Annotated in this window: 102 protein-coding genes, 4 tRNA genes and 1 pseudogene (1 of these 107 running past the window's edge); 55 read left to right on the top strand and 52 right to left on the bottom strand. The window is 73.4% G+C overall.

Going from position 1 to position 112,863, the window contains the following annotated elements; all coding sequences use genetic code 11:
• Window positions 1-223 precede the first annotated feature (223 nt).
• Window positions 224-457, bottom strand: a pseudogene (locus LG379_RS16985) (ATP-binding protein).
• Window positions 414-584 (bottom strand): hypothetical protein, encoded by a 171-nt coding sequence (locus LG379_RS16990; protein WP_304522453.1) that lies wholly within the window; start codon window positions 582-584, stop codon window positions 414-416. The pseudogene LG379_RS16985 and the gene LG379_RS16990 overlap by 44 nt, the downstream one beginning before the upstream one ends.
• A gap of 162 nt (window positions 585-746) precedes the next feature.
• Between LG379_RS16990 and LG379_RS09880 the strand changes: the two genes are divergently transcribed.
• Window positions 747-2,012, top strand: coding sequence for a glycerophosphodiester phosphodiesterase family protein (locus tag LG379_RS09880; RefSeq protein WP_225754378.1), 1,266 nt, complete (start codon window positions 747-749; stop codon window positions 2,010-2,012).
• A gap of 175 nt (window positions 2,013-2,187) precedes the next feature.
• Window positions 2,188-3,807 (top strand): TIGR03767 family metallophosphoesterase, encoded by a 1,620-nt coding sequence (locus LG379_RS09885; RefSeq protein ID WP_225754379.1) that lies wholly within the window; start codon window positions 2,188-2,190, stop codon window positions 3,805-3,807.
• Here LG379_RS09885 and LG379_RS09890 read toward each other — a convergent pair whose 3' ends face one another.
• Entirely contained in the window at window positions 3,808-4,941 is a 1,134-nt protein-coding gene (locus tag LG379_RS09890; RefSeq protein ID WP_225754380.1) for a LacI family DNA-binding transcriptional regulator, read from the bottom strand.
• Between the two features lie 90 nt (window positions 4,942-5,031).
• Between LG379_RS09890 and LG379_RS09895 the strand changes: the two genes are divergently transcribed.
• The 6 genes from LG379_RS09895 (at window position 5,032) to LG379_RS09920 (ending at window position 10,940) form a co-directional block, all read left to right on the top strand.
• Window positions 5,032-6,144: an ABC transporter ATP-binding protein gene (locus tag LG379_RS09895; RefSeq protein ID WP_225754381.1), complete on the top strand. Its 1,113-nt coding sequence runs from the start codon at window positions 5,032-5,034 to the stop codon at window positions 6,142-6,144.
• 59 nt (window positions 6,145-6,203) lie between these two features.
• A complete protein-coding gene (locus tag LG379_RS09900; RefSeq protein WP_225754382.1) occupies window positions 6,204-7,529 on the top strand; it encodes an ABC transporter substrate-binding protein in 1,326 nt (441 codons plus the stop codon).
• Between the two features lie 3 nt (window positions 7,530-7,532).
• Window positions 7,533-8,492 (top strand): carbohydrate ABC transporter permease, encoded by a 960-nt coding sequence (locus tag LG379_RS09905; protein WP_225754383.1) that lies wholly within the window; start codon window positions 7,533-7,535, stop codon window positions 8,490-8,492.
• Complete coding sequence (locus LG379_RS09910; RefSeq protein ID WP_225754384.1) at window positions 8,489-9,334, top strand: carbohydrate ABC transporter permease; 846 nt, start codon at window positions 8,489-8,491, stop codon at window positions 9,332-9,334. The genes LG379_RS09905 and LG379_RS09910 overlap by 4 nt, the downstream gene beginning before the upstream one ends.
• Before the next feature lie 44 nt (window positions 9,335-9,378).
• Window positions 9,379-10,149, top strand: a complete 771-nt coding sequence (locus LG379_RS09915; RefSeq protein WP_225754385.1) for an HAD-IIA family hydrolase — start codon at window positions 9,379-9,381, stop codon at window positions 10,147-10,149.
• A gap of 77 nt (window positions 10,150-10,226) precedes the next feature.
• On the top strand, window positions 10,227-10,940 hold the full coding sequence (locus tag LG379_RS09920; protein ID WP_225754386.1) for an MgtC/SapB family protein: 714 nt from the start codon (window positions 10,227-10,229) through the stop codon (window positions 10,938-10,940).
• A gap of 1,018 nt (window positions 10,941-11,958) precedes the next feature.
• Here LG379_RS09920 and LG379_RS09925 read toward each other — a convergent pair.
• Window positions 11,959-13,461 (bottom strand): multicopper oxidase family protein, encoded by a 1,503-nt coding sequence (locus LG379_RS09925; RefSeq protein WP_225754387.1) that lies wholly within the window; start codon window positions 13,459-13,461, stop codon window positions 11,959-11,961.
• Between the two features lie 2 nt (window positions 13,462-13,463).
• The gene (locus LG379_RS09930) at window positions 13,464-13,712 is read right to left on the bottom strand and encodes an SHOCT domain-containing protein (protein WP_225754388.1); all 249 of its coding nucleotides are present in this window, start codon (window positions 13,710-13,712) and stop codon (window positions 13,464-13,466) included.
• Between the two features lie 139 nt (window positions 13,713-13,851).
• On the opposite strand from LG379_RS09930, the gene LG379_RS09935 reads away from it, so the two are divergent.
• The 7 genes from LG379_RS09935 to LG379_RS09965 all read left to right on the top strand — a co-directional run bounded on the left by LG379_RS09935 (window position 13,852) and on the right by LG379_RS09965 (window position 20,816).
• Window positions 13,852-14,139 carry a hypothetical protein gene (locus LG379_RS09935; protein ID WP_225754389.1) on the top strand — a complete coding sequence of 96 codons (288 nt, stop codon included), beginning with the start codon at window positions 13,852-13,854 and terminating at the stop codon, window positions 14,137-14,139.
• A complete protein-coding gene (locus LG379_RS09940; RefSeq protein WP_225754390.1) occupies window positions 14,112-15,125 on the top strand; it encodes a PP2C family protein-serine/threonine phosphatase in 1,014 nt (337 codons plus the stop codon). The genes LG379_RS09935 and LG379_RS09940 overlap by 28 nt, the downstream gene beginning before the upstream one ends.
• A 174-nt stretch (window positions 15,126-15,299) precedes the next feature.
• Entirely contained in the window at window positions 15,300-15,968 is a 669-nt protein-coding gene (locus LG379_RS09945; RefSeq protein ID WP_225754391.1) for an AAA family ATPase, read from the top strand.
• Between the two features lie 2 nt (window positions 15,969-15,970).
• Window positions 15,971-17,416 (top strand): glycoside-pentoside-hexuronide (GPH):cation symporter, encoded by a 1,446-nt coding sequence (locus LG379_RS09950; protein ID WP_225754392.1) that lies wholly within the window; start codon window positions 15,971-15,973, stop codon window positions 17,414-17,416.
• Window positions 17,413-19,578: a beta-glucosidase gene (locus LG379_RS09955; protein ID WP_225754393.1), complete on the top strand. Its 2,166-nt coding sequence runs from the start codon at window positions 17,413-17,415 to the stop codon at window positions 19,576-19,578. Before LG379_RS09950 ends, LG379_RS09955 begins: the two co-directional genes overlap by 4 nt.
• An 85-nt stretch (window positions 19,579-19,663) precedes the next feature.
• Window positions 19,664-19,804, top strand: coding sequence for a hypothetical protein (locus tag LG379_RS09960; protein WP_225754394.1), 141 nt, complete (start codon window positions 19,664-19,666; stop codon window positions 19,802-19,804).
• On the top strand, window positions 19,797-20,816 hold the full coding sequence (locus LG379_RS09965) for a DMT family transporter (protein WP_225754395.1): 1,020 nt from the start codon (window positions 19,797-19,799) through the stop codon (window positions 20,814-20,816). Before LG379_RS09960 ends, LG379_RS09965 begins: the two co-directional genes overlap by 8 nt.
• A gap of 51 nt (window positions 20,817-20,867) precedes the next feature.
• Here the strand turns inward: LG379_RS09965 and LG379_RS09970 are convergent, their stop codons facing one another.
• The 5 genes from LG379_RS09970 to LG379_RS09990 are packed head-to-tail and all read right to left on the bottom strand — an operon-like array spanning window position 20,868 to window position 27,214.
• On the bottom strand, window positions 20,868-21,671 hold the full coding sequence (locus LG379_RS09970; protein WP_225754933.1) for a CoA ester lyase: 804 nt from the start codon (window positions 21,669-21,671) through the stop codon (window positions 20,868-20,870).
• A gap of 23 nt (window positions 21,672-21,694) precedes the next feature.
• Complete coding sequence (locus LG379_RS09975; RefSeq protein ID WP_370634489.1) at window positions 21,695-22,291, bottom strand: MaoC family dehydratase; 597 nt, start codon at window positions 22,289-22,291, stop codon at window positions 21,695-21,697.
• The gene (locus tag LG379_RS09980) at window positions 22,288-23,466 is read right to left on the bottom strand and encodes an acyl-CoA dehydrogenase family protein (protein ID WP_225754396.1); all 1,179 of its coding nucleotides are present in this window, start codon (window positions 23,464-23,466) and stop codon (window positions 22,288-22,290) included. Before LG379_RS09980 ends, LG379_RS09975 begins: the two co-directional genes overlap by 4 nt.
• A complete protein-coding gene (locus LG379_RS09985) occupies window positions 23,463-25,601 on the bottom strand; it encodes a biotin carboxylase N-terminal domain-containing protein (protein ID WP_225754397.1) in 2,139 nt (712 codons plus the stop codon). Before LG379_RS09985 ends, LG379_RS09980 begins: the two co-directional genes overlap by 4 nt.
• Window positions 25,602-25,606: 5 nt before the next feature.
• On the bottom strand, window positions 25,607-27,214 hold the full coding sequence (locus LG379_RS09990) for a carboxyl transferase domain-containing protein (RefSeq protein WP_225754398.1): 1,608 nt from the start codon (window positions 27,212-27,214) through the stop codon (window positions 25,607-25,609).
• A gap of 104 nt (window positions 27,215-27,318) precedes the next feature.
• Here LG379_RS09990 and LG379_RS09995 point away from each other — a divergent pair, with 104 nt between their 5' ends.
• Window positions 27,319-27,930, top strand: coding sequence for a TetR/AcrR family transcriptional regulator (locus tag LG379_RS09995; protein ID WP_225754399.1), 612 nt, complete (start codon window positions 27,319-27,321; stop codon window positions 27,928-27,930).
• A 20-nt stretch (window positions 27,931-27,950) separates the two neighbouring features.
• Here LG379_RS09995 and LG379_RS10000 read toward each other — a convergent pair whose 3' ends face one another.
• From LG379_RS10000 to LG379_RS10020, 5 genes are all read right to left on the bottom strand, one after another.
• Window positions 27,951-29,375, bottom strand: coding sequence for a dihydrolipoamide acetyltransferase family protein (locus tag LG379_RS10000; protein ID WP_225754400.1), 1,425 nt, complete (start codon window positions 29,373-29,375; stop codon window positions 27,951-27,953).
• On the bottom strand, window positions 29,375-30,448 hold the full coding sequence (locus tag LG379_RS10005; RefSeq protein WP_225754401.1) for an alpha-ketoacid dehydrogenase subunit beta: 1,074 nt from the start codon (window positions 30,446-30,448) through the stop codon (window positions 29,375-29,377). The genes LG379_RS10000 and LG379_RS10005 overlap by 1 nt, the downstream gene beginning before the upstream one ends.
• Complete coding sequence (gene pdhA / locus LG379_RS10010; protein WP_225754402.1) at window positions 30,445-31,713, bottom strand: pyruvate dehydrogenase (acetyl-transferring) E1 component subunit alpha; 1,269 nt, start codon at window positions 31,711-31,713, stop codon at window positions 30,445-30,447. Before pdhA ends, LG379_RS10005 begins: the two co-directional genes overlap by 4 nt.
• Window positions 31,714-31,853: 140 nt before the next feature.
• Complete coding sequence (locus LG379_RS10015; RefSeq protein ID WP_225754403.1) at window positions 31,854-32,264, bottom strand: PPOX class F420-dependent oxidoreductase; 411 nt, start codon at window positions 32,262-32,264, stop codon at window positions 31,854-31,856.
• A 30-nt stretch (window positions 32,265-32,294) separates the two neighbouring features.
• On the bottom strand, window positions 32,295-34,337 hold the full coding sequence (locus tag LG379_RS10020; protein ID WP_225754404.1) for a S9 family peptidase: 2,043 nt from the start codon (window positions 34,335-34,337) through the stop codon (window positions 32,295-32,297).
• A gap of 110 nt (window positions 34,338-34,447) precedes the next feature.
• On the opposite strand from LG379_RS10020, the gene LG379_RS10025 reads away from it, so the two are divergent.
• Window positions 34,448-35,188 (top strand): 2,3-bisphosphoglycerate-dependent phosphoglycerate mutase, encoded by a 741-nt coding sequence (locus LG379_RS10025; RefSeq protein ID WP_225754405.1) that lies wholly within the window; start codon window positions 34,448-34,450, stop codon window positions 35,186-35,188.
• Between the two features lie 13 nt (window positions 35,189-35,201).
• On the opposite strand, the gene LG379_RS10030 is transcribed toward LG379_RS10025, so the two are convergent.
• Both LG379_RS10030 and LG379_RS10035 read right to left on the bottom strand, forming a co-directional pair.
• The gene (locus LG379_RS10030; protein WP_225754406.1) at window positions 35,202-36,308 is read right to left on the bottom strand and encodes an isopenicillin N synthase family oxygenase; all 1,107 of its coding nucleotides are present in this window, start codon (window positions 36,306-36,308) and stop codon (window positions 35,202-35,204) included.
• A 164-nt stretch (window positions 36,309-36,472) separates the two neighbouring features.
• Entirely contained in the window at window positions 36,473-38,068 is a 1,596-nt protein-coding gene (locus LG379_RS10035; RefSeq protein WP_225754407.1) for a molybdopterin-dependent oxidoreductase, read from the bottom strand.
• A 132-nt stretch (window positions 38,069-38,200) separates the two neighbouring features.
• Here LG379_RS10035 and LG379_RS10040 point away from each other — a divergent pair, with 132 nt between their 5' ends.
• Entirely contained in the window at window positions 38,201-38,689 is a 489-nt protein-coding gene (locus LG379_RS10040) for an OsmC family protein (protein WP_225754408.1), read from the top strand.
• Window positions 38,690-38,707: 18 nt separating this feature from the next.
• Here the strand turns inward: LG379_RS10040 and LG379_RS10045 are convergent, their stop codons facing one another.
• Window positions 38,708-40,201 carry an MFS transporter gene (locus tag LG379_RS10045; protein ID WP_370634490.1) on the bottom strand — a complete coding sequence of 498 codons (1,494 nt, stop codon included), beginning with the start codon at window positions 40,199-40,201 and terminating at the stop codon, window positions 38,708-38,710.
• An 84-nt stretch (window positions 40,202-40,285) separates the two neighbouring features.
• Complete coding sequence (locus LG379_RS10050; RefSeq protein WP_225754409.1) at window positions 40,286-41,113, bottom strand: hypothetical protein; 828 nt, start codon at window positions 41,111-41,113, stop codon at window positions 40,286-40,288.
• Between the two features lie 150 nt (window positions 41,114-41,263).
• Between LG379_RS10050 and LG379_RS10055 the strand changes: the two genes are divergently transcribed.
• On the top strand, window positions 41,264-41,410 hold the full coding sequence (locus LG379_RS10055) for a hypothetical protein (RefSeq protein ID WP_225754410.1): 147 nt from the start codon (window positions 41,264-41,266) through the stop codon (window positions 41,408-41,410).
• A gap of 45 nt (window positions 41,411-41,455) precedes the next feature.
• Here the strand turns inward: LG379_RS10055 and LG379_RS10060 are convergent, their stop codons facing one another.
• Entirely contained in the window at window positions 41,456-42,151 is a 696-nt protein-coding gene (locus LG379_RS10060; protein ID WP_370634491.1) for a CoA pyrophosphatase, read from the bottom strand.
• Between the two features lie 7 nt (window positions 42,152-42,158).
• A complete protein-coding gene (locus tag LG379_RS10065) occupies window positions 42,159-43,607 on the bottom strand; it encodes a GuaB1 family IMP dehydrogenase-related protein (protein WP_225754411.1) in 1,449 nt (482 codons plus the stop codon).
• A 149-nt stretch (window positions 43,608-43,756) separates the two neighbouring features.
• Here LG379_RS10065 and dxs point away from each other — a divergent pair, with 149 nt between their 5' ends.
• The 3 genes from dxs to pflA all read left to right on the top strand — a co-directional run bounded on the left by dxs (window position 43,757) and on the right by pflA (window position 49,159).
• On the top strand, window positions 43,757-45,631 hold the full coding sequence (gene dxs, locus LG379_RS10070; protein ID WP_225754412.1) for a 1-deoxy-D-xylulose-5-phosphate synthase: 1,875 nt from the start codon (window positions 43,757-43,759) through the stop codon (window positions 45,629-45,631).
• Window positions 45,632-45,805: 174 nt separating this feature from the next.
• Window positions 45,806-48,079: a formate C-acetyltransferase gene (gene pflB / locus LG379_RS10075; RefSeq protein ID WP_225754413.1), complete on the top strand. Its 2,274-nt coding sequence runs from the start codon at window positions 45,806-45,808 to the stop codon at window positions 48,077-48,079.
• A gap of 162 nt (window positions 48,080-48,241) precedes the next feature.
• Window positions 48,242-49,159, top strand: a complete 918-nt coding sequence (gene pflA, locus LG379_RS10080) for a pyruvate formate-lyase-activating protein (protein WP_225754414.1) — start codon at window positions 48,242-48,244, stop codon at window positions 49,157-49,159.
• A 69-nt stretch (window positions 49,160-49,228) separates the two neighbouring features.
• Here the strand turns inward: pflA and LG379_RS10085 are convergent, their stop codons facing one another.
• The 5 genes from LG379_RS10085 to LG379_RS10105 all read right to left on the bottom strand — a co-directional run bounded on the left by LG379_RS10085 (window position 49,229) and on the right by LG379_RS10105 (window position 55,410).
• Complete coding sequence (locus tag LG379_RS10085) at window positions 49,229-51,427, bottom strand: 3-hydroxyacyl-CoA dehydrogenase NAD-binding domain-containing protein (protein WP_225754415.1); 2,199 nt, start codon at window positions 51,425-51,427, stop codon at window positions 49,229-49,231.
• Window positions 51,424-52,644 (bottom strand): thiolase family protein, encoded by a 1,221-nt coding sequence (locus LG379_RS10090; RefSeq protein WP_225754416.1) that lies wholly within the window; start codon window positions 52,642-52,644, stop codon window positions 51,424-51,426. The genes LG379_RS10085 and LG379_RS10090 overlap by 4 nt, the downstream gene beginning before the upstream one ends.
• Before the next feature lie 97 nt (window positions 52,645-52,741).
• Window positions 52,742-53,998 (bottom strand): HRDC domain-containing protein, encoded by a 1,257-nt coding sequence (locus LG379_RS10095; RefSeq protein ID WP_225754417.1) that lies wholly within the window; start codon window positions 53,996-53,998, stop codon window positions 52,742-52,744.
• Between the two features lie 138 nt (window positions 53,999-54,136).
• The gene (locus tag LG379_RS17080) at window positions 54,137-54,694 is read right to left on the bottom strand and encodes a LuxR C-terminal-related transcriptional regulator (RefSeq protein ID WP_255632900.1); all 558 of its coding nucleotides are present in this window, start codon (window positions 54,692-54,694) and stop codon (window positions 54,137-54,139) included.
• Window positions 54,695-54,834: 140 nt separating this feature from the next.
• The gene (locus tag LG379_RS10105) at window positions 54,835-55,410 is read right to left on the bottom strand and encodes a DUF3000 domain-containing protein (protein WP_225754418.1); all 576 of its coding nucleotides are present in this window, start codon (window positions 55,408-55,410) and stop codon (window positions 54,835-54,837) included.
• Window positions 55,411-55,575: 165 nt separating this feature from the next.
• On the opposite strand from LG379_RS10105, the gene gndA reads away from it, so the two are divergent.
• The gene (gndA, locus tag LG379_RS10110) at window positions 55,576-57,012 is read left to right on the top strand and encodes an NADP-dependent phosphogluconate dehydrogenase (protein WP_225754419.1); all 1,437 of its coding nucleotides are present in this window, start codon (window positions 55,576-55,578) and stop codon (window positions 57,010-57,012) included.
• Window positions 57,009-58,280: a hypothetical protein gene (locus tag LG379_RS10115; protein ID WP_225754420.1), complete on the top strand. Its 1,272-nt coding sequence runs from the start codon at window positions 57,009-57,011 to the stop codon at window positions 58,278-58,280. Before gndA ends, LG379_RS10115 begins: the two co-directional genes overlap by 4 nt.
• A gap of 94 nt (window positions 58,281-58,374) precedes the next feature.
• Here the strand turns inward: LG379_RS10115 and LG379_RS10120 are convergent, their stop codons facing one another.
• Window positions 58,375-58,860 carry a hypothetical protein gene (locus LG379_RS10120; RefSeq protein ID WP_225754421.1) on the bottom strand — a complete coding sequence of 162 codons (486 nt, stop codon included), beginning with the start codon at window positions 58,858-58,860 and terminating at the stop codon, window positions 58,375-58,377.
• 10 nt (window positions 58,861-58,870) lie between these two features.
• On the bottom strand, window positions 58,871-59,629 hold the full coding sequence (locus LG379_RS10125; RefSeq protein WP_225754422.1) for a dihydrofolate reductase family protein: 759 nt from the start codon (window positions 59,627-59,629) through the stop codon (window positions 58,871-58,873).
• Between the two features lie 70 nt (window positions 59,630-59,699).
• Between LG379_RS10125 and zapE the strand changes: the two genes are divergently transcribed.
• Window positions 59,700-60,734 carry a cell division protein ZapE gene (zapE, locus tag LG379_RS10130; protein ID WP_225754423.1) on the top strand — a complete coding sequence of 345 codons (1,035 nt, stop codon included), beginning with the start codon at window positions 59,700-59,702 and terminating at the stop codon, window positions 60,732-60,734.
• A gap of 42 nt (window positions 60,735-60,776) precedes the next feature.
• On the opposite strand, the gene LG379_RS10135 is transcribed toward zapE, so the two are convergent.
• The 7 genes from LG379_RS10135 to LG379_RS10165 form a co-directional block, all read right to left on the bottom strand.
• Window positions 60,777-61,679 (bottom strand): PPK2 family polyphosphate kinase, encoded by a 903-nt coding sequence (locus tag LG379_RS10135; protein ID WP_225754424.1) that lies wholly within the window; start codon window positions 61,677-61,679, stop codon window positions 60,777-60,779.
• Entirely contained in the window at window positions 61,676-63,463 is a 1,788-nt protein-coding gene (gene treZ, locus LG379_RS10140; protein WP_225754937.1) for a malto-oligosyltrehalose trehalohydrolase, read from the bottom strand. Before treZ ends, LG379_RS10135 begins: the two co-directional genes overlap by 4 nt.
• A 37-nt stretch (window positions 63,464-63,500) precedes the next feature.
• Window positions 63,501-66,014, bottom strand: coding sequence for a malto-oligosyltrehalose synthase (treY, locus tag LG379_RS10145; protein ID WP_225754425.1), 2,514 nt, complete (start codon window positions 66,012-66,014; stop codon window positions 63,501-63,503).
• The gene (gene glgX / locus LG379_RS10150) at window positions 66,011-68,134 is read right to left on the bottom strand and encodes a glycogen debranching protein GlgX (RefSeq protein WP_225754426.1); all 2,124 of its coding nucleotides are present in this window, start codon (window positions 68,132-68,134) and stop codon (window positions 66,011-66,013) included. The genes treY and glgX overlap by 4 nt, the downstream gene beginning before the upstream one ends.
• A 146-nt stretch (window positions 68,135-68,280) precedes the next feature.
• Window positions 68,281-68,784 carry a DsrE/DsrF/DrsH-like family protein gene (locus LG379_RS10155; RefSeq protein WP_225754427.1) on the bottom strand — a complete coding sequence of 168 codons (504 nt, stop codon included), beginning with the start codon at window positions 68,782-68,784 and terminating at the stop codon, window positions 68,281-68,283.
• Between the two features lie 28 nt (window positions 68,785-68,812).
• Window positions 68,813-69,127, bottom strand: coding sequence for a TusE/DsrC/DsvC family sulfur relay protein (locus LG379_RS10160; protein WP_225754428.1), 315 nt, complete (start codon window positions 69,125-69,127; stop codon window positions 68,813-68,815).
• A 6-nt stretch (window positions 69,128-69,133) separates the two neighbouring features.
• The gene (locus tag LG379_RS10165) at window positions 69,134-70,450 is read right to left on the bottom strand and encodes an NAD(P)/FAD-dependent oxidoreductase (RefSeq protein WP_225754429.1); all 1,317 of its coding nucleotides are present in this window, start codon (window positions 70,448-70,450) and stop codon (window positions 69,134-69,136) included.
• 195 nt (window positions 70,451-70,645) lie between these two features.
• Here LG379_RS10165 and LG379_RS10170 point away from each other — a divergent pair, with 195 nt between their 5' ends.
• Both LG379_RS10170 and LG379_RS10175 read left to right on the top strand, forming a co-directional pair.
• Entirely contained in the window at window positions 70,646-70,828 is a 183-nt protein-coding gene (locus tag LG379_RS10170) for a hypothetical protein (protein WP_225754970.1), read from the top strand.
• The gene (locus LG379_RS10175; protein WP_225754938.1) at window positions 70,825-71,913 is read left to right on the top strand and encodes an NAD-dependent epimerase/dehydratase family protein; all 1,089 of its coding nucleotides are present in this window, start codon (window positions 70,825-70,827) and stop codon (window positions 71,911-71,913) included. Before LG379_RS10170 ends, LG379_RS10175 begins: the two co-directional genes overlap by 4 nt.
• Window positions 71,914-71,938: 25 nt before the next feature.
• Here the strand turns inward: LG379_RS10175 and LG379_RS10180 are convergent, their stop codons facing one another.
• From LG379_RS10180 to LG379_RS10190, 3 genes are read right to left on the bottom strand one after another with little or no spacing between them, the layout of a single operon-like run.
• Window positions 71,939-73,051: an NAD(P)/FAD-dependent oxidoreductase gene (locus LG379_RS10180; RefSeq protein ID WP_225754430.1), complete on the bottom strand. Its 1,113-nt coding sequence runs from the start codon at window positions 73,049-73,051 to the stop codon at window positions 71,939-71,941.
• A 10-nt stretch (window positions 73,052-73,061) separates the two neighbouring features.
• Window positions 73,062-73,586: an isoprenylcysteine carboxyl methyltransferase family protein gene (locus tag LG379_RS10185; RefSeq protein WP_225754431.1), complete on the bottom strand. Its 525-nt coding sequence runs from the start codon at window positions 73,584-73,586 to the stop codon at window positions 73,062-73,064.
• On the bottom strand, window positions 73,580-74,668 hold the full coding sequence (locus LG379_RS10190) for a type III polyketide synthase (protein ID WP_225754432.1): 1,089 nt from the start codon (window positions 74,666-74,668) through the stop codon (window positions 73,580-73,582). The genes LG379_RS10185 and LG379_RS10190 overlap by 7 nt, the downstream gene beginning before the upstream one ends.
• A gap of 142 nt (window positions 74,669-74,810) precedes the next feature.
• Between LG379_RS10190 and LG379_RS10195 the strand changes: the two genes are divergently transcribed.
• The 3 genes from LG379_RS10195 (at window position 74,811) to LG379_RS10205 (ending at window position 76,328) form a co-directional block, all read left to right on the top strand.
• On the top strand, window positions 74,811-75,689 hold the full coding sequence (locus LG379_RS10195; protein WP_225754433.1) for a UbiA family prenyltransferase: 879 nt from the start codon (window positions 74,811-74,813) through the stop codon (window positions 75,687-75,689).
• Between the two features lie 103 nt (window positions 75,690-75,792).
• Entirely contained in the window at window positions 75,793-76,134 is a 342-nt protein-coding gene (locus tag LG379_RS10200; protein WP_225754434.1) for a hypothetical protein, read from the top strand.
• Between the two features lie 20 nt (window positions 76,135-76,154).
• Window positions 76,155-76,328: a CsbD family protein gene (locus LG379_RS10205; protein WP_225754435.1), complete on the top strand. Its 174-nt coding sequence runs from the start codon at window positions 76,155-76,157 to the stop codon at window positions 76,326-76,328.
• Window positions 76,329-76,492: 164 nt separating this feature from the next.
• On the opposite strand, the gene LG379_RS10210 is transcribed toward LG379_RS10205, so the two are convergent.
• From LG379_RS10210 to LG379_RS10220, 3 genes are all read right to left on the bottom strand, one after another.
• On the bottom strand, window positions 76,493-77,239 hold the full coding sequence (locus tag LG379_RS10210; RefSeq protein ID WP_225754436.1) for an MBL fold metallo-hydrolase: 747 nt from the start codon (window positions 77,237-77,239) through the stop codon (window positions 76,493-76,495).
• A 203-nt stretch (window positions 77,240-77,442) separates the two neighbouring features.
• Window positions 77,443-77,652, bottom strand: a complete 210-nt coding sequence (locus LG379_RS10215) for a hypothetical protein (protein ID WP_225754437.1) — start codon at window positions 77,650-77,652, stop codon at window positions 77,443-77,445.
• A 78-nt stretch (window positions 77,653-77,730) separates the two neighbouring features.
• On the bottom strand, window positions 77,731-79,026 hold the full coding sequence (locus LG379_RS10220; protein WP_225754438.1) for an NAD(P)/FAD-dependent oxidoreductase: 1,296 nt from the start codon (window positions 79,024-79,026) through the stop codon (window positions 77,731-77,733).
• A gap of 189 nt (window positions 79,027-79,215) precedes the next feature.
• On the opposite strand from LG379_RS10220, the gene LG379_RS10225 reads away from it, so the two are divergent.
• On the top strand, window positions 79,216-81,489 hold the full coding sequence (locus tag LG379_RS10225; RefSeq protein ID WP_225754439.1) for a bifunctional diguanylate cyclase/phosphodiesterase: 2,274 nt from the start codon (window positions 79,216-79,218) through the stop codon (window positions 81,487-81,489).
• A gap of 43 nt (window positions 81,490-81,532) precedes the next feature.
• On the opposite strand, the gene LG379_RS10230 is transcribed toward LG379_RS10225, so the two are convergent.
• The 4 genes from LG379_RS10230 to LG379_RS10245 all read right to left on the bottom strand — a co-directional run bounded on the left by LG379_RS10230 (window position 81,533) and on the right by LG379_RS10245 (window position 84,950).
• On the bottom strand, window positions 81,533-82,273 hold the full coding sequence (locus LG379_RS10230) for a hypothetical protein (protein ID WP_225754440.1): 741 nt from the start codon (window positions 82,271-82,273) through the stop codon (window positions 81,533-81,535).
• Complete coding sequence (locus LG379_RS10235) at window positions 82,273-82,614, bottom strand: S-adenosylmethionine decarboxylase (RefSeq protein ID WP_225754441.1); 342 nt, start codon at window positions 82,612-82,614, stop codon at window positions 82,273-82,275. The genes LG379_RS10230 and LG379_RS10235 overlap by 1 nt, the downstream gene beginning before the upstream one ends.
• A gap of 126 nt (window positions 82,615-82,740) precedes the next feature.
• Window positions 82,741-84,294: a sodium:alanine symporter family protein gene (locus LG379_RS10240; protein WP_225754442.1), complete on the bottom strand. Its 1,554-nt coding sequence runs from the start codon at window positions 84,292-84,294 to the stop codon at window positions 82,741-82,743.
• A gap of 389 nt (window positions 84,295-84,683) precedes the next feature.
• Entirely contained in the window at window positions 84,684-84,950 is a 267-nt protein-coding gene (locus LG379_RS10245; RefSeq protein WP_225754443.1) for a hypothetical protein, read from the bottom strand.
• A gap of 196 nt (window positions 84,951-85,146) precedes the next feature.
• On the opposite strand from LG379_RS10245, the gene LG379_RS10250 reads away from it, so the two are divergent.
• Complete coding sequence (locus LG379_RS10250; RefSeq protein ID WP_225754444.1) at window positions 85,147-85,671, top strand: hypothetical protein; 525 nt, start codon at window positions 85,147-85,149, stop codon at window positions 85,669-85,671.
• A gap of 236 nt (window positions 85,672-85,907) precedes the next feature.
• Here the strand turns inward: LG379_RS10250 and LG379_RS10255 are convergent, their stop codons facing one another.
• The 4 genes from LG379_RS10255 to LG379_RS10270 all read right to left on the bottom strand — a co-directional run bounded on the left by LG379_RS10255 (window position 85,908) and on the right by LG379_RS10270 (window position 86,970).
• The gene (locus LG379_RS10255; RefSeq protein ID WP_225754445.1) at window positions 85,908-86,357 is read right to left on the bottom strand and encodes an SRPBCC family protein; all 450 of its coding nucleotides are present in this window, start codon (window positions 86,355-86,357) and stop codon (window positions 85,908-85,910) included.
• 316 nt (window positions 86,358-86,673) lie between these two features.
• Window positions 86,674-86,748: transfer RNA gene (locus LG379_RS10260), tRNA-Val, on the bottom strand.
• Window positions 86,749-86,773: 25 nt separating this feature from the next.
• Window positions 86,774-86,844: transfer RNA gene (locus tag LG379_RS10265), tRNA-Cys, on the bottom strand.
• A 53-nt stretch (window positions 86,845-86,897) separates the two neighbouring features.
• A tRNA-Gly gene (locus LG379_RS10270) sits at window positions 86,898-86,970 on the bottom strand.
• Between the two features lie 184 nt (window positions 86,971-87,154).
• Here LG379_RS10270 and LG379_RS10275 point away from each other — a divergent pair.
• Together LG379_RS10275 and LG379_RS10280 are read left to right on the top strand one after the other, a co-directional pair.
• Window positions 87,155-88,237, top strand: coding sequence for a chorismate-binding protein (locus LG379_RS10275; RefSeq protein WP_225754446.1), 1,083 nt, complete (start codon window positions 87,155-87,157; stop codon window positions 88,235-88,237).
• 11 nt (window positions 88,238-88,248) lie between these two features.
• Window positions 88,249-89,178, top strand: a complete 930-nt coding sequence (locus LG379_RS10280; RefSeq protein ID WP_225754447.1) for an aminotransferase class IV — start codon at window positions 88,249-88,251, stop codon at window positions 89,176-89,178.
• 7 nt (window positions 89,179-89,185) lie between these two features.
• Here the strand turns inward: LG379_RS10280 and LG379_RS10285 are convergent, their stop codons facing one another.
• Window positions 89,186-89,614, bottom strand: coding sequence for an SsgA family sporulation/cell division regulator (locus LG379_RS10285; RefSeq protein ID WP_225754448.1), 429 nt, complete (start codon window positions 89,612-89,614; stop codon window positions 89,186-89,188).
• Between the two features lie 140 nt (window positions 89,615-89,754).
• On the opposite strand from LG379_RS10285, the gene LG379_RS10290 reads away from it, so the two are divergent.
• The 10 genes from LG379_RS10290 (at window position 89,755) to LG379_RS10335 (ending at window position 98,808) form a co-directional block, all read left to right on the top strand.
• A tRNA-Val gene (locus LG379_RS10290) sits at window positions 89,755-89,826 on the top strand.
• Between the two features lie 254 nt (window positions 89,827-90,080).
• Window positions 90,081-92,078, top strand: a complete 1,998-nt coding sequence (gene thrS / locus LG379_RS10295) for a threonine--tRNA ligase (protein WP_225754449.1) — start codon at window positions 90,081-90,083, stop codon at window positions 92,076-92,078.
• A 2-nt stretch (window positions 92,079-92,080) separates the two neighbouring features.
• Window positions 92,081-92,668 (top strand): HIT domain-containing protein, encoded by a 588-nt coding sequence (locus LG379_RS10300; protein ID WP_225754450.1) that lies wholly within the window; start codon window positions 92,081-92,083, stop codon window positions 92,666-92,668.
• Window positions 92,668-93,291: a phosphatidylinositol phosphate synthase gene (pgsA, locus tag LG379_RS10305; RefSeq protein ID WP_370634492.1), complete on the top strand. Its 624-nt coding sequence runs from the start codon at window positions 92,668-92,670 to the stop codon at window positions 93,289-93,291. Before LG379_RS10300 ends, pgsA begins: the two co-directional genes overlap by 1 nt.
• Entirely contained in the window at window positions 93,288-94,253 is a 966-nt protein-coding gene (locus LG379_RS10310) for a phosphatidylinositol mannoside acyltransferase (protein ID WP_225754451.1), read from the top strand. Before pgsA ends, LG379_RS10310 begins: the two co-directional genes overlap by 4 nt.
• Entirely contained in the window at window positions 94,250-95,452 is a 1,203-nt protein-coding gene (locus LG379_RS10315; RefSeq protein ID WP_370634493.1) for a glycosyltransferase family 4 protein, read from the top strand. Before LG379_RS10310 ends, LG379_RS10315 begins: the two co-directional genes overlap by 4 nt.
• Window positions 95,449-96,075: a hypothetical protein gene (locus LG379_RS10320; RefSeq protein WP_225754452.1), complete on the top strand. Its 627-nt coding sequence runs from the start codon at window positions 95,449-95,451 to the stop codon at window positions 96,073-96,075. The genes LG379_RS10315 and LG379_RS10320 overlap by 4 nt, the downstream gene beginning before the upstream one ends.
• Window positions 96,072-97,250 (top strand): PrsW family intramembrane metalloprotease, encoded by a 1,179-nt coding sequence (locus LG379_RS10325; RefSeq protein WP_225754453.1) that lies wholly within the window; start codon window positions 96,072-96,074, stop codon window positions 97,248-97,250. Before LG379_RS10320 ends, LG379_RS10325 begins: the two co-directional genes overlap by 4 nt.
• A gap of 71 nt (window positions 97,251-97,321) precedes the next feature.
• Window positions 97,322-98,233: a pyridoxal 5'-phosphate synthase lyase subunit PdxS gene (gene pdxS / locus LG379_RS10330; protein WP_370634494.1), complete on the top strand. Its 912-nt coding sequence runs from the start codon at window positions 97,322-97,324 to the stop codon at window positions 98,231-98,233.
• Window positions 98,230-98,808, top strand: a complete 579-nt coding sequence (locus LG379_RS10335) for an NUDIX hydrolase (protein WP_225754455.1) — start codon at window positions 98,230-98,232, stop codon at window positions 98,806-98,808. Before pdxS ends, LG379_RS10335 begins: the two co-directional genes overlap by 4 nt.
• Window positions 98,809-98,838: 30 nt before the next feature.
• On the opposite strand, the gene kynU is transcribed toward LG379_RS10335, so the two are convergent.
• Entirely contained in the window at window positions 98,839-100,089 is a 1,251-nt protein-coding gene (gene kynU / locus LG379_RS10340) for a kynureninase (RefSeq protein ID WP_225754456.1), read from the bottom strand.
• 41 nt (window positions 100,090-100,130) lie between these two features.
• Here kynU and pdxT point away from each other — a divergent pair, with 41 nt between their 5' ends.
• The 8 genes from pdxT to LG379_RS10380 all read left to right on the top strand — a co-directional run bounded on the left by pdxT (window position 100,131) and on the right by LG379_RS10380 (window position 107,451).
• Window positions 100,131-100,763, top strand: a complete 633-nt coding sequence (gene pdxT / locus LG379_RS10345; protein ID WP_225754457.1) for a pyridoxal 5'-phosphate synthase glutaminase subunit PdxT — start codon at window positions 100,131-100,133, stop codon at window positions 100,761-100,763.
• 11 nt (window positions 100,764-100,774) lie between these two features.
• Complete coding sequence (locus LG379_RS10350; RefSeq protein WP_225754458.1) at window positions 100,775-101,536, top strand: YebC/PmpR family DNA-binding transcriptional regulator; 762 nt, start codon at window positions 100,775-100,777, stop codon at window positions 101,534-101,536.
• A gap of 67 nt (window positions 101,537-101,603) precedes the next feature.
• Window positions 101,604-102,197, top strand: coding sequence for a crossover junction endodeoxyribonuclease RuvC (gene ruvC / locus LG379_RS10355; RefSeq protein WP_225754459.1), 594 nt, complete (start codon window positions 101,604-101,606; stop codon window positions 102,195-102,197).
• A 133-nt stretch (window positions 102,198-102,330) separates the two neighbouring features.
• Window positions 102,331-102,942 (top strand): Holliday junction branch migration protein RuvA, encoded by a 612-nt coding sequence (ruvA, locus tag LG379_RS10360; RefSeq protein ID WP_225754460.1) that lies wholly within the window; start codon window positions 102,331-102,333, stop codon window positions 102,940-102,942.
• The gene (gene ruvB / locus LG379_RS10365) at window positions 102,935-103,963 is read left to right on the top strand and encodes a Holliday junction branch migration DNA helicase RuvB (RefSeq protein WP_225754461.1); all 1,029 of its coding nucleotides are present in this window, start codon (window positions 102,935-102,937) and stop codon (window positions 103,961-103,963) included. Before ruvA ends, ruvB begins: the two co-directional genes overlap by 8 nt.
• A gap of 139 nt (window positions 103,964-104,102) precedes the next feature.
• Window positions 104,103-104,477 (top strand): preprotein translocase subunit YajC, encoded by a 375-nt coding sequence (gene yajC, locus LG379_RS10370; RefSeq protein WP_225754462.1) that lies wholly within the window; start codon window positions 104,103-104,105, stop codon window positions 104,475-104,477.
• Between the two features lie 34 nt (window positions 104,478-104,511).
• Complete coding sequence (locus tag LG379_RS10375) at window positions 104,512-105,042, top strand: adenine phosphoribosyltransferase (protein WP_225754463.1); 531 nt, start codon at window positions 104,512-104,514, stop codon at window positions 105,040-105,042.
• 72 nt (window positions 105,043-105,114) lie between these two features.
• Complete coding sequence (locus LG379_RS10380; RefSeq protein WP_304522434.1) at window positions 105,115-107,451, top strand: bifunctional (p)ppGpp synthetase/guanosine-3',5'-bis(diphosphate) 3'-pyrophosphohydrolase; 2,337 nt, start codon at window positions 105,115-105,117, stop codon at window positions 107,449-107,451.
• Between the two features lie 18 nt (window positions 107,452-107,469).
• Here the strand turns inward: LG379_RS10380 and LG379_RS10385 are convergent, their stop codons facing one another.
• Window positions 107,470-109,524 (bottom strand): DUF349 domain-containing protein, encoded by a 2,055-nt coding sequence (locus LG379_RS10385; protein WP_225754464.1) that lies wholly within the window; start codon window positions 109,522-109,524, stop codon window positions 107,470-107,472.
• A gap of 392 nt (window positions 109,525-109,916) precedes the next feature.
• Between LG379_RS10385 and LG379_RS10390 the strand changes: the two genes are divergently transcribed.
• The 3 genes from LG379_RS10390 to LG379_RS10400 all read left to right on the top strand — a co-directional run.
• Entirely contained in the window at window positions 109,917-110,600 is a 684-nt protein-coding gene (locus tag LG379_RS10390; protein ID WP_225754465.1) for an MBL fold metallo-hydrolase, read from the top strand.
• Window positions 110,601-110,689: 89 nt separating this feature from the next.
• Window positions 110,690-111,733 carry an Rv2578c family radical SAM protein gene (locus LG379_RS10395; protein WP_225754466.1) on the top strand — a complete coding sequence of 348 codons (1,044 nt, stop codon included), beginning with the start codon at window positions 110,690-110,692 and terminating at the stop codon, window positions 111,731-111,733.
• Between the two features lie 19 nt (window positions 111,734-111,752).
• Window positions 111,753-112,863, top strand: the 5' portion of a protein-coding gene (locus tag LG379_RS10400) for an FAD-dependent oxidoreductase (RefSeq protein ID WP_225754467.1). Its footprint extends 647 nt past the window's final position; the window shows 1,111 of its 1,758 coding nt (coding positions 1-1,111); it begins with the start codon at window positions 111,753-111,755; its stop codon lies off the right edge, out of view.

The following is a 112,863-nucleotide window of genomic DNA, read 5'->3' on the forward strand; positions in this document are numbered from 1 at the left end:
AGCGGAGGGTGTCCAGGCACGACAGCTGCTGACCGCGCGCCCACGTCAGCGCTTGTCCAGTCAGTTTGCGGACGCCATCGGATGCGCGTGGCCAGCGCGGCGTTGTGGTGCGCCTGTCAAACGACGGCTGAAAGCGGACCCCTTGCGACGGGTGAAACGGGACCCCTCGGGTGTGGGGTTGTCAGTCGGTCACAGCCGCCGGTGGGCGGCCGAGGTCGCGGTTCTAGAGTCGGTAGGAGTCGCCCTTGAGGGCGATGACGTCGGCGTGGTGGACGAGCCGATCGATCCTCGCGGCGGCGACGGTGTCGTCGCCGAAGTCCTCGCCCTAGCGGCCGGAGGGCTTGTTCGAGGTCACGATCAAGGACGCTCGTTCGTAGCGGGCCGAGACGCGCTCGAAGAACTGGTTCGCGGCCTCAGGTTCGAAGGGGATGTGACCGACCTGGTCGACGACCAGCAGCGGGGTAGCGACCCAGGCGGCATAGCTCGTCCTTCAGGCGCCCGTCGTGGTGGGCGGTCGCGAGTCGGTCCACCCACTCCGCGGCGGTGGCGAACAGGACGCGGTGCCAGGCTTGGCAGGCGCGCATCGCGATCCCGGTCGCGAGCTGGGTGTTGCCGGTGCCGGGCGGGCCGAGGACGGGACCCCTCACCAGGGTCTTGCTGACCTAAAACGATTAAGATACCGTGGCCGGACCCAGCCGGGCGTTGGTCACGGCGCTCGGTATGTCGACTCAACGAGGAGGTCCGACGTGAGGACGCACCGCATCCACAACTGGGCAAAGTTTGTGACGTCGGTCGCCGGTGTCGGGGTCTTGACCGCCACAGGCGCAACGACCGCAATGGCCGCGGTAGACACGCAGGTGCAGGTTGCCGTGCCGGCGGACCCGCAGTGCACCAAGGGGGACCCGCCGCATATCGTCGGTCACCGCGGTAGCGCGGGGCTGTCTCCGGAGAACACGATTGCAAGTTTTGAACAAGCTGCCGACGCCGAGGCCGACTACATCGAGGTGGACGTCAATCTCAGTGCCGACGGTGAGCTGGTGCTGTTCCACGACACGACAGGCGCGCGGACCACGAATGTGGCTGAGGTGTTTCCCGACCGTGCCGACGACCCCCTGGTGACCTTCACATTCGAGGAGCTCCGCCAGCTGGACGCCGGGTCGTACTTCAGCGATGAGTTCGACGGGGAGCTCGTCCCGACCCTGGTGGAGGCAGCCCAGGCCACCGACCCTCAGACCGGGATCAGCATCGAGCTCAAGTCACCACAGAACTCGCCGGGTGTCGAGCAGGCGCTGGCGACGGCCCTGGAGGACAACCGGTACTGGCAGCGGCTCATTGCACGGGACCAGATCCTGGTGAGCTCGTTCGACGAGCAGTCGCTGAGAATGTTCCACGAGCTGGCCCCGCACATCCCGGTGCTCTACATCGGCGACGTACCTGAGTCCGACGCGGAACTCGCAGACCTGGCGACGTGGGCGGACGGCATCGTGACGAACTATCGCAACCTCGACCCGGCCGACGTTCAGCGCGTCCAGGCCACCGGTCTGACCATCGATGTGTACACCGTGAACAGCGTCGATCACATGCTGGCGGTCACCGAACTTGGAGTCGACTCGGTGATCACGGACTTCCCGGATGTACTTGCCCGCGTGCAGTGCGGGCTGGACCCCATTCCTGGGGCCAACGGGATCGAGGTGCTCGACGTGGTGGAGGACGTCCCGGGGAGTGATCTGCAGCCGGAGACGGGTGAGCACGTGGTGCTGACCAATACGGGCGACACCACGGTGGACGTCAGCGGCTACGTGCTCCAGGATGCCGTGATCAATCGCCTGGTGGTCGGCGAGGGCTACACACTGGCCCCCGGCGCCACGCTCAACGTCTACACGGGCACGGGTACCAATACCGCGGACAAGTACTACGTCGGTGGTACCTCGAACGTGCTGAACAACAGCGGGGACAGCATCGCCGTGTTCACCCCGGACCTGGAGCTGGTGGACCTCTACGCGTACTACTGAGCGACCGCCGCCCACCCAGCGACGGTGACGGTTGCCGCTGCTGGGCGGCCACCTGAGGCCGGGCGGCGAACTTCTGGCACACGTGCGCCGGTCTTCGCGGAAGCGCATAAGCGCGGAAGCGCGGAGACCGGCGCACGTGGCACCCGTCTCAACGGAACATCGACGAAGGAGTCACATGCAGGGCACGACCGGGTCGACGCTCGACTCGACGATCCGGAGGGGCCCGATTCTGCGTCAGGGCTCCGAGCAGCCGTACTACGGGCTTGAAAGGGGGCCAGGGGAGCCGCATCGGCCCCGGACCGAACTAGCGGAACGCCGCGTGGACAGTCAGCGCCGCAGCCTCGCCTACCTGGCCCACCTGACAGACGTCCAGCTGATCGACGTGCAATCGCCTGGCAGGCTCGAGGCGCTCCATCGCTTCGGCCGTCGTCCCGACACGGCCCTGCTGCTCCCGATGCAGCGTCCCCAGGAGGTTCTGGCGGCGCACGCCACGGAGGCGCTGGTCACGGCGCTCAACGGCTTGCGCACGAGCCCGCTGACCGGGGCGGAGCTGCAGCTCGTGCTCACGACGGGCGACAACGTCGACAACATGCAGTGGAACGAACTGCAGTCCTTCATGCGCCTGCTTTCCGGAGGCGACGTGAGCATGGACTCCGGCGGGCCGGAGTACGAGGGCGTCCAAGATGGACGCTTCCCGTGGGCGTGGGCGCCGGACGATCCCGACAACCTCTGGGGTCGGGCGCACGGCTTCCCCCACGCACCCGGACTGGTGAACGCAGGTCTGCGCCCCTTCCGGGCCTCGGGACTCACCGTGCCGTGGCTGACCTGCTATGGCAACCACGACGGTTTGGTGCAGGGAAGAGCGCCGGCGGACCGTGCTCTGGCGGCCCTCACGGTCGGGCACCGCAAGGTGTTCGACCTGCCGCCCGGCCCGCTCGGCGATTTCGTCAGTGATGCGGCCCAGATGTTCACCGGCCCAGCGTGGGACGTCACGGCCAGCTATGAACGACGCCTGCTGACGCGTGAGCAGTTCGTCGAGTCTCATTTCGGCGTTGGTGAGGAGCCGTCGGGTCACGGCCTCACCCGCGCCAACCTGCGTGAGGGGACTACGTACTACGCCTACGACGGGGTGCCAGGCCTGCGGGTCATCGTGCTGGACACGACGAACCCGTCGGGGCTGTTCGAGGGCAGCCTGGACCGCCGTCAGCTCGTGTGGTTGACCGAGCGCCTGCACGAGGTTCACCGGCACTACGAGGACGCCGACGGCCGGGTCGTGAGCGGTGGCGGGGATGATCGTCTGGTGGTCGTCGCCTCACACCATCCGCGCACGAGCATGACGAACGACCGCGTCGGCCCAGGTGAGGACCCGGGCGGCAGGGTGCTCGGGGAGGAGCTCGCAGCGACGCTGGCCCGGTTCCCCCATGTGGTCGCGTGGGTCAGTGGTCACATCCACCGCAATGCGTTGCGGCCCAAAGCGACGACAACCGGTGGTTTCTGGGAGATCACCACGTCCTCGGTCATGGATTGGCCATCCCAGGCGCGGCTGATGGAGATCATGGACAACGATGACGGGACTCTGTCGATCGTCTGCACGGCTGTGGACCACGCCGCGCCTCTCGCGCCCGACGACATGTCATCGCCGCGAGGCCTGGCGTCGTGGCACCGCGAGCTCGCGGCCAACGACCCCATGGGCGTCGGGGGCTTCGAGGCTCAGGGAACGGTCGCGGACCGCAACGTCGAACTCGTCCTGCCCGACCCCCGCGCCCGCCGATCCTCAACTGGTCGCGTCCGCTGATCAGCCCACCCGCCCGGTCGACCGTCGCTGGATGAGTTCTACCGGCTCCACGTGGTCACCGAGTCCCTCCGGGTCTGCCAGCCGCGCGAAAACGGCCTTGCCGATCGACAGGCGGTCCAGCCGGAGCGTGGTCAACGGTGGATCGAGTAGCTGTGACGACGGGAGGTCGTCGTGGCCCACGACCGAGAGGTCCTTACCGACGAGCACGCCGCAGTCGCGTGCAGCCCGGTAGACCGCGTGCGCCGTGAAGTCGGAGTTCGTGATGATCGCCGTAGGTGGCTGGGTCGACCGGAGGCGAGCGGTGACCGCCGAGTGCACCCGTTCCAGGCTCAGGTGGGTCTCCACCAGGTCTGGCTCCACGCCTCTCTCCATGCAGCGCCGTAGGAAGCACCGCTTCCGATCGTCGTCCGCCACCAGCCCGGCAGGCGCCGTCAGAAAGCTGATGCGGCGGTGCCCGAGCTCAACCAGGTGGTCCACGGCAAGTGTGACCGCGCGTTCGTTGTCCGGGGACACACGGGTAACCCGTGCGTTGGTGGGACGGAGTGCGTTGATCACCACAGTGGACCGCCCGGGACACAGCTCCAGCCACCGGGCAACGCCCTCTCCGGACCCAACCGGTGCGATCGCCAAACCACGGACGCGCTGGGCCACGAGGAGGTCGATGTGCTCGCGCTCCCGCTCCACCGAGTACTCCGAGTCAACCGCCAGGATCGTTGCGCCCTGACGCGTGGCCGCCTCCTGAGCGCCGCGCAGCACGTCGAGGAAGAACGGATTAGCCATGTTTCGGATCATCACTCCGTAGGCGTTCCCATCACCGGTGCGCAGCGCACGGGCGACCGGATCGGCGCGGTAGCCGAGTTTCTCGGCGGCCTCGAGGATCCGCGCCCGCGAGGCAGCCGAGACACCCTTCTGGTCGTTGAGCGCGAAGCTGGCGAGCGCCGTCGACACGCCGGCCTCACGCGCGACGTCTCGGATGCTCGGTCGGCGATCCACGGGATCCTTTCTCGGGCGGGCGAGCGGGCGGGCCAGCAAGGTGCTGGTGGCAGACGTCGCCCTGCGCCGCCCCGCGCGGAAACCGACGTACCGGCTCGACGCACCGCGCCCTTGACCAGAAGCAAACCACACGGAAGCCACGCGTTGACCGTCTTAAACGATTTAGGTACAGTCGCCGAATAGGCCGAAGCGGTCTTGCCCGGTACACCGCCGTACCCCTCTGGAGGACCAGTGTCCGACGTTGAGCTTCGAGCAGTGGAGAAGTCGTTCACAGATGCGAAGGGCCACAGCACCGCCGTGCTGCACGGCGTCAACATCATGGCCCCGTCGGGGAAGTTCGTCGTCCTGCTCGGGCCCTCGGGCTGCGGCAAGTCGACGTCCCTGCGGATCATCGCTGGGCTCGAGCAGGCGACCGCGGGTGAGGTCCTCATCGACGGCCAGAGGGTGAACGACATCCCGGCGGCGAAGCGCGACGTGGCCATGGTCTTTCAGAACTACGCGCTCTATCCGCACCTGTCGGTCATGGAGAACATCGTCTTCGGGCTGCGCGTGCGCAAGGTGGACAAGAAGACGCGGGAGCGCCAGGGGCGCGAAGCTGCCGAGAAGGTCGGGCTCACGCCGTTCCTGGACCGTCGCCCCAGCCAGCTTTCCGGCGGCCAGCGCCAGCGCGCGGCGCTCGCGAGGGCCCTGGTCAGCGACGCCAAGGTCGTCCTCATGGACGAGCCCCTCTCGAACCTGGACGCCAAGCTCCGCCACCAGATGCGGATCGAGCTGCGTGCGCTGCAGCGGGACCTGGCACTGACGGTCATCTACGTCACCCATGACCAGGTGGAGGCCATGACGATGGCCGACCACGTCGTGGTCATGCGGGACGGCGACGTGGCCCAGGCAGCGTCACCGGTGGACCTCTACGTCGACCCGGCCGACGCGGGCGTCGCAGCGTTCATCGGCTCGCCGCCGATGAACCTGCTCCCGGTCGAGGCGCGCGACGGCGAGCTCGTCGTGCCGGGCAGCGAGGCACGCTGGCCGGTTTCGGTCGGCGGCTCGTCCAAGGAACTGCTCCTGGGCGTGCGGCCGGAGACTCTTTCCCTCACGGAGCGCACCGGAGCGGCGACGTTTGCCGGCCGGGTCCGGACGACGGAGATCCTCGGTGCCGAGACCCTCCTCACCGTGGAGGTCACCCCCGAGCACTCAGTCGTGGCGCGCATGCCCGGGATCGTCCGTGTCGACGAGGGCGCCCGGGTCGTGCTCCAGGCAGACCCGGACCAGCTGCGGTTCTTCGACCGGGACACCCGTCTGCGGATTCCGATGGCCGAGTTGGTCGAGCCGGGGGGAGGTCGGTAAGGGCGTGCAGACGCCGGACCCATCGCGTACTCCCGTCTGACCGAAGAGAGGCTCCAAAGATGTCCAAGAACATGATGCGCAACCGGAAGGTGATGCTCATCGCCCCGATCGCCGCCGGCGGCCTGCTTCTGGGCGCCTGCGGCGGTGGTGACGCCGACGGCGGTGCCGCGGCGGGTAGCGGTGACGAGCAGGTCGAGCTCACGATGTACTACCCGATCGCCGTCGGAGGACCCCTCACTGGCGTCGTCGACGAGCTGATCGCCACGTGCACCGAGGAGCACCCGAACATCTCGGTGGAGGCGGTGTACTCCGGAAGCTACGCCGACACGATGACGAAGGCTCAGACGGCCGCCCGGTCCGGTGAGGGAGCAGACCTCGCAGTGCTCCTCTCCACCGAGCTCTTCACGCTCAAGGACCAGAACCTCATCGTGCCCCTCAACGAGATCTCCGACGACCTCGGCTGGGTCGAGGACCGGTTTTACGACGCATTCCTCCAGGGCGGCATCGACGCCGACGGAACGATCTGGAGCGTGCCGTTCCAGCGCTCGACCATCGTCCAGTACCACAACAAGGACCTCTTCGCGCAGGCGGGCCTGGACCCCGAAGCACCCCCGGCGACGTGGGAAGAGCTCGAGGCCATGAGCAAGGCCATCGTTGAGTCCGGAGCCGCGGAGTACGGGATCGAGATCCCGTCGACACAGTTCGGCTACTGGATGCTGCAGGCGCTGGCCACCCAGGCCGGGTCCGAGGTCACCGACGGCACCGGTACGCAAACTCAGTTCGACGATCCCGCGGTCGTCGAAGCGATGGAGTACTGGCTCTCTCTCCAGCAGCAGGGCCTCATGCCGCCCGGAACCACCGAGTGGGCTTCCACCCCGGAGGACTTCCTGCAGGGCCGGACCGCAATGATGTGGACGACGACGGGCAACTTGACCAATGTCCGGCAGAACGCAGGGTTCGATTTCGGCGTCAGCGAGCTACCTGCCCACGAGCGGCCCGGTTCGCCGACCGGCGGCGGCAACATCTACATCTTCCAGCAGGCTGACGAGGCACAGCGCGAGGCGGCGCTGACCCTCGCCGAGTGCCTGACGTCACCTGAGAACACGGCTGCCTGGAGCATCGAGACGGGTTACGTCGCGACCGGTCCAGAGGCGTGGGAAACCGAAGCGATGACGGAGTACGTCGCCGAGTTCCCCGAGGCAGCCGTCGCGCGCGATCAGCTCGAGAACGCCGTCGTCGAGCTCTCGACGCACGAGAACGGCCGCGTCGTCCAGCTGGTCAACGATGCGATCGCGTCTGTCCTGACGGGCCAGGTTGAGCCAGAGGCTGCGATGACGGAGCTCCAGGACCAGGTTGACCAGATCCTCGAACCGTACAGGGGCTGACCGATGGCCACGGTCCTCTCATCGTCACCGTCTGACGTCGAGGAAGGCGACACCACCTCGGCCCGGGCTCCCCGGCGCCTGGGCCGAGGTGGGCGCAGCGGCCGTCCCGGCCTGGGCCACCAGGCGTACGCCTGGGCACTCCTGGCGCCGGCTTTCGTAGTCCTCATCGCTTTCACGCATTACCCGATCATCCGTTCGGTGATTCGGAGCACCGAGGAGCGAGGTGGCGGGACAGGCTTGGGTCAGTACGAGCGGATGCTCAATGACGACGTGTTCTGGCAAGTCGTGGAGAACAACCTGCTGATGGCGCTCGGTGTGGTGCCGGCAAGCATGGCACTGGCCATCCTCATGGCGGTGTGGGTCAACGGCAAGATCCACGGTCAGGGCTACCTCCGGCTCGCCTACTTCACGCCCACCGTGTTGCCGATGGTGGCGGTGGCCAGCATCTGGCTGTTCTTCTACTCGCCCGGGCTAGGCTTTGTCGACGTAGTCCTCGGTGACTGGCTCGGCCTACCGACGCGCAACTGGCTCGGGAACCCCGATACCGTGCTGTGGGCATTGGTGATCATGATGATCTGGAAGCATGCAGGCTTCTTCATGATCTTCTATCTGGCGGGCCTGCAGAACCTCTCGCCTGAGCTGGAGGAGGCGTCCAGCCTCGAGGGCGCTTCCCGTTGGTACCACTTCCGCCGGGTCACGTTCCCGCTCCTCATGCCGACGACGCTGTTCGTGTTCGTCGTCGCGGTGACGGACGTCTTCAAGATCATCGATCACCTGTTCATCATGACCGGCGGTGGTCCGAACAACGCCTCGAACCTGTTGCTCTACTACATCTACGAGACGGCCTTCAGCTTCTTCGACCTGGCCTACGCCGGAGCACTCACGGTCGCCCTGGTCCTGATCCTCGGCACCGTCGCGGTCCTGCAGTTCACCGTTCTCGGGAAGCGGGTCCATTACCAATGAGCGCCAACACGAACGCCCTCCCTGGGCACGGGTCGCTGAGTTTCGGCCGCGCTGTCGAGACGTTCGGCGCGTGGGTGCTGGGAGCGCTGTGGCTGCTGCCCCTCCTGTTTGCGCTCTGGGCCTCGGTGCACCATCGCGAATCGGCCGGCACGTTCGACATCACTGCGCCACTGACTTTCGAGAACTTCGTCACCGTGTGGAACGGTGCGCCGTTCGATCGTTACTACCTCAACACGGTGCTGCTCGTGCTCGGGATCCTTGCAGGGCAGATCGTGCTCGGCGTGTTGGCCGCGTATGCGTTCGCCCGGTTCGAGTTTTTCGGGAAGAACGTCGCGTTCGCGCTGGTCCTGATACAGCTCATGATCATGCCTGACATTCTCATCTCGGAGAACTACGCGACGATGGCCACTCTGGGCCTGGTCGACACGATCCCCGCTATCGGGCTGCCCTACATCGCGAGCGCTTTCGGAATCTTCCTGCTCCGGCAGACCTTCAAGACCATGCCGATCGAGTTGGACGAAGCGGCCGAGATCGAGGGCTGTTCTCGGTTGGGACGGCTATGGCGAGTCTACGTGCCGTTAGCGAAACCGACGATCGTTGCGTACGGGCTGGTGTCGGTCGCGACCCACTGGAACAACTTCCTGTGGCCGCTGGTCATCACCAACAGCGTCGAGTCCCGCCCTCTAACGGTTGGCCTTGCGGTCTATAACGGCACGGAATCTGGGATCGATTGGACCCTGCTCTCGGCCGCCACCATCCTCGTCGTGGCGCCTCTCCTCATTGCCTTTCTGATCTTCCAGAGGCAGTTTGTCCAGAGCTTCATGAGGGCAGGCATCCGTTGACCGGTGTCCGTGAGACGCAGGTTGCAGCCAGGGCTGTCCGAGGCGTGATCTTCGACCTTGATGGGACGGTGTACCGGGGTGGCGTCCTCATCCCGGGAGCCGTCGAGGCGATCCGCGCCCTGCGGGATGCCGGGATGCGGATCGTCTTCGTGTCGAACAACCCCACAGCGACAGCCGGCGCCTATTCCGAGAAGCTGACTGCGATGGGCGTCGCGACCCGTCCAGCCGAGGTGTTGACCAGCGGCGGTGTCGCAGCTGAGTGGCTCCGTCTGCACCGGCCGGACGCTCGGGTCTTTGTCGTGGGGGAAGAGTCGCTGATCCGCGAGCTCAAGGACGGCGGAGTGGTAGTCGTCGACGGCCAGGAGGCCGACGTCGTCTTGGCAGCATTCGACCGAACGTTTGACTACGCGAAGTGGAACACCGCTTTCCAGGCGCTCCTGGGGGGTGCCCTCTTCGCGGTCACCAACCCTGACGTGACGTGTCCCGTCGCGGATGGTGTCGTTCCGGACTGCGCCGGCATCGTTGCAGCTCTTGAAGTCAGTACGGGTCGGTCGGTGGACGTCTTGATCGGAAAGCCTTCGTCTGTCATCGCCGAGGCGGCTCTCGAGCGGCTGGGTCTTGGGGCCGAGGCGGTGATGATCGTCGGTGACCGCGTGGAAACTGATGTGGAGACCGGGCGACGTGCCGGCATGCAGACAGCGCTTGTCCTCACGGGCGTGACGAATCGGCACGACCTTGATCCGACGGCCGACCACCCGACGTACGTAGTCGACTCGGTCGCTCGACTACCCGATCTGCTGGGCGTCACCCTGTAACCGAAAAACGTTGTGGCTGTGCCATCTGCACCATCATATGCCGACCGCAAGTTCCGGAGAGAGAGAGGGGGAGCCCCGTGAACGGAGTTTTTCAGACGACGGACACGCTCGTCACAGAGCTGTTCCTCCTCGGCGCCGCATTCATCCTGTGTTCGTTGATCGGGATCGAGCGACAGATCCGCCAGAAGGCTGCTGGGTTCCGCACCCACGTCCTGGTCGGAGTGGGCTCGGCGGCATTCACGCTGGTGTCAGCCTTCGGCTTCCAGTCCGTCGTTGGTGTCGGATCCATCATCGATCCGTCGCGCATCTCGGCGCAGATTGTCAGCGGCATCGGTTTCCTGGGCGCCGGCGTGATCTTCACCCGCAAGGACGTCGTCCGCGGTCTCACGACGGCAGCAACGATCTGGGTAGCTGCCGCGGTGGGTATGGCGTGCGGGGCCGGCATGGTCCTGATGGCGGCGTCGCTCACGGTGATGCATCTGCTCACGCTGACGGTTCTGGCGACACTGGTCCACAAGATCCCCACGGGAGATCGCAAACGGACGCTGCGCATACGGTATGTCGACGGGCGCGGAGTGCTTCGCTCCGTTCTTGCTACGACGACGGCCCTGGGATTCGAAGCTGCGCTGATCTCAAGCACACGAGACGGCAAGGACGAACCGAGGACGGTGGTCATGGACATTCGGCTGCGCGGTCGTACGCCCCTTCGCGAAGCGATCCCGGCCATCGCGGAAATCTCGGACGTGCGCAGCGTCGCCTTCCGGGAGGACGAGGACGAGAACGAAGACTGATCTCGTGCGGACCGGGGGCAGTCCGATCCCTTCCGAGGTGCGCACTACCGACCGACCACTCACCGCTGGTCGTTTCGAGGATGGCTTGCTCGGACGGGCTCTCGACTACGACCAGTGCAGTCGCCAGTCCTCATCCGCAGAAGATCCCGGAGGTGCACGCGCGGCTTGAAGTCAGAGATCGGTGCACGCCGGTCCGGCCACTGGCGGAACTAGATCCACCGGTTCGTCGACGAGTACAGCCGGACGGGCACCTTCACGCGACCGGCGGCGAGGGCACCCGTCCAGATCGCCCTGACCTCGAAAGCCCGGCGTGGCACGGCGCATCCGGCGACTGTCTAAAGGGCGCGGAAGGGGGGTGTGACGAGGACACGGCCCTCGTTGGTGACGTGGTAAGCGGGGCGGACGATGGCGAGCCGATGGGCGCCCCTCGTTAGCTGCTGGCCGGGGTCCTGACGAAGCCGAGCGGTTCCGCCCCAGGTCGCGGCGAGAACGAGAATGGTTCGACAAGCGGGGATACGGCAGAAGTCTCAATCGGGTCTGCAGGACCGGGGGCAAACGCCGCCTGGACGGCGCCGACGACGGTCTCCGGCGGGCGAACGATGCCGCCCTCGAGCCGGCGCTCCGCTAGTTCCGGGTGCTCGCTCACAAGGCTACGAGGCAGGTCACGAGCATCGATGTGGAGTTCGCCCGCGGGGAAGATAGGCGGGAACGCGCTAACGCTGTGGTCGCCGATGCTCGTCATGGTCGCGACGGCACCGTTGGCGCTGCGCCGATGCGTCGGGTTGCTGGATGTCGCATCCCCGCGGGCCAAGGTGGACGCTCATGGACACAAACGGACCCTGACCTGCGAAAAAGAAACGGCGCGTGCGCCTGCACGAGGCGGAGCACACCCTGGGGGTCAAGGGGCCGCAGGTTCCAATCCTGTCATCCCGACAGTGAAAGAGCAGGTCAGGGGGCCGTTCCGCTGAGGCGGGACGGCCCTCTCGGTGTCCTGACGCCCTGAGTGGGACTTCACGCATCACATCGGACCGGGAGCGCGCGCCTCGACCGCGCCCATCATTCCGAGGTCCTCGTGGTCGAGGACGTGGCAGTGGTAGACCGTCCGGCCGATGACGTCGTCGAAGGCGATGCGCACGGTGACGGCTCCGCGCGCGGGCACGTTCACCACGTCGCGCCAGCGGGGCTCGTCCGGCCGGGCGCCGTCGTCGTCCACCACCTGCATAGGCCACACGTGCAGGTGGAACGGGTGGTCCATGGGCGTGCGGTTGCGGATGGTCCACTCCTCGACGGTGCCGCCGGAGACCTCCTGGTCGAGCCGGTCGGCGTCGAACCCCCGCCCGTCGAACCCGAACGTCATCCCCGCCCCTCGCATGCCCATCCCCATGCCCATGCCCATGGTGAACGCGATGTCCCGCCGCCGAGCAGGCTCCGCCGTGCGCAGGTCGACGCGAGCCGGCGGCCCAGGAGGCGAGACCTCACCCGACGTCGCCTCGCCGGAGACCACCAACGTGGCGAGCGCCACCGGCCCGCTGAGGTCGGAGCGGCCGCGCATCATGCCCATCCCCGGCGCGCCGCGGTCGTGGCCCCGCGAGACGAGCTCGACGGTGCCGGAACGCGCGGTGACGAGGAGCTCCACCCTGTTGCCCGGCGCCAGGAGAACCGACTCGAGCGGCGCCGGCGGCGCGTCCCGGCCCTGGTCCCGGGCGAGCACGAGCGCCTCCTGCCCGGGAAGCGCCACGTCCAGGTAGCGGGAGACGCAGGCGTTGACGAGACGCCAGCGCTCCACCTCGCCCGGACGCGCCCGAAGGACGGGCCGGACCTCGCCGTTGACGAGGACGAGCTCGCCCTCTCGTCCGGCCATCCGTTCAGACCGTGACGCGCTGCGGACGGCGCCGTCCGTGGTGAACGAGGTGTCCGAGATGACCAGAACTCGGTCCCGGTCGACCGGGACGTCGTCGTCCTCGACCACGATCGCTCCGTAGAGGCCGCCGAAGATCTGGTCCGCCACATGCCCGTGATGGTGAGGGTGATACCAGAAGGTCCCCGCGGGGTGGTCCTCGGGAATGTGGATGACGTGCTCGAACGACTCTCCCGGGAGCACCGAGACGAAGGGGTTGTCGCCGTTCCCCTCGGGAGACACGTGCAGGCCGTGCACGTGGAGGTTGGTCGGCTCCTCGAGCCCGTTGTGCAGGCGGACGTCGACGCGGGCGCCCGGGCGGACGCGCCACGTGGGTCCGGGCAGGTGTCCGGAGTAGGTCAGCATGCGCGCGCGGGTGCCGGCGACGTCCACCTCGGTCGGCGCCACGTCCAGGCGCACACGCAGCAGCCCGTCGGTGCTGCGCAGCGTCGGCGGCTCCTTCATCGCGAGCCCGTCGACCGCGGAGCCCGCCGTGGGCGCCCGGCCGACTGGGGTCAGGTCGGGCGGTACGCCGGTGCGTGAGAGCCCCACGACGCCGACCGCCACGCTCGCCGCACCGAGGACGCCCAGCTGGATGGCGCCGCGCCGGCTGATCGGCTCCACCGTCAGTCGCCCCGCAGCGTTCGCAGCCGCTCCTGGTACTCGTCCTTGTCGATCTCGCCGCGGGCGTAGCGCTCGGCGAGGATCTCCTCCGCGCGCGGTGGTCGGGCGGCGACGTCACCTGCAGAAGTGGTCCGGCTGCCTGTCGCCCGGACCACCGCGACCACGATCAGCACCGCCCCGGCGACCACGAGCAGGAAGAACAGCCACCCCCAGCCCATCCACGCGCCCATGCCGTTCCACGGTGCTGTCACAGGACCGTCTCCCGTCTGCCGTCGTCGCCGGCGACGGCTGATCTGTCCACGCTACGCCTCATCTCGGGTCGCCCGGGGCAGGGTCGGTCACCATGCCGTGGCCGGGCACCAGGGCTGTCCGCCGGTGGACCCTGCTGCCATGCTCAGCAGCATGGACGACCTCGGCGTGGACGTGGCCAACCTGCTGACGGCGGCCGAGGAGACGTCCCCGGCCGCTGCGGTGGTCGCGGCGAACCAGGAGCTCCAGCGCGCCCTGGGGACGGGGGAGGTGAGGTTCCTCATCGCCGATGCCGGCGGGAACGCCCTCATCGACCATCTCGACAACGCCGTCCGGGCGGACCTCAACACACCACGCCGCCCGGCGAGGCGTGGCGCCACCAGCGGCTCGAGGTCGACGCCGTGCAGCGGCGGGCGTACGTGCCGGTGACGGTGCGAGGGGACGCCCTCGGGGTCCTGGTCGTCCACCTGCCGGCCGACGACTGCTGGACCTCGGCCGGCACCGACGCGGACGGGGCCTTCCTCAGGGAGTCGGTGGTGCGTCAGCTCAACGCGGTGGCTCACACCCTCGGCTACATCGTGATCGCGAACCAGCGCCACACGGACGTCTTCCAGACCGCCATGCGGTCTGCGCCGTTCAGCCTGGCGATGGAGATCCAGCGCCGCCTGCTGCCGTCGGCGTTCGTGTGCGAGGGCGGGGCCTTCACGCTGGCGGGCTGGTTCGAGCCGTCCGCCAGCGCCGGCGGGGACACCTTCGACTACACCGCCTCGACCGACCGGCTCACCGTCAGCCTCACGGACGCGGTGGGTCACGACGTGACCGCGTCCCTGCTCGCCACGCTCACGGTCAACGCGCTGCGCAACGCCCGGCGCAGCGGCGCCACGCTCCTGGAGCAGGTGGAGGCGGCCAACGAGGCGCTGCTCACCCACGCCCAGGCTGGGCAGTTCGTCACCGGCATCGTGCTCGAGGTGGACCTGACGACGGCCGACGTCACCGAGCCGGACGACCACGAGGACCCGTCGAGTCCCGTCGCCCTGCGGATCGTCAACGCCGGGCACCCCGGCGGGCTGCTGCTGCGCGGGGGCGAGGTGGTCGACGTCGCCGCCGCGGGCAACGCGGCGCTCGGGATCCGGGCGGGAGCCTTCGAGCAGCAGGAGCTGTGGCTGCTTCCCGGCGACCGCCTGCTCCTCATGACCGACGGGATGTACGAGCGGACCGCGGCGGCCTTCGACATCCGCGGCTTCCTCGGCGACACGGCCGACCGGCACCCGCGCAACGTCGCGCAGGACCTCTCCCGGGCGTTCCTCGAGGCGACCGGCGGAATCATCAAGGACGACGCCGCGCTGGTGCTGCTCGAGTGGCACGGGGGCTCGACGCGTCGGACCACCCTCAGCGGCGCGGACGTCGGCCGGTAGCCACGCGGTTCGCCCGACCGGCACACGACGGTCGGTGGCATGTCGTGGCAACAGTTGGCAACCGGTTGCCGTCCGATCGTCGCGCGCAGTGGACTGGGTGCAGCACCTCAGGTGGCCGCCTCACGGGACCCTCCCGCCGGCGCCGGACGGTGCCGACGGAGACGGAGAATCCCGATGAGCGACGACCCAGCCGCGACGCCGTCCGACCGACCGGTCGTGACCCTTTTCGAGCACTACGGAGCCGGCGCGTCAGCCGTCGGACGCGCGGTGGCGGAGGAGCTCGGGCTCCCCTTCCACGCGCAGGCCTTCACCTCCGACGACCTCGGAGCGGCCGACGACGGCTCCACCGCGCAGAACGCCACCCTGGCCCAGGTGTACTCGGCGCTCGGCGGCGCCTACGGCGGGTTCGAGGGGCGTGACGTCGTGGCGACGCAGCAGGACAAGTACGACCTCGTCATGACGAACAACCGGAGCGTGTGGGCCGACGCCGCCGAGGGAGGGGTCATCGTGGGCCGCAACGCCACGGTGGTCCTCGCGTCGCGGCCGCGGACGGTCCACGTGCTCTTGACCGGCTCCGTCGAGGACCGCGTCGCGCGGGCGGCGGAGGAGTCCGGGATCTCGGTGACGGAGGCCGCTCGACGTCAGGTGCGGGAGGACGAGGTCCGCGCGCAGATGTCGGTGGTGCTCTACGGCTGGGACCCCCGCCTGCCGGATCGTTACGACGTCGTCGTCAACACCAGCCGCATCCCGCTGCACGCCGTGGTGCAGGCCATCGTCCAGGTCGTGCGCGCCATCACCCCGTCCGCCCCCGCGGCGCCGGCCCGTCGTCCCCAGGAGTCCTGAGCATGAACACCGTCACGCAGGTCACCGCTCCGGTCGTCACCGCACGGTCGCTCACGCTGCGCAACTACCTGGCGTACGCCGCCGGCGACGCCGCGAACAACCTCTCGTTCACCATGGCGGGGATGTTCCTCATCCTCTACTACACGAACGTCGTGGGGGTCGAAGGGGCCGTCATCGGCACGATGTTCCTGGTGGTCCGCTTCATCGACGCGTTCACCGACCTGCTGGTCGGGCGCGCGGTCGACGCCAAGCGATCGGGCCGGCTGGGCAAGTTCAAGCCGTTCATCCTCTGGTTCTCCCTGCCCCTGCTGCTCTCGAGCATGGCGATCTACTCCGCGAGGACGTTCTTCCCGGAGATCTCCGGCACCGCGGCGGTCGTCTACATGTACGTGACGTACCTGGCCATGGGCTCGATCTTCTACACCCTCGTGAACATCGCGTACGGCTCGATGGCCCCGGCGTTGACCCAGGTACCTGTCGAGCGTGGCAAGCTCGCCGCCTTCCGCGGGTACGGGGCCGCTGTCGCCATCCTCGCGCTCGCCTTCATCATCGCGCCGCAGATCCGGGCCAACATCGAGAACCCTGAGGCACTGCAGCGGTCGCTGTTCATCACCACCGCCGGCTTGGTCGTCGTCGGCATGGCCCTCTACCTCTTCCTGGTGTTCAACACGCAGGAGCAGGTGGCCCGTCCGGCCACCCCGGTGTCGATGCGGGACAGCCTGCGGACCCTCACGACCAACAAGCCGCTGCTGTGGCTCTCCGCGGGGGCCGTCCTCTTCCTCACCGGGGTCACGGCGTTCTCGACGCTCGCGTCCTACGTGGCCATCTACGTCCAGCAGGACGCGCAGTTCATCGCATGGAACGTCCTGGCGCAGACGGTGGCCCTCTTCGTCGTCGGTCCGCTGATCCCGACCGTCGTGCGCACCATCGGGAAGCGCGCGGGCTACGTGGCATTCGGCAGCGTCAGCCTGCTCGGGGCGGCCGTCCTGGCCTTCGCCCCGCTCGGCTCGAACCCGTGGTGGGGCCCGGTGGCCTTCTTCCTGATCGGGATCGCGCTGAACGGTGTCAACACGCTCATGTGGGCCCTGGAGGCGGACACGGTCGAGTACGGCGAGTGGCGCACGGGGAACCGCACCGAGGGCACCACGTACGCGGTGTTCTCCTTCACCCGCAAGATGGGGCAGGCACTCGGCGGTTTCGTCGGCGGTTTCGCTCTGACGTGGGCCGGCTTCAGCGCATCCCTCGCCTCCAGCGGCGACGCGCAGCGGCCGGGGGTCGCGGAGAACATCCAGCTCTGGACCGGTGGCCTCATCGGCGCCTTCACCCTGGTCTCGATCGCCGTCATGGCCTTCTACCCGCTGACGGAGGAGAAGTACCGGCAGATCGCCGGCGAGATCGCGGCGCGCCGTGCCCTCGCCGTGCCGACGACGCCCGGGAGCCCGTCGTGAGCGGCGAGGCCGCGCCGAGCCGCAGCACGGACCGGCCCTGGACGGACACGTCGCTCGCACCTGCGGAGCGCGCCCGCCTCCTGGTGGCCGCGATGACGCTCGAGCAGAAGATCGCCCACCTGCACGGGGCGATGGAGACGATCGACATCTACGAGATCAGTGCGCGAGCGGCGGCCGAGGGACAGGACCTCGAGCAGCTCGCCGCCCAGATCCGCGTCGAGCGCCACGTCGCCGGCATCGAGGAGCTCGGAATCCCGCGGTTCCGGATCACCAACGGCCCGGTGGGTGTCGGCATGGGTGACGGCACTCCGAGCCCGAAGGCCACCGCCCTGCCGATGGCGATCGGCCTGGCCGCGGGGTTCGACCCCGAGCTCGCCCGGACGTACGGGGACCTCATCGGGGACGAGACGGCGACGCTGGGCCAGCACGTCCTCGAGGGTCCGGGCGTGTGCCTGCACCGGCTGCCGACCGGGGGGCGCAACTTCGAGTACTTCTCCGAGGACCCCTACCTCAGCGGCGTCATGGGTGTCGAGGTCACCAGGGCGATCCAGGCACACGGCCTCATCGCCATGGCCAAGCACTACGTCGTCAACGACCAGGAGCACGAGCGCTTCCGGGCGAACGTGGAGGTCGACGAGCAGACGCTGCGCGAGCTGTACCTGCTGCCGTTCGAGATGCTCGTCAAGGACGCGCAGATCGCGGCCGTGATGAGCGCGTACAACCGAGTCCGGGGCACCTATGCGACGGAGAACCGGTACCTGCTCCACACCGTCCTGCGCGAGGAGTGGGGTTTCGAGGGCTACGTCCAGTCCGACTTCTGGTCGTGCCGCTCGGCGGCGCCGTCCCTCAACGCGGGCATGGACCACGAGATGCCGGACGCCAAGTGGCTCAACGAGGGGACCGTCACCGCGGCGCTGCGCGACACGAGCCTCGAGATCCAGACCGTGGACCGCGCGCTCGTGCGCCGGTACACGCAGATGTTCCGGTTCGGCCAGTTCGAGCGGCCGTACGCGCCCGGAGAGATCGACGCCCGGGGGCACGGCGAGGTGTCCCGGCGCATCGGTGAGCAGATCGCCGTCCTGCTGAAGAACGACGGCGCCCTGCTGCCGCTCGACCCGGGAATGGGGAGCGTCGTCGTCATCGGGCAGGCCGCCTACGTCGACCAGGCCTGCCAGGGGGGCGGCGGCAGCTCGAAGGTGGACCCGCTCTACACCGTCCGTCCCCTCGACGGCCTGCGGGACGTCCTCGACGGCCTCGGCTCCTCGGCCGAGGTCCGCAGCGTCACGGTCGCCGACGACCTGTCCAACCTGGACGAGGCGCGGGCCGCGGCCCGTGACGCCGACGTCGTCGTCGTCATGGCCGGCCTCGTGGCCACGGAGGGCGCGGACCAGCCGCACCCGAGCATGCTGAACGACCAGGACCGGATGATCGCGGAGGTCGCGCCGCTCAACCCGCGCACCGTCGTCGTGCTCAAGGACAGCAACCCGGTGCTCATGCCGTGGCTCGACGCCGTGCCCGCGGTGCTGGAGGTCTGGAACCAGGGCGCCGAGGACGGGCACGTCGTCGCCGACCTGCTCCTCGGCGTCGTCAACCCCTCCGGCAAGCTCCCGACCACCTACCCGCGGTCGTGGGAGGACACGCCGTTCGCCGGGCACCCGGAGCGGTACCCGGGGACCGACGAGGGCGCCGGCTACCCGGTGATCCGGTACAGCGAGGGCCTCCGGATGGGCTACCGCTGGTACCAGTCCGAGGGCATCGCCCCGCTGTTCCCGTTCGGGTACGGCCTCTCGTACACCACCTTCACCGTCGACGACCTCGCCGTGGGCGCGGCCGAGACCGACGGCACCACGCCGCTGTCGGTCGAGGTCACGGTGACCAACACCGGTCAGGTGGCCGGCGCCGAGGTGGTCCAGGTGTACCTGGGCCTGCCGGAGTCGCTCGGGCAGCCGCCCAAGCGGCTGGTCGCGTTCCGCAAGGTGCACCTGGAGCCGGGGGAGTCCGCGCGCGTCCGCCTGGTCGTGGACCCCGCGGCCACGCACCACCCGCTGTCCGTGTGGGACGCGGCCGCGCACGACTTCGTCGTGGTCCCCGGCACGTACCGGCTCCACGTGGGCACGTCCAGCGAGGACGACCGCCTGACGGCGACGGTCGCCGTCCGCTGACGACGCGGCCCGGGCGGGGCGTACGGTGCTGTCCCTGACGGCGTCCCGCGGCCGGACCGCGACCGTCGCACGAGGAGGTCGGTGGATGAGCTGGATCCAGCCCCCGGATGAGGTCGGCCCGGCCGCGGCCGCGGCCGCGGCTGCCGCCGCGTACCGGTCGCTGGACCCCGCCCTGCGGGACGCCCTCACCGTCGGACGGCCGATCGCCGACCCCAGCGGTGCGTAGGGGCATCGTGCGCGCGGCCCTCGCCGCGCTGCTCTTCGGTGCGTCCACGCCGTTCGCCGCCCAGATCGCGCGGGAGACCAACCCCTTCACGCTGGCGGGGCTGCTCTACCTCGGCGCGGCGATCGCGGTCCTGCCGGGCACGGTGACGCGCCGTCCCGACCCCGCGGCCCTGCGCCGGGGGGCCGGGCGGCTGGCGGTCGCGGTCGTCGTCGGGGGAGCCGCGGGACCGGTCCTGCTCGCGCTCGGGCTCCAGCACGCCTCCGCGGCGAACGCCTCCCTGCTGCTCAACCTCGAGCTCGTCTTCACCGTGGCGCTCGCGGCGCTCGTGTTCCGGGAGCACATCGGCCCGCGCGTCGCCACGGGCGCGGTGCTGGTCGGGGCGGCGAGCCTGATCCTCACCGGCCCCGGCGCGACGGCCGGCCTCCGGCTCGGCGCGGTGCTCATCGCGGCGGCGTGCGTGTGCTGGGCGATCGACAACAGCGTCACGGCCGAGCTGGACGAGCTCGCCCCGGCCCACATCACGTTCGCCAAGGGGCTCGTCGCCGGCACCGCGAACACGGTGATCGGGCTCCTGGCGGCCCCGGCCCCGGCGCCGCCCGTCGTCGGTGCGGCCCTGCTCATCGGGGCGCTCGGCTACGGGCTCTCCATCACGCTGTGGGTGGCCGGCGCCCGCGACCTGGGCGCAGCGCGGGCGCAGGTCGTCTTCGCCACCGCACCGTTCCTCGGCGCGGTGGTCGCGTGGACGGTGCTCGCCGAGCCGGTCCGGGTCCCGACGGTGATCGCCCTGGTCGTGGCGGCGATCGGTGTCGCACTGGTGTCCGGGTCCGACCACGTCCACGCGCACGCCCACGACGCGACCGTCCACGACCACGAGCACGTCCACGACGACGACCACCACGACCACACCCACGAGGACGGGTTCACGGGACGGCACCAGCACCCGCACGAGCACGGGACGGTCCGCCACAGCCATCCCCACGTCCCCGACCTGCACCACCGGCACGTCCACTGAGGCCGGCGGGGCACAGGTCCCACCCGGGGACGAGGACTCGAGCGGCAGCGGTCACCGCGCCGCGGCGCGCACCACCTGCTCGGCGTGCCGCAGGACCGGTCCGTCGACCATCTGCCCCTCCCACCGGAAGACCCCCGCGCGGCCCGCCGCGGCCCCCAGCAGACGCCGGGCGCGGTCGACCTCCGCGTCCGTCGGCCGGTACGCCGCCCGGACGACGGCCACCTGGCCCGGGTGGATGCACGCGGTGGCGGCGAACCCGGACGCCCGGGCGTCCGCCGCCTCGGTCGCGAGGCCGTCGACGTCGTCGATGTCGAGGTGGACGGCGTCGATGGCCGCACGGCCGGCGGCGCCCGCAGCGAGGAGGACGGCCGAGCGGGCGTGGGCGGCGACGTCACGGTACGAGCCGTCCGCGCGGCGGCTGGACGTCCCGCCGAGCGACGCGACGAGGTCCTCCGCCCCCCACATGAGCGCGACCACGCCCTTGGCAGCCGCGATGGCCGGCGCCGCGACCACGCCCGCGGCGGTCTCGACCAGCGCCACGACGTCCCACGGGCCCCGGCGCCGGACCGCCACGACGTCGTCGGCGGACGCCGTCTTCGCGACCATCACCGTGCGGTACCGCGTCTGCGTCAGGGCCGCGACGTCCTCGTCGAACCACGGGGTGCCCACCGCGTTGACGCGGACGATCGTGCGCTCCGGATCCAGGGGTGTGGCGACGAGGGCATCCCGGGCGGCCGCCTTGTCCTCGGGCGCCACCGCGTCCTCGAGGTCCAGGATCACCGCGTCGGCGCGTTCCGCGGCCTTGGCGAAGCGGTCGGGCCGGTCGGCGGGGCAGAACAGCAGGGCCGGCCCCATCGCGAACGACGCCCCGGGGTGGGTCACCCCTGCTCCCGGCACAGGAAGAGGACGGCGCGGGTCGCGGTCGCGACGACGACGTCGTCCTGGTTGCGACCCGTGTGCTCGAGCGTCACGACGCCCTGCCCGGGCCGGGACCGCGACAGCCGCTTGGCGGTCACGACCGTCTCCGCGTACAGCGTGTCGCCGTGGAACAGCGGGTGCGGGAACGCCACCTCGCCGAAGCCGAGGTTCGCCACGATCGTGCCCTGCGTGAGCTGCCCCACGGACAGCCCGACGAGGGTGGAGAGCGTGAGGAGCGAGTTCACCAGCCGCTGGCCGAAGGGCTGCGTCGCGGACCACGCGGCGTCCAGGTGCAGCGGCTGGTGGTTCATCGTCAGCGTGGAGAACAGGACGTTGTCGGCCTCGGTGAGGGTGCGCCCGGGCCGGTGCACGTAGCGCGCACCGACCTCGAGCTCCTCGAAGTACAGGCCGCGCTGGACGACCTCGTCCCGCGCCGCGGTGCCGTGGCCGGGCGACGGGTGGCTGGGCTGCACAAGACCTTCGTCGGTCGGTCCGTCGGGGGTCACGGCCGTGCCGTCCGCACGGGGACGGTCGGCGTCCGTGCGGTCCTCGGTCATGCCGCTGCCCCGAACCCCAGCTCGCGGGCGATGATCATCAGCTGCACCTCCGTCGTCCCCTCACCGATCTCGAGCACCTTCGCGTCGCGGTAGTGGCGTGCGACGGCGTTCTCGTTGAGGAAGCCGTACCCGCCCCAGATCTGCGCGGCGTCGTGCGCGTTGGCCATGGCCGCCTCGCTGCTGATCATCTTGGCGAGGCTCGCCTGCATCTTGAAGGGCTTGCCCGCGACGATCCGGTGCGCGGCGTCGTAGGTCGCCAGCCGGGCGGAGTGCGTCCGCGCCTGCATGCGGGCGATCATGAAGGCGATGTGCTGGTTGTCCCCGATGGCCCGGCCGAACACCTGGCGCTTCTTCGCGTAGCGGATCGCCTCCTCGAGGCACCCCTGCGCGGCGCCGGTGCACAGCGCCGCGAACGCCACGCGGCCCTCGTCGAGGCTCTGGATGAAGTTCGCGAAGCCGCGGCCGCGCTCGCCGAGGAGGTTCTCCTCGGGGACGCGCACGTCCTCGAACGTCAGCGGGTGCGTGTCGGACGTGTGCCAGCCGACCTTGTCGTACGCCGGGCCCACCGTGAACCCCGGCGTGCCGGCCGGGACGAGGATCGCCGTGAGCTCCTTCTTGACGGAGCCGTCCACGCGCGTCTCCTCACCGGTCACCGCGGTCACCGTGACCAGGCTCGTGATCTCCGAGCCGGAGTTGGTGATGAACTGCTTCGTGCCGTTGATGACCCACTCGCCGTTCTCGAGGCGTGCGGTGGTCTGCGTGCCGGCCGCGTCCGAGCCCGCCTCCGCCTCGGTCAGCCCGAAGCCGGCGAGCGCCTCGCCCCGCGCCAGCGGCGGGACCCACCGCTGCTTCTGCTCCTCGGTGCCCCGCCGGTAGATTGGCATGGTGCCCAGGCCCACGCCGGCCTCGAGCGTCACCGCGATCGACTGGTCGACCCGGGCGAGCTGCTCCACCGCGAGGCACAGCTCGACGTAGGTCTTGCCCTGGCCGCCGTACTCGGGGGAGAAGGGCAGGCCGAACAGGCCCATGCGGCCCATCTCGGCGATGATCCCGTAGGGCAGCTCCCGCTTGGTGTCGTACTCGTACGCGGCCGGCGCGACGACCTCGTCGGCGAACTCGCGCACCTGGTCGGCGAGCTTCTGCTGCTCGGTCGTGAGGTCGAGGTCGTGGCTCATCCCTGAGTCCCTTCGTGGGGGTGGGCGGCGATCGTCGCCACCACCTGGTCGAGCGCCACCCGGTCGGCCGGTCGGGCCGTGAGGGTGACGATGCCGTCGGACGTCGCGGCAAGCCTGTGCTCCATCTTCATCGCCTCCACCGTGAGCAGCGGCTGCCCCGTGGTGACGTGGTCGCCCGACTCGACGTGGGTCGCGACGACGGTCCCGGGCATGGGGGAGCGGATCTCCGGCGCCGCGACGCCGCCGTCCTCCCGCGCCGCCGCGGCGAGCAGGTCGGCGAGGCGCTCGGCGCGGTCCAGGCGGCGGACGGCGACGGCGGCGCCGTCCACCCCCACCCACGTCGTCGCGCCGTCGGTCGCGATCCGGACGTGGCGGACGGCGCCGTCGAGCTCGAGCGTCGCCACGGGTCCGTCCCGGTGCGCCAGGCCCGCCCGGACCGGCGGACCGTCGTCGACGGTGACGGTGGAGGCGGCCGACGGCGCCGCGGGGTCCGCCCGGACGGCGACGTCCAGCACCGCGCCGTCGGTGAGAGCGAACGCGGACCGGACGGCGACCGGCTCCCCGGCGCGCCAGCCGTCGTACCGCCACGGTGATGCGCCGGGCGCGGTGCCCTCGCCCGTGCCGGCGCGCCGGTCGTGCTCCAGGGCGGCGACGACGACGGCGACGTGCTCCAGCGGACGGCCCGCGCCCCCCGCCGCGTCCCCGGCGCGGGGGACGTCGTCCGTGGTCCGGGCGAGGACGCGCTCGACGAGACCGGTGTCGAGCCGGCCGGCGCGGACGTCCTCGTCCGCGAGGAGGGTGCGCAGGAACGCGATGTTGGTGGGCACCCCGAGGACCGTCGTGCGGGACAGGGCCGCGTCGAGCCGGTGCAGCGCCTGGTCGCGGTCGGCGCCCCAGGCGATCACCTTCGCCAGCATCGGGTCGTAGTCGGCGGAGACGGTGAGGCCGGGCAGGAGCGCGCTGTCGACCCGCACCCCGTCGCCGACCGGCTCCTCGAGGGCGAGCACCCGGCCGGTCCCGGGGAGGAACCCCCGCGACCGGTCCTCGGCGTACAGGCGTGCCTCGATCGCGTGGCCGACGAGCCGGACGTCCTCCTGGCGCACGGCGAGCCGCTCGCCCGCGGCGACCCGCAGCTGCTGCTCGACGAGGTCGAGGCCGGTGACCATCTCGGTCACCGGGTGCTCGACCTGCAGGCGCGTGTTCATCTCGAGGAAGAAGAAGGCGGTCGGGTCGTCCGCCGGGACGATCATCTCCACCGTCCCCGCACCGACATACCCGACGCTGGCCGCCGCCGCGCACGCGACCGCCCCCATCCGCTGGCGGGTCTCCTCGTCGAGCAGGGGCGACGGCGCCTCCTCGACGACCTTCTGGTGACGGCGCTGCAGGGAGCACTCGCGCTCGCCGAGGTGGATGACGGTGCCGTGGGTGTCGGCGAGCACCTGCACCTCGATGTGGCGCGGCTCCCGGACGTAGCGCTCCAGCAGGAGGGTGTCGTCCCCGAACGCGGCCGCGGCGACCCGCCGCGCGGTCCGCAGCGCCTCGGGCAGGTCCTCGGCGCGCTCGACGACCTCCATGCCCTTGCCGCCGCCACCCGCGGACGGCTTGACCAGGAGGGGGAAGCCGACGTCGGCCGCAGCCGCGACCAGGGCGTCGTCGTCCAGCCCCGGCTCGCTGACGCCGGGCAGGACCGGCACGCCCGCCTGCGCGACGTGGCGCTTGGAGCGGATCTTGTCGCCCATGACCTCCAGCGCGCGCACGCCGGGCCCGACGAACACGACGCCGGACTGGGCGCAGGCGCGCGCGAAGGCGGCGTTCTCGGCCAGGAACCCGTAGCCGGGGTGGATCGCCTCCGCGCCCGTCGCGCGCGCGGCGGCGAGGACGGCGTCGACGTCGAGGTAGCTGCGGCGCGCGTCGGCCGGGCCGAGGCGCACGGCCTCGTCGGCGAGCGCGACGTGGCGGGCGTCCCGGTCGGCGTCGGAGTAGACGGCGACCGACCGGATCCCGAGGGCCCGCAACGTCCGGATCACCCGGCACGCGATCTCGCCGCGGTTGGCCACGAGGACGGTGGAGAACAGGCGTGCCGGGGCGGCCGCGGCACGCGTGCCGGTCGGCCCGACGGGGGAGGGCGTGGTCATGGCGGTCACATCCGGAAGAGCCCGAAGCGGGGCTCGGGGAGGGGGACCGTCGCGCAGACGTCGAGGGCCATGCCCAGGACGCGGCGGGTGTCGGCCGGGTCGATGATGCCGTCGTCCCAGAGTCGGGCCGTGGCGTAGTACGGGTTGCCCTGCGTCTCGTACTGCTCGCGGATCGGGGTGCGGAAGTCCTCCTCGTCCGCGGCGGACCACTCCTCCCCGCGGGCCTCGAGCTGGTCGCGGCGCACCGTCGCGAGGACCGACGCCGCCTGCTGGCCGCCCATGACGGAGATCCGCGCGTTCGGCCACGTCCACAGGAACCGCGGTCCGTACGCGCGGCCGCACATCGAGTAGTTGCCGGCACCGAACGAGCCGCCGACGACGACGGTGAGCTTCGGCACGCGGGTCGTCGCCACGGCGGTGACCATCTTCGCGCCGTGCTTCGCGATGCCGCCGGCCTCGTACGCGCTGCCGACCATGAACCCCGCGATGTTCTGCAGGAAGACGAGCGGGATCCCGCGCTGGTCGCACAGCTCGACGAAGTGCGCGCCCTTGAGGGCCGACTCGCTGAACAGCACGCCGTTGTTGGCCACGATGCCGACGGGGTGCCCGTGCAGACGGGCGAAACCGGTGACGAGGGTGGTGCCGTACTCCCGCTTGAACTCGTGGAACCTGCTGCCGTCGACGATCCGCGCGACGACCTCCCGGACGTCGTACGGGGTCTGCACGTCGGCCGGCACGACGCCGTAGAGGTCCTCCTCGGGCAGGGCGGGCGGCTCCGGCTCCTGCAGGTCCCACGCCGTGGTGGTGGGCCGGGGGAGCGTCGCGACGATGTCACGGACGATCTGCAGCGCGTGGGCGTCGTTCTCCGCGAGGTGGTCGGTCACGCCCGAGGTGCGGCTGTGCAGCGCGCCGCCGCCGAGCTCCTCCGCGGTGACCTCCTCGCCGATCGCGGCCTTCACGAGCGGCGGGCCGCCGAGGAAGATCGTCCCCTGCTCACGGACGATCACCGTCTCGTCGCTCATGGCCGGCACGTACGCGCCGCCGGCCGTGCACGAGCCCATGACGCAGGCGATCTGCGGGATCCCGCGGGAGGACATCTGCGCCTGGTTGAAGAAGATCCGCCCGAAGTGGTCCCGGTCCGGGAAGACCTCGTCCTGCATCGGCAGGAACGCGCCGCCGCTGTCGACGAGGTAGATGCAGGGCAGGCGGTTCTCCGCGGCGATCTCCTGCGCCCGGAGGTGCTTCTTCACCGTCAGCGGGTAGTACGTCCCGCCCTTCACCGTGGCGTCGTTCGACAGCACCATGACGTGCCTGCCGTGGACCAGCCCGATCCCGGCGACGACGCCGGCGCCGGGCGCGGCGTCGTCGTACAGGCCGTTCGCCGCCAGCGGCGCGACCTCGAGGAAGGGGCTGCCCTCGTCCAGCAGCGCGTCGACGCGGTCGCGCGGCAGGAGCTTGCCGCGGGCCACGTGCCGTTCGCGGGCGGCCTCGGAGCCGCCGCGGGCGGCGGCGCGCAGCCGGTCGCGCAGGTCCGCGACGAGGGCGCGCTGCGCCTCGGCGTTCGCCCGGTGCTCGGGCGTGCCGCGGTCCGCCGCGGTGCGGAGGGTCTCCATCAGGTCTGTCGCTCTCCGTCGAGCTCGTCCATCTCAGTGAGTCGTCACTAACCGAGATGACGCTAGTGTGATCTCCGACATCTGTCCAGGCGAGAGGACGCGCCGTGAGCGACGACCCACCGCGCACCACCGCACGGAGCCGCGCCAAGGCGGACCGGCGCGCCACGCTGCTGGCGGAGGCCGCCCGCCTCTTCGCCCGGCGCGGCTTCGACGGCGTCTCCATGGAGGACCTCGGCGCCGCGGCCGGCATCAGCGGCCCCGCGGTGTACCGGCACTTCGCGAACAAGCAGGCGGTGCTGGCGGCGCTGCTCGTCGGCGCGAGCGTGCGCCTGCGTGACGGCGGCGACGCGGTGGTGACCGAGGCCGCCGACGACGCCGCCGCGCTGCGTGGCCTCGTGGCGTTCCACACGGCGTTCGCGCTCGCCCAGCCCGACGTCATCCGGGTCCAGGACCGGGACCTCGACGCCCTCGCCGAGGCGGACCGGCGGACGGTGCGCGGCCTGCAGCGCGCCTACGTCGAGGCGTGGGTCGCGGTCCTGGCGCGCCTGGACGCGGACGCGCCCGTCGGCGAGCTGCGCCTGCGGACGCAGGCCATGTTCGGCCTGCTCAACTCCACGCCGTACAGCGCGCAGGGCCAGGGCGTGCGCGGCGTGTCCCGGGGGCGCGTCACCGCGCTGCTCGAGGCGATGGCGCTCGCCGCCCTCGGTCACGGCTGAGGGCGGCGAGCGTCCGGTCGTCAGACCAGCGTCACCAGGCGGCCGGGGTCGGCGAGGACGTCGCCGAGGTCGCGCAGGAACCGTGAGGCCTGCTCGCCGTCGACCAGCCGGTGGTCGAACGACAGGCTCAGCGTCATGACGTCGCGCAGCGCCACCTCTCCGTGGTGCTCCCACGGCCGTCGCCGCACGGCCCCGAGCGCGAGGATGGCTGCCTCGCCGGGCACGAGGATCGGCGTGCCGGCGTCGATGCCGAACACCCCGATGTTCGTGATGGAGATGGTGCCGCCGCTCATCTCCGCCGGCGGGGTCGCGCCCGCCCGGGCGCGCTCGGCGAGGTCCCGCAGGGCGTCCGCGAGCTCCACGAGGTCCATCCGGTCGGCGTCCTTGACGTTCGGCACGACGAGGCCGCGCGGCGTGGCCGCCGCGATGCCGAGGTTGACGTACCGGTACTGCACGATCTCGCCGGCCGCCTCGTCCCACCGCGCGTTGAGGGTCGGGTGCGCCCGCAGGGCCACCGTCATCGCCTTCGCGACGAACGCGAGGACGCCGATGCGGTGCCCCGCGAGACGCCGGTCCGCCGCGAGTCGCGCGAGCAGCTCCGACGTGGCCGTGACGTCGACGGTGAGGAACTCCGTGGCGTGCGGCGCCGTGAAGGCGCTCGCCACCATCGCCGCCGCCGTGTGCTTGCGGACCCCCGTGACGGGGATGCGCTCCTCCCGCGGCCCCGCGGGGGCCGACGACGGCGCGCCGGCGTCGGTCCGGTCCGTGCCGCGCGTGGAGGCGAGCACGTCCTCGCGCGTCACCAGGCCTGCCGGGCCGGTCCCGACGACGCCCGCGAGGTCCACACCGAGGTCGTGCGCGAGCTTGCGGACCGGCGGGTAGGACCGCGGCCGCTCGCCCGACAGGGCGTGGACCGCGCCGACCCGGGTCTGCCCGCCCGCCCCGCCGGGGTGCCGGCCGCCGGCGAGCGCAGCGGCGCCGCCGTGGCGCGCCGACCACGACGCGGCCCGCTCGCGGCGACGCGGCCGTGCGCCGCCCTCGACCGGCGGCCCGTACCCGACCAGCACCGCCGTCCGGGCGGGTGCCCCGGACTGGTCCGCGTCGCCCGCGGCGGGCGCCCCGTCGGCCCCCGGTCCGGTCGGAGCGGCTGGGGCGTCGGTGGTCGACCCGGCGGCGTCGTCGGCCGCGGGCGCGTCGTCGTCGGCGGAGGTCCGCACCGAGAGGATCGTCGTCCCGACGGAGACGGTCGTGCCCTCCTCGACGTGCAGCCGCGCGACCGTGCCCTCGAAGGGGGACGGCACCTGGACGAGCGCCTTGGCGGTCTCCACCTCCGCGATCGTCTGGTTGAGCTCGACGGTGTCGCCCTCGGCGACCTGCCACGACACGAGCTCGGCCTCGGTGAGCCCCTCACCGAGGTCCGGCATCGCGAACTCCTCGACGGCCATCAGCCCTCCCATCCGGTCAGCGAGTGCGGGCGGCCGAGGACGCGGTCCACGCCGTCGAGGATCCGGTCCAGGCCGGGGAGGAAGTGCTCCTCCAGCTTGGCCGGCGGGTACGGCACGTCGAAGCCCGTGACGCGCACGGGGGGCGCCTCGAGGTGCTCGAAGCACCGCTCGGTGATGCTCGCGGCGATCTCGGCGCCGAGCCCGCCGTGCTGCTGCGCCTCGTGCGTGATGACGAGGCGGCCCGTGCGCCGCACGGACTCCTCCACGGCGGCCAGGTCCATGGGGGACAGCGAGCGCAGGTCGATCACCTCGACGCTGACGCCGTCGTCGGCCGCCGCGACCGCCGCGTCGCGGGCGGTCGCCACGAGCGGCCCGTAGGTCACGAGGGTGACGTCCGTGCCCTCGACGACGACGGCCGCGGCCTCCATCGGGGGTGCCGCGTCGAGCGTCGGGTCCACCGGCGCCTTGGTCCAGTACCGGCGCTTCGGCTCGAGGAAGATCACCGGGTCGTCGCACGCGATCGACTGACGCAGGAGGGTGTAGGCGTCCTGCGGGTGGGAGCACGTGACGACACGGAGGCCGGAGGTGTGCGTGAAGTACGCCTCGGGCGACTCGGAGTGGTGCTCCACGGCGCCGATCCCGCCGCCGTACGGGATCCGCACGGTGATCGGCATCGCGACCTTGCCCCGCGTCCGGTAGCGCAGCTTCGCCACCTGGGCGACGAGCTGGTCGAACGCGGGGTACACGAAGCCGTCGAACTGGATCTCCACGACGGGCCGGTAGCCGCGGTAGCAGAGCCCCACGGCGACGCCGACGATCCCGGCCTCGGCGAGCGGGGTGTCCATGACCCGGTCGGCGCCGAAGTCGCGCTGCAGCCCGTCCGTGACGCGGAACACGCCCCCGAGGGTGCCGATGTCCTCACCCAGCAGCAGGACGGCAGGGTCGTCCTCGAGCGCGTGCCGCAGGCCGAGGTTGAGCGCTCCGGCCAGCGTGAGGGTGGCGGCCGCCGCGTCCGGTGCCGCGTGGGCCTGCGGGGCGGGCACCGCCGCGCGGTCGGTGGTGGGCGCGGTCATCGGTGACCACCCCCCTCACCGGCGGACCGGGCGTCGGTCTCGTCCTCGCGGTACATCGCCAGGTACGCGGCGTACTGGCTGCGCTGCCGCTCGAGCCACACGGACGGCGTCGCGTACACGTGGTCGAAGAGGCTCAGCGGCTCGGGTGCGGTGAGCCCGAGGCACCCGGCGCGCATCCGGCGCGCAGCGGAGTCCGCCGCGTTCTTCACCGCCGTGGAGACCTGGTCGTCGAGGATCCCCTCGCGCTCGAGCAGCCGCTCGACGCGCAGCAGCGGGTCCCGTCCGGCCCACGCCTCGCGGTCGGCCGGGTCGACGTAGCGGGTGGGGTCGTCGGAGGTCGTGTGCGGACCCATGCGGTAGGTGACCGCCTCGACGAACGTCGGGCCCTCGCCGCGACGCGCCCGGTCCAGCGCCTGCCGGGTGACCGCCATGACGGCGAGCACGTCGTTGCCGTCGACGCGCACGCTCGGGATGCCGAACCCCGGCGCGCGGTCGGCGATCGGCCGGATGGCCTGCAGGCCCACCGGCTCGGAGATCGCCCACTGGTTGTTCTGGCAGAAGAACACGACCGGCGCGCGGAAGCTCGCGGCGAAGACCATCGCCTCGTTGACGTCGCCCTGGCTCGTGGCGCCGTCGCCGAAGTACGCGACCGCGACCGCGTCCGTGCCGTCCTTGACGGCTCCGATCGCCCAGCCGGTGGCGTGCAGGGTCTGGGCGCCGATGATGATCTGGGGTGTCGCCATCCCGACCGCGAAGGGGTCCCAGCCCGAGCTCGCCGTGCCGCGCCAGACCCTGACCATGTCGGTGAGGTCCACGCCGCGGCAGTACGCGACCGCGTTCTCGCGGTAGCTGGAGAAGACGAAGTCGTCGCGTCGCAGCACGCGGGCCGAGCCCACCTGGGCGGCCTCCTGGCCGAGCAGCGGGGGCCACAGGCCCAGCTGGCCCTGCCGCTGCAGCGCGGTCGCCTCCACGTCGAGGCGCCGGACGACGACGAGGTCCTCGTAGAGGGCGACCAGGCGGTCGGCGTCGACGTCCTCGACCCAGGGCTCGTACTCGGGGTCGGGTGTTCGTGTCCCGTCGGGGGCGAGCAGCTGCACGAGCCGCTCGTCGCGCGCGTCGGCGCGCTGGTCCTCCGGCGCCTGGGCGCCGTGCTCCTGCGGCGCCTCGGCGCCGTCGTGGTCGTCGGCACGCTCCGACGCAGCGGCGGTTCTCGCCGTCTCGCGTCGTTCGTGCACAGCGGTCGGGTGGACGTGTGAACGCAACATGTCTCGCTCCGTGTGTGGCGGAGCCCGCGCCCTCGTGAGGCTCGGGCTCCGTTGCCCGTGGTGCCGTCAGGCTACGGCCGCAAGGGACCTTCTGCCCACCATGCGGACGTCGTCGGAGCGTCGCGCCGCACGCCGGGGCGTCAGTCCTGCCCGGCGGCGCCCCAGCCGTGCCACCGCTCGACCCTCATGCGCACGCTCACCCGGGCGCGGTCGCGCACCGGGTACGGGTTGCCGCCGTAGTGCCTGGAGAGGCGGTCGATGTCGACGAGGTCGGTGTCGTCCTCGATCGAGGTGACCCGTCCCTGGACGCTGACGTGGGTGTACCAGTCGTCCGTCGCCAGAGCGGTGAGCGAGACACGGGGGTCGCTGCGCAGGTGACGCAGCCGGGCGCGTCCCGCGTCGAGGTTGAGCAGGAGGGTGCCGTCCTCCTCGACGAGGTACCAGGTGGCGACGGTGACGGGCCGGCCGTCCGCGGCCACGGTGGCCATGACGGCCGGGTTCGGCCGCGCGAGCAGCGCCGCGACGTCGTCGGGCAGGGGAGGGACGGGCACGAGGACCTCCGGGTGACGGTACGGGCCGGCTCAGCCGCCCACGGGCAGGTGCCGGGACCACCAGTCCAGCACGTGCTCGAACCGCTGCACCCGGTGACGCGGTCGCCCCGACCGGGTCAGCTCGTGGCCCTCGCCGGGGAAGAGCAGCAGCTCCGCCCCGACGCCGCGCCGCTTCAGCTCGACGAACCACCGCTGACCCTGCTCGACCGGGCACCGCCAGTCGTTCTCGGAGTGGATCACGAGGGTGGGCGTGCGGACGGCGTCGACGTGCGCCATCGGGGACTGCGCGGCGACCGCCGCCTCGCCGTCGGCGGTGCGCGGGTCGCCGAGGTACTCGAGCCCGAAGAACCACCCGATGTCGCTGGAGCCGACGAAGCTCACGGGGTCCAGGAACCCGCGCTCCACGATCGCGCCGGTGAACCGCTGCGTGCGCGTGGTCAGCCACGCGGTGAGGTACCCGCCGTACGAGCCGCCCATGACGCCGAGCCGGTCCGGGTCGAGCCCCAGCGTGGTGTCCGCGAGCGCGGCGTCCAGGAGCGCCAGGACGTCGTCGGTGTCGACCGTGCCGAACGCGCCGCGGATGGCCCGCCCGTGGGCGGCGCCGTACCCGGCCGAGCCCCGCGGGTTGCCCAGGACGACGGCGTACCCGGCCTCCGTGAGCGTCTGCACCTCGTCGAACACCGCGTGGGTGTACTGGGCGTACGGTCCGCCGTGGATCATGAGGATCGTCGGGTGGGGGCCCGCGTACCTCTCCCCGTCGGGGGTCGCGACCCAGCCGTGGACGGGGTACCCGTCGGACGCGGTCGCGGTGAGCTCGCGGGGCGTGCGCAGCCGGCCCGTCGCGCGCAGGGCGGCCGACAGGTCGGTGAGCACGACCGTGCCCGCCCCGGTGTCCGCCGCGCCTGCCGGGTCCCGCACGACGACGACGTCGCCCGTCGAGTCCGGCCGCGCCACCGCCGCGACGACGACCCCGCCGTCCGGGGTGGCGTCCGCGCCGGAGACGACCACGGGTCCGCCCAGGAGGACGTGCTCGTCCCCCTCGCCGGAGGCCGGCAGCGCGACGAGCACGACGGCGCCGCGCCGCTGGTCCGCCACCACGACGGCGTCCTGCGTCGCCACGAGCAGCCCGGGCAGCAGGTCGACGGCCTCGGCGTCGGTGTGCCGGCGGGGGCCCGCGTCGGTGGCCTCCCCGTCCTGCAGCGCGAGGGAGAACAGCCCGGTCTGCGCGGTCACGAAGTCCCTGCCCGTGGGTCCCTGGTCGCTCGCGAGGAGCCACAGGGTCCGGCCGTCCGGCGAGGGGGCGACCGCGTCGACGGACAGGGTGTCGCGCGCACCGGCCCGCGTGAGCGGGACGGGGGCGGCCGGTGGGGCGCCGTCGGCCGGCCGACGCGGTGCCGCGACGAGGACGGCGTCGCTGAGCAGGTCGGCCTCGCGGGCGGCGTGCACCGCGGCGACGGCGACGAGGCGCTCCCCGTCGGGCAGCCAGCGGGGGCCGGCGACCTCCAGGTCGCCGACCGTGAGGGCCGTCGGCTCGGGCAGGGGGCCGGACGACGGGTCCGCCGGCACGTCCAGCACGAAGAGGTGCTGGGGTCGGTCGCGGAAGAAGCCCACGCCGTCCCCGCGGTAGCGGAACGTCGTGATGTGGCGTGGCGGCTCGCCGGCCGCGTCCTCGCCGGCGACGTAGCGCCCCTCCTCGGGCACGCGCGCGAGGTAGGCGATCCGGCTCGAGTCGGGCGAGAAGCGCGGCTCGCTCACCCCGAGCGGCGCGTCCGTGAGGGCCACGGGCTCGCCGCCGGACGCCTCGACGAGCCACAGCTGGGCGCGGCCCTTCGGCTCCGAGCGCAGGAACGCGACCCAGCGACCGTCGGGGGACCACGTCGGTGCCGTGTCGCGGTGGCCCCGGGTCAGCCGGCGGGGCGCGCCTGACCCGTCGGTCGGGGCCGTCCACAGGGACCCGACGTACTCGTCGGTCGTCGGGTCCGGGGCGGTGACGGACCACACGGCCGTCGAGCCGTCGGGGCTCAGGGCCGGGGTGCCGGGGGTGTGCAGGAGCGCGACGTCGTCAGGGATCACGCAGCGACCCTAGGCCAGCGTGGGACGGCCGTCTCTCCTAGGGTCGGAGCCATGCCGAGCGACGCCCCCTGCCCTGCCCGAGCCCGCCGGTGGCCGCCAGGGGTGCCCGCGTGACCGGCCGTCTGGTGCTGCTGCGCCACGGCGAGAGCGTCGCCAACGCTGCGAAGGAGTTCACGGGGCGTGTCGACGTCGACCTCACCGACCGGGGCGAGGAGCAGGCCCGCCGCGCCGCGCGCCTCCTGTCCGAGGCCGGCCTCGTCCCCGACGTCGTCCTGACGTCCCCGATGCTGCGCGCGCTCCGCACGGCGCGCGCGGTGCGGGACGAGCTCGCCCTCGAGGTCGAGCTCACCGAGGAGTGGCGCCTCGTGGAGCGGGACTACGGGTTCCTCACCGGCATGCCCAAGGACGAGGCGCGCGACCGGCTCGGGGAGGAGCGGTTCGTCTCCCTCCGCCGGACGCGGCACGGCCTCCCCGGGCCCCTCGACCCCGCCGTCGCCGCGGGTCTGGACCTCTTCGAGGCCCGGGGCGCCGGCCTGGCGCCCGCGGGCCGGGGTGAGTCCCTGCAGGACGTCGTCGAGCGCGTCGCACCCTGCTGGTCCCATGCCCGCGCCCGGGTGACCGGGGGCGCCGTCGTCCTCGTCGTCGCGCACGGCAACTCCCTGCGGGCGATGTGCGCCGTCGTCGACGGGCTCAGCGACGAGGAGGTGCTGCACCTCAACCTGCCGCAGGCGCAGCCCCTCGTGTACGCGGTCGGCGGCGACGGCGTGCCGCGGCCGCGGGGTGGTCGCTACCTGGACCCCGCGACCGCCCACGCCGTCGCCGCCGAGATCGCCCGTGAGGGCGGCACCTGAGGCGTCGGGGACGTCAGGAGCGGACGGCGCCCGCCGCGAGGTGCGGGTGGTGGGCCTCGACGACGTTCGGGTGCGCCCGCACACGGCTCTTGAGGGCGTTGTACCCGTACTCGTCGAGGATCTCCTCGTCGTCGGCGTCCCGCGCCACCCCCGGAGCCCGCGCCGCGAGCTCCGCCGGCAGCGTCAGGCGGGGGAAGACGGCGTCGAGGGACGGGTTGTGGAAGTACGGGACCGAGACGCGGTCCGTGCCCGGCTCGGGCGCGAGGACGCGGTGCCGCGTCGCCTTGAGGTAACCGTCGGTGGCCCACTCGAGCATCTCGCCGATGTTGACGATGAGCGCCCCGTCCAGGGGCGGCGCGTCGAGGGCCTCGCCCTCGTACTCGACCTGGAGGCCGCGACGGCCCGGCTCGACGAGCAGCAGGGTCAGCACGCCGAAGTCGTTGTGCCAGCCGACGCCCTGGTCCGTGCCGCCCTCGACGCGCCCCGGGTACCGCACGACCTTGGTCAGCCAGGCCGGCGCGTCGCCGAACGCCGCGTCGAAGACGTCCGCCTCCTGGCCGAGCGACAGCGCCCACTCGCGCAGGAGCCGGTCGGCGACCGTGCCCATGAGCGTGGTCCACTCGTCGACGACGGTGCGCAGCGCCGGGAGGTCCTCCGGCCACAGGTTGGGCCCCTGGAGGACGTGGTAGGCGGGGTCGGCCGGGCCGGTGGGCAGCGCGGGCCGCTCCGGGCCGACGTCGATCTGCTCCCGCCAGTCGACCTTGCCCTGGGTGCGCTCGCCGCCGACGCGGGTGTAGCCGCGGAAGTGCGGGCTGCGGGTGTTCTCGATGGCGAGCTTCGCCTCGTCCGGCAGGGCGAAGAAGGCCCGCGCGGTCGTGATGAGCCGGTCCACGAGGACGGCGTCGGCGCCGTGACCGACGAGGTAGAAGAAGCCGTGCCCGTGGGTGGCCTCACGCAGCGCGGTGCGGAACGCCTCCGCCGTGGCCGGGTCGTCGGCCTGACGCAGGTCGAGCACCGGCAGGGCCGGCGGCTCGGTGGACCGGTTCGTGGGCGGGGGGGTGGGCCGGTGGGTGGGCCGGTGGGTGGGCAGGGCAGCGGGCAGTACGGAGTGCGGGTTCATGGGGGTGTTTCCTTCTGGTCTGCGGGGACGAGCTGGGTGTCGGAGCGGTCAGGCCCGACACAGACAGCTGTCCGTGCGCAGCAGGTCCACGTGGACGCGGCGCACCAGGACCAGAGACATGGCCACCAGCATAGGTGCCCGGCCCGGCGCGGGCGAGCGTCGTCTCACGCGTCCACGGACACGCGGACCTCGTGCCACCCCGTCGCGCCGTCCGGGACGACGTCCTGCCGCTCCTCGGTCTGGGTGCGGCCCGTGGTGTCGGTCGCGCGGACCCGCAGCACGTGCTCGCCGGGGGTCGCGTCCCAGGTCCAGGACCACTGACGCCACGTGTCGACGGAGATCGGCGCCGCGAGGTCGGCGGCCCGCCACGGGCCGTCGTCGACCTGCACCTCGACCCCGGCGATCCCGGTGTGCTGGGCCCAGGCGGTCCCGCCGACGGCGACGCGTCCGGCGGCCACCCGGGCGCCCGGCCGCGGTGCCTCGATCCGCGACGACGTCTTCACCGGCCCGCGCTCGGACCACCCGCGGACGGTCCAGTAGGCCTGGGCGTCCGCGAACCGGGTGACCTCCAGGTCGACGACCCACTTGGTGGCCGAGACGAAGCCGTAGAGCCCGGGGACGACCATCCGCACGGGGAAGCCGTGCTGCAGCGGGAGCGGCTCCCCGTTCATGCCGACGGCCAGGAGCGCGTCGCGGTCGTCGGTGAGGACCTCCAGCGGCGTCGAGGCGGTGAAGCCGTCGGCGCTGGTGGACAGCACCATGTCCGCGTCGGCGAGGGGGCGGGCGCGGGCGAGGAGCTCCCGGACCGGGAGACCGAGCCACCGGGCGTTGCCGATGAGGTCCCCACCCACCGGGTTCGAGACGCACGCGAGCGTGACGTGGGCCTCCACGAGCCGGCTCGCGAGCAGCTCGTCGAACGGGAGGCGGACCTCCTGCTCCACCAGGCCGTGCACCCGCAGCTCCCACGTGGCGGGGTCCACGCGGGGTACGGTGAGCGCGGTGTCGATGCGGAAGAACGCGTCGGCGGGCGTCACGAGGGGTCCGACGCCGGGGACGGCGACGCTCGCGGCGGCCGGGACGGGGGCCGCCGGACGCGCCGGTCGGGGCAGCCGCAGGGCGGTGCGGGCCGCGTCGACGGTGCGTCCCAGGGAGCCCACCGCGCTGCCGGCCGCACCGGCCAGGACGGCGGCGGCCGCGGTGAGGGCCGCGGCGCCCAGGAACGCCCGGCGGTCCGGCCCGGTCGGGACCGCCGGCCCCGCGGAGCCCCGGGTCCGTCCTGCCGCGAGGCCCACGAGCCGGCCGAGCGCCAGGAGGCCTGCTGCCGCGCCCACCAAGGACGGGACGGCCGCGAGCGGGCCGGCGGACGGTCGCGTCACGGCCGCCGCGGCACCGAGGAGGCCGATGGCCAGCACTCCCGCCCGGGCCAGGCCCGGCCGGGTCCGGGCGAGCACACCCAGACCGGCGGCGGCGAGCCCGAGGACGACGACCATGCCGACCAGGAGCGCCACCTTGTCCGCGACGCCGAAGGCCGCGATGGCCAGGTCCTTGAGCCAGGCGGGCGTGAGGTCGACGAAGGCGTCGCCGACCGCCGTCAGCGGCGTGCCGCGGGGCTCGAGGAGGGCGGCGGTGAGGTGGGCGGCGCCGAGCGTGACGCCTGCTGCGACGAGGCCGGCGACGGCGGACGGCCCGCGCGACCCGCGGCCGCTCGGCGCATCGACCCGATGGTCGACGGCGGGCGTCCCGGCGGCGTGCGGCTCCATGGTCACCTCGCTGCGTGGGCGGACGTCGTCAGCCGCACAACCCGCGGCCGCACTCCGGTGTTCCGCGCCCTCGCCGGGAGCTCTCAGCACCGCCCCGGCTCCGGGAGGCGGCGCCGGTGGCAGCATGGCCCCATGACGACACCCACCGATGACGGGACCGCCCCGGGGACGGCGGCCACGACGCCGTCGGCCGACGCCGCGTCCCCCCGACGCTCCGTGGAGATCGAGCGCACGGGACCGAGCACCTACGTGGCGCGCAACGAGCGCGGCGGCGAGCTGCGCGTCAGCGCGGCGGGCGACCCGGGCTTCACGCCGGTGGAGCTCCTCCTCGTGGCGTTGGGCACGTGCTCCGCGGTCGACCTCGAGGTGGCGGTGCGGCGTGCGGAGCCGGAGACGTTCACCGTCCGGGTCGACGCGGAGAAGGTCCGCGTCGAGGGCGCGAGCACGCTGCGGGACATCGAGGTGGCCTTCGACGTCCGGTTCCCCGAGGGGCCGGACGGTGACGCCGCCCGGACGGTGCTGCCCCGGGCGCTGCAGGTCTCGCACGACCGGTCCTGCACCGTCTCCCGGACCGTCGAGTCGGGCACGCCCGTGGTCATGCGGCTCGTCGACCAGCGCTGACCGTCGGCGTGCGCGCCGTCAGTCCGCGACCCGGCTGGCGGCGGGGGCCGGCGGCACCGCCTCGTGGGGCACCGGGCGCACCGTGAGCGGCAGCAGCAGCGCCAGACCCACACCGAGCACGAGCACGATCCCGAGGATGCCCCAGTACTGCGCGCCGGAGATCGCGATGAAGCTCGAGAAGGCCACCGGCGCGAGGAAGCTGGCGGCGCGCCCCGTGGTGGCGTAGAGACCGAAGATCTCGCTCTCGCGGCCCGGGGGGATGACGCGGGCCAGGAGGGACCGGCTCGCGGACTGCGCCGGGCCGACGAACACGGTGAGCAGCAGGCCGAACACCCAGAAGACCGTCGTGCCGCCGTCGTGCAGCACGAACACGGCGGTCCCCGCCACCAGGAGGCCGACGAGCGACCCGACGATGACGCGCTTCGGGCCGAGCCGGTCGTCGAGGAAGCCCGCGGCGAAGGTCGACAGCCCGGCGACGACGTTCGCGGCGATCGCGAAGACGACGACCTCGCTGGCGCTGAACCCGAACGTGCCGGACGCGATGACCGCGCCGAACGTGAAGACGCCGGCGAGCCCGTCGCGGTACACCGCGCTCGCGACGAGGAACCGCAGGGTCGAGCGCGAGTGCCGCCACAGCCCCGTGACGTCGCGCCACAGCGCGCGGTAGGACTCCGCGACGCCGAGCCGCCGTCGGGCGTCGTCGGCGGGCAGCTCCGGCACCGCGAGCAGCACCGGGGCGGCGAAGACGCCGAACCACAGCGCGGAGACGAGCACGGCGACCCGGATGTCCATCCCGTCCTCGGAGGTCACGCCGAACCACCCGACGTCGGGGTTGATGAAGCCCACGAAGAGGATGAGCAGCAGGACGATCCCGCCGACGTAGCCCGCTCCCCACCCGATCCCGCTCACGCGCCCGTACGACCGGGGCGAGCAGATCTGGGCCAGCATCGCGTTGTAGTTGACGGACGCGAGCTCGAACACGACGTTCGCCATCGCCAGCAGCGTGATGCCGAGCAGGAGGTTGAACGTCAGGGCGTCCTCGTCCGGCTCGACGAAGAACATCGCGGCCATGAGGACGACGACCACGGCGGTGTGGATCCCGAGCCAGCGCCGGCGCCGGCCGGCGTCGTCCGAGCGGGCGCCGACGACCGGGGCCAGGGCCGCGATGAGCAGACCGGCGACGGCGAGCCCCCAGCCCAGCCAGGCCGAGTGCTGCGCGAGCACGAGGTCGAGGGCGTCGGTGGCTGCGCCTCCGCCGTCGGGATCCGCCTCGGCGGCGCTGACGACGGCGGGGTCGACGAAGGCCTCGCTGGTGATCCACCGCGTGAAGACGAAGGTCGTCACGACGGCGTTGAAGGCGGCCGAGCCCCAGTCCCACAGCGCCCACGCGGCGATGCGACCGGGACGGCGGCCGGGGTCGGCGGCGCCCGGCGGCCGGTGCCCGCCCGTGCCGGGGGACGCGGGCTGCGGCGGGACGGCGTCGTCGCCGGCCGACCGGGGGTCTGGGCTCACGCGCGCAGCGTACGGCGCGGCGGTCCCGGCCGTCCCGCGCAGCGCCGGTCCGGACGGGAAGGACGCCGGCGTGCGTGCCGGGCGTCAGAGGAGGCCGAGCACGCGCGTCATCCCGAGGAAGAGGGCCAGCCCGACGGCGAGCGCGGCGGCGTAGACGCGCGCGGTGGCCGCGCGGAGGGAGGCCCGCAGCCGGAGCACCGTGGTCGGTCGCGGTGGGGGTGCGCCGAGGGCCGTCATCGCCCGGACCGCGGCCCCGGTCCGGTCCGCGAAGAGCTGCTCGGCGTGCCGACCCACCGACGCGGCCCGTGTGACGACAGCACCCGTCCCCGACCCGAGCTCGGAGACGAAGCCGGGGGAGAACGCCGTCGCAGCGAGCATCCCGAGGGCCAGCACGCCGATCCCGGCGGTGAGCAGGACGACGCTGCCCTCGCCGCGCAGGGCGGCGACCTCGAGGCTCCACAGCAGCACCGTCGCCAGCAGGCCGACGGCGACGCCCGCACGGGCCGGCAGGAGGAGCCGCCGGGCGGTCCGGCGGACGGCGCGCTCCGCCTGGCGCCGCGCCACGAGCACCGGGTCGGCCGGCGGGCCGGCCGGCCGGTCACCGTCGTCGGGACTCGGCCGGGCCGGGGGCGGCCCCGACGGCGGTCCCGCGGGCTCCCGAGCGGGCGGTGCCAGCTGCGCGGCGAGGCGCCCGACGAGTGGTCCGGGCCTGGTGGTGCCGGGGGCCGGCCGCGGCCCACCGGCGGGGAGGGACGCGAGCCACGTGTCGAGCTGCTCCGCCGTGTCGGCGGCCAGCGCGACGAGCATCCGGCGCTCGGCGGGCGACAGGTCGTCTCGTGCGGCCGCCTCGACGAGCGCGAAGCGCAGGGCGTCGGCGACGTCGTCGACCGCCCGCGCCAGGTCCGTGCTCACGGCGGCGTCAACGCGGACGGAGGAGGCGCTGTTCCGCGCCGACGGGCGGATCGTGGCGCCCACCTGCAGGGCCTCGTGATCGTCCTGGGTCGCGCGGCGCCCCTCGTCGCGCCATGATGCGGCGTACGTACGACCGATCGGAGCACCCGCATGAGCCTGCCGGGCACCCAGGAGCGACCCACACCGGGTCAGCGCCGGGCGACGACCACGACCGAGTGGGACACCCCCGTGTACGACGAGGTCGTCGCCGAGCACGGCGAGCCGCCGCGGAGCGTCCCCGGCCCCGAGGACGACTGACCCGCAGCGCCGGGCCCGTCGGCGCGACGGCTCGACGGCCGCGGATCAGCGCGGCACGGGGATCTCGGCCGAGCGGTCCCACGGCTCCGCCCACCCGAGCTGCTCCAGGACGGTGTCCAGGACCATCGCGGTGAACCCCCACACCACGTGGTCGCCGACGAGGAACGCCGGCGTGCGGTGGCGACCGGCCCCGACCGGGACGACGACCGTGCGACGGTGCGCCGGGTCGACGAGGTCCGCCACCGGCGCGCGGAAGACGTGCGCCGACTCCCCGCGGTCCACCACGCCCACGGGCGACGGCGCGTGCCACCACGCGATCACGGGCGTGACGAGGTGCCGGCTCACCGGGACGGGCACCGTGGCGAGGCTGCCGAGCACCTCGACGCCCTCCGGGTCCAGACCGGTCTCCTCGACCGCCTCACGGACCGCGGCCGCCTCGGGGGACGCGTCGTCGTCGTCGACGCGCCCGCCCGGGAACGCGACCTGACCCGGGTGGTGCGCCAGGTCGGGGGAGCGGCCGACGAGCAGGACGTCGAGGTCGGCAGGGACGGCCCCTGTCGCGTGCGACGCCGGCAGACCGTCGAGGACGCCGAAGAGCACCAGCACGGCCGCCGGTCGCAGCGGGCCTCGGTCGGGCCACCGGCCGACGGGCCAGCGGACCCCCCGGCCGGCCAGGCCGCGCAGCTGCGCGCGCACGTCCTCGTGGTCCCCGGCCCCCCGGTGCGGCCCCGACGTCGTCACGCGCCCGTCACCACCCCTGCGGCAGCGGCCGCCCCTCCTCGTAGCCGGCCGCCGACTGGATGCCGACGACGGCGCGCTCGGCCAGCTCCTCCAGCGTCCGTGCTCCGGCGTAGGTGCAGGCGGAGCGCAGCCCGGAGCTGATCTGGTCCAGCAGGTCCTCGACGCCGGGCCGCCCCGGCTCCAGGTACATGCGGGAGGAGGAGATGCCCTCCTCGTACAGCGCCTTGCGGGCACGCTCGAACGGGGACCCGCCGCGTGTCCGCGCGGCGACCGCCCGGGCCGACGCCATCCCGAAGCTCTCCTTGTACAGCCGGCCGTCCCCGTCCTCGTGCAGGTCGCCGGGGCTCTCGTGGGTCCCGGCGAACCAGGAGCCCACCATGACCTGGGACGCGCCGGCGGCCAGGGCGAGCGCGACGTCCCGGGGGTGCCGCACCCCGCCGTCCGCCCAGACGTGCGCACCCAGGGCGCGGGCCTGCGCCGCGCACTCCAGGACGGCCGAGAACTGCGGCCGCCCGACGGCGGTCATCATCCGGGTGGTGCACATGGCACCGGGACCGACCCCGACCTTGACGACGTCGGCGCCCGCCTCGACGAGGTCGCGCGTCCCCTCGGCCGTGACGACGTTGCCGGCCACCACGGGCACGGCCGGACCGAGCGCCCGGACCGCCGCCACGCCCTCGAGCATCTTGCGCTGGTGGCCGTGCGCGGTGTCGACGACGAGGACGTCGACACCCGCCTCCAGGAGCGCGGCGGCCCTGCCGGCCACGTCCCCGTTGATGCCGACGGCCGCGCCGACGCGCAGCCGCCCGTCGGCGTCGAGCGCGGGCCGGTACACGGAGGAGCGCAGAGCGCCGGTGCGCGTGATGACGCCGACGAGCCGGCCGTCGGCCACGACGGGCGTGAACCGCCGGCGCGACGTGTGCAGCCGGTCGAACGCCGCCTCGAGGCCGTCCGGGGCGGCGAGGACGTCGACGTCGACGACGGTCGGGTCGGCGCTCATCACCTCGGCGACCTGCGTGAAGCGGTCGACACCCGTGCAGTCGCCGGCCGTCACCACGCCCACCGGACGGTCGTCGCGCACGACGACGGCGGCGCCGTGCGACCGCTTGCCGATGAGCGTCAGCGCCGTGTGGACGGTGTCGTCGGGCCGGACGACGACGGCGGTCTCCACGACCGTGTGCCGCGCCTTCACGGAGGCCACGACGTCCGCGACGACGTCGACGGGGATGTCCTGGGGGATCACGGCGAGGCCGCCCCGGCGTGCCACCGTCTCGGCCATGCGCCGGCCGGACACGGCGGTCATGTTCGCGACCACCACGGGGATGGTCGTGCCCGTCCCGTCCGCGGTCGTGAGGTCGACGTCGAAGCGGCTCTCGACGTCCGACCGGGACGGGACGAGGAAGACGTCGCCGTAGGTGAGGTCGGACGTCGGGGTGTGGCCCGGCAGGAAGCGCATGGGGGCAGCCTAGGAGCCGAGGCCTTCCCGGCGGGCCGGCCGCAGGCCCGGCGCCGCGCGCCCGGCGACTCGGTGAGACCGCTGTGCCGTCGGCGAACAGCGCCGGGAGGCCCAGGACCGTCCGCCGTCCTCGCCCGTACGATGGCCGGATGTCCATCCTGGCGAGGATCAACGGCCCTGCGGACCTGCGGCGGCTGCGGCCGGCCGAGCTCGAGCAGCTCGCCGGAGAGATCCGCACGTTCCTGGTCGACAGGGTGTCGCGCACGGGCGGGCACCTCGGTCCCAACCTCGGCGTCGTCGAGCTGACCCTCGCGATGCACCGCGTCTTCGAGTCGCCGCGCGACACGATGGTGTTCGACACCGGGCACCAGTCCTACGTCCACAAGATCCTCACCGGCCGGCAGGACTTCGCCGACCTGCGCAAGCGCGGCGGGCTGTCGGGCTACCCGAGCCGGACGGAGTCGGTGCACGACGTCGTGGAGAACTCCCACGCCTCGACGGCGCTGTCCTGGGCGGACGGGATCGCCAAGGCCTACGCGCTGCAGGGCGCCGTCGACCGGCACGTCGTCGCGGTCATCGGTGACGGCGCCCTGACCGGCGGCATGGCCTGGGAGGCGCTCAACAACATCTCCGCCGGCCAGGACCGCCGCCTCGTCGTCGTCGTCAACGACAACGGCCGTTCCTACGACCCGACGATCGGCGGCCTGGCCCACCACCTCGACACGCTCCGCACGACGCGCGGCTACGAGAACGTCCTGGCGTGGGGCAAGCGCACGCTGCGCCGCTCCGGGCCCCCCGGGCGCCTGGCCTACGACGCGCTGCACGGCGTCAAGAAGGGCATCAAGGACGTCGTCGCCCCGCAGGGGATGTTCGAGGACCTGGGGATCAAGTACGTCGGCCCCGTCGACGGGCACGACCTCGAGGCGACGGCGCACGCCCTGCACCGCGCGAAGGCGTTCGGCGGGCCCGTGCTCGTCCACGTCATCACCGAGAAGGGGCGCGGCTACGTGCCGGCCGAGCAGGACGTCGCGGACCGGTTCCACGCCGTCGGCAAGATCCACCCCGAGACGGGCCTGCCCGTCGCACCCTCGCGGTTCGGCTGGACGTCCGTGTTCGCCGACGAGATGGTGCAGATCGGCCGCAGGCGCCACGACGTCGTCGCGATCACCGCGGCCATGCTCCAGCCGGTCGGCCTGGCGCCGTTCGCGGCGGAGTTCCCCTCGCGCGTGCACGACGTCGGCATCGCCGAGCAGCACGCCGTCACGTCGGCGGCCGGCATGGCGTTCGCGGGGCTGCACCCCGTCGTCGCCGTCTACGCGACCTTCCTCAACCGCGCGTTCGACCAGGTGCTCATGGACGTCGCGCTGCACCGCGCCGGCGTGACGTTCGTGCTGGACCGCGCCGGGATCACCGGCGACGACGGGGCCAGCCACAACGGCATGTGGGACATGGCGCTGCTGCGCATCGTGCCCGGGCTGCACCTCGCCGCGCCCCGCGACGAGCCGACGCTGCGGGAGGCGCTGCGGACCGCCGTCGACATCGACGACGCACCGAGCGTCGTGCGCTACCCGAAGAGCCCGCTGCCCGACCCGCTGCCGGCGGTCGACACGGTCGACGGGGTCGACGTCCTGGCCCGCCACGACGGCGCCTCGCCGGTGCTCGTCGTCGGGGTGGGCCCGATGGCGCACACCGCCGTCCAGGTCGGGCGACTGCTCGCTGCCGAGGGCGTGGGCAGCACGGTCGTCGACCCGCGCTGGGTCCTGCCGGTCCCGTCCGCCCTGGTCAAGCTCGCCGGCGAGCACGGGCGCGTGCTCGTCCTCGAGGACGGCCTGGTCGAGGGCGGCGTCGGGGCGCTGATCGGTCAGCGGTGCGCGGAGGCGGGTCTCGCGGTGCCCGTGCGCGCCGTCGGCGTGCCGCTGACGTTCCTCGACCACGCCACCATCGCGCAGATCGTCGAGGCGCTGCGGCTGCGGGCGGAGGACGTCGCCCACGACCTCCTCGCGGAGATCCGCGCGCAGTCCTGACGGCGGTGCGGCACCCGCGTGGCGCGGGCACAGGGGAGCGGCCGGCGGGGTGTGACCAGTCTCACCGTGCGCCGAGCCCGCCCGGGACGCCGACCAGCCGAAGGTCCCAGGTCATCCCATGACCTCGGACGTAGCGTCGTGAGCACCAGCCCGACGCTCCGAGGAGACAGCCCGATGGCCATCACGACCGACCGCGGCCCGGCGACCACCCCCCGCCAGGACGGCGACGCGTGGCGCGGCTACGTCCCTGGTCCCTGGCAGGACCGGATCGACGTCCGTGACTTCATCCAGCGCAACTACACGCCGTACACCGGTGACGCCGCGTTCCTGGCCGGACCGACCGAGCGGACCACGGGCATCTGGGACCGGCTGCTGGCGATGTTCCCCGCGGAGCGCGAGAAGGGCGTGTACGACGTCGACGCCACGACCCCGGCCTCGATCACCGCGCACGCGCCGGGCTACATCGACAAGGACAACGAGCTCGTCGTCGGCCTGCAGACCGACGCGCCGCTCAAGCGCGCGATCATGCCCTACGGCGGCTGGCGGATGGTCGAGGGTGCCCTGAAGACCTACGGCTACGAGCCGGACCCGGTCGTGGGGGAGATCTTCACGAAGTACCGCAAGACCCACAACGACGGCGTCTTCGACGTCTACCCGCCCGACGTCCGCGCGGCGCGCTCCTCGCACCTCATCACCGGCCTGCCCGACGCGTACGGCCGCGGGCGGATCATCGGTGACTACCGCCGGGTCCCGCTGTACGGGGTCGACGCCCTCGTCGCCGCCAAGCGCCTCGAGCGTGCCGAGCTGGACATGGAGCGGTCGACGGAGGACGTCATCCGCGAGCGCGAGGAGAACGCCGAGCAGATCAAGGCGCTCGACGAGCTCAAGCAGATGGCGGCGTCCTACGGCTTCGACATCTCCGGGCCGGCCCGCGACGGCCGCGAGGCCGTGCAGTGGCTCTACTTCGCCTACCTCGCCGCCGTGAAGGAGCAGAACGGCGCCGCGATGTCCCTGGGTCGCACCTCGACCTTCCTGGACGTGTACCTCGAGCGGGACGTCGCCGCGGGCGTCCTGACGGAGGAGCAGGCGCAGGAGCTCGTCGACGACCTGGTCATCAAGCTGCGCATCGTCCGGTTCCTGCGCACCCCCGAGTACGACGCGCTCTTCTCGGGCGACCCCACGTGGGTCACCGAGTCGATCGGTGGGATGGGCGAGGACGGCCGCACGCTCGTCACGCGGACCTCCTTCCGCTACCTGCAGACCCTCTACAACCTCGGCCCGGCGCCCGAGCCGAACCTCACGGTCCTGTGGAGCCACCAGCTGCCCGACGGGTTCAAGCGGTTCTGCGCGCAGGTGTCGATCGACACCTCGGCGATCCAGTACGAGTCCGACGAGCTCGTCCGCGACCAGTGCGGCGACGACGCGGCGATCGCGTGCTGCGTCTCGGCGATGAGCGTCGGCAAGCAGATGCAGTTCTTCGGGGCTCGGGTCAACCTCGGCAAGGCGCTCCTGTACGCCATCAACGGCGGCCGGGACGAGATCACCGGCAAGCAGGTCGCGCCGGCCTCGATGCCCGTAGGCGGCGACGTCCTGCGCTACGACGAGGTGTTCGCGTCCTTCGACCGCCTGCTCGACTGGCTCGCGCAGACGTACGTGGACGCCCTCAACTGCATCCACTGGTCGCACGACAAGTACGCCTACGAGCGCATCGAGATGGCGCTGCACGACCGCGTCATCCTGCGCACCCTGGCGTGCGGCATCGCCGGACTCTCCGTGGTCACGGACTCGCTCTCGGCCATCAGGTACGCGACCGTCCGGCCCGTGCGGGACGAGACGGGCCTCGTCGTGGACTACGTCACCGAGGGCGACTACCCGCTCTTCGGCAACGACGACGACCGCGCCGACGAGATCGCGGTGGACCTCGTGCGCCGGTTCATGGAGAAGGTGCGCCGCCAGCCGACGTACCGCGACGCGAAGCACACCCAGTCGGTGCTGACCATCACCTCCAACGTCGTGTACGGCAAGAACACGGGCAACACGCCCGACGGTCGCCGCAAGGGCGAGCCGTTCGCACCGGGCGCCAACCCGATGAACGGCCGCGACAGCCACGGGATGCTGGCGAGCGCGCTGTCCGTCGCCAAGCTGCCGTACGGCGACGCCGAGGACGGCATCTCGCTGACCTCGACCGTCGTACCGTCCGGGCTGGGCCGCACCCGCGACGAGCAGGTGACGAACCTCGTCGGGCTCCTCGACGGGTACAACGTGAGCTCCGGGTTCCACCTCAACATCAACGTGCTCAACCGCGAGACCCTCGAGGACGCGATGGAGCACCCGGAGAACTACCCGCAGCTGACGATCCGCGTCTCGGGATACGCGGTGAACTTCGTCCGGCTCACGCGCGAGCAGCAGCTCGACGTGCTCTCCCGGACGTTCCACGCGGGGATGTGATCGCGCCGCCGGTGCACCGGCGGCGACAGCGGGGCGTGGTGCTGCCGGCACCACGCCCCGCCGTCGTGGGGGAGCCGGGAGCGGTGCCGGGCAGCGTTGTGATCTCGGTCTCACGGACATTCGTCCCATGACTTGCGGGTCCTGGCGCGAGAGGCTGGAGGCATGACGACGACGGCGGTCCCGACCACCCGGCCGACCAGCGACCGGGCGGCGAGCACGCGCTGCGGCGCGCCGATCGTCGAGCTCACCGTGCCGGTCGTCGGCGGGTCCTCGGTGCGGTCCACGGCCGGCACCGCGGGGCTGGACGTGAGCGAGGCGGAGCGCTCCGAGCGTTTCGCCCAGATGCGTGCCGGCGAGCTCGGCGCGGTGCACTCCTGGGAGCTCGTGACGGCGGTGGACGGGCCGGGGACGCGGTTGACCGTGTTCCTGTCCGGGTGCCCCCTGCGCTGCCTGTACTGCCACAACCCCGACACGATGGAGATGCGCCGCGGCGAACCGGTCACCGCCGACGACGTCCTGGCCCGGGTCGGGCGATACCGGGCCGTCTTCGGCGTCACCGGTGGCGGGCTCACCGTCTCCGGCGGCGAGCCGCTCATGCAGCCCTCGTTCGTCGCGCGGCTGCTGCGCGGGGCCCGCGCGATGGGCGTCCCCACGGCACTGGACACGTCCGGCTACCTCGGGGCGCACTGCAGCGACCAGATGCTCGAGGACCTCGACCTCGTGCTGCTCGACGTCAAGTCGGGGGACCCGGAGACCTACCGCCGCGTCACCGGCCGCGACCTGCAGCCGACGCTGGACTTCGGCCGCCGGGTCGCCGCGAGCGGCACGGAGATCTGGGTGCGCTTCGTCCTGGTGCCCGGTCTCACCGACGACGAGGCGAACGTCGAGGCCGTCGCCGAGTACGTGGCGACCCTCGCCACCGTGACACGCGTCGAGGTCCTGCCCTTCCACCAGATGGGGAAGGACAAGTGGGAGCAGCTCGGCATGCGGTACGAGCTCGAGGACACCCGGGCGCCGGAGCCGGAGCTGGTCGACCGGGTGCGGGGCCAGTTCCGCGCGCACGGCCTCACCGTGCACTGACGACGACGCCCGGACGACGACGGCGGCGCCGCTCCGGCCGGAGCGGCGCCGCCGTCGTGCGTCGTCGGCTCAGGCGCTCGTCCGCCCGGTCCGCAGGCTCGCGACGCCCACCTCGTGGAAGCGTCGGCCCGCGACGCGCTCGGCGTGGCCCGTCCGGTCCAGGTGCGGCGTGATCCCCCCCAGGTGCATCGGCCAGCCGGCTCCGAGGACCATGCAGAGGTCGATCTGGTCGGCGCCGGTGACGACGTGCTCGTCGAGCATGAGGCCCACCTCCTCGGCCAGCCCTGACAGCACGCGGTCCAGCACGCCGGCCTCGTCCAGGGCGGACGGGCCACCGGGCTCGCCGAACACCTCCTGGATCGCCGGGTCGACGTCGGTCTCGGCGCCGCGCCCGTCGGGATCGGGCACGACCCGGCGGCCCTCGGCGGAGAGGCGCTCGAGGCCCGGTGACAGCGGGTACCGGTCACCGAGCTCGGTGTGCAGGGACTGCAGGACGTGCAGCGCGACGGGCAGCCCGACGAGCTGCAGCAGCGCGAACGGCCCCATCGGCAGTCCCAGCGGTCGCAGGGCACGGTCGGCGACCTGCACCGGTGTGCCCGCCTCCACGGTCGCGGCGACGTCGGCCAGCATGCGCAGCAGCAGGCGGTTGACGACGAACCCCGGCCGGTCGGCGACACCGACCGCCGTCTTGCGCAGCGCCTTCGCCACGGCGAACGCGGTCGCGACGGCGGCGTCCGAGGAGTGGTCGGCGCGGACGACCTCCACGAGCGGCATCTGCGCGACCGGGTTGAAGAAGTGCAGACCCACCACCCGCTCCGGGTGCCGCAGTCCCGCCGACATCTCCGTCACGGACAGGGCCGAGGTGTTCGTGGCGAGCACCGCCTCCGGGTCGACGAGCTCCTCGAGCTGCGCGAACACCTGCTGCTTGACCGCCATCACCTCGGTGACCGCCTCGATGACCAGGTCCGCGGCGGCGAGGTCCCGCAGGTCCGTGCTGATGGTCACGGAGTCGACGACGCGGTTGCCCTCCGCCTCGCTCAGGCGGCCCTTGCGAACCATGTCCTCGACCATGGACCGGATCCCGTCCAGTCCTGCCGTGACGCGCTCCTCGTCGACCTCCCGCATGGCGACGGGCACCCGCAGGCGGCGTGCCACGAGGACGGCCAGCTGGCGGGCCATGAGCCCTGCGCCGACGATGCCGACGCTGCGGACCGGCCGCGCCAGCGCCTCGTCCGGGGCGCCCGCGGGCTTCCGGGACCTGCGGGTGGTCAGGTCGAAGGCGTAGAGGCTCGCCCGGAGCTCCTCGGACAGGAGCAGGTCGGTGAGGGCCTCGTCCTCGGCGACGAAGGCCGTGTCGACGTCGTCCGTCCGGGCCGCCGCGAGGAGGTCCAGCGCCGCGTACGGCGCCGGGCGGGAGCCGTGGAGCCGGCGGTCGAGCTGGGCGCGCGCGCCCGCGACGACGGCGTCCCAGGTCCCCTGGTCGTCGAGCAGGCGCCGGGAGACCTCGACGTCACCGGACAGGACGTCCGCCGCCCACGCGACGGACTGCTCGAGGAAGTCGGCCGGGTGCAGGACGGTGTCCACCAGGCCGATCCGGCGGGCCGTCGTGGCGTCGGTGCGGCGGTTGTTGGCCAGCGGACGGGTGAGGACGAGGTCGACGGCCGCCTCGATGCCGACGAGACGGGGGAGCAGGTAGCACCCGCCCCAGCCGGGGACCAGGCCGAGGAACGTCTCGGGGAGGGCGAGGGCGCTGACGTCCGCGGCGACCGTGCGGTACGTGCAGTGCAGCGGCAGCTCGAGGCCGCCCCCCAGCGCCACGCCGTTGATGAAGCCGAACGTGGGCACGCGCATCTCGGCGAGCAGCCGGTAGGTGTCGTGGCCGAGCCGCGCGATGGTGCGGGCGTCCTCGGGGTCCTCGAGGCGGCCCATGATCGACAGGTCGGCGCCCGCCGCCAGGTAGTACGGCTTGCCCGTGACCGCGACGGCCACGATCTCGCCGTCCGCCGCACGCCGCTGCTGCTCGCGCAGGGCCGCGCCGATGCGCAGGAGCCCGGCGGGCCCCAGCGTCGTGGGCTTCGTGTGGTCCAGGCCGTTGTCGACCGTGACGAGGGCGAGCGTCCCCAGCCCACGGGGCAGCGGCACGTCGCGGACGTGCGCAGAGGTGACGCGCTCGACGTCGGCCGTGGCGGCCGCCAGCGCCTCGGCGGCGCGCAGGACCGAGGCCGCATCGGGGCGGCCGGCGACCGAGGTCGGCTCGTGGGTCGTCATGGCGTGCTCTCCTCGTGGTGGGGGTTCTCCCAGATGACGGTGCCGCCCTGGCCGAGCCCCACGCACATCGTCGTGAGGCCGTAGCGGACGTGCGGCTGCTCGGCGAACTGCCGGGCGAGCTGGGTCATGAGGCGCACGGCGGAGCTCGCGAGGGGATGGCCGACGGCGATCGCGCCGCCGTAGGGGTTGATCCGGGGGTCGTCGTCCGCGAGGCCGAACGCGTCGCAGAACGCGAGGACCTGGACCGCGAAGGCCTCGTTGATCTCGAACAGGCCGATGTCGTCGATCGACAGTCCGGCGCGCTCGAGGGCCTTCTCCGTGGCCGGCACGGGCCCGAGGCCCATGACGGACGGGTCGACGCCGGCGTAGGCGAAGGACACGAGCCGCATCCGTGGTGCGAGGTCCAGCTCGAGCGCCGTGTCCTCCGCCGCCAGGAGGCACATGGCCGCGCCGTCGGTGAGCGGTGCCGCTGTCCCGGCGGTCACGCGACCCCCGGCCCGGAAGGGTGTGGGCAGGGCCCGGATCTGCTCGACGGTCGTCCCCGGTCGCGGCGGCTCGTCAGCCGTGGCCAGCCCCCAGCCGTGGTCGGGGTCCCGCAGCGCGACGCGGACGAGGTCCGGGTCGATGCGCCCGGAGGCGAGCGCCTCGGCGTACTTGCGCTGGCTCGCCACCCCGTAGGCGTCGGCCCGCTCGCGGGTGAGGCGGGGGTCCCGGTCGTGGAGGTTCTCGGCCGTGCAGCCCATGTTCAGGGCCTCGGCGTCCACGAGGCGCTCGGCGAGGAACCGTGGGTTCGGCTCCGCATCGGCACCCATGGGGTGGCGCCCCATGTGCTCGACACCGCCGGCCAGCGTGACGTCCTGCGCGCCGACGCCGATCGCGGCTGCGGTCGCCGTCACCGCCGTCATCGCGCCCGCGCACATGCGGTCGACCGCGAAGCCCGGGACCGAGCGTGGCAGCCCCGCCAGCACCCCGACCGTCCGCCCCAGGGTCAGCCCCTGGTCGCCCGACTGCGTCGTCGCGGCGATCGCGACGTCGTCGATGCGCTCGGGCGGCAGCTGCGGGTGCCGGCGCAGCAGCTCGCGCACGGTCTTCACCGCGAGGTCGTCGGCGCGCGTGTGGGCGTAGAGCCCGTCCGGCCGCGCCCGCCCGAACGGTGTGCGCACCCCGTCGACGAAGACGACGCTGCGACCGGCGCGGGGTGCAGGGGCGGTGGGCATCGTGGCCTCCAGGGTGACGGCGGTGTCCGGGCGCGTCGATGTTACTCGACAGTAACTTCGGTGACCATCAGGCCAGGCGGGGGACTCGACGTGGGCGTCAGGCGGCGGCGGCGTCCGCGAACGCGGCGGCCAGGGGTGCCGCCACGAGGTCCGCCTGCCAGGGGCGCGCGCCGCCGGTCAGGAGGGCCTCGTGCACGGACGCGGCGTCCGTCGGGTGCGGCGGGGACCAGCACACCCGGCGCAGGAGGTCCGGCTGGAGGAGGTTCTCCACCGGGACCGCGTGCTCCTCCGCCAGCCCGGTGATGACCTCTCGTGCCGCCGTCAGGCGTGCTGCGGCGGCCGGGTCCCGGTCGGCCCAGCTGCGGGGGGGCGGAGGGCCGTCCCCGCGCGGTCCGCGGACCGACGGGAGCGCCGCGTCGGGCAGGCCGAGGGCGCGCTGCACGGCGGAGAACCACTGCTCCGCCTTGCGCCGGGTCGCCTTGCCGGAGAACGGGCGCAGGGCGACCAGCTGCTCGAGCGACGTCGGCAGGGCCGCGGCGGCCGCGACGATGGCCGCGTCGGGCAGCACCCGCCCCGGCGAGAGGTCGCGGCGACGGGCCTCGGCGTCCCGCAGCAGCCAGAGCTCGCGCGCCACGGCCACCCGGCGCGCGTCGCGCAGCGTGTGCAGACCGGAGATCCGTCGCCACGGGTCGACGCGCGGCGGCGCCGGCTGGGCGGTGCGGACGGCCTCGAACTCCTGGCGCGCCCACTCCGCCTTCCCGGCCTCCTCCAGGCGCCGGCCGAGCTCCGCACGGAGCTCGAGGAGGACCTCCACGTCCAGCGCCGCGTACCGCAGCCACTCACCGGGCAGCGGGCGCGTGGACCAGTCGACGGCGGAGTGCTCCTTGGCCAGGCCGAGACCGAGGACCTCCGCGACCACAGCCGCGAGGCCGACGCGCTCCATGCCGAGGAGGCGGGCGGCGAGCTCGGTGTCGAAGACGGCGTCGGGGCGCATGTTCTGCTCGACGAGGCCCGGCAGGTCCTGGGACGCGGCGTGGAGCACCCACTCGACACCCGTCAGGGCGCTGGACAGCGCACCGAGGTCGGGCAACGGGACGGGGTCGACGAGGGCGGTGCCGGCGCCCGCACGGCGCAGCTGGACGAGGTAGGTGCGCTGGCCGTACCGGTAGCCGGAGGCGCGCTCGGCGTCCACGGCCACCGGGCCGGTCCCCGAGCGGAACGCCTCGACGACGGCGGCCAGCGCCTCAGGGGTGTCGACGACCGGCGGCACGCCCTCCGCCGGCTCCGTCAGGGGGATGACGGCCGGCTGGTCGGGTACCTCGGCGTCCTGGCCGACGGTGGTGGGCGGAGGCATGCGACCACGCTAGACGGTCGGCTGCGCCGCCCCCTGCCGACAGGCCGCGTCCGGCGCGAGGCGCTCGGCGCGGTGCTGCGTCGCCGCGCGCGGCGTGCACCGGGGCGCCGAGAGGTCAGCGCAGGGTGAGCCGAGGGGTCAGCGCAGGAGGGAGCTGCGGATCGCGAACGCCACCATCTCGGCGCGGTCGCCGGTGCCGACCTTGCGGGAGATGCGGGCGAGGTGGCTCTTCACGGTGAGGGCGGAGAGCTGGAGGGCCTCGCCGATCTCCCGGTTGGTCCTGCCCTCGGAGACGAGCTGCAGGACGCCGAGCTCGCGGGCGGTGAGGTCTGGGCCGGTCCGCGCGGGCGCCGGGGTGCGGCCCACGATGCGCACCGCCCCGGGCGTCTCCGCGGTGACGGCTCCGCGGACGCCGCCACCGAGCAGGGCGACGAGCTCGCGCCGGCCGGCCTTGCGGGTGAGCAGCACCGCGTGCGTGGACTCGCGGCGGCGCAGGGTGCGCAGCAGCGCGGTCCCGTCCCCCTCGTTGAGCTCGGGGACCACCAGGCACAGGGGTGCGCGGGCCGGACGACGGACCGGTGCGCCGACGGGGGCGCGCCTCGTCAGGGGGGCGGGCGCCGGCGGCATGCCGACGGCACGGCCCGCGGTGGCGGGGACGAGGGCGCGGGGCGCGGTGCGGACGTGCTCGACGGTCACGGGGTGCTCCCGGGGGAAGGCGGCGATGCGTTCGGTGCTGCTGATGACGTCACATCGGCACGTCCGAGCGCCACCTTGAGCCCGGGTCGGCGAGGAGTGCGCAGGTTCACCCGGACGTGGCGGGCGCCCCCGAGGAGCTGCTACAGGCGACGACCCAGCGACGCGACGCCCTCCGGCAGCGGGGGGAGCCCGGCCGCGGTGCAGAGGATGGCGCCCCAGGGCCTGAGGTGCGCCCCCGCGTCGGCCGGGGAGGGTGACCACGAGGCGCGGATCTCGACCTCCACCTCGTCGGGACGCTCGGCGAGGGCGCCGTACGAGCGGCTCTGCACGCGCGTCACGGTGCCGCCGAGGGCGTGGTGGTCCAGACCCGAGCCGCTGAGCGCCTCCTCGACCCAGGTCCAGGCGGCGTCGCACAGCAGCGGGTCGACGGCGACCTCGGGGTCGAGCGTCGCCCGGACCAGCGTCACGACGCGGAAGGTGCCCTCCCAGGCCTCCTGGCCGGCCGGGTCGTGGAGCAGGACGAACCGGCCGCCGGCGGGTTCCTCGTCCGGCTCGTCGTGGGGCGGTGAGACCTCGCCGGTGAGCGCCACCGCGTACGGCGCGATGCGCGCCGGTGCGGGGATCTCCGTGAGGCGGACCTCCTGGCGCGGCCGGTGCTCCCGGAGCATGTGGAGGGCGCGGAGGAACTCGGCAGGGACCTCGGCATCCGCAGTCATCACTCCTGCAGGGTAGATCGCAGGGGCGACACGGACGTGGAGGGCGCGCGGTGCACGCCCCGACGGCGCCGCCGACGGTCGCGGATGCCGGACAGGTCCGGTGCGGGGGAGTGCCGGGAACTAGGGTGGCGGCGTCGTCCTTCCGGCTGAGGGGAGTCCTCGAGCATGTCCGCACGCGCGCAGATCGGTGTCACGGGGTTGGCGGTGATGGGTCGGAATCTGGCTCGGAACTTCGCCCGGAACGGGTTCACGGTGGCGGTGCACAACCGTTCGGTGGACAAGATGCGGTCGTTGGTGGCGGATCACGGTTCTGAGGGTGATTTCGTGGGTGCGGAGTCGTTGGAGGAGTTCGTGGCGGCGTTGGAGCGCCCCCGCAAGGTGGTGGTGATGGTGAAGGCCGGTGGGCCGACGGATGCGGTGATCGATGAGCTGGTGCCGTTGCTGGAGGCCGGGGACATCGTGATCGATGCGGGGAACGCGCACTTCCCGGACACCATCCGCCGGGAGGCGGCGTTGGCGCAGCACGGACTGCACTTCGTCGGCAGTGGGGTGTCCGGTGGTGAGGAGGGTGCGCTGCTGGGTCCGTCGATCATGCCGGGGGGGTCGCGGGAGTCCTATGAGACGTTGGGGCCGATCCTGGAGCGGATCTCCGCGAAGGTGGACGGGGTCCCGTGCTGCACGTATGTGGGTCCGGATGGTGCGGGGCACTTCGTGAAGATGGTGCACAACGGTATCGAGTACGCGGACATGCAGCTGATCGCGGAGGCGTACGACCTGCTGCGCCAGGGCCTGGGGGCCAGTGCGGGGGAGATCGGGGAGATCTTCGCGGCGTGGAACACCGGTGACCTGGAGTCGTTCCTGATCGAGATCTCCGCGGAGGTGCTGGGTCACACGGACCCGGTGACCGGTGGGGCGTTCGTGGACGTGGTCCTGGACCAGGCCGAGCAGAAGGGCACCGGGCGGTGGACGGTGCAGAACGGTCTGGACCTGGGCGTCCCGATCACCGGGATCGCCGAGGCCACGTTCGCCCGGGCCCTGTCCGGGTCGGTCCCGCAGCGCGAGGCCGCGGTGGGGGTGCTGCCGGCTCACGCGGGCACGTGGGAGGTCCCGGACCGGGACGCGTTCGTGGAGAGCGTGCGGCGGGCGTTGTACGCCTCCAAGGTGGTGGCGTACTCCCAGGGGTTCGACCAGATCGCCGCCGCGTCCGCGGAGTACGGGTGGGACATCGACCGGGGTGCGATGGCGCGGATCTGGCGGGGTGGGTGCATCATCCGGGCCAGGTTCCTGGACCGGATCACCGAGGCCTACGAGCGCCGCCCGGACCTGCCGTTGCTGCTGGCGGACCCGTACTTCACCGCCGCGGTCGCCGACGGGGTCCCCGCGTGGCGGTCGGTCGTGGCGTCCGCGGCGTTGAACGGGGTCCCGACCCCGGCGTTCTCCTCCTCCCTGGCCTACTACGACGCGGTCCGCGCCCAGCGCCTGCCGGCGAACCTCATCCAGGCCCAACGGGACTACTTCGGCGCCCACACCTACCGCCGCACCGACCGCCCCGGCACCTTCCACACCCAGTGGACCACCGACCGGACCGAGGTCACGGCGTGATCGACCGTGCCCAGGGGCGCTCACCCGGCGGGCGCGCGTTCCAGCCCGTCATCCTCGGCGCGGACATCGGCGTGTACGCGCTCGCGCGGTCCTTCCACGAGCAGTACGGGCTCCGGTCGATCGTCGTGAGCCTCACCGTCACCGGTCCGGTCGCGGACTCGAGCATCCTCGAGAACGTCGTCCTCGGCGCCGACGCCACCCCTGACGACATCGTGGCGGCGGTCGAGGGGGTGGCGGCCCGCTTCGAGAGCGACCCGGAGGAGCCCGAGCTGCTCCTCCTGGCGAACACCGACTGGCTCGTGCGGTTCCTCGTCACGCACCGCGAGCGGCTCGAGCGCCGGTACACGGTCCCGTTCCTGAGCCGCGAGCTCCTGGACCGGCTGGCGGACAAGGCGCGGTTCGCGCAGCTCTGCGAGGAGCTCGGTATCAGCACGCCTCGGACCGTCGTCGCGGACTTCGCCGACGGCGCACCGACGACGACGGCAGGTGACCTGACCTACCCGGTCATCGCCAAGGCGGCGAACAGCGCGGACTACGAGCGGCTGGCCTTCCCGGGGAAGAAGAAGGTGTACCAGGTCGGGAGTGCCGAGGAGCTCCAGGTGCTCTGGGGGACCCTCGGGACCGCGGGCTTCCGGGGGCGCTTCGTCGTCCAGGAGATGATCCCCGGTGACGACACGCAGATGCGCAGCATCACGTGCTACGTCGACGAGCGGGGCGAGATCACGTTGTCCTGCTGCGCCCACGTGCTGCTCGAGGAGCACACGCCCAGCGGGCTGGGCAACCCCGCGGCGATGATCACCGGCCGGTGGGACGCGATGCTGGAGCAGGCGCACCGCCTGCTGCGGGCGACCGACTACCGCGGCTTCGCCAACTTCGACGTGAAGATGGACCCGCGGACCGGCGAGGCGCAGTTCTTCGAGGTGAACCCGCGGATCGGTCGGAACAACTACTACGTCACGGCGGCAGGTGCGAACCCGACGCGGTTCCTGGTGGAGGACCGGGTGGACGGGACCGCTGTCGCCCCCGTGGTCGTCGAGCGCGAGGTGCTCTACTCGATCGTCCCGCACCGGCTGCTGCGCCGGTACGTCCTGGACCCCGCGCTCCGCGCCACGGTGGACGACCTCATCAGGCGGCGTGCGACCGTGCACCCGCTCCGCTACCGCGCCGAGCGACGTCCCCAGCGGCGCCTGTACGTGCTGGCCGCCGCGGTGAACCAGGTGCGCAAGTTCCGCCGGTACTACCCGGAGGTCACCGGCACCGGGCTGTGACCCGCCGGATCCCCGGAGGGCCGGCCTCGGCGGACGAGGTGGACGACCGGTCGCCGAGGCGGCTGCGACCGCCCGACGACGTCGCGTCCGGCGGTCAGCCGAGCAGGTTCGTGCCGCTGTACAGGTGCATGACGGGCACCTCGAGGACGTCGCGGGCCCGCGAGGCCCAGTCGGTGTGGAAGGTGTCCTCCACCGCGTGGGGACGCGTGACGACGACGACCTCCCGCACGGGACCGGCGGCGACGGCGGCGCGCAGGGCGGGCAGCGGGTCGTCCTCGACGACGACGCCCTCCGCGGCCGCACCGCAGGCCCGGAGCTCGGCGAGGGTCGTGGCGAGCTGCTCCGCGGCGGTCCGGCGGGCGGCGTCCGGCTTCTCCTCGCGGCCGAGCGCGGCGTCGAGCGCCTCACGGAGCTCGCCCAGGCTGAGGTGGTCGACGATCGAGACGAGCATGTTCTGCTCGGTGTCGGCGGGGACCAGGACCCGGTAGGCGACGTCGTCGCCCGCGTGCAGGGTCGTGATGTGCTGCACGTCGGCGGTCGTCAGGGCGTCCTCGGTGAGCAGCAGGATCGTCTCGGTCACGGCCATGAGCCTAGTCGCGCCGGAGGACCCAGCGCCCGATCAGGACGCCGTCGGCGTGCAGGAGGTGGGCGGGCCGGGCCGTGCGCACCGGGTCGGTCCAGGGGCCGCCGTGGACCACGCGCGTGGCGTCGCCGCCGACGACGGCGGGTGTCTGCGTCAGGCACAGCTCGTCGAGTGCGTCCGCCGCCACGAGGTCGGCGAGGAGGCGCGGTCCGCCCTCGCACAGGACGTGGACGAGCCCGGCGTCGGCCAGGGTGTCGAGCACGCGCCGCGGGTCGACGCCGCCCGGGTGCAGGTGCAGGTGGTCCTTCGGCAGGTGCGCCCGCAGGTGACCGAGGAACGGGGCGTCGGGGACGGTGAACACCCACGGCCGCGGCTCGTCGTCGAGCAGGGCGCCGGGGAGGTCGCCCCGCCGTGTCACGACGGCGAGGGGCGGGTGGTCCGCGAGGCCCGACGCCCGGCGCGCCGGGAGCAGCGCCTCGGGAGTGCGGGGCCCGCGGTAGCGCTCGGCCCGCGCTGTCCCGGCGCCGACGAGGATGACGTCCGCGAGGCTGCGGAGCACGTCGAAGACGCGGTGGTCGGCCGCGCCGTTGATGGAGCCCGACCGGCCGTCCGCACCCGTCGCCCCGCCGTCGAGCGTCGCGACCATGTTCGCCCGCACCCACCGCACGGGCGGGGAGGCGTACATCTCCAGGAGCGACGACTCCGACGGGTCCGGCGGCAGCGGCGGCCGACCCGCGGGAAGGAGGACGTCGAGCGTTGGTTCCACCTCGCCGACCGTACCTGGTGCGCTCCCACCGGGACACCACGGGAGGAGCCAGCGCCTACGCTGGCTCCTCGTGACCGAGCCGACCGCCGAGCCGACCGCCGCGCTGACGGCCCGCCGACCGCAGGTCCCGGCCGACCGGCTGCTCGCGGGGCTGGTGCCGCCGCGGCACTTCCAGGACGCGACGTTCGACGGCTACCGTCCCGACCCCGACCACCCGAGCCAGGAGCGCGCCCGGTCCCGGATGAGCGGAGCGGCGGCCGAGCTGGCCGCGCCCCGGCGCCGCGGGCTGTTCGCACGGCGGCCGTCTGCGCCGCCGGCGGTGTACCTGGACGGGGGCTTCGGCGTCGGCAAGACCCACCTGCTCGCGGCGCTGGCTCGCGCCGTCGGCCCGGAGGCCGCCGCCTACGGCACGTTCGTGGAGTACACCCACCTCGTCGGGGCGCTCGGCTTCGCCCCGACGGTGCGAGCCCTGTCCCACCGGCGGCTCGTGTGCATCGACGAGTTCGAGCTGGACGACCCGGGCGACACGGTCCTCATGTCGCGGCTGCTGCGCGAGCTCGCCGACCACGGCGTCGCGCTCGCCGCAACGTCGAACACCCTTCCTGAGTCCCTCGGCGAGGGCCGGTTCGCCGCGGAGGACTTCCTGCGCGAGATCCAGGCCCTGGCCGCCAGGTTCGAGGTGCTCCGGATCGACGGACCCGACTACCGGCACCGCGGGGCGCCGCGTCCGGAGTCCGGCCTGCCCGACGACGCCGTCGTCGCCGCGGCACGGGCCGTGCCGGGCGCGACGTGCGACGGCTTCGCCGACCTCCTCGCCCACCTGCGGACCGTCCACCCCAGCCGGTACGGCGCCCTCCTCGACGGCGTGACCCTCGCGGCCGTCACCGGGACCGGCCCGGTCGCGGACCAGGCCGACGCGCTGAGACTCGTCGTCCTCGTGGACCGGCTCTACGACCGCGACGTCCCGGTGCTGCTGGGCGGCACCGGGACGGCAGGGCTGTTCGACGAGGCGATGCTGCGCGGCGGGTACCGCAAGAAGTACCTTCGTGCGCTCTCCCGGCTCGGCGCCCTGGCCGAGCAGGGCAGGGCGGCCGCGAACGCCTGACGGGGCGCCCGCCGCGCGGCAGGTCCGGCGAGGACCAGCCCGTCACCGGGCGGTGGCGTCGAGGCGCGCCAGCTCGGTCTCCACGTCCAGGTGCACCTCCGGCCAGTCGAGCCCCAGGCCCTCGAGCGCCTCCACCAGCAGCTCGGTGACCGCCAGCCGGGCGAACCACTTCCGGTCCGCCGGCACGACGTACCAGGGCGCCTCGTCGGTCGACGTGCGGTCCAGGACGGCCTGGTACGCCTCCTGGTAGTCGTCCCAGCGCAGACGGGCGTCGATGTCGCCCGGGTTGTACTTCCAGTGCTTCTCCGGGCGCTCGAGGCGTTCGCGCAGGCGCGCCGCCTGCTCCTCGTAGGAGACGGTCAGCATCACCTTGACCACCACCGTGCCGCGGGCGGCGACCTCCTCCTCGAAGGCGACGATCTCGTCGTAGCGGCCCTTCCACTCGCTGCGGGGCACGAGGTTCTCGACCCGGACCACCAGGACGTCCTCGTAGTGGGAACGGTCGAAGACGCCGATGCGTCCTGGGGCGGGCAGCGCCGCGCGGATCCGCTCGAGGTAGTGCTGGGCCGCCTCCTGCGGCGTCGGCGGCCCGAACGCGCGCAGCGACACGCCCTGCGGGTCGACCATGCCCAGCACGTGCCGGACCACGCCGCCCTTGCCGGCGGTGTCCATGCCCTGCAGCACCAGGAGGACCGACCGGTCGCCCCCGGTGCGCCCGTGGGCGTAGAGCTTCTCCTGCAGCTCCGACAAGGTCTCCCCGCGGGCCGCCATCGCGGTCCGCCCCTGCGCCTTGTCCCCGTCGAACCCGGGTGTGCCCCGGCGGTCCATGCCCGCGAGGTCGAACCCCGGTCCGGCGCGCAGCGCCTCGTGCGCCGGGACGGACCAGCCGGGCGGGGTCGTCGTCCCCGCGCCGGTCCCCGCGCTGTCGTCGCCGCGCGGTGTCACGCGCCCGCTCCCGTCCGGACGACCGCGACGGACCGGCCGGGCACCGTGACCCTGCCGTCGTCCACCGTGGCGCCGTCCCAGGCCGCGAGCACCTCGCGCGCGTCCAGGTCGAGCGTCACGTGGTCCTCGCCCAGGACCATGACGACGGCGACGCCGCCCCGGCGCAGGACGAACCAGGTGCCGTCGTCGTCGTGGCGGGTGCTCGTGGCCGCGAGGTCGCCGGACGCCAGGTCCGGCTCCGCACGCCGCAGCGCGACGAGGTCGGTGTACCAGCGGAGCATGCGGGCGTGCTCGGGCCGGTCGCGCTCGGAGCGGTCGAGCCGGCTCGCGGCCACCGTGGACGCCGCCTGCGGGTCGGGGACGTCGACCGGGCCGCCGTAGATCTCCTCCCAGCCGTGGCCGCCGAACTCCTCGGTGCGCCCGCGCCGGATCGACTCGGCGAGGTCGGGCTCGGCGTGGTCGGTGAAGAACTGCCAGCGGGTGCGCGCGCCCCACTCCTCGCCCATGAACAGCATCGGCGTGAAGGGCGAGAGGAGGACGAGCGCCGCGGAGACGGCCAGCCCGCCGGCGTCGACGTGCTCGGAGGGCCGGTCGCCCAGCGCGCGGTTGCCGACCTGGTCGTGGTCCTGGGAGAAGACGACGAACCGTCGTCCGTCCGTCCCGGGGGGCACCGGACGACCCCAGTCGCGGCCCCGGAACCGGGAGAAGCCGCCGTCGTGGCGGAACACCCGGGTGAGCACCGTGTCGAGCACCTCGAGGGACCCGAAGTCGACGTAGTAGCCGTGCCGCTCCCCGGTGACCGCCGCGTGGATCGCGTGGTGCACGTCGTCGGCCCACTGCGCCGTCATGCCCATCCCGCCCTCGGCGGTCGGCGTGACCATCGTCGCGTCGTTGAGGTCGGACTCGGCGACGAGCGACAGCGGCCGGCCGACCTGCGCGGCCAGCGCCTGCACGGCGTCGGCGAGCTCGGCCAGCAGGTGCGTGGGGGAGTCGTCCACGAGGGCGTGCACCGCGTCCAGCCGGAGCACGTCGACGTGGAAGTCCCGCAGCCACCGCAGGGCGTTGTCGACGACGAACGCGCGCACCTCCCCGGCGTCAGGCCCGTCGAGGTTGACCGCCTGCCCCCACGGCGTCTCGTGCCGGTCGGTGAAGTAGGGGCCGAACACGCCGAGGTAGTTGCCGGACGGTCCGAGGTGGTTGTGGACCACGTCGAGGCACACGGCCAGGCCCCGGGCGTGGGCCGCGTCGACGAAGCGCTGGAGGGCAGCCGGGCCGCCGTACGGGTCGTGCACGGCGTACAGCGCGACGCCGTCGTACCCCCAGCCGTGCACGCCGGGGAAGGCGGCGACGGGCATGAGCTCGACGACGTCGACGCCGAGCGCGACGAGCTCGTCGAGGTGCTCGACCGCGGCGTCCAGGGTGCCGGCGTCCGTGAACGTGCCGACGTGGAGCTCGTAGACGACGGCGCCGCGGACGTCTCGGCCCGCCCAGTCGCGGTCGGTCCACGCAAACGCGCCCGGGTCGAACGTCCGGCTCGGGCCGTGCACGCCGTGCGGCTGCCACGGGCTGCGCGGGTCCGGGCGCGCGTCCCCGCCGTCGACGGCGAAGGCGTAGTCCGTGCCGTCGGGGATCTCGACGGGCGACTCCCACCAGCCCCCGTCCCGGCCGATCATCGGGTGGACGGCGACGCTGCCGCCGTCCACGCGGGGCAGGTGGAGGTCGACGGTGGCGGCGGCGGGCGCCCAGACGCGCGGGCGGCTGGGGGCGCCCTGGGCGGGTCGCAGTGCGGGGCTGTCGGTGGAGGTGCTGGTCGTCACCCGGTCAAGACTGCCCGGGGCGGACCAGGAGAGCCACCGGGAGGGTGTCGAGGAGCTGGGTCAGGGGCACCAGGCCCCCCGGCACCTCGCGGCCGCTCAGGGTGTCCTGCCACGTCCCCTCCGGCAGGGCCACCGTGTGGTCCCCCCACCCGCCGAGGCGCTCGAGCGCGAGCGCGAGCCGCGTCGCGACCGTGACGACCCGCGGCTCGCCGTCGGCGGTCCGCGCGAAGGCCAGGGCGTTCCCCGACGACGACGGGAGGGGCTGGTAGCCCGCGGTCGCGTCGACGAAGGCCTCCGGGTGCGACCGACGCGCCCGCAGCGCGCGCGAGGTGACGAGCATCTTCTCGTCCGCCAGCGAGCGCGGCTGCTGCTCCTCGAGCCGGTCCAGCGCCTGGCTGAGGGCGCCGTAGTCGACCGGCCGCCGGTTGTCCGGGTCCACCAGCGCGACCGCGGGCACCTCGGTGCCCTGGTACACGTCGGCGACCCCGGGCATCGTGAGCTGCACGAGCTTGGTGCCGAGGGTGGTCGCGCGCACGCCGGCGGCGGTGCGACGCACCCACCCGGCATACGCGTCACGGACGGCGGGCAGGTCGAGCACCTGGCGCGCGTGGTCCAGGACCGCCTGCTCGTACGCCTCGTCCGGCGAGGTCCAGGACGTGTGCGACTTCGCCTCCCGCACCGCCTTGGTGAGGTACTGCGTGAGGCGGTCGGCGTCGATGGGGCCACCGTCGTCCCAGGTGCCCGCGAGCGTCTGCCACAGGATGTTCTCCGTGCGTCCGTCGAGGATCGACGGCCGCAGGTCCGCGGTCGCGGCCCGGAGGGTGTCGACGAGCTCGGACCACTCGACGGGCAGCTCGGACAGGACGGCGAGACGGGACCGCACGTCCTCGCTGCGCTTGGTGTCGTGCGTGGACAGCCCCGTCATGGCGACCGGTGAGTGCTGCTGCGCCCGCAGGGCGAAGGCGTGCAGCTCCTCCGGGCTGATCGCGAACCGCTCGGGAGCGCCCCCGACCTCCGCCAGGCTCAGCAGGTGCGTCCAGCGGTAGAACGCCGTGTCCTCCACGCCCTTGGCCATGACGGCGCCGCAGACCTGCTGGAAGCGGACGATCAGCTCGTCCCGCCGGGCCTCGCGGGTGCGGCCGGCGGACCCGATCTCGTGGCCCAGCAGCATCTCGGCGAGCAGGTCCAGCGTCTCCAGGCGGTCACCCTCGAGGTGGGCACGGGCGCGCTGCACGCACTCGGCGAACGCGGCGGCGGAGTCCGGGTGGACGGGACGGCCGGGGGCGACGTAGTAGCGGTAGCGGTCGGCCGCGACGAGGAGCTCCACGAGGCAGTCGTGCAGCGAGCGGCGCGTGTGGTCCCGCAGCCGCACGTCGTCGCGGCAGATGTCGGCCGCCAGGCCGGCGAGCCGGTCGACCTCGGCGTAGAGCGGACCGAGCACGATCTCGCGCTTCGCCTCGTCGATCATCGCGGGGAGGGCGTCGGTCGTGTCACCGGTGAGGCGGTGCATGACCGCGCCGAGCTCCCCGCCACCGCCGGGGTCGACGAAGGCGGCCTCGACGCGCCACATGGCGTCGTAGCCGGTGGTCCCCGCTGTCGCCCAGTCCTCGGGCAGCTCCTCGGTGGGCGCCAGGATCTTCTCCACGACGACCCACGCGTCGTCGGTCGCCTCGGCGAGCCGCTCGAGGTACCCCTGCGGGTCCGCGAGGCCGTCGGGGTGGTCGATGCGCAGACCCTCGACGGTCCCGTCGTGCACGAGCCCCACGAGCAGGCGGTGCGTGGCGTCGAACACGTCGGGGTCCTCGACGCGGATCGCGGCGAGCGTCCCGACGTCGAAGAACCGGCGGTAGTTGAGCTCCTCGTTGGCGACCCGCCAGTACGCGAGCCGGTAGTGCTGCCGGTCCACCAGCTCCGCCAGCGGCAGGCTCTCCGTCCCGGGCCGGATCGGGAACACGTGGTCCCAGTACCGCAGGACCGGCTGCGGCTCGTCGCTGCCGGGCACGACCGCCTCGTCGAGGGAGAGCTCGTCGGCGGCCAGGACCGCGCCGAGGCGGCGGCCGAGGACCGGCATGAGCAGCGCGCCCTCGCCGGCGCTCCAGTCCACGTCGAACCACGCGGCGTACGGCGACTCGGGGCCGTGGGCGAGGACGGACCACAGCGCCCGGTTGTGCCACACGGGTGTCGGCACCGCGACGTGGTTGGGCACGACGTCGACGACCAGGCCGAGGCCCTGCTCCTGGGCGGCCGCGTGCAGCCGCCGCAGGCCCGCCTCACCGCCGAGCACCGAGGAGATCTCGTCGTGGTCCACGACGTCGTACCCGTGCGTGCTGCCCGGTGCGGCGGTGAGGACCGGCGACAGGTACAGGTGCGTGGCGCCGAGGCGCGCCACGTACGGTACCTGCGCCACGGCGTCGTCGAACGTGAAGTCCGCGTTGAGCTGGAAGCGGTAGGTGGAGACGGGGATCGGCCGGCCCTGGGGCGGCCGACGTCGTGCGGGGCCCTGGCGCGCCTCCGTCATGCCGCTCCGCCGGTCGCCGGACGCTCGAGCACGACGACGGACCGTCCGGTGACGTCGATCGTGTCACCCGCCTTGACGTCGTCGCCGACCTCGAGGTTGTGGTCGGTGTCCAGCACGCAGGTCCAGGCCGTGCCGTACTTGCGCCGCGGGATGGTGAACCGCACCGTCTCCGGGGCGGCGTTGTAGAGCATGAGGAAGCTGTCGTCGGTGACGCGCTCGCCGCGGACGTCCGGCTCGTCGATGGCCTCCCCGTTGAGGAACACCATGAGTGCCTTCGCGTACCCGGCCTGCCAGTCCTCGTCGGACATCTTCGTGCCCGCCGTGGTGAACCAGACGATGTCCTTGAGCGCGGACTCGCCGCCGTGCTGGGCGTTGCCCGCGAAGAACCGGCGGCGCCGCAGCACGGGGTGGTCACGGCGGAGGTGCACGATGCGGCGCGTGAACTCGAGGTGCGCCGCCTCCTCCGTGCTGAGGTCCCAGTCCATCCACGTGATCTCGTTGTCCTGGCAGTACCCGTTGTTGTTGCCGTGCTGGGTGCGCCCGATCTCGTCGCCGTGGGCGAGCATCGGCACGCCCTGGGACGTGAGCAGGGTGGTGAGCAGGTTCCGCATCTGCCGCCAGCGCAGCGCCTCGACGGTCTCGTCGTCCGTGGGGCCCTCGACGCCGCAGTTCCAGGAGCGGTTGTGGCTCTCGCCGTCGGCGTTGCCCTCGCCGTTGGCCTCGTTGTGCTTCTCGTTGTAGGAGACGAGGTCGCGCATCGTGAAGCCGTCGTGGGCCGTCACGAAGTTGATCGACGCGATCGGCTTGCGGCCCGTGTGCTCGTAGAGGTCGGAGGAGCCGGACAGTCGGCTCGCGAACTCCGCCAGCGTGGCGGGCTCGCCCCGCCAGTAGTCGCGCACCGTGTCGCGGTACTTGCCGTTCCACTCGCTCCACAGCGGGGGGAAGCCACCGACCTGGTAGCCGCCCTCGCCGACGTCCCACGGCTCGGCGATGAGCTTGACCTGGCTGACGACCGGGTCCTGCTGGACGAGGTCGAAGAAGGCCGAGAGGCGGTCGACCTCGTGGAACTGCCGGGCCAGCGTCGAGGCGAGGTCGAACCGGAAACCGTCCACGTGCATCTCGTTGACCCAGTACCGCAGCGAGTCCATGAGCAGCTGCAGGACGTGCGGGTGCCGCATGAGCAGCGAGTTCCCCGTCCCGGTCGTGTCGTAGTAGTGCCGCTTGTCCTCGTCGACGAGCCGGTAGTACGCCGCGTTGTCGATGCCCCGGAACGACAGGGTGGGGCCCAGGTGGTTGCCCTCGGCGGTGTGGTTGTAGACGACGTCGAGGATGACCTCGATGTCGGCCTCGTGCAGCGCCTTGACCATCTGCTTGAACTCCTGCACCTGCTGACCCGGCGTCGAGGACGAGCCGTAGCCGTTGTGCGGTGCGAAGAACCCGATGGTGTTGTAACCCCAGTAGTTCGACAGACCCTTCTCCTGCAGCGTCGGGTCGTTGACGAACTGGTGCACGGGCATGAGCTCGATGGCCGTGATCCCGAGGTCGCGCAGGTGGTCGATGATCGCGGGGTGCGCCATGCCGGCGTAGGTGCCGCGCAGCTCCTCCGGGATGCCGGGGTGCTGCATCGTCAGGCCCTTGACGTGCGCCTCGTAGACGACGCTCTCGTGGTACTCGTGCATCGGGGGGCGGTCGTGGCCCCAGTCGAAGAAGGGGTTGATGACCACGGACGTCATGGTGTGGCCGAGGGAGTCGTCGGTGTTGAAGGACTCCGGGTCGCCGAAGTCGTAGGAGAAGAGCGACTGGTGGCCGTCGATCTGGCCGTCGATCGCCTTGGCGTACGGGTCGAGGAGCAGCTTGGCGGGGTTGCACCGGTGACCGGCCGCCGGGTCGTACGGGCCGTGCACGCGGAACCCGTAGCGCTGGCCGGGCTGCACGGAGGGGAAGTACCCGTGCCACACGAAGGCGTCCACCTCCGGCAGCTCGACGCGCGCCTCGGTCCCGTCGTCGGCGATGAGGCAGAGCTCCACGCGCTCTGCGACCTCGGAGAAGACTGCGAAGTTGGTACCCGTGCCGTCGAACGTCGCGCCGAGGGGATAGGGCCTGCCGGGCCAGATCTGCATGGGCCAAGAGTGCCAGGCCCCGGGGGGGTCCGCTCACCGTGCACAGCGATCCGGGGTGTGCGGGTGATCACGGTCATCCGGGGACGGCACCGACCGGCCGGGCGGCGCCACGGGTGCGCCGGCCGGCCGGGGCCTCTCTCCGGCGGTCAGATGAAGAGCAGCTGCGCCCCCTCGGTCAGCTCGATGAAGTCGCTCGCGCTGATGATCGCCTCGACCTCGTCGTAGAGGTCCGCCTCCGACAGCTTGTTCATGTCCGCGCTCATGCGGCACGCCCACAGGTGACCGCCCGCGGCCACGATCTGCTCGAGGAACTCGGGGACGTCCGGGACGCCCAGGTCGGCGATGGTCTTCTTCATCTGGCGCGTGGCCATCGTGGTCATGCCGGGCATCGGGGTGAGGCCCTGCGGCATGTGCGTCGCGGTGTTGCCGACGGGCGTGAACTTCAGGTCGTGCATCCGCGACTTCGTGATCATGTCGAAGCCCCAGAACGTGAAGAAGAGGTGCGTCTCCACGCCCTCGCCGAGCGCGGCGTTGGCCAGGATGAGCCCCGGGTACGCCATGTCGAGGTTGCCCTTGGAGCAGATGATCGCGAGCTTGCGACCCTCGGAGCCCTCGTCGTCGAACGACGGGACGATCGGTGCGTCGGTCATGGTGCGTCCTCTCCGGTGGTGGCGGGCGTCAGACGCAGCCGCGCGGCTTGGGCAGTCCGGCGACGTAGGCCATCTTCTTCGCCGGCTTCTTGGGGAACAGCTCGAACTGCTGCTTCGTGGGGAAGCCTCCGACCGTCTGGACCCGTCGGGTCGTCGCGGTCTCGCCCTGGGCCGCGAAGTCCTCGCGCAGGAAGCGCACGAGCCGCCAGTGGTCCTCGGTCATGTCGATCCCGATCGCGGACGCCAGCGCCTTGCCCAGGCCCTCGTCCCACTCGGTCGGGTCGGTCAGGAAGCCCTCGGGGTCGACGTGCACCTCGCGGCCGTCGATGGTGGTGACAGGCATGGTTGGTCAGTCCTCTCCGAAGCTGGGCACGATCGAGACCGGGGTGGGTGCGTCCGGGCGGTCGACGGCGGCCCCGCCGTCGCCGTCCGTGGCGGGCAGGCGCTTGCCCGCCATGGACATGTGGGCCGGCACGGGCATGCGCCTGCCGGGCAGGAGCACGTGCCAGTACAGGTGGCGGAACGCGAGCTTGCCGAGGTGGTTGATGCGGCTCTCCCGCAGCAGCTGCATCGGACCCACCCGGGGCAGCGGGTAGGTCCCCGGCAGCGGCTCGGTCTCGTAGTTGAAGTCGATGAGGAGCGCCTTCCCGCCTCCGGACTCGATGAAGCAGTTGGCGTGGCCGTCGAAGAGGTCGGTCATGGGCCGGCCATCGACGTGCGCGAGGAAGTTCTCGGTGAAGCCGTCCACCTGGAAGTGAGCGACGGAGCCCGCCTTGGACGCCGGCGTGTCCGCCGCGTCGCCGACCGCGAAGATCCGGTCGTCGTCGACGGACAGCAGCGTCTGCTTGTCGACCCGCACGTAGCTGAGCTCGTCGCCGAGCCCGCTGCGAGCCACGAAGTCGGCGCCCATGTTCACCGGGATGGTCACGAGGAGGTCGAAGGGGATCTCCCGCCCGTCGAAGGAGCGCAGGACGTGCGCGTCGCCGTCGATGCTCTCGACGACGACGTCCGGCTCCAGGGCGATCCGCCGCTCGGTGAGCATCGACCCGAGGAGCTCGGCGGACACGGGCTTCGTGAACGCGCCCGGCAGCGGCGTGGCGTAGGTGAGGTCCACGGCGTCCCGGATGCCGCGCTCGCGGAAGAAGGAGTCCGCGAGGAACGCCATCTCCAGCGGCGCGACGGGGCACTTGATGGGCATCTCGGCGACGTGCACGACGAACCGCCCGCCGGGCCAGTCCGCGAGGCGGGCTGCGAGCCTCATGGCGCCGGCGTAGGTGAAGAACTCGTGGACGTCACCGCCGGCCAGGGCCTCCTCGAGGCCGGGCGTCTCGGCGGGCCGCGGTGACGTGCCCGTCGCGATGACGAGGTAGTCGTAGGGCAGCTCCCGCCCGTCCTGGAGGTGCACGGTGCGACCGTCCCGGTCGACCCGGTCGATCGTGCCGGTGACGAGGTCGACGTCGTGGCGCAGCGTCGCGCGGACGGGCTTGCGCACGTCCCGGGGCCGCATCGTCCCGAACGGCAGGAAGAGGTAGCCGGGCTGGTAGTAGTGCGTGTCGGACTGCTCCACGACGGTGATGTGCCAGGCGTGGTGGGGCAGGCGCGGGCGGAGCCGGTTGACGACCATGGTGCCGGCCGTCCCGGCACCGAGGACGACGAGCCTTCTCATCGGGGCTCCTGGTGCTGGCTGGTCCGCCTGAGGGCGGGGGGCGGCGTCCGCCGTCCTACCGACGACGCTAGGAACCTGCCGGGCGGTGCGACAGGGACGAAGGTCCGATACCCCGGGGCGTATGGCCCGTCAGCGCCGGGAGCGGGTGCGCGGCGTGCGGATGCGGCACGGGGCGTCCGGTGCGACCGTGGCCCCATGAGCGAGCAGACACCGTCCGAGAAGCCGTACGACCCCGCCGAGGACCCCGACGCGGACCCCGACAACCTGCAGCCGCGGACCGGTTCGCAGGCCGCCGGCGGCCCCTCCGAGGGAGACCCGGACGCCGACCCCGACATGCTCAACCCGCGCACGGGCGACGCCGCCGGGGACGCCGGCTGACCAGGCGGCGCGTCGTCGTCGTCGGCGGCAGCGGGAACCTCGGCACGGCCGTCCTGCGCGCGCTGCACGACGACCCCGAGCTGTGCGTCGTCGGGGCCGTCGCGCGCCGCGTCCCACCGGTCGGCGCGACGGACGACGTCCCGGAGCCGTACGACGTCACGTGGACGGGCTGCGACATCGGTGCCGTGGGCCCGGACCGGCCCGTGCTGGACCGCCTCGAGGCGGCGTTCCGGGGTGCCGACGCCGTCGTCCACCTCGCGTGGCAGATCCAGCCGAGCCACGACCGCGACCGGCTGCGGCGGACCAACGTCGAGGGCACCCGGCGCGTCCTGGAGGCCGCCGACGCCGCCGGTGTGCCCCATGTCGTCGCGGCGTCCTCCGTGGGCGCGTACCGCCCCGTCGAGGACGACGAGCCCCGGGACGAGTCGTGGCCCGTCGACGCGGAGCCTCGGCGCAGCGCGTACAGCGTCGACAAGGCCGCGACGGAGGAGCTCCTCGACGCCTGGTCGGACCGTCTGGCCGTCGCCCGGCTGCGCCCCGCGCTCGTGTTCCAGCGGGCGGCCGCCTCGGCGATCGAGCGCTACTTCCTCGGACCCGCCCTGCCCGCGCGGGTCCTGCGCCTGCCCCTGCCGGTGCTCCCGTGGCCGAGCGGTGTCCGTGTGCAGGCGGTGCACGCCGACGACGTCGCGGCGGCCGTCCGCGCCGTCCTCGCCCGGCGCGCCACGGGGCCGTTCAACCTCGCGGCCGACGACGTGCTGCGGCGCGACGACGTGGCCCGCGTCCTCTCCGCCCGCCGGACGGTCGACGTGCCGCTCCCCGTCGTGCGCGGTGCCCTCTCCGCGGCCTGGCGGCTCCGCGCGGCACACCTCAGCCCGGGCTGGCTCGACCTCGCCGCGGGCGTCCCGGTGCTCGACACCGCCCGTGCCCGGGAGGTGCTGGGCTGGGTGCCGGCACGATCCGCGGTGCAGAGCCTCGCCGAGCTGGTGGACGGGATGGTCGACGGAGCCGGCACCGCGAGCCCGGTGCTGCGCCCCCGGCGTCGCGCGCGCCCGTCCGTCGTCGGCGGGCAGGCATCGTCGAGCTGAGGGTCCCGCGCAGGGGCGACCGGCGTCAGCGCGCCAGGCGCTCCACGACCGCGCCGTACACGCCCGGCAGCCGTGCCGCGGCCGGCACCACGGCGCGTCGCACCGGCGAGGTCGCGGCGCGGACCAGGCCCGACGTCAGGAGACGGTAGTCGCGCGTCGCGGCGCGCCACGCGCGCTCGTACTGCGCCGGGTCCTCCAGCGTGGCGACCGCGGCCCGGGCCTGCGCGAAGCCGACCCGCAGACCCTCGCCCGTGAGGGCGTCGACGTAGCCGGACGCGTCCCCGACCAGCCGCACGGGCCCGAGGCTGCGCCGCCGGCTGCGCTGCAGGAGCGGTCCGGCGCCGCGGACAGGACCGTCGGCCGCGGCCCCGGCGAGCCGCGCCGCGAGCTCCGGGAGCTCCGCCAGCGTGGCGTCCAGGTCCGTGCCGCGCGGCCCGAGCACGGCGACACCGACGAGGTCCTCGGCGACGGGGGTCACGTAGGCCTCTGCGCTCGGGGACCAGTGCACCTCCACGAGGTCGTCCCAGGGCGCCAGCCGGTAGTGCCGACGCAGGCCGAAGCGCCGGCGCGCGTCCGGGTGCCGCGGCGCCGCCTCGAGCCCGAGCAGCCGGCGGACGGGGGAGTGCAGGCCGTCGCACGCCAGCACCCAGCGCGCGGTGAGCTCGGCCGTGCCCGTGCCCGTCGCGGCGTCGTCGGCGGAGGGCTCGGGCGGGCCGGGTGCCCGTCCGCTCTGCACCATGGCGGCCGCCGTGCCGTCCGGCCGTGTGCGCAGCGCCGTGACGCGCCCGTGCAGCGCCGTCGCGCCGAGGTCCGCCGCGCGCTCGGCCAGCGCCGCGTGGAGGGTCGTGCGGCGGACGCCGCGCCCGACTGCCCCGCGGAAACGGTGGTCAGCGTGCCGCGGACCCTGCCGGTAGCTGATCCCCGCCAGCACGTGCCCGGGCGGGTCGACGTCCCAGGAGCGGAGGAGAGCGAGGGCACCGGGCATGAGGCCCTCGCCGCACGCCTTGTCCACGGCGCCCTCGCGGGGCTCCACGACGACGACGTCGAGCCCCGCTCGGCGACACTCCAGCGCGGCCGCCAGACCGACGGGCCCGCCACCGACGACGAGCACGTCCGTGTCCGTCCCGCGGACCGTCATCCCGGGGCCGTCAGGCGGCCGCGAGGGCACGCCGCAGCGCGCGCTCCTCGGCGGGGATCCGGAAGCGCCACAGGAGGACCGCGTTGAGCACGGTGAACGCCAGGGCCGTGACCCAGGCCGTGTGGATGAGCGGCAGGGCGATGCCCTCCACGACGACGGCGACGTAGTTGGGGTGCCGGAACCAGCGGTAGGGACCGCGGTCGACCAGCGGGAGCCCCGGCACGACGATGACGCGGGTGTTCCAGCGCGGGCCGAGGGTCGCGATGCACCACCAGCGCAGCGCCTGGCCGAGCACGACCAGGGCCAGCATCGGCCAGCCGAGCCACGGCAGGAACGGCCGGTCCGCGACGAGCACCTCCACCACGCAGGCGAGCAGGAGCGCCGTGTGCAGCGCGACCATGGCGGGGAAGTGGCCGCGACCGCTCTCGACCCCGCCGCGGGCGAAGGACCAGCGGGCGTTGCGCGCGGAGACGACGAGCTCGGCGAGCCGCTCGAGCGCCGTCGCCGCGACGACGGCGAGGTAGACGGTCAGCACGCAGCGGCCTCCGGCCACCGCAGCAGGACCAGCTCGGCGCTCACGCCGGGTCCGAACGCCACGACCATGCCGGGGGAGCCGGGCTCGGGGGCGACGGGACGCCGGAGGATGCGGTGCAGCACGTCCAGCACCGACGCGGAGGACAGGTTCCCGACGGAGGCGAGCGACGCGCGGCTCGCCTCCAGGGCGTCGTCGTCGAGGCCGAGCGCCACCTGGACCGCGTCGAGGATGCGCGGGCCGCCCGCGTGCACGACCCAGGTCGTCACGTCACCGGGCTTCAGGCCGTGCGCCGACAGCAGCGCCTCCGCGTCCTGCCCGAGGCTCTCCTCGATGAGCGCCGGGAGCGTGGGGGACAGGACGATCCGGAAGCCCTCGGCGCGCACGTCCCAGCCGAGGACGTCCTCGGTGCCGGGGTAGAGGCGGCTGCGGGTGGCGACGACCTCCGGCCCCTGCCCGGCGCGCGCGGTGGCAGGGTGCGCGTCACCGACGACGACGGCGGCAGCGGCGCCGTCGCCGAAGAGACCGCTCGCCACCATGTTGGCGGGCGACCGGTCGCCGCGCTGGACGGTGAGGGAGCACAGCTCGAGACACACCAGCAGGGCGACGTCGCCGGGGTGGCCCGCCAGGTAGTCGTGGACCCGGGCGAGCCCGGCCGCGCCGGCGACGCAGCCGAGGCCGAAGGAGGGCAGGCGGCGGACGTCGGGCCGCAGGCCCAGCCTGCCCACGAGCAGCGCGTCGACCGACGGGGCGGAGATGCCCGTGACGGAGGTGAAGAGCACGAAGTCCACCTCGTCCGCGGCGATCCCCGCGGAGGCGAGGGCGTCGGCCGCGGCCCGCTCGGCGAGGTCGGTGCCGAGGGTGCGGAAGAGGTCGTTCGTCGCCCCGAAGTCCCCGAGGTCGGCGTAGGCCGCCGGCTCCAGCGCCAGGTGGCGGGTCGTCACGCCGCTGTTCCGGTGGACCTTCTCCAGCAGCGCGCGCGCCGTCGCGTCGGGGGCGAGCAGCGGGGCGATCGCAGCGGTGATCTCCGCCTGGGGCCGGGGCGGCCCCGGCAGGGCCGGTGCGACCGAGATCACGTGGGACATCTCGGCATCGTGTCACGCTGTCGGTCATCCGTCGCGGCCCGCGGGTGCGGCTGCCAGGGCGGTGCCAGGTGGTGGTCGGTGGTGGCCGGTCGTGCCACGTGGTGCGAGGACGAGGTCGGAGCACGAGGGGAGCAGCGAGCCGGTGAGCACGAGCACGCGGAGGGACGGGCGCCGTACGGGCCGGCGGGTCCGCCGGGTGGCGCTGGGGCTCGCGCTCGCCTGCCACACCGGTCCCACGGTCGTCGTCACGGCGCTGTCCGGAGCCGTCGCGATCGCCGTGGGTGCGCCCGCGGTGACGGTCGTCCTGGTGGTGCTGTCGGTCCTGCTCGGCCAGCTGTCGATCGGCTGGTCCAACGACTGGATCGACGCACCCCGCGACCTCGCCGTCGCCCGCCCGGACAAGCCCGTCGTCCGGGGCCTGGTCGGCGTGGGCACGCTGCGGATGTCCGCGGTCGTCGCGGGGCTGGCCGGAACGGCCCTCCCGTTCGCCCTCGGGCCGGCCGCCGGGATGGCGCATCTGGTGGTCGTCGCCTCCGGGTGGGCGTACAACGCCGGGTTGAAGTCGACGGTCTGGTCGTGGCTGCCCTACGCCGCCGCCTTCGGAGCACTCCCCGCGTTCGTGGTGCTCGCCCTGCCCGGCGACGGCCGGCCCGCGGCGTGGGTGGTGGGCGTGGGGGCGCTGCTCGGCGTCGGCGCTCACCTGGCGAACGTCCTGCCCGACCTCGACGACGACGCCGCGACGGGCGTCCGGGGGCTGCCGCACGTCCTGGGTCGTCGTCCCACCGGGGTCCTGGCTCCGGTGCTCCTCGCGACCGGCGCGGCCACGTCGGTCCTGGCTCCGGCGGGTGCGCCGGGTGCGGGCGTGGTCGTCGTGGGCGCCCTCGCGGCGGTGGTCGGTGCCGTCGCCGGGACCGTGGGTCTGGTCCGGCCGACCAGCCGGTTGCCCTTCACGCTCGCGATGGTGGTCGCGGGCCTGTGCGTCGTCGCGCTCGTCGCGTCGGTGGACGCCGCCGTCGTGTGACGGCAGGGCGGCCGACGGCGGTCTCCGGCGTGTCCCGGCGCCGGCCGAGTCGCTCCGTCGCCGGACCGGCAGCCGTGTCGGTGGTGGGGGCGACCATGGGGCCATGACCGTCCAGGTGACCGCGCGCCGCGACCCGGTGCCCCGGCCCGTGCTCCTGCCCGGATGGTCCGCGCGCTCCAGATGGGGCTGGGACCCGGCGCTGGAGTGCTACTGGGCGCGCCTCGTCCCGCTCCGTCGGGACGGTGCCGTCCTCGAGGTCTCGCGCGAGCACCTCGTTCCCACCCTGGCGTCCCTGGCGCGCACGGTCGCAGCGCGGGCGGCCCTCGACGACGGACTCGTGTTCGTCGCGCTGACCGGCGGCATCGTGCCGGGCACGCCTCCGGCGGCGCAGCCGCGCCCCGGGAGGCGGACCTCCGGCTCCCGGCCTAGTCTCGAAGGACGCTGAGACGAGCAGAAGGAGGAGCCATGGGCACCGACGACAAGCTGCGCAACAGCGCCCAGGAGATGGGCGGCAAGGCCAAGGAGGGCGCCGGGCGCGTCACGGGGGACCGGGACCTGGAGGCCGAGGGCAAGACCGACCAGTCCGCCGCGAGCCTCAAGCAGGCCGGCGAGAAGGTGAAGGACGCCTTCAAGCGCTGACCCCCGCCGTCGAGCCGCCGGCAACCCACGGGGGGCCGTCACCGCCGGCAGAAGGACCGGAGCACCAGGGGGTGCTCCGGTCCTTTCTCGTGCGGGGTCCTTCTGCGACTCCGGGGTCCCTCCGCGACCTCGGTGGGCCCCGATCCCTGCCGACCGACCTGCCCTCAGTGCGCGCCGATCGCCCGGGCCTCCGTGACGGCCGCCACCACGCCCCCTGTCCACGGCTCGCCGTGACCGGGCAGGACGAGGTCCGCGCCCGTCTCCACGAGGCGGTCCAGGGAGTGCATGGCGAGCTCGGAGTCGGCGGTGGCGGCACCGGCGATGATCTGGGGACCGTCGAGCCCGGTGTACGGGTCGAGCGTCACGAGCGCGTCACCCGTGAGGACGGCGTCCCGTTCCGGCAGGTGCAGCGCGACGTGGCCGTAGGTGTGGCCGGGCGTGAACACGATGCGCGGCCGACCGGGCAGCTCGAGCACCTCCCCGTCCTCGAGGGGGCGGAGGTCGCGGACACCCCGGACCTTGAGGGCGCCGGCCCTGGCCATCGCGGCGAGGATGCGCAACGAGGCGGGGTGGCGGAACGGGTACGCGGCGCGCAGGTTCTCGTGGGCGTAGCGGTAAGGGTGCGCTGCGAGCCAGTGGTCCGCCTCGTGCGCCCAGACGTCGACGCCCACGCGCTCCTGCAGCCGCGCGGCGAACCCGACGTGGTCGAAGTGCGCGTGGGTCAGCACGAGGCCTGCCACGTCCTCGGGGCGGTGCCCGAGCTCGCGCAGGGCGAAGCCCATGAGCGGCCACATCCCGGGCAGGCCGGCGTCGACGAGGAGGACCCGCCCGTCGTCGTCGGCGACGACGTAGCAGTTGACGTACGCGCGCTCCAGACGGTGCACCCGGTCGGCCACCTCGGTCGTCAGCATCCGTCCTCCAGGTCTCGTGCGGGCGCCGCACCCCCACCGTAGGAGACCGTTCCCAGGGTCGCGCGCCCTCTGCGCGTCACGCCGTCTCCGGCAGGGTCCGCAGCACGCCGCTGTCGAGCGCGATGTCGACGTCGAGCGTGACGTCCCGGCTCGTGCCGGCGTAGCACCTGGTGCACCGCGACGGGGCCGGTGCCCCGTGCGGCTCAGCTCCGCGAGGTCATCGGGATGGCGAACGCCAGCGAGCCGAGCACGAGCCCGGCGGCGAACAGCGCGCCCGACGCCTGGTCGAAGCCGAAGCCCATGAGCGCGAGCGCCCCGAGGAACAGGAGGAAGCACAGCGCGAACGTGAGGACGCCCGACGGCGCGGGACGCTCGGTCGTCGGCTCGGTCCAGGTGTGCTCGCGGTCGTCCACGGGGTCTCCTCGGGTGGGGTGCGGTGCGCTCACTGTCGCGGAGCGTCCCGCACGGTGCAACTGCGTCTCGTGGGTGCCTCAGGCGTGCGGTGGCGGCGGGACCCGCAGGTCCCGCGGGTCACCTCCCAGGCGAGCCAGGACGGCGTCCGCGGCACGGCGTCCGGAGACGAGCGCGCCCTGGATCGACGCGGTGTCGCGGTGGTCGCCGGCGACCAGCACTCCGTCGACCAGGACGACCGGGCGGCGCCGCACGAGCGGTGGCAGCTGCGCCGGAAGTGCCTCCGCGACGCGGTGCACCGTCACGGTGGACCAGCGTGCGGTGGGGACGCCGTGGACGCGTCCCAGCTGCGACAGCACCGCTCTCTCCTCCTCGGCGTCTCCGCCGACGCCCAGCACCGTGCTGGCGACGAGCGTCCGGCCCGGGGGAGCCAGCTCGGGAGCGATGTCGGACACGACCGCGGTGTTCACCACGGGGCCCGTGCGGTCGCCGTCCAGGTGCAGCAGCGGGAGGGTCGCCGGAGAGCCGGCGTCGGTCGTGTGCCAGTAGGTGGTGAGGCCCCGCAGCGGTGGCACCCGGACGTCGGCGAGCGCTCCGGCGGTGGCCGGGTCCGTCGCGACGACGACGGCGGCCGCTTCCTGCGCGCCGCCGTCCGCGGTCCGGACACGGTCGGCCCGGACCTCCGTCACCCGGGTCCCGAGCCGCACCGATCCGGCCGGCAGCCGTGCGGCGAGCTGGCGCGGCACCTGACCCATGCCGCGCGCGGGCACGCCCGGGAGCCCCCGTGCGAAGGAGCGCACGAGCAGGCGGGCGAAGGTGGTGGAGCTCTCCCCGGCGTCGTCCGCGAGCACGCCCGCGAGGAAGCCGTCGACCACGCCGCTGCGGAACGCGCCGCGTACCCCGGCGGCGTCCAGCGACTCCCGCAGCGGCCGGTCCTCCCCGGCGAGGAGTCGGTCGACGGGCCCGAGCGCCGGCAGCGCCCAGGCCAGGAACCCCAGCTTGCTGCGCAGGCCGCCGCCGGCGAGCAGGTCGCCCGGCAGCGACGCGGGCAGGCGCCGGGGGTCGCCGAGCACGTGCCGTCGTCCGCCTCGGGCGACGACGACGCCGGCCCCGAAGGAGCGCAGGTCCAGCGCGTCGAGGTCGAGCAGCCGCGGCACCTCGGGATACGCCGGGTTGAGGAGCTGGAAGCCGCGGTCGCACCGGAAGCCGTCCAGGACGTCGGTCCGCACGCGTCCTCCGACGTCGTCCGCGGCCTCCAGGACGACGACGTGGACGCCGGCGGCGTGGAGACGCACGGCGCACGCCAGACCCGCGAGGCCGGCGCCGACGACGACCACGGGTCCGTCGGGCCCGACCGGGGACGGCACGGTGCTCATGGAGTCAGCGTAGGGCGGTGACCTGGCCCGTCGCCGTGGTGGTCGTCGCGGACGTGACGGCAACCCCTGTCGGCCGGGAGCGGGTGATGTTCCTCAAGGACCGGGCGGTGCTGCCGATGAGAAGGTCACAAGAGGTACGAAACTGCCCCACAGGGTGCCACGGCGCCCGCGAGAGCCGCCGAGGTGAGCATGGACCGCGCCGATGTGCGGCTCGGCACGGGTGGTGTCCTCGCACGCGTGCTCGACGGCGGACCGTGGGCCGCGATCGTCGCGGGGGTGCTGTCGAGCCTCGTGCTCACCGGCGAGGACGAGGCCGTCGGCCTCGTCATCACCCTGACCGCCGTCTTCGGGCTGCTGTTGACGCGGGTCGTGCTCACCGCCCACCGGGAGCCGCACCGCCGCCTGTCCCTGCTCCTGCTGGGCGGGGGCGTGGCCCTCTGGTCCGCCGGGTCGGCGTGGGTGAGCGTCGGCCGCACCCTCAGCGCGGTGACCTTCCCCGCACCGGGGGAGATCCTGTGCGTCCTGGCCTACCTCGCGCTGGCCGCCTTCCTGCAGGTCGACGCCCCGCGACGGGTCGCGACGTCGGCCGTCGCCTGGACCGAGGCGGGCATCGTGTGCGGTGCCGCGGTGTGCCTGGCGGGCTTCGCCGTGCTCGCGCCGCTATCCGGGACCGGCGTGCGCGGCGGGCTGGCGCTGCTGCTGGCCGTGCTCTTCCCCCTCATCAACCTCGTGCTCTCCACCATGGTCATCGCGCAGATGGTGCTCCGGCAGCGCGACCGGTCCGTCCGCACGCTGATGCTCGCGCTGGGCTTCCTCGGCATCGCGGTCGCGGACAGCAGCCTCATCGGGAGCCTCTCGACGGAGACGTACACCGCGAGCGTCGCCCTGCAGGCGCTCTGGGGCGCCAGCTTCGCGGCGCTCGTCGCCGCCGGCTGCCGGGCACCCGGCGTGCCGGACGGTCGCCCCGACGCCCGCGAGAGCACCCCCGTCCTCGTCACGGCCTCCGGACTGGCGCTGGTCGTGCTGGTGCTGGACCCGTGGACCGCGGTCGGCTGGGTCGTCCGGGTGGTCGCCCTGCTCACTCTCCTCGCCGCCGGCGTCCGCATGACGCTGGCGCTGCGGGAGGCGCGAGGCGCCGCCGAGGCCATGCGCCTGTCGCTCACGGACGAGCTCACCGGGCTGCCGAACCGACGCTCGCTGCTCGCGGCCACCGACCGCGCGCTGGAGGCGGGCGGCGCCGTCGGTGTGCTCCTGCTGGACCTCGACGGGTTCAAGGACGTCAACGACAGCCTCGGGCACGCGGCGGGCGACGAGGTCCTCCTCACCCTCGCCCAGCGCCTGCGCCGGCTGCTCCCGCCGAGCGTGCTGGTCGCGCGGCTCGGCGGGGACGAGTTCGCGGTGCTCGCGCCGGGGGCCGACGCGATCCTGCTGCTGGAGACCGCGCAGCGGCTGCGGCAGGCGCTGGCTGCGCCGGTGCGGGTGGACACCATGGACCTGGCCATCGACGCGTCCGTCGGCATCGCGCTGCACGCCACCGGGCCGACCGCGGCGAACGAGCTGCTGCGTCGGGCCGACATCGCCATGTACGAGGCGAAGCAGTCCCGCGTGGGCGCCCTGCTCTTCGACCCGTCCCTGGACGGCCTGGCCGGCGACCGGTTGCGTCGCGGCGAGGAGCTCCGGTACGCCCTGACCCACGACCAGCTGGTGCTGCAGTACCAGCCGCAGGTCGACGCCCGGACGCGGCAGGTCGTCGCGTTCGAGGCGCTGGTGCGGTGGCAGCACCCGCAGGAGGGCCTGCTCGGGCCCGCTGCGTTCCTGCCGGACGTCCGGCGCGTCGGCCTCATGACTGCCCTGACCGAGAAGGTGCTGCTCACCGCCGTGGCCGACCTGCGCCGGTGGCTCGACGCGGGGCTGGACCTGCGGGTGGCGGTGAACTGGGCGCCCGAGGAGGTCGTCGCCGGCGCGCTCGTCCCGACCCTCGTCGCCGCGCTCACCAGCGCCGGCGTCCCCGCCGAGCGGCTCACCGTCGAGGTCACCGAGGACTCCTTCCTCGCGGAGCCGGACCGGGCGCGGCAGGTCCTGCTCCAGCTCCGCAGCCACGGGGTGCAGGTCTCGATCGACGACTACGGCAGCGGCTTCTCCTCCCTGGCCTACCTGCGCGACCTCCCGGTCCAGGAGCTGAAGATGGACCGCTCGTTCGTCGCCCGCGTCGACCAGGACGACCGCAGCCGGCTCATCGTCCAGACGACGACGCAGATGGCGCGCGCGATGAACCTGCGGATGGTCGCAGAGGGCGTGGAGGACGCCGCGGTGGCCGCGGCGCTCCTGCCGCTCGGCGTGGACATCCTGCAGGGCTATCACATCGCCCGCCCGATGCCTGCGGACGAGGTCGGTGCGTGGGTGGCACGGTGGCGCGCGCTCGTGGCGCTGCAGGGCATGCGGCCCGGCACGACCGAGCGCTGAGGCGCGCTGGGCCCGCCGCCGCCCTGCCGCCGCCCTGCCGTCGTCAGACGGTCAGCGGCATGTCGGCGAACTCCTCCGCCCGCCAGCGCACGAGGTCCTCGTCCGTGAACCGGTGGTACCGGAAGTCCTCCAGGTCGGGCACGGCGATGCCGTCGAGCCCGTGCCCCAGCGTGATGAGCCGGTAGGCGTCCGGGAACTCCCGCCGCTGCTGGTCGAAGATCGCGGAGCGCAGCACGTAGACCGGCGTGCTCTGCGGCGACCCCAGGTAGGGGGCGGTGGACGCCCCGGGGAGGGTGCGCGTCACGATGCCGACCGAGTCCAGGAGCCGGCGGACGCGCTCGTCCAGTACAGCCACGAACCCGCTCATGCCGTTGGCGCGGCAGACGTTGACGACGCCGTGGTACAGCGCGAGCGAGAGCCGCGCCGTGTCGTTGGACTGCCGGCGCACACCGATGGTGGCGACGTCCCACGTGGTGTCCAGCTCCGCACCCGCGGCGCGGGCGGACCGGGCGCCGTCGACGTACCAGGGCTCACGGCCGACGTCCGTCAGCGTCTTCAGGCCGGACGACCCGCCGGGCGCGAGGAGGCGGGCCGCCGCGAGCACGTCCCCGTGCTCGTCGGCGATGCACAGGAACGCCGAGCTGTCCTCGTAGGGCCCGTACTCGTCGGCGAGCTGCTCGCGGGTGTTGCCGTACCACCGCAGGAACACCTCGGCCTCGCAGTCGCGTGCCGCCTCGAGGAGGTCGCCGGTGACGTCGAAGTGCAGGGTCAGGGGCGCGGCCATCAGAACTCCTTGTGGACGATCTCGGTCGCCCCGAACCACTCGCGGGTGAGGTCCACGACGGCGGCGGCGGAGAACGGCTTGCAGGCGTACACGTCGACGCTGAAGAAGAGCCGCGGCACGTCCCACGCGTAGAAGTGGGCCCCCGACGTCTCCCAGTGGATCCACCCGGCCCAGCCGTACAGCGGGGACTGGTGGGTGACCGGCTCCAGGAGCGTGATCATGTCGATCGCCTTGGACAGCTCGGAGAGGTAGCCCTTGATGGACTGCTCACCGATGGGTTCGTTGCACAGCCCTTCCACCACCACCCGCTGTCGGCAGATCTCCGGGGCCAGGTCTCGCACGGCGTCTCCGTCCGGTCGTGGGATCCGCGAATGGTCCCCTGACCGGTGAGTATGGCGTGGCCCCAGGACCGCCCGGGTGAAAGTCATCCGAACGGCTCACCGATGTCGCCCGTCTGCCGATGCGCCTCAACCCACCCGCTCGCCCTCCTCCTCGGCCACGGGCACCAGCCGCCGGCTGCGCAGGTCCGCGAGGTGGCCCCGGAGCTCGGCCCGGACCACGGGGAAGAGGAGGTACAGGCCCAGCACGTTGATGAACGCGCAGAGGAACAGCATCGCGTCCGCCAGCCCGATGACGTCGCCCAGCGACAGGACCGTGCCGATCACGGTGAAGCTGACGAAGATGTACTGGAAGATCCGCTCGTTCCGCCGCGTGCGGCCGAAGATCGTCGTGAACGCCTTCTGCGAGTAGTACGCCCACGTGATGAGGGTGGAGAAGGCGAACAGCGCCACGGCCACGGCGAGCACGACAGGGAACCACGGCAGCACGGTCGCGAACGCGTCGGACGTCAGCGTGACGCCGTCGCCGACGGCGGACTCCCCGGCCGCGACGGCCGCCCGGCTGTCGATCCACGACTGCGGCTGCGCGATGACGATGGTCAGGGCGGTCAGGGTGCAGATGACGACCGTGTCGATGAAGGGCTCGAGGAGGCCGACGAAGCCCTCCGTGACAGGGCGTCGCGTCTTGGCGGCGGAGTGGGCGATCGCGGCCGAGCCGATGCCTGCCTCGTTGGAGAAGGCGGCACGCTGGAAGCCGACGATCATCACGCCGACGATGCCTCCGGCCACGCCCTCGGGGTCGAACGCGCCCTCGACGATCGAGCGCAGACCGGGCAGGACCTTCTCGAGGTTGCTGAGCACGACCGTCAGGCAGGCGAGGACGTAGAGGATCGCCATCGCCGGGACGAGCTTGCTGGTGACCCGGGCGATCGACTGGATCCCGCCGATGATGACGAGGCCGGCGCCGACGGCGAGGGCGATGCCGAACAGCAGCGCGGCGCCGTCGTTGCCGAGCGGACCGTCCATGCCGCCCGTGACGTTGCGGGCCTGGGCGAACGTCTGGTTCGCCTGGAACATGTTCCCGCCCGTGAGGCCGAAGAAGAAGATGGCGAAGGCGAAGACGACGGTGAGGGCACGCGCCGGGATGCGCCCGAACCGCGCGAAGGCGATGGGCAGGTAGCGGAACGGGCCGCCCGTCACGGTGCCGTCCTCGTGCTCCTCCCGGTACTTCACACCGAGGGTGCACTCGACGAACTTGGTGGCCATGCTGAGCAGACCGGCGACGATCATCCAGAACGTCGCCCCCGCACCGCCGATCGTCACGGCGATGGCGACGCCGGCGATGTTGCCGAGGCCCACGGTCCCGGAGACGGCGGAGGCGAGCGCCTGGAAGTGGGTCACCTCACCGGGGTCGCTGGCCCGCGAGTACTTGCCGCGGACCAGGGCGAGGGAGTGCCCGAAGCCGCGGACCTGGATGAGCCGGAGCGCGATCGTGAAGAACAGGGCGCCCGTGATGAGCCACGCGACGAGGACGGGAAAGGTCACGCCCAGGACGGTGACCTCCGCGAAGATGACCGAGCCGAACGCCGACGCGATGGGCGCGAACGCCTCGTTGATGGCGGTCTCGACGTCGCGGACCCAGGAGGTGGACGGCTCGGCGGCCGCCGCGCTGATCATGACCATTGGGGAATCCCATACCTACCGGTGGGGAACAGGCAACCTGGACGGCGACACGGCGGCGTGCTCCGGCATCCTCTCGGCGCGCCCACGGCCGGCGTCGTCGCAGGTCGCTCCCCGAAGAGCGTGGATGTTTGTGCTGTGGCGCCGGTCACAGTCAGGGTGTCCACATCGCGGGACGAAGGGAACCGACATCCGGCCGCGCCGCCAACCCGCCCACGTCGGTGACGTCGACAGGGGCGCCAGCTGACCGGCGGCGTCGTGGCGAGCAGGCCGATGCCGAGCGACCCGACGAGCGACCCGACCGCGAGCGCACGAGCGAGCGTCCGACGCCCGTGGCCGTTCGCCCAGCCGTCGAGCCCGGCGGCGAGCATCACCAGGACGAACGCCGTCAGCTAGCCCGCGAGGAGGCGGCCGTAGCCGGGCTCCGCGAGCGAGGCGAGCGTCAACCCCTGGTGCCACGCGAGCGCGACCTCGGTGGCCACCTGTAGCGGCACGAGCGCGACGACGGTCACCCTTCCGAGCCGCAGGCCGAGCGAGCGCATCAGGTCTGCCCGGTCGGCGGGACGGAGGTGCCGTCGGACCAGCGGCAGCTCGAAAGTGGAGACGGTCAGCTGACCTCTCAGCCACGCCACGGCGCCGAGCACATGAAGGAACCGCACGAAGGCCCAGGGACCCAGCTCTCCGCCCACTAGGGCTCTGTTGCGGCGATGTCGCGTGCGATCGGATTGAACGCCTGGTTGAGCGTTGCGAGCTCGGAGCCGAAAGCGGGCTCCTGCTGCGGACTGCGTCGTTCCCCTCCGGGACGCACGAGAGGCTCAGCTGAAGCCGGGGCGGCTCAGAGCGTCGAGCGATAGCATGAGCGCCTCAGCACCGCCGACGGGTCGCGAGGCCACGATGGTCAGCCGGACTTCAAACCACACGATGGCGGCCTCGCGGCGGGACATCGCATTCGCCGCCTCGACGTCGGCCGTGGCGACCGTGCTCGTGTTCGCGCCGGAGTTCTTCCGTGACCCGTCCGCTACGCAGAGCGCCCCTGCGGTGACCCTGATCTGGCTCCTCGCCGTGCTGACGGCAGCGCCCGTGGTCGCACACGTTGTCGCTCGGCGCAGACCTGCGGTCGGCGCCGGTGGGGCCGTGCTCGTGGGCCTCCCGCAACTACCGCTCGTGGTCGCGCTCGTGATGCTGGACGTCTGGTTCGACGTCCGTAGCGGGTACCTACTCGCTGGCTCGGGTGAAGAGGCGATGTCCTACGGGATCGGCGCGACGGTCGCAACGGTCGTCGGAACCGTGCTGGCCGGGCTCGTCGCGTTGTCGAGCTGGTGGGGTGCCGGACGCGAGTCACCGCCCCGCAGCAGGGATCTCTCCACACCGTCCCTTTGACATTGCCTAAGGCCACCCCGGATCAGGCCCAGGGCCCGGGGGCGGACCTCGTCGCCCGGTCGTTGATCACTCTCGAGGCGCTGACCTACGACCGACCGTCAACCACGTGGGTCTCCTGGCGGAGGGTTACGACCCGGTCGCGGGGGAGATGCTCGGGAACGTTCCGCAGGCCCCTCCCAATCGGGCTGGTGAACGCAGCGCGGCTGCTCGACGGGTACGAAGTCGGCTCGCGGCCTTCACCTCGGGTCAGGCCCCTCGAGGATCTTCTTGAGCAGGACGAGGTCCTTCGCGTTCGCCCGGCGCATCGCCGCGGCCACGAGCGGTGCACTGAGCCGGGCGAAGCCGGCCGGCTCGCCGCGGTTCCGCAACGTCATACGGGTCCGCTGCTCGTCAAGGGCCTCCCACTCGTACGTGGTCTCCATCGGGAAGGGGCCCTCCGCCGTGCTAATGACCAGCCTGCGCCGACGCACCAGCTCGACGACCTCGTACGTGTACAGGAGGTCGCGGCCGAGGAACGACGCACGGAAGGTCAGGAGCGATCCGACGGCGACCGGGGGCGAGGTCTGCCACTCGACGGAGGAGATGTTGGCGTACCACGCGGGGGCGTTCGTCGGGTCACCCGCGTAGTCCGCGACAACCGCGACGGGCCGCCCGATCGTCATGGTGCTGGAGACGTCGACGCTCATGCGTGCTCCTCGTCCTGGGGGTGCTGGCGCTCAGGACCCACTCTCCCCGTCCTGCGGCCATCACAGTACGAGGAACTGGTCAGGGCAGGGCGGCGCAGACGCGTGGGCGCGGCAGCTCGAAAGCCATGCCGTCCACTCCTTCATGACGCCGCCGCCGAGGCGACGGCGACCGCCATCCTGGGTGGGGAGCGTGGTGTGGGCCATCACACACGCGTCAAGGTTGGGTATGGCTGCACGTTTGGCTACATCTCGGGGCCCAGAGACCAGAAGGGCCGCCCCGGATCGCTCCGGAACGGCCTCTGAACTGCCTTGTTGCTGGTGGGCGATACTGGGATCGAACCAGTGACCTCTTCCGTGTCAGGGAAGCGCGCTACCGCTGCGCCAATCGCCCGTGGGCTCGCGCCCGGTCTGCTGCGAGGTGGAGACGGGATTCGAACCCGTGTATACGGCTTTGCAGGCCGCTGCCTCGCCTCTCGGCCACTCCACCGTAGGTTCAATGCCTCGGCCGGGCTGTACCCCGACACGGGAATGTCGCCTCCGAGCGGACGACGGGATTCGAACCCGCGACCCTCACCTTGGCAAGGTGATGCTCTACCAACTGAGCCACGTCCGCGCTGCACCGGCCGGGTCTCCCCGGCGCTGTGCGGCGTTGAGGACTCTAACCGAACGCCGCCGGGAACGTCCAACTCGGCCCGACCCGTCGGCGCGGCTCCGAGCCCGTCACGAGCCGCCGCGTCGGCCGCGCGACAGCCCCATGACCAGCGACGCGTCCCTCGACCCGCCGCTACCGTGGCCGGGTGCGGCGGACGGGTGCGGCGGGCGGCAGGGCGTGGTTCGCCGGCGTCGAGGCGATCGGGGCGGTCGAGAGCACCGACCTCGCCGTCGACGACGCGCCGCTGCGCCGTGGGGGCTTCTGGGCGGTCGTCGGGGAGTTCGAGGGCCCGGTGCGGGCCTGGCGGTTCGAGGACGTGCGGCACCGCGACGGTCGGTCGGACCCCCCGGAGCATCCGGGGCGGACGACCGGGGCGTGGACCGGACCGCCGGCGTCGGCCTGGACCTCGTCCCTCGACCGCGCGGAGTACTGCCGGCGCGTCGACGTCGTGCGGGAGGCGATCCGCGAGGGCGACGTCTACCAGGTCAACCTCTGCCGGGTCCTCACCGCGCCGCTGCCACCGGTCGACGGACGCGAGCCCGACGCGCACGCACTGGCGGGCGTCCTCGACCGCGGCAACCCCGCGCCGTTCGCGGGCGGCATCCACGTGCCCGCGGGCGGCCCCCTCCCACCGGCGTGGGTGGTCTCGGCATCGCCCGAGCTGTTCCTCCGCGTCGGGGACGGCCGGGTCGCCTCCGGACCCATCAAGGGGACCGCCGTGACGCGGGACGGGCTCACCGACAAGGACCGCGCCGAGAACGTCATGATCGCCGACATGGTCCGCAACGATCTCCAGCGCGTCGGGCTGCCAGGCACCGTCGAGGTGACGGACCTCCTGGCGGTCGAGGACCACCCCGGCCTCGTACACCTCGTCACGACGGTCGAGGCGCGGCTGCGGCCGGGCACCGGCTGGCAGGACCTGCTCGCCGCGACGTACCCCCCGGCGTCGGTCTCCGGCGCACCGAAGCACAGCGCGCTGGAGCACATCCGGCGTGTCGAACCCGTCCGGCGGGGGCCGTACTGCGGCACGATCGGCTGGATCGACGCCGACCGTGGGACCGCTCTGCTGGCCGTCGGCATCCGCGGCTTCTGGTGGCGGCCCGACGACGGCGGCCGGCTCGCCTTCGGCACCGGGGCCGGGATCACGTGGGAGAGCGACCCGGAGAAGGAGTGGCACGAGACGGAGCTCAAGGCCCAGCGGCTGGTGGGGCTGGCGTCGCAGGGGTGAGCCAGGGGCGGGTGAGCAGGAACGCACAGAACGGGAGGCGCGTGGTGGCCGAGAAGGGCAGCGGGACACAGCAGGGGGACGGGCTCGTCGTCTGGGCCGACGGGCGACTCCTGGCGCCGGGGGAGCGGGTGCTCAGCCCGGTCGACCACGGCGTCACGGTCGGCGACGGGGTCTTCGAGACGTGCGGCGTCGTGGACGGTCACGCCTTCGCGCTGACGCGCCACCTGCACCGGCTGCGGGTCTCGGCTCGGGGCCTCGGGCTCGAGGACCCCGACGAGGACCTCGTGCGCACCGCCGTCTCGGCCGTGCTCGAGCGCGCCCCTGGCGCCGGTCGCCTCCGGATCACGGTGACGGCGGGGCTGGGACCGCTGGGATCGGGACGGACGCCCGGCGAGCCGCAGACCGTCGTCGTCGTCGCCGGACCCGGGGGCGCGACGGCCCAGCCCACGCCCGCCCGTGCCGTCCGCGCCCCGTGGGTGCGCAACGAGCGGTCCGCGGTCGCCGGCCTCAAGACGACGTCCTACGCGGAGAACGTCGTCGCACTGGCCCGCGCGACCGCCCAGGGCGCCGACGAGGCGCTCCTGGCGAACACCGTCGGCGGGCTGTGCGAGGGCACCGGCAGCAACGTCTTCGTCGAGGTCGGCGACGAGATGCTCACCCCAGCGCTGTCGTCGGGGTGCCTCGCCGGGATCACGCGCGCCCTCGTGCTCGAGTGGGCGGCCGACGCCGACCTCCCCGTGCGGGAGGCGGCACCTGGCGAGCTGCCGTGGTCGGTGCTCGAGGACGTCGTGGCGAGGGGGAGCGGCCTCGCGCTCACCGGCTCGGTGCGCACCGCCGTCCCCGTCGTGGCGCTCGACGGCGTCGCGCTCGAGGTCTCGCCGCTCACCCAGCAGGTCGTCGACCTCTACGCCGCCCGCGCGGCGGACGACGTCGACCCCTGACGCCCGCTCAGGCGTCGAGGAGGGTGACGATGAGGCGCGAGATCTCGTCCTCCATGACCGGACCCTCGGAGCCGAACGGCACCAGCGCGACCGTGGCCGCGACGAACCGCACGAACGGCTCGGCCGGCCCGGCGAGGAGCGCGTCGCCCTCGACACCGCTGAGCCCGACGAGCAGGTAGGCCGGGTCCTCGTCGCGCCAGATCCGCACGTCGCCGGTCCCCGCCGGCGCCGCCGCGTCAGCGAGGAGGCCGTGCGCGATGAGCTCGCGCCCGATGAGCCACGTGGACGTCGAGCTGGTGCCGCGGAACACGATGCGCACCGTGTACGGGTCGGCGGGCGCGAAGTGCAGCTCAGCGCTCACCGGCAGGACGCTGGCGTCCGGAAGCACCAGGTGCATCGGGACGACCTCGCAGACGTCTCGTGCGTGCTCGGCCATCCTCACCACCCCTCCCCGCTCCTCGTGGGCCCGTCCGTCGCCCTCGTGGTCTCATCGGCAGGCATGTCCGCCGTGTTCGGCAAACCGCCGTCGATTCGCTACGATCGTCGACGCGTCCCCGGGTGACCGGCCGGGCGTGAGGGCGATTGGCTCAGTGGTAGAGCGCCTCGTTCACACCGAGGAGGTCACTGGTTCGAACCCAGTATCGCCCACCTGATCTTCACACCGGGATCCCCCGAACGGACCCAACCCTTCCCGCCCCGGTCGCGACCACCGTCTGCGCAGGTCACAGGCACGCGCGGGGCTGAGTCTCACCCGCGAGCGGAGCAACCGCGCGCCGCGGTGTCACTCGACTGGCTCAGTGCCCTCCACGGCGACCACCGGGTCGGGGCGGCGGCGCGTGCGCGCCCGGCGCGGGTGCCCCGCGTCGGTACGATCGTCGGGCCGTCCAGACCGAGGAGAGCACGTGCCACAGATCACCCTGACCGCCGATGGTGTCGAACGGACGCTGGAGGACGGCACCTCGGGGACGGACCTCTACCGCGACCGCCGCGACGTCGTCGTCATGCGCGTCGACGGCGAGCTCGTCGACCTCGGGACCCCGCTGGCGGCGGGTGCGGACGTCGAGGCCGTGACCATCGACTCCCCGGACGGTCTCGCGGTGCTGCGGCACTCCACGGCCCACGTCCTCGCCCAGGCGGTCCAGCAGCTGCACCCGCAGGCACGCCTCGGCATCGGCCCGCCCGTGACGGACGGCTTCTACTACGACTTCGACGTCGACACGCCCTTCACCCCCGAGGACCTCAAGGCTCTCGAGAAGGTCATGCAGCGCATCGTCAAGGAGGGCCAGACCTTCCGACGCTGGGAGCTGTCCGACGACGAGGCGCGCGCCGAGCTCTCTGACGAGCCGTACAAGCTCGAGCTCATCGGCATCAAGGGGTCGGCCGCGTCGACCGAGGGCGCGGCCGTCGAGGTCGGCCAGGGCGGTCTGAGCATCTACCAGAACCTGCGCCGTGACGGCTCCGTGGCGTGGCAGGACCTGTGCCGCGGGCCGCACCTGCCCAGCACCCGGCTCATCGCCAACGGGTTCCAGCTGACGCGCACCGCCGCGGCCTACTGGCGCGGCTCGGAGAAGAACCCGCAGCTGCAGCGCGTCTACGGCACCGCGTGGCCCACGAAGGACGAGCTCAAGGCCTACCTCGAGCGCGTCGCGGAGGCCGAGCGGCGCGACCACCGCCGGCTCGGCACCGAGCTCGACCTGTTCTCCTTCCCGGAGGAGCTCGGCTCGGGCCTGTCGGTGTTCCACCCGCGAGGCGGCATCGTGCGGATGGAGATGGAGGACTACTCGCGGCGCAAGCACGTCGCGGCCGGGTACTCCTTCGTCAACACCCCGCACATCACGAAGTCGCGGCTGTACGAGGTGTCCGGTCACCTGGACTGGTACGCGGACGGCATGTTCCCGCCGATGCACGTCGACGCGGAGCTCGCTGAGGACGGCACGGTCCGCAAGCCGGGGCAGGACTACTACCTCAAGCCGATGAACTGCCCCATGCACAACCTGATCTTCGCCTCGCGCGGCCGCTCGTACCGCGAGCTCCCGCTGCGCCTGTTCGAGTTCGGCAGCGTGTACCGGTACGAGAAGTCCGGCGTGGTGCACGGCCTCACCCGGGTCCGCGGCATGACCCAGGACGACGCCCACATCTACTGCACGCGCGACCAGATGCATGACGAGCTCACGCGGACGCTCCGGTTCGTGCTCGAGCTCCTCAAGGACTACGGCCTGGACGACTTCTACCTCGAGCTGTCCACGCGCAACCCCGAGAAGTCGGTCGGCTCCGAGGAGATCTGGGAGGAGGCGACGGCGACCCTCCGCGAGGTCGCGCGCGCCTCGGACCTCGAGCTCGTCGACGACCCGGGCGGTGCCGCGTTCTACGGCCCGAAGATCTCCGTCCAGGCCAAGGACGCGATCGGGCGGACGTGGCAGATGTCGACGATCCAGCTGGACTTCAACCTGCCGGAGCGGTTCGAGCTCGAGTACACCGCGCCGGACGGCAGCCGGCAGCGCCCGGTGATGATCCACCGGGCCCTGTTCGGCTCGATCGAGCGGTTCTTCGGCGTGCTTCTGGAGCACTACGCGGGGGCCTTCCCCGCCTGGCTGGCACCGGTCCAGGTCGTCGCCGTCCCGGTGGCGGAGCCGTTCAACGACTACCTCGCCGACGTCGTCGCCCGGCTGCGCGCCGAGGGCATCCGCGCGGAGGTCGACCTGTCCGACGACCGGTTCGGCAAGAAGATCCGCACCGCGAGCACGCAGAAGGTGCCGTTCGTCCTCATCGCCGGAGGCGAGGACGTGGCCGCCGGTGCCGTCTCCTTCCGGTACCGCGACGGCCGCCAGGACAACGGCGTGCCGGTCGACGAGGCGGTCCGCCGGGTGGTCGACGCCGTCCGCACGCGCGCGCAGGTCTGACCGTGGCGGACCGGGGGAGCGACGGGGGCGGCGCGGACCTCCAGGACGCCGGTGACCTCGCGGGGGAGCCGGACGGCTTCGGGCGGCTGTGGACGCCGCACCGCATGGTCTACATCGGCGGCCAGGACAAGCCGAGCGACGCCGGTGAGGCGACCTGCCCGTTCTGCCGTGCCGCCGCGACGGACGACGACGCCGCGGCGCTCGTGGTGGCCCGCGGGCGCACGTGCTTCGCGGTGCTCAACCTGTACCCGTACAACTCCGGGCACCTCATGCTCGTCCCGTACCGCCACGTCGCGGACTACACGGAGCTCACCGAGGCGGAGGTGTCGGAGGTGTCGGCCCTGACCCGCACCGCGATGGGGGTCCTGCGGGAGGTGATGGCGCCGCACGGGTTCAACCTGGGGATGAACCAGGGCGCTGTCGCGGGGGCGGGCATCGCGGCCCACCTGCACCAGCACGTCGTCCCGCGGTGGGCGGGGGACAGCAACTTCCTCCCCATCGTCGCGCGCACCAAGGCCATGCCGGAGCTGCTCGGGGACACGCGTGAGCGGCTCGCGGCGGCCTGGCCCACCGACGGGACGGACGCCTGATGCGCCGGCTCCGCAGGGTCGTCGCGCGCGTGGTCGACCCCGTCGCGGACGCGCTGCTGCGCGCCGGCGTCTCGCCCGACGCCGTGACGGTGCTCGGGACCATCGGCGTCGTCGTCGCCGCGCTGAGCCTCTACCCGCTCGGCCACCTCTTCGTCGGCACGCTGGTCATCACCGTGTTCGTCCTGTCGGACCTGCTCGACGGGACGATGGCGCGCCGGTCCGGCCGGACCAGCAGCTGGGGCGCCTTCCTCGACTCGACCCTCGACCGCTTCGGCGACGGCGCGATCTTCGCCGGACTGGTGCTGTACCTGGCCGAGCGCGGGGACGACCCGGTCGGCGCCGTGCTGGCCCTCGCCTGCCTGGTGCTCGGCTCGATCGTGCCCTACGCCCGGGCGCGCGCCGAGGGGCTCGGGATGCGCGCGGACGTCGGGATCGCCGAGCGCGCGGACCGGCTCGTCGTCGTGCTGACGACGACGGCGTTCGTCGGCCTCGGCCTGCCCTCGGCCGTCCTCACCGTCGTCCTCGGCGTGCTGGCGCTGGCCAGCCTCGTCACGGTCGTGCAGCGCGTCGTGCACGTGCGGCGCCAGTTCCTCGCCGCCGGCGGATCGGCGACCACGCCGTGAGCCGCGGGATCGACACGGCGCGCCTGCTGCCGGCCGGCTGGCACCTCGCGTCGCGCCTGCCGGAGCCGGTCGTGCGCGGCGCGATGCACGTCGCGGCGGACGTCGCGTGGCTCCGGCACGGCGCGGGGGTCCGGCGCCTCGAGGCCAACGTCCGGCGCGCCCGGCCCGGCGCGTCCCCGCGTGAGCTGCGCCGCCTGAGCCGCGCCGGCATGCGCTCCTACCTGCGCTACTACGCCGAGACCTTCACCCTCGCGCGGCTGCCCTGGGAGACGATGCAGGCCCGGGTGCGCGCCGAGGGCCTGGAGAACCTGCGACCGCTGCTGGAGGACGGGACGAGCCTGGTGCTCGCGCTGTCCCACCAGGGGAACTGGGACCTGGCGGGCGCGTGGGCGACCCGTGCCCTCGCTCCCGTCCTCACGGTCGCCGAGCGGCTCGAGCCCGCCGAGGTGTTCGAGGAGTTCGTCCGCCTGCGGGAGGGGATCGGCCTGCGGATCCTGCCGCTGGACGACGGCGGCCAGGTGTTCCGGGAGCTGGTCCGGGCGGTGCGCGGCGGCGGGCTGCTCGTCCCGCTGCTCGCGGACCGGGACCTCACCGCGCGCGGGGTCGAGGTGGACCTGTTCGGCGAGCGCGCCCGGGTCGCGGCCGGACCGGCGGCGCTGGCCGTCACCACCGGCGCGCCGCTCCTGCCCGTCACGGTCCAGCACGAGCGGCTGCGCGGGGCGCGACGCCGGGCGGCCGGCTCGCGGTGGGGCGTCGTCATCCGTTTCCACGCTCCTGTCTCCGTGCCCGAGGGGACCGACCGGACGGCCCGTGTCGCGGCGCTGACCCAGGCGTGGGTGGACGTGCTGGCGGCCGACATCGCCGCGGACCCCACGCAGTGGCACATGCTGCAGCGCGTGTTCGTGGCCGACCTGGACCCGAGCCGCTACGCGGCGCTCACGCAACCGGGGGCCGACACGTGATCGACCGGTCCCTGAGGATCGGGATCGTGTGCCCGTACTCGTTCGACGTGCCCGGGGGTGTCCAGTTCCACGTCCGGGACCTCGCGCACGCGCTCGAGGCGCGGGGGCACACCGTCTCGATCCTCGCGCCCGCCGACGACGACACCCCCGTCCCGGTGCAGATGACGACCGCGGGCAGGTCCGTCCCGGTCCGCTACAACGGGGCCGTCGCGCGGATGACGTTCGGTCCGCTCAGCGCGGCCCGTGTCCGTCGCTGGCTGGCGGCCGGCGACTTCGACGTGCTGCACCTGCACGAGCCGGTGACGCCGAGCCTGGGGATGCTGGCGCTGTGGATCGCGGAGGGACCGATCGTCGCGACGTTCCACACCGCGCTCATCCGGTCCCGTGCCCTGCAGATGGCCTACCCCGTGGTCCGGCCCAGCCTGGAGAAGATCTCGGCGCGCATCGCGGTCTCGGAGGACGCCCGGCGGACGCTCGTGGAGCACCTCGGCGGCGACGCCGTCGTCATCCCCAACGGGGTGTTCGTCGACCCGTTCGAGCGGGCGCAGCCGGACCCCCGCTGGACCGGCACCCCGCAGGCGCCGACGATCGCGTTCCTGGGCCGGCTCGACGAGCCCCGCAAGGGGCTGCCCGTCCTCACCTCCGCGGTCCCGCAGGTGCTGGCCGCGCACCCGGGCGCACGGTTCCTCGTCGCCGGGCGGGGCGACACGGGGGCTGCGGAGGCCCGGGAGGCGCTCGGGGAGCACGCCGGGTCCGTCGAGTTCCTCGGCGGGATCACCGACGAGGAGAAGGCCGCGCTGCTGCGGTCGGTCGACGTGTACGTCGCGCCCCAGACCGGCGGCGAGAGCTTCGGCATCGTCCTGGTCGAGGCGATGAGCGCCGGGACCGCGGTCGTGGCGAGCGACCTGGGGGCGTTCCGGCGCGTCCTGGACGACGGCAACGCCGGCGTGCTCTTCCGGACCGGGGACGGCGACGACCTCGCGCGGACCCTGGTCCGCGTCGTCGAGGACCCGGCGCTGCGCGAGCGCGTGGTCGGGCGTGGCTCGCAGGTCGTGCGCCGGTACGACTGGTCGACCGTCACCGAGCAGGTGCTCACGGTGTACGAGACGGTCCTGTCGGGCGTCGGACCCCGGGTCCGCGTGGGCGAGGACCCGCGTTCCCGGCGGACCCGCTGGGCCGGCCTGCGGGGTGACCGATGACGTGGTCCGAGGTCGCGGTGGTCGTCGTCGCCGCGCTGCTGCTGCTGGTGTGGTTCGTGTGGCTCGCCGCCAACCGGCTGGACCGCCTGCACCGCAAGGTGGCCTCGTCCCGCCAGGCGCTGGACCACCAGCTCGTCCGGCGGGCGTCGGCCGCGGCCGAGATCGCCGCCGCGGGCGTCCTGGACCCGGCGAGCAGCGTCCTGCTCGCCGATGCCGCCTGGTCGGCGCTGGCGGTCGGCGGTCGCGGTGACGGCGAGCTGCTCGGGGTGACCCCGCACCCGCCGGGTGACCCGTGCGAACGACTTCCCGGCGCGCGCGAGCGGGAGGTCGCGGAGAGCGACCTGTCCCTCACGCTGCGGACGGCCCTCGCGGACCCGGACGAGGTGCGCGCGCTCGACGCCGACGAGCTCGTCGGTGAGCTCCTCACCTCCCTGGCGGCGTCCTGGTACCGCGTCCAGCTCGCGCGCCGCTTCCACAACGAGGCGGTCGCCCAGACGCAGCGGGTCCGTCGCAAGGCGCTCGTGCGGGTGCTGCGGCTGCACGGCCGCGCGGCCATGCCGCGGACGGTGGAGATCGACGACGACTGGCCGGACGGGCTGCCCCGCCCGGGGCACGTCGGATGAGCGGAGCCGGCCCGACGGCGCCGTGGCTCCCGCCGCCCGTCCCGGTGGACGCGCGGCGCTCCCGTCCCGGCGTCGGCACCGTCCTGGCCGCCGTCGTCCTCGGTGTGCTGACGCTCGTGGCGGTCGGTCTCGTCGGCTTCATGGTGGGGCCGCCCGCGTTCCCTGTCGCGACCGTCCTGGCCCTCGTCCCGCTCGCCGCGGTGCTCGGCACCGTGCTGTGGGTGGACCGGTGGGAGCCCGAGCCGTGGCCGGCTCTGGCGGTCGCCTTCGGCTGGGGCGCGTCGGTGTCCGTGCTCGTCGCGCTGGTGATCAACTCCGGGGCGCAGACGGCGCTGCTCGTCGTCGGCCTGGACGACCTGCGCGCCGGTGCGCTGACGGCGACCGTCGTCGCGCCCGTCGTCGAGGAGGGCATCAAGGCCCTCGGCGTGCTGCTCCTCTTCCTCGTGTGGCGGCGCTGGTTCGACGGACCGGTGGACGGCGTCGTGTACGCCGCGACCGTCGCGGCGGGCTTCGCATTCGTGGAGAACATCCTCTACTTCGGGCAGGCCGTCTCGGAGTCGGCGGCGGTCGCCGACGGCGGCGAGGCCGTCGCCGTCGTCTTCGTCCTGCGTGCCGTGATGTCCCCGTTCGCCCACGTCGTCTTCACGGCCGCGGTCGGGCTGGCGCTCGGCTGGGCCGCGCGCCGGTCGGCCGGGGCGTGGATCGGCGCGTTCGTCGGGGGACTGGTCGTCGCCGTGGCCCTGCACGCGCTGTGGAACGGCTCGGCGACCCTCGGTACCGATGCCTCGTTCGTCTCGGTGTACGTCACGGTCCAGGTGCCGCTCTTCCTCGCCGCCGTCGGACTCGTGGTGTGGCTGCGGCGGGCCGAGGCGCGCCTCGTGCGCGAGGAGCTCGCCCGGTACGCGGCGGCCGGCTGGCTCGCCCCGCAGGAGCTCCGCATGCTCACCTCGCTGCCGGCGCGGCGCGCCGCTCGCCGGTGGGCGCGCGACCGCGGCGGGGTGCGGGCGGTCGCCGCGATGCGGATGTTCCAGGGGACCGCGTCGAGGCTGGCCCACCACCGCCACCGCGTGGCGACGGACCGGGCCCGGTGGTGGGCCGGACGCGACGACGAGGCGGCGCTGCTGGCTGAGCTGGACCTGCTGAGGCAGGAGCTCCGCCGACGGCTCGCCGTCTAGGATGGGAGGGCCGCGGCGGACGCCGCGACCACCCCCTGCGCACGATGCGCACGCGACGAGCAAGGACTGACGTGCCGACCGAGAACACCGAGAGCACCCCGAACGTCATCGGCACCGCGAAGGTGAAGCGCGGCATGGCCGAGATGCTCAAGGGTGGCGTGATCATGGACGTGGTCACCGCCGAGCAGGCGCGCATCGCCGAGGACGCAGGCGCCGTCGCCGTCATGGCGCTGGAGCGCGTGCCGGCGGACATCCGCGCCCAGGGCGGCGTCGCGCGGATGAGCGACCCGGACCTCATCGACCAGATCATCGGGACCGTGTCGATCCCGGTCATGGCGAAGGCGCGGATCGGGCACTTCGTCGAGGCGCAGGTGCTGCAGTCGCTCGGCGTCGACTACGTCGACGAGTCCGAGGTGCTGACCCCGGCGGACTACGCCCACCACATCGACAAGTGGCAGTTCACCGTGCCGTTCGTGTGCGGTGCGACGAACCTGGGGGAGGCGCTGCGCCGCATCACCGAGGGCGCGGCGATGATCCGCTCCAAGGGCGAGGCCGGTACCGGCGACGTGTCGAACGCGACGACCCACATGCGCACGTTGCGGCAGCAGATCAAGGCCCTCACGGCGCTTCCGGAGGACGAGCTGTTCGTCGCCGCGAAGGAGCTGCAGGCGCCGTACGAGCTCGTCAAGGAGGTCGCGGCGACGGGCAAGCTCCCCGTGGTGCTCTTCACCGCGGGCGGGATCGCGACCCCCGCCGACGCCGCGATGATGATGCAGCTCGGCGCCGAGGGCGTGTTCGTCGGCTCCGGCATCTTCAAGTCCGGCAACCCCGCCGAGCGCGCGGCCGCGATCGTCAAGGCGACCACCTTCTACGACGACCCCGACGTCATCGCGAAGGTCTCCCGCGGTCTGGGCGAGGCCATGGTCGGGATCAACGTCGAGGAGGTCCCGGCCCCGCACCGCCTCGCCGAGCGCGGCTGGTGAGGCCGGAGGCCTGGCCACAGGGCCCGGCCGGCGACGGCTCGCCCGGACCCACCCAGCTCGGGCCCGACTGGGTCGTGGGTGAGGACGGCGTGCCGTTCCGCCGTGGCGCCCGCGTCATCCTGCTCGACGAGCACGACCGGGTGCTGCTCGTGCGCGGTCACGACGTCGACCAGCCGGAGCGGACGTGGTGGTTCACCGTCGGCGGTGGCATCGACGCGGGGGAGTCGGCGCACGACGCCGCCGCTCGGGAGCTGTTCGAGGAGACGGGGCTGCGGGTCGCCGCGAGCGACCTCGTCGGCCCCGTCCTCCGGCGACGCGCCGTCTTCGACTTCTGGCGCCGCACGGTCCGTCAGGACGAGGAGTTCTTCCTCGCCCGGGTCACGCGCCCCGAGGCCGTCACGACGGCCGGGTGGACCGACGTGGAGCGCGGGTTCATGGACGAGGTGCGCTGGTGGCACCTCGACGAGCTGGATCAGGTGCGTGAGGAGATCTTCCCCGCGCCGCTCGTCTCGGTCGTCAGGGCTCTGCTCGGCGGCTGGGACGGCGTGACGAGGGTGCTGCCCGACCAGGCGTGACGCCCGCGGTCGTCGCGTGCGCCGGCGCGGTCAGGTGACCGTCGCCCGGTCGCGGTGCGCACTCTCCTCGCCACGGTCGAGCACCGCCCGCGCCTCCAGTGCCGCCCGGAGCATCTGGGCGTGGGACAGGTAGGGCGCCGCCACGCCGAGGCGGGCGAGCCCGGGCTCCCGGTAGTCGCCGACGACGCCGCGGGCGATGAGCGCCTGGACGAGGCCGTACGCCCGCGGGTGAGCGACGCTGACGTGGGAGCCGCGGCGCGCGTCGTCGCGCGGCGTCACGAGCTCGGCCTCGGGCACGAGGGCGCCGAGCGCGTCGGCGAGGAAGCCGGTGAGCGAGAGGGACCTGGCGCGGACGGCCTCGATCGGCAGGTCGTCGAAGAGGTCCAGGGCGGCGTCGAGCGCGAGCAGCGACAGCATCGGCGGCGTGCCGATCCGGGCGCGCGCGACGCCGTCGGCGAAGCGGTGCTCCGCCGCCATCGCGAACGGCTCGGCGTGGCCGTTCCAGCCCTGCACCGGCGGGCGGTAGTCGTCCTGGTGGCGGCGGGCCACGTACGTGAACGCCGGCGCGCCCGGCCCGCCGCACAGGTACTTGTACCCGCAGCCGACGGCGAGGTCGACGCCGTGCTCGTCCAGACCGACGGGCACCGCCCCGGCGGTGTGGCTGAGGTCCCACAGCGCGAGGGCACCGGCGACGTGCGCGGCACCGGTGATGCCGGGCAGGTCCCACAGCTCGCCCGTGCGGAAGTCGACGTGCGACAGGACGACGACGGCGACGTCGTCCCCGCGCCGGCGCAGCAGGTCCGGCACGTCCGGCGGCGAGGCATGCAGCACCTCCAGGCCGTGCTCGGCGGCGAGCCCCGCGACGACGTAGAGGTCGGTCGGGAAGGACGCCGGGTCCGTCACGACGGCACGGCGGCCCGGACGCAGGCGCAGGGCGGCGCCGAGCGTCTGGTGCAGGGCGACGGTCGTGGAGTCGCCGACGACGACCTGGCCCGGCGCCGCACCCACGAGCGGGGCGATCCGGTCGCCCACGCGGGTCGGCGCGTCCCACCACCCGTGGACGTTCCAGGACGTGACGAGGTCGGCACCCCACTGGCGGCGGACGACGTCGGCGAGCACCGCGGGGACGTGCCGCTGCAGCGCGCCGAGGGAGTTGCCGTCGAGGTACACGACGCCCTCGGGGAGGGTGAAGCGGTCGCGGCGGTCCGTCGAGGCGTGCGCGTCGTCGAGCTCGGCGGCGCGCACGGCCAGGGCGTCGACGACGTCGTCGTGGGCGGTCATGACCGGAGGATAGGAGACGGCGGGCCGTAGGATCGTCGGCCGTGACCCCGGCCGACTCCTCCCGTCCCCCCACGCTCGGCGTCCTCGCGCTGCAGGGCGACGTGCGCGAGCACCGAGCGGCGCTGGAGGCGTCCGGCGCGCGCACCGTCGCCGTGCGACGCGAGAGCGAGCTGGCCGAGGTGGACGGGATCGTCGTGCCCGGCGGGGAGTCGACCACCATCGAGAAGCTCCTGCGGACGTTCGGGCTCTTCCAGCCGCTGCAGGACGCGGTGCGCGGCGGGCTGCCGGCGTACGGGTCGTGCGCCGGGATGATCCTCCTCGCGGACCGCCTGGCCGGCGGTGCGCCGGGGCAGGCCACGATCGGCGGCCTGGACGTCACGGTCCGCCGGAACGCGTTCGGCCGCCAGGTCGACTCCTTCGAGACGGACCTCGTCGTCGACGGCGTCGAGGACAGCGTCGAGCGGCCCGTGCACGCGGTGTTCATCCGGGCGCCCTGGGTCGAGGAGGTGGGGCCGGGCGTGCAGGTCCTCGCCCGCGTGGGCAGCGGGGAGGCCGCCGGTAGGATCGTGGCGGTGCGCGAGCGCGACGTCATGGCGACCTCCTTCCACCCGGAGATCACGGGGGACCTGCGTCTGCATCGCCTGTTCGTCCAGATCGTCTCCGAGCGTGGTTGAGGGGTACGGGTATGTCGGGTCACTCCAAGTGGGCCACCACGAAGCACAAGAAGGCCGTCGTCGACGCGCGGCGCAGCAAGCTCTTCGCGAAGCTCATCAAGAACGTCGAGGTGGCGGCCCGCGTCGGCGGCGGTGACCCGGCCGGCAACCCGACCCTCTTCGACGCGATCCAGAAGGCCAAGAAGTCCTCGGTCCCGAACGACAACATCGACCGCGCGGTCAAGCGGGGATCCGGCCAGGAGGCCGGCGGCGCCGACTACCAGACGATCATGTACGAGGGCTACGGCCCCGGCGGCGTCGCCGTCCTCGTCGAGTGCCTCACAGACAACCGCAACCGCGCCGCCTCCGACGTCCGCGTCGCCTTCACGCGCAACGGCGGCACCATGGCGGACCCCGGCTCGGTGTCCTACCTCTTCTCCCGCCGCGGCGTCGTCGTCGTGCCGAAGTCGGACGGCCTCACGGAGGACGACGTGCTGGCGGCCGTCCTGGATGCGGGCGCCGAGGAGGTCAACGACCTCGGCGAGGCCTTCGAGGTGATGAGCGAGGCGACCGACGTCGTCGCGGTCCGCACGGCGCTGCAGGAGGCCGGGATCGACTACGACTCCGCCGAGGCGCAGTTCGTCCCCGCGACGCAGGTCGAGGTCGACGTCGAGGGCGCCCGCAAGATCCTGCGGCTCATCGACGCGCTCGAGGACAGCGACGACGTCCAGGAGGTCTTCGCGAACTTCGACGCCTCCGACGAGGTCATGGCGCAGCTGGACGACGAGGACTGACACCCCGTCCGCCGCCGGCGGGCGCGTCGGTGCCGCCCGGCGCGCGCGAGGCTGGGAGACTGGCCCGGTGCGCGTGCTGGGAGTGGACCCCGGGCTGACCCGGTGCGGACTCGGCGTCGTCGAGTCGGCACCCGGACGCCGGGTGCACCTCGTCGAGGTCGGCGTGGCCCGCTCGGACGCGGACGCGGACCCCGCCGAGCGCCTGCTCACCATCGGGGCCGAGGTGGAGCGGTGGCTGGACCGGCACCGTCCGGACGGCGTCGCCGTCGAGCGCGTGTTCGCCCAGCACAACGTCCGGACCGTCATGGGCACGGCGCAGGTCTCCGGGGTCGTCATGGTCGCGGCCGCGCGGCGAGGGCTGCCGGTCGTCCTCCACACGCCGAGCGAGGTCAAGGCGGCGGTCACCGGCAACGGTCGCGCACCCAAGGCACAGGTCCAGCTCATGGTGGCGCGCATCCTCGGGCTCGACGCCTTGCCGTCCCCGGCGGACGCGGCGGACGCCCTGGCCCTCGGCATCTGTCACCTCTGGCGCCCGGTCGCGGCGCGGACGTCGGGCACGGCCGCCGGGGAGGTGGCCGCGCCGACGCGGACCACCGCCTCCGCGACCCCCGCGCAGCGCGCGTGGGCGGTCGCCGAGGCAGCGGCGCGGCGCGGACGCTAGGACCCGGCCGGGTGCCGGTGCGCCGTCCGCCCGGACCGTCGGCCGCCTGCTACGGTGACCGCTCGTACAGGTGTTCGGGTCCTGGTGCGCTCGCGTCGCGACGGGCACCGGCCCGTCGAGGGCAGGAGGCGCAGTGATCGCGAGCATCCGGGGACGCGTCCTCGCCGTACGGCTGGACGCCGCCGTGGTCGACGTGGGCGGCGTCGGGATGCTCGCGTACGCGACACCGACGACGCTCGCCGGCCTGCGCGTGGGCGAGGAGGCTCGGCTCGCCTCGACGCTCGTCGTGCGCGAGGACTCGCTGACCCTCTTCGGGTTCGCCGACGACGACGAGCGCGACGTCTTCGAGACGCTCCAGACGGTCAGCGGCGTCGGCCCGCGGCTCGCCCTGGCGATGCTGGCCGTCCACACGCCGGACGCGCTGCGCCGCGCGGTCGCGGGCGAGGACCTCACCGCCCTGCAGCGGGTGCCCGGCATCGGCCGCAAGGGCGCACAGCGCATCGTGCTCGAGCTCACCGACCGGCTCGGCGCGCCGGGCACCACCGACGGCGGGGTGGCCGTCCCGGCCGGTGCGGGCGACCAGCGTGCGCAGGTCGTCGACGCGCTCGTCGGGCTGGGCTGGAACGTCAAGGCCGCCGACGACGCCGTCGCCGCCGTGGTCCCGACGGACCAGACCGTCCACGCGGAGGACGTCTCGGCCGTCCTCCGCGGCGCGCTGCGCGTGCTGGGGGGCGGTCGTGGCTGAGGGGCTCGAGCGCCTGGTGTCGGCCGGTGCCGAGGACGTCGAGCGCGCCGCGGAGGCCGCGCTGCGACCGAAGCGGCTCGACGAGTTCGTCGGCCAGCGCGTCGTCCGCGACCAGCTCGGCCTGGTGCTCGAGGCGGCCCTCGCGCGGGGCCGCGCGCCCGACCACGTGCTGCTGTCGGGCCCTCCCGGCCTGGGCAAGACCACGCTCGCCATGATCATCGCGGCGGAGCTCGGCACCTCGGTCCGGATCACCTCCGGACCCGCCATCCAGCACGCGGGTGACCTCGCGGCCGTCCTCTCCTCGCTGGAGGAAGGGGAGGTGCTCTTCCTCGACGAGATCCACCGCATCGCGCGACCGGCCGAGGAGCTGCTGTACGTCGCGATGGAGGACTTCCGCGTCGACGTCGTCGTCGGCAAGGGCGCGGGCGCCAACGCGATCGGCCTCACCCTGCCGCCGTTCACGGTCGTCGGTGCGACGACGCGGGCCGGTCTGCTCCCGGCCCCGTTGCGGGACCGCTTCGGCTTCACCGGCCACCTGGAGTTCTACGACGACGACGAGCTCGTCCAGGTGCTCGTGCGGTCCGCCGGCCTGCTCGGGGTGGACCTGCACCGCGCGGCGGCGAACGAGATCGCGCGGCGCTCCCGCGGCACGCCGCGTATCGCCAACCGCCTGCTGCGCCGCGTGCGGGACTGGGCGCAGGTCCGCGGCGACGGCACGCTGGACCGGGCGGCGGCGCGTGCCGCCCTGGAGGTCTACGAGGTCGACGAGATCGGCCTGGACCGGCTGGACCGGGCGGTGCTGCACGCCCTCTGCGTCCGCTTCGGCGGGGGACCGGTGGGCCTGACGACGCTCGCTGTCGCCGTCGGGGAGGAGCCGGAGACGGTCGAGACCGTGGCGGAGCCGTTCCTCGTGCGCGAGGGGCTCATGGGCCGGACGCCGCGCGGCCGGGTGGCCACGACCCGGACGTGGCAGCACCTGCACCTGCGCCCGCCGCCCACGGCACCGACGCTCTTCGCCTGAGGCCCGGGGCCCGGGCACCCCGTGTCGAGGGTGCCCCGGTGGGTCCGGCCGCGCCGCTCGGCGCGCGTGACACGGGCGAACGATCGCCGCACCTCCGTCGTTAGACTCGCCGAGGTCACCCCCGGACGAAAGAGACACCATGGAACTGGTCCTGCCCCTCCTGCTCGCCTTCGGCTTCCTCTGGCTCATGACGAGGCGCACGCGGAAGATGCAGAAGGAGGCCGCCTCGTTCCGGGAGAACCTGGCGCCGGGTCAGGAGGTCATGACCGGCTCCGGGCTGTTCGGCACCGTCGTGGCGGTCGAGGCCGACGTCATCACCCTCGAGACGTCCCCGGGCGTGACGAGCCGGTGGCTGCGCGCGGCCATCGCCAAGGTGGTCGAGCCGCCCGTGGTCGACGACGAGCTCGAGGACGACCACGACGACGAGACCGACCGCCCCGTCGGCACCGTTCCGGACGACGCGTCCAGCCTCACCGCGGAGCCGCGCGACCCCGACGACGTCGACCGTCGCTGACGCGCACCACCGGCCCGCCACCAGGAGACCAGCCATGACCGAGGACCAGCTCGTCGAGCGCGTCCGTGAGCTCATCCACGACGTGCCCGACTACCCCGAGCCGGGGGTGGTCTTCAAGGACATCACCCCGCTCCTGGCCGACGGCCCGGTGTTCCGGGCGGTCGTGGACCACATGGCCGGGACGGCCCCGGGTCGGGTGGACCTGGTGGTCGGCATGGAGGCCCGCGGCTTCATCCTCGGTGCGCCCGTCGCCGCAGCGCTCGGCGCGGGCTTCATCCCGGCCCGCAAGGCGGGCAAGCTCCCGCGGGAGACGGTCACGGGCGCCTACGACCTCGAGTACGGCAGCGCCGTGCTGGAGGTCCACGCGGACACCATCGGGCACGGCGCGCGGGTGCTCGTCGTCGACGACGTGCTGGCGACCGGCGGGACCGCCGCCGCGACCGTCGAGCTCATCGGCCGCACCGGCGGGGAGGTCGTGGGGCTGAGCTTCCTCATGGAGCTGACCTTCCTGCACGGGCGGGAGAAGCTGGACGGGCAGCGGCTCGACGTCCTCGTCGGCTTCTGAGCCCCGACCGGCGCGGCGCCGGTCCATGCAGCGCGACTAGAATCGACCGTCTGACCACGGCGGGGAGGTGAGATGGCGACGCACGACGAGACGACCCCGGACGCGACGACCGAGGCCGCGACCGCGACGGTCAAGCGCGGGTCGGACTTCGGCGGCGTCCGGTCCCGCCTCGCGCGCCTCGGGACGCGTACCTCGACGGCCTCGCCGGCCCTGGACCCGCTGCTGCTGGCCGTGCGCGCCAACGACCCGCGCGCCGACCTGTCGGTCCTCGAGCGTGCCTACGAGGTGGCGGAGCGGGCGCACCGGGGCCAGCTGCGGAAGTCCGGCGACCCGTACATCACCCATCCGGTGGCCGTGGCGACGATCCTCGCGGACCTCGGCATGACGCCCCCGACGCTCGCGGCCGCCCTCCTGCACGACACGGTGGAGGACACCGAGTACTCGCTCACCGACCTGCGGCGGGACTTCGGTGACGAGGTGGCGATGCTCGTCGACGGCGTCACGAAGCTCGACAAGGTCACGTACGGCGCGTCGGCGGAGGCAGAGACGGTCCGCAAGATGGTCGTGGCCATGTCCCGCGACATCCGCGTGCTGGTCATCAAGCTGGCGGACCGCCTCCACAACGCCCGGACATGGAAGTTCGTCCCCGTGGCGTCTGCGGAGCGCAAGGCCCGCGAGACCCTCGAGATCTACGCACCGCTGGCCCACCGTCTCGGCATGAACACGATCAAGTGGGAGCTCGAGGACCTCAGCTTCGCGACCCTGTACCCCAAGGTGTACGAGGAGATCGTGCACCTCGTCGCCGAGCGTGCGCCTGCCCGCGACGAGTACCTGTCGGTGGTGCGCGACCAGGTGACCGCCGACCTGCGGGGCGCGAAGATCAAGGCGACCGTCACGGGCCGGCCCAAGCACTACTACTCGATCTACCAGAAGATGATCGTGCGCGGTCGCGACTTCGCCGACATCTACGACCTCGTGGGCGTCCGCGTCCTGGTCGACTCGGTCCGGGACTGCTACGGCGCGCTCGGGGCGCTGCACGCGCGGTGGAACCCGGTGCCGGGCCGGTTCAAGGACTACATCGCGATGCCGAAGTTCAACATGTACCAGTCGCTGCACACGACGGTCATCGGGCCGGGCGGCAAGCCCGTCGAGATCCAGATCCGCACGCACGACATGCACCGCCGTGCCGAGTACGGCGTCGCCGCGCACTGGAAGTACAAGGAGCACCCCAAGCAGCAGGCCGCCGCGGCCGTCGACGGCGCCGCGGACATGGCCTGGCTGCGCCAGCTCGTCGACTGGCAGCGGGAGACGGCCGACCCCGCGGAGTTCCTCGAGTCGCTCCGGTTCGAGATCGGTGGGGCCGAGGTCTTCGTCTTCACCCCGAAGGGCGAGGCGATCGCCCTCCCGGCCGGGTCGACGCCGGTCGACTTCGCCTACGCGGTGCACACCGAGGTGGGTCACCGCACCATGGGCGCGCGCGTCAACGGCCGGCTCGTCCCGCTGGACAGCGCGCTCGACAACGGCGACGTCGTCGAGGTCCTCACGTCCAAGTCGGAGACCGCGGGTCCCAGCCGGGACTGGATGACCTTCGTCAAGAGCCCCCGCGCCCGCAACAAGATCCGCCAGTGGTTCTCCAAGGAGCGCCGCGAGGAGGCGATCGAGCACGGCAAGGACGCCATCGCCAAGGCGCTGCGCAAGCAGAACCTGCCGATCCAGCGCCTGCTCACGCACGACGCGCTCGTCGTCCTCGCGAACGAGATGCGCTACGCCGACGTCTCGGCGCTCTACGCCGCCGTCGGCGAGGGGCAGGTGTCCGCCGCGACCGTCGTGCAGCGGCTCGTGCACTCGATGGGCGGGGAGCAGGGCAACGAGGAGGACGCCGCCGAGGTCGCCCGGCCGGGCGCGAAGACGTCGCGGCGGCTGCGGGCGGGTGACGCGGGCGTCGTCGTCAAGGGCGTCAGCGACGTCTGGGCCAAGCTCGCGAAGTGCTGCACGCCGGTCCCCGGCGACGAGATCATCGGGTTCGTCACGCGCGGCTTCGGTGTGTCCGTCCACCGCAGCGACTGCGACAACGTGCGCGCGCTGCGCGACCAGCCCGAGCGCATCGTCGACGTGGAGTGGGACGTCGGCGCGAGCTCGCTCTTCCTCGTGCAGATCCAGGTGGAGGCGCTGGACCGCAGCCGTCTGCTGTCCGACGTGACGCGGGTCCTGTCGGACCACCACGTCAACATCCTCTCGGCGAGCGTCTCCACGTCGCGGGACCGCGTGGCGCTGTCCCGTTTCGTGTTCGAGATGGCCGAGCCGGCGCACCTCAGCTCGGTCCTGTCCGCTGTCCGCAAGGTCGACGGCGTCTTCGACGTCTACCGGATCACGGGGACCAAGGCCGCCGAGGCCCCCAGCTTCCACTGAGCCGGGGGCCGCGCCGCGTCAGCCGCGGGCCTCCTGGGCGGCGCGCTCGATCTGCTCCAGCCAGGCGCGGCGCGCGTCGAGCGCCGCCTGCGCCTCGGCGACCTTCCGCGCGTCGCCCGTGCCCTTGGCGGTCTCGAGGTCCGCCTCCAGGCCCGCGATGGCGGCGTAGAGCTGCGCGGCGGCGCCCTCGGCGCGTGCCCGGGTCTCCGGGTTCGTGCGGCGCCACTGGGCCTGGTCGGCGTCGCGGACGGCCTGCTCGACCGCCCGGAGCCGCCCCTCGACGCGCTGGACGTCGTTGCGGGGGACCTTGCCGGCGCGCTCCCACCGGTCCTGGAGGTCACGGAGCGCGGCCTTCGCCGCACCGAGGTCCGTCACCGGAACGAGCCGCTCGGCCTCCTCGAGGAGACGCAGCTTCACCTCGAGGTTGGCGGCGTACTCCTCGTCCGTCTGGCGCTGGCTGGCGTCGCGGGCCGCGAAGAAGACGTCCTGCGCGCCGCGGAAGCGCGCCCACAGGGCGTCGTCGTCCTTCCGGCTGGCGCGCCCCGCGGACTTCCACTTCGTCATGAGGTCGCGGTACGCGGCCGAGGTGGCGCCCCAGTCCGTGCTGGAGGAGAGGCGCTCGGCCTCGGCGACGAGCGCCTCCTTCTCGGCCTTGGCGCCGGCGTTGCGCTTCTCCAGCTCGGAGAACCACCGGCGCCGCTCGCGGTCGAACGCCGAGCGTGCGTGGCTGAACCGCTTCCACAGCGCGTCCTCGGTGCCCCGGTCCAGTCGCGGCCCGTGACGCTGCGCGTCCTTCCAGCGGTCCAGGAGCGTGCGCAGCTGCTCACCGGCCGGACGCCACTGCATGCGGTCGGGGTCGGTCGCGGCGATCTTCTCCGCGGCCTCGACGATCGCGGTGCGCTCGGCGACCGCCGTCTCCCGTGCGGCCGCGCGCTCGGCCTCGGCGGCGGCGCGACGCTCCGCAGCCACGGACCGCAGCGCGTCCAGCCGCGCACGCAGGGCGGCGAGGTCGCCGACCGCCGCGGGCTCCGCCAGCTCCTCACCGAGGTGGGTGAGCGTCGTGTCGATCTCCTTGACGGCCAGGTCGGTCGCCGCGAGGCGAGCCTCGAAGAGCACGACCTTCGCGTGGAGGTCGGCGTACCGGCGGACGTAGAAGGCGAGCGCCTCGGTCGGGTCGGCGTCGGGGTACTGCCCCACGACGCGCTCACCGGTCTCCTCACGCACCCACACGGTGCCGTCGTCGTCGACCCGGCCCCAGCGGGCCGCCTCGGCCGTCTCGGCCGGGGTCAGTGCCGGGGGCAGGGGCGCGGCCGGGGCGGAGACCGCGGGCGCGACGGCAGCAGGGGTGGGAGCCGCCGGCCGCGGGAGCGGGCGGGGGACCGGACGGGGTCCGGGCGGGGACGCGGGCTCCGCGGGCTCCTCGGCGGTGGGCGCGGGCGTGGCCTCTGCCTCCTCGTCCGAGGTGGCCGCGGGGGCGGCCTCGGGCTGCTCCGTCGGCTCGGGAGCCGTGGGCGCGGCGGCCTCGGGCTGCTCCGTCGACTCGTCAGTGGTGGGCGCGGGGGCGGTCTCCGGCTGCTCCGCCGGCTCCTCCGCGGTGGCCGCCTCCGGCTGCTCCGTCGGCTCATCGGACACGACCGTTGCGTCCTCGGTCGCATCGCTCTCGGAGGCAGGCTCTCCGGCGGGCTCGTCGACGCTGCCGGCGGCCACGTGCGGGTCGGTCTCCTCAGGGGCCGGCGCCTCCTCGGCAGGCACGTCGGTCTCGAGGGCACGCTCGTCGGCAGGCTCCTCGGCCGTCGGCACAGCGGCGGGCGTCTCCGCGGTGTCCGGGACCGCGGTGTCCTGGACCGAGGTGGGCTCGGTCGCGGCGGCGGGCTCCTCGTCGGTCGCCGCAGGCTGCGACACCGGCGACTCGTCGTCCACGGGGGCGTCGACCTCGCCGGACTCGTCGTCCACGGACGCCGCGTCGGCACCCGGCTGGGCGGGCTCCTCGGGGGTCGTCGGGCTCAGCGGCGCGGTCTGCTCCTGCGCGGGTGCGGCGTCGACCGGCTCGGCCGTGTGCTCGTCGTGGCTCACTGGGTCTGCACTCCTTCGATGGCGGTGCCGCAGGGCACCTGACGGCCCGCGGGAGCAACGGCGACCGGGACGTCCGGAGCCACTGCCCACGCGAGGGTCACGATCGCGGTCGGCCGGTTGCCGGACGCGATACGACGACGGCGACGACGCTCCTGGGGGGATCGGTGGGTGCCCGGCCGCTGCCGGCCGCGTCCGTGGTCGCACACGCGCGCACGCGGGCGGCCGACCGTGGTCGAGGTCACCGTTCCCCTTCCGGCTCGACGTTCACCACCCGGACGCTCCAGCGCGCACCGGGACCGGCCCAGTCTAGGCAAGCGGTCCCGAGGACGGCGTCCGCGCTGGTCCGGACGAAGTCACGGTCTGGTCTCGGTCCCCGGACTACCCTCCGAGACGTGATCGTGCGCACCGTGGTCTCGCCGTTCCTCGGCACGAACTGCTACGTCGTCTCCGCCGACGACGGCTCGACCGTGGTCGTCGACCCCGGGGCGGGCGTCGTCGGCGACCTGCTCGCACTCGTCCACGACCACGCGCTGGCGCCCGTGGCCCTCCTGGCCACGCACGGGCACGTCGACCACACGTGGTCGGCGGGGGCGCTGGCGAGCGCGTGGGGCGTGCCGCTCGTGCTCCACGAGGACGACGCCTACCGGCTCGGCGACCCCTTCGGGACGCTGGGCCCGCTGGGGTCGCAGCTCGCGCCTCTCGCCGGCACCCTGGGCGACCCGTATCGAGAGCCCGGCGACGTGCGGACGTTCCGCGAGGACGGCGGCGTCCCGCTCACCGAGGCCGTGGGGCTGCGCTCCCTGCACAGCCCGGGGCACACCGAGGGCTCCACCGTCTACCTGCTCGGCGACGCGGACGGCCCGGAGGACGCACGGGACGGCGCGGCCTTCACGGGGGACGTCCTCTTCGCCGGCACCGTGGGCCGCACGGATCTCCCGGGCGGTGACGCGGAGGCGATGCGGGTCTCGCTCGCGCGGCTCGCCGGCCTGGCGCCGCGGACGCAGGTGCTGCCCGGCCACGGGGAGACGTCGACGATCGGTACCGAGCGCAGGTCCAACCCGTACCTGCGCGGCTGACGCGCCCCCGCCGGCGGAGGCGCGCGGTCCGCTGCGCACATCCGGCCTGGCGCCTTGACCGGGTGTCGAACGCATGTTCGACTGACGTGATGAGATGGGACGGGCAGCGCATCGGGGGTGCGAGCGGCGACGACGCCACCCGGGCGGCCGCCGACGACGCGCTGCCGGGCCTGGCGCTGTCGGGGCTCGTCCGCAGCGTCCGCACCCCGGAGTTCCAGGGCGTGACCTTCCACGAGGTCGCAGCGCGGTCGGCGCTGAACCGGGTCCCCGAGGCGTCGCGCGTCCCCTTCCGGTGGACCGTGAACCCCATGCGCGGGTGCCTGCACGCGTGCACGTACTGCTTCGCGCGGCCCACGCACGAGTACCTCGACCTCGGGGCCGGGCGGGACTTCGAGACGCAGATCGTCGTCAAGACGAACGTCGTGGAGGTGCTCCGGGCGGAGGTCGCGCGCCGCGGGTGGCGCCGGGAGCACGTCGCCCTGGGCACCAACACGGACCCGTACCAGCGCGCGGAGGGTCGGTACCGGCTCATGCCGGGGATCATCGGCGCGCTGGCCGGCTCGGGGACGCCCCTGTCGGTCCTGACGAAGGGCCCCCTCCTGCGCCGCGACCTCCCGCTGCTCGTGGAGGCCTCCGCGACCGTGCCGGTCAGCGTCGCGGTCTCCCTGGCGGTCGGTGACACGGCCCTGCAGCAGTCCCTGGAGCCGGGCACACCGGACCCGCGGGCCCGCCTCGAGCTGGTGCGGGCGATCACGGACGCGGGGCTGCCGTGCACCGTGCTCGTCGCGCCCGTGCTGCCATGGCTCACCGACGGCGTCGAGCACCTGGACGACCTGCTGCGTCGCCTCGCCGACGCGGGCGCGGCGGACGTCACCGTCATGCCGCTGCACCTGCGAGGCGCCGTCAAGCCGCTGTTCCTGCAGTGGCTCGCGCGCGAGCGCCCGAGGCTCGTCGCGCCCTACCGGCGCCTGTACGGCAGCGGTGCGTACGTGCCCGCCGAGTACACCCGCTGGCTGTCGGACCGGGTCCAGCCCCTGCGTCGCCGGCACGGGTTCACGTCCCGCGCACCGTGGCGCCCGACGCACGACGCCCCCGAGCCGGCCCTGGTCGGCGCCCAGCCGACCTTGTTCTGATCCGGCCTACAGTTCCGCCATGGGCGACGAGCGCGAGGCGGACGTCGTAGTCGTCGGCAGCGGTTTCGGGGGGAGCGTCGCAGCGCTGCGGCTGTCCGAGAAGGGCTACCGCGTCGTCGTGCTCGAGGCCGGCAGGCGGTTCGCCGACGAGGACTTCGCCCGCACGTCCTGGGACCTGCGGCGGTTCCTGTGGGCGCCGCGCCTCGGCTGCTACGGCATCCAACGGATCCACCGCGTCTCGGACTCGCTCGTCCTCGCCGGCGCCGGGGTCGGCGGCGGGTCGCTCGTCTACGGCAACACGCTGTACCGGCCGCTCCCGGAGTTCTTCGCCGACCCGCAGTGGTCGAGGATCACCGACTGGGCCGCCGAGCTCGCGCCCTGGTACGACCAGGCGTCACGGATGCTCGGGGTGACCGACAACCCGACGACGACGGCCGCCGACGTGCTCTTCCGCCGCGTCGCCGAGCGCATGGGCGTGGCGGGGACGTTCCGGACCACGCCGGTCGGGGTGCACCTGGGCATCCCGGGCGTCACGGTGCCGGACCCCTACTTCGGCGGTGCGGGGCCGGCGCGTCCGGGGTGCACGGAGTGCGGCGCGTGCATGACCGGGTGCCGCGTGGGCGCTAAGAACACGCTGCCGAAGAACTACCTGCACCTCGCCGAGCGTGCGGGCGCACGTGTCGTGCCGATGACGACGGTCGAGCGGTTCCGCCCGGACGACGGCGGCTGGCGGGTCGACGTCCGCGCCACGGCAGGGCGGCAGCGGGCGGTCTGGCGGGCGCGACACGTCGTGCTGGCCGCCGGGACGTACAACACGCAGCTGCTGCTGCACCGCGCACGACGGCGGGGCGACCTGTCCGGTCTGTCGCCGCGGCTCGGCCACCTCACCCGGACCAACTCCGAGGCCCTGGTCGGCGGCACGGCGCCGTCGGTCGACCCCGGTCGGGCGCTGCACCGGGGAATGGCGATCACGTCGTCCTTCTTCCCCGAGCCGCACACGCACGTCGAGCCCGTCCGGTACGCCGCGGGGAGCAACGCGATGGCGCTGCTCCAGACGGTGCTGACCACGGGCGGCCCGCGCTCCACGCGGTGGCTGAAGATCCTCGGCGGCTACGCCCGGGAGCTCGCCC

Source organism: Actinotalea sp. Marseille-Q4924, from assembly GCF_916618755.1.
GTDB lineage: Bacteria > Actinomycetota > Actinomycetes > Actinomycetales > Cellulomonadaceae > Actinotalea.

What these genes read in the sequence shown, in the direction of transcription:
- LG379_RS10285 (WP_225754448.1), bottom strand. Translation starts at nt 89,614, where the DNA reads ATGGCCGAGCACGCACGAGACGTCTGCGAGGTCGTCCCGATGCACCTG.
- LG379_RS10395 (WP_225754466.1), top strand. Translation starts at nt 110,690, where the DNA reads ATGAGATGGGACGGGCAGCGCATCGGGGGTGCGAGCGGCGACGACGCC.
- LG379_RS10320 (WP_225754452.1), top strand. Translation starts at nt 95,449, where the DNA reads ATGACGTGGTCCGAGGTCGCGGTGGTCGTCGTCGCCGCGCTGCTGCTG.
- LG379_RS10155 (WP_225754427.1), bottom strand. Translation starts at nt 68,784, where the DNA reads ATGACCGACGCACCGATCGTCCCGTCGTTCGACGACGAGGGCTCCGAG.
- dxs (WP_225754412.1), top strand. Translation starts at nt 43,757, where the DNA reads ATGTCCATCCTGGCGAGGATCAACGGCCCTGCGGACCTGCGGCGGCTG.
- LG379_RS10065 (WP_225754411.1), bottom strand. Translation starts at nt 43,607, where the DNA reads ATGCGCTTCCTGCCGGGCCACACCCCGACGTCCGACCTCACCTACGGC.
- LG379_RS09885 (WP_225754379.1), top strand. Translation starts at nt 2,188, where the DNA reads ATGCAGGGCACGACCGGGTCGACGCTCGACTCGACGATCCGGAGGGGC.
- glgX (WP_225754426.1), bottom strand. Translation starts at nt 68,134, where the DNA reads ATGCAGATCTGGCCCGGCAGGCCCTATCCCCTCGGCGCGACGTTCGAC.
- LG379_RS10105 (WP_225754418.1), bottom strand. Translation starts at nt 55,410, where the DNA reads ATGACTGCGGATGCCGAGGTCCCTGCCGAGTTCCTCCGCGCCCTCCAC.
- LG379_RS10255 (WP_225754445.1), bottom strand. Translation starts at nt 86,357, where the DNA reads ATGAGCGTCGACGTCTCCAGCACCATGACGATCGGGCGGCCCGTCGCG.
- LG379_RS09905 (WP_225754383.1), top strand. Translation starts at nt 7,533, where the DNA reads ATGGCCACGGTCCTCTCATCGTCACCGTCTGACGTCGAGGAAGGCGAC.
- LG379_RS10250 (WP_225754444.1), top strand. Translation starts at nt 85,147, where the DNA reads ATGAGCGCCTCAGCACCGCCGACGGGTCGCGAGGCCACGATGGTCAGC.
- pdhA (WP_225754402.1), bottom strand. Translation starts at nt 31,713, where the DNA reads ATGTTGCGTTCACACGTCCACCCGACCGCTGTGCACGAACGACGCGAG.
- LG379_RS10375 (WP_225754463.1), top strand. Translation starts at nt 104,512, where the DNA reads ATGACCGAGGACCAGCTCGTCGAGCGCGTCCGTGAGCTCATCCACGAC.
- kynU (WP_225754456.1), bottom strand. Translation starts at nt 100,089, where the DNA reads ATGACCGCCCACGACGACGTCGTCGACGCCCTGGCCGTGCGCGCCGCC.
- pgsA (WP_370634492.1), top strand. Translation starts at nt 92,668, where the DNA reads ATGCGCCGGCTCCGCAGGGTCGTCGCGCGCGTGGTCGACCCCGTCGCG.
- pflA (WP_225754414.1), top strand. Translation starts at nt 48,242, where the DNA reads ATGACGACGACGGCGGTCCCGACCACCCGGCCGACCAGCGACCGGGCG.
- LG379_RS09935 (WP_225754389.1), top strand. Translation starts at nt 13,852, where the DNA reads ATGCTCAGCAGCATGGACGACCTCGGCGTGGACGTGGCCAACCTGCTG.
- LG379_RS10035 (WP_225754407.1), bottom strand. Translation starts at nt 38,068, where the DNA reads ATGGAGCCGCACGCCGCCGGGACGCCCGCCGTCGACCATCGGGTCGAT.
- LG379_RS10180 (WP_225754430.1), bottom strand. Translation starts at nt 73,051, where the DNA reads ATGACGGTCCGCGGGACGGACACGGACGTGCTCGTCGTCGGTGGCGGG.
- LG379_RS10225 (WP_225754439.1), top strand. Translation starts at nt 79,216, where the DNA reads ATGGACCGCGCCGATGTGCGGCTCGGCACGGGTGGTGTCCTCGCACGC.
- LG379_RS10190 (WP_225754432.1), bottom strand. Translation starts at nt 74,668, where the DNA reads ATGTCCCACGTGATCTCGGTCGCACCGGCCCTGCCGGGGCCGCCCCGG.
- LG379_RS10170 (WP_225754970.1), top strand. Translation starts at nt 70,646, where the DNA reads ATGAGCGAGCAGACACCGTCCGAGAAGCCGTACGACCCCGCCGAGGAC.
- LG379_RS09960 (WP_225754394.1), top strand. Translation starts at nt 19,664, where the DNA reads ATGAGCTGGATCCAGCCCCCGGATGAGGTCGGCCCGGCCGCGGCCGCG.
- LG379_RS16990 (WP_304522453.1), bottom strand. Translation starts at nt 584, where the DNA reads ATGCGCGCCTGCCAAGCCTGGCACCGCGTCCTGTTCGCCACCGCCGCG.
- LG379_RS10210 (WP_225754436.1), bottom strand. Translation starts at nt 77,239, where the DNA reads ATGCTGACGACCGAGGTGGCCGACCGGGTGCACCGTCTGGAGCGCGCG.
- LG379_RS09975 (WP_370634489.1), bottom strand. Translation starts at nt 22,291, where the DNA reads ATGACCGAGGACCGCACGGACGCCGACCGTCCCCGTGCGGACGGCACG.
- LG379_RS10095 (WP_225754417.1), bottom strand. Translation starts at nt 53,998, where the DNA reads ATGCCTCCGCCCACCACCGTCGGCCAGGACGCCGAGGTACCCGACCAG.
- LG379_RS10165 (WP_225754429.1), bottom strand. Translation starts at nt 70,450, where the DNA reads ATGAGAAGGCTCGTCGTCCTCGGTGCCGGGACGGCCGGCACCATGGTC.
- LG379_RS09945 (WP_225754391.1), top strand. Translation starts at nt 15,300, where the DNA reads ATGAGCGACGACCCAGCCGCGACGCCGTCCGACCGACCGGTCGTGACC.
- LG379_RS10040 (WP_225754408.1), top strand. Translation starts at nt 38,201, where the DNA reads ATGACGACACCCACCGATGACGGGACCGCCCCGGGGACGGCGGCCACG.
- LG379_RS10350 (WP_225754458.1), top strand. Translation starts at nt 100,775, where the DNA reads ATGTCGGGTCACTCCAAGTGGGCCACCACGAAGCACAAGAAGGCCGTC.
- LG379_RS10205 (WP_225754435.1), top strand. Translation starts at nt 76,155, where the DNA reads ATGGGCACCGACGACAAGCTGCGCAACAGCGCCCAGGAGATGGGCGGC.
- LG379_RS10220 (WP_225754438.1), bottom strand. Translation starts at nt 79,026, where the DNA reads ATGAGCACCGTGCCGTCCCCGGTCGGGCCCGACGGACCCGTGGTCGTC.
- LG379_RS10005 (WP_225754401.1), bottom strand. Translation starts at nt 30,448, where the DNA reads ATGACCGCGCCCACCACCGACCGCGCGGCGGTGCCCGCCCCGCAGGCC.
- LG379_RS09900 (WP_225754382.1), top strand. Translation starts at nt 6,204, where the DNA reads ATGTCCAAGAACATGATGCGCAACCGGAAGGTGATGCTCATCGCCCCG.
- yajC (WP_225754462.1), top strand. Translation starts at nt 104,103, where the DNA reads ATGGAACTGGTCCTGCCCCTCCTGCTCGCCTTCGGCTTCCTCTGGCTC.
- LG379_RS09985 (WP_225754397.1), bottom strand. Translation starts at nt 25,601, where the DNA reads ATGACCACGCCCTCCCCCGTCGGGCCGACCGGCACGCGTGCCGCGGCC.
- LG379_RS10055 (WP_225754410.1), top strand. Translation starts at nt 41,264, where the DNA reads ATGAGCCTGCCGGGCACCCAGGAGCGACCCACACCGGGTCAGCGCCGG.
- LG379_RS10160 (WP_225754428.1), bottom strand. Translation starts at nt 69,127, where the DNA reads ATGCCTGTCACCACCATCGACGGCCGCGAGGTGCACGTCGACCCCGAG.
- LG379_RS09970 (WP_225754933.1), bottom strand. Translation starts at nt 21,671, where the DNA reads ATGGGGCCGGCCCTGCTGTTCTGCCCCGCCGACCGGCCCGACCGCTTC.
- LG379_RS10000 (WP_225754400.1), bottom strand. Translation starts at nt 29,375, where the DNA reads ATGGCCGTCGAGGAGTTCGCGATGCCGGACCTCGGTGAGGGGCTCACC.
- LG379_RS10230 (WP_225754440.1), bottom strand. Translation starts at nt 82,273, where the DNA reads ATGGCCGCGCCCCTGACCCTGCACTTCGACGTCACCGGCGACCTCCTC.
- LG379_RS10085 (WP_225754415.1), bottom strand. Translation starts at nt 51,427, where the DNA reads ATGACGACCCACGAGCCGACCTCGGTCGCCGGCCGCCCCGATGCGGCC.
- treY (WP_225754425.1), bottom strand. Translation starts at nt 66,014, where the DNA reads ATGACGGAGGCGCGCCAGGGCCCCGCACGACGTCGGCCGCCCCAGGGC.
- pflB (WP_225754413.1), top strand. Translation starts at nt 45,806, where the DNA reads ATGGCCATCACGACCGACCGCGGCCCGGCGACCACCCCCCGCCAGGAC.
- LG379_RS10030 (WP_225754406.1), bottom strand. Translation starts at nt 36,308, where the DNA reads ATGAACCCGCACTCCGTACTGCCCGCTGCCCTGCCCACCCACCGGCCC.
- LG379_RS10090 (WP_225754416.1), bottom strand. Translation starts at nt 52,644, where the DNA reads ATGCCCACCGCCCCTGCACCCCGCGCCGGTCGCAGCGTCGTCTTCGTC.
- LG379_RS10325 (WP_225754453.1), top strand. Translation starts at nt 96,072, where the DNA reads ATGAGCGGAGCCGGCCCGACGGCGCCGTGGCTCCCGCCGCCCGTCCCG.
- LG379_RS09910 (WP_225754384.1), top strand. Translation starts at nt 8,489, where the DNA reads ATGAGCGCCAACACGAACGCCCTCCCTGGGCACGGGTCGCTGAGTTTC.
- LG379_RS09980 (WP_225754396.1), bottom strand. Translation starts at nt 23,466, where the DNA reads ATGAGCCACGACCTCGACCTCACGACCGAGCAGCAGAAGCTCGCCGAC.
- LG379_RS10200 (WP_225754434.1), top strand. Translation starts at nt 75,793, where the DNA reads ATGACCGTCCAGGTGACCGCGCGCCGCGACCCGGTGCCCCGGCCCGTG.
- LG379_RS10380 (WP_304522434.1), top strand. Translation starts at nt 105,115, where the DNA reads ATGGCGACGCACGACGAGACGACCCCGGACGCGACGACCGAGGCCGCG.
- gndA (WP_225754419.1), top strand. Translation starts at nt 55,576, where the DNA reads ATGTCCGCACGCGCGCAGATCGGTGTCACGGGGTTGGCGGTGATGGGT.
- LG379_RS09990 (WP_225754398.1), bottom strand. Translation starts at nt 27,214, where the DNA reads ATGGAGACCCTCCGCACCGCGGCGGACCGCGGCACGCCCGAGCACCGG.
- LG379_RS09950 (WP_225754392.1), top strand. Translation starts at nt 15,971, where the DNA reads ATGAACACCGTCACGCAGGTCACCGCTCCGGTCGTCACCGCACGGTCG.
- LG379_RS10240 (WP_225754442.1), bottom strand. Translation starts at nt 84,294, where the DNA reads ATGGTCATGATCAGCGCGGCGGCCGCCGAGCCGTCCACCTCCTGGGTC.